The organism is Stenotrophomonas sp., assembly GCF_050737575.1.
Lineage (GTDB): Bacteria > Pseudomonadota > Gammaproteobacteria > Xanthomonadales > Xanthomonadaceae > Stenotrophomonas.
This window is the reverse complement of sequence record NZ_JBOHXW010000003.1, coordinates 403,414-517,398: the sequence shown is the minus strand read 5'-3', so window position 1 is coordinate 517,398 and position 113,985 is coordinate 403,414. Positions and strand designations below refer to the sequence as shown.

The 113,985-nt window shown below is 63.9% G+C and carries 104 protein-coding genes, 1 tRNA gene and 2 riboswitches (2 of these 107 cut by a window edge); of the genes, 33 read left to right on the top strand and 72 right to left on the bottom strand.

The features are described from left to right. The 4 genes from ACREP4_RS08445 to rhlB all read right to left on the bottom strand — a co-directional run. Positions 1–316: the 5' portion of a response regulator gene (locus ACREP4_RS08445; RefSeq protein ID WP_431595728.1), read on the bottom strand. It extends 527 nt beyond the left edge of the window; only the first 316 of its 843 coding nucleotides appear in the window; it begins with the start codon at positions 314–316; the stop codon falls past the left edge of the window. Positions 317–323: 7 nt separating this feature from the next. After that, complete coding sequence (gene ftsX / locus ACREP4_RS08440; RefSeq protein WP_431595727.1) at positions 324–1,271, bottom strand: permease-like cell division protein FtsX; 948 nt, start codon at positions 1,269–1,271, stop codon at positions 324–326. A 9-nt stretch (positions 1,272–1,280) separates the two neighbouring features. Next, complete coding sequence (ftsE, locus tag ACREP4_RS08435) at positions 1,281–1,967, bottom strand: cell division ATP-binding protein FtsE (RefSeq protein ID WP_431595726.1); 687 nt, start codon at positions 1,965–1,967, stop codon at positions 1,281–1,283. 333 nt (positions 1,968–2,300) lie between these two features. Beyond that, a complete protein-coding gene (gene rhlB / locus ACREP4_RS08430) occupies positions 2,301–3,971 on the bottom strand; it encodes an ATP-dependent RNA helicase RhlB (protein ID WP_431595725.1) in 1,671 nt (556 codons plus the stop codon). 196 nt (positions 3,972–4,167) lie between these two features. Between rhlB and trxA the strand changes: the two genes are divergently transcribed. Both trxA and rho read left to right on the top strand, forming a co-directional pair. Next, positions 4,168–4,497, top strand: coding sequence for a thioredoxin TrxA (trxA, locus tag ACREP4_RS08425; RefSeq protein ID WP_431595724.1), 330 nt, complete (start codon positions 4,168–4,170; stop codon positions 4,495–4,497). A gap of 232 nt (positions 4,498–4,729) precedes the next feature. After that, on the top strand, positions 4,730–6,505 hold the full coding sequence (rho, locus tag ACREP4_RS08420; RefSeq protein WP_431595723.1) for a transcription termination factor Rho: 1,776 nt from the start codon (positions 4,730–4,732) through the stop codon (positions 6,503–6,505). Positions 6,506–6,710: 205 nt separating this feature from the next. On the opposite strand, the gene ACREP4_RS08415 is transcribed toward rho, so the two are convergent. From ACREP4_RS08415 to ACREP4_RS08390, 6 genes are all read right to left on the bottom strand, one after another. Beyond that, positions 6,711–7,604 carry an energy transducer TonB gene (locus tag ACREP4_RS08415; RefSeq protein WP_431595722.1) on the bottom strand — a complete coding sequence of 298 codons (894 nt, stop codon included), beginning with the start codon at positions 7,602–7,604 and terminating at the stop codon, positions 6,711–6,713. Positions 7,605–7,662: 58 nt separating this feature from the next. Next, on the bottom strand, positions 7,663–9,393 hold the full coding sequence (gene aceK / locus ACREP4_RS08410) for a bifunctional isocitrate dehydrogenase kinase/phosphatase (protein WP_431595721.1): 1,731 nt from the start codon (positions 9,391–9,393) through the stop codon (positions 7,663–7,665). A gap of 183 nt (positions 9,394–9,576) precedes the next feature. After that, positions 9,577–9,990: a roadblock/LC7 domain-containing protein gene (locus ACREP4_RS08405; protein WP_431595720.1), complete on the bottom strand. Its 414-nt coding sequence runs from the start codon at positions 9,988–9,990 to the stop codon at positions 9,577–9,579. Next, entirely contained in the window at positions 9,983–10,531 is a 549-nt protein-coding gene (locus tag ACREP4_RS08400; protein WP_431595719.1) for a GTP-binding protein, read from the bottom strand. Before ACREP4_RS08400 ends, ACREP4_RS08405 begins: the two co-directional genes overlap by 8 nt. Further along, a complete protein-coding gene (locus tag ACREP4_RS08395) occupies positions 10,528–11,538 on the bottom strand; it encodes a hypothetical protein (RefSeq protein WP_431595718.1) in 1,011 nt (336 codons plus the stop codon). The genes ACREP4_RS08400 and ACREP4_RS08395 overlap by 4 nt, the downstream gene beginning before the upstream one ends. Before the next feature lie 402 nt (positions 11,539–11,940). Next, positions 11,941–14,172, bottom strand: coding sequence for an NADP-dependent isocitrate dehydrogenase (locus ACREP4_RS08390; RefSeq protein ID WP_431595717.1), 2,232 nt, complete (start codon positions 14,170–14,172; stop codon positions 11,941–11,943). Here ACREP4_RS08390 and ACREP4_RS08385 point away from each other — a divergent pair. After that, positions 14,150–14,860 carry a hypothetical protein gene (locus ACREP4_RS08385; RefSeq protein WP_431595716.1) on the top strand — a complete coding sequence of 237 codons (711 nt, stop codon included), beginning with the start codon at positions 14,150–14,152 and terminating at the stop codon, positions 14,858–14,860. The two genes, ACREP4_RS08390 and ACREP4_RS08385, sit on opposite strands and share 23 nt — an antisense overlap. Before the next feature lie 69 nt (positions 14,861–14,929). On the opposite strand, the gene ACREP4_RS08380 is transcribed toward ACREP4_RS08385, so the two are convergent. From ACREP4_RS08380 to ACREP4_RS08360, 5 genes are all read right to left on the bottom strand, one after another. Next, positions 14,930–15,406, bottom strand: a complete 477-nt coding sequence (locus tag ACREP4_RS08380; protein ID WP_431595715.1) for a hypothetical protein — start codon at positions 15,404–15,406, stop codon at positions 14,930–14,932. A 51-nt stretch (positions 15,407–15,457) separates the two neighbouring features. Next, complete coding sequence (locus tag ACREP4_RS08375; RefSeq protein WP_431595714.1) at positions 15,458–15,757, bottom strand: LysM peptidoglycan-binding domain-containing protein; 300 nt, start codon at positions 15,755–15,757, stop codon at positions 15,458–15,460. A 104-nt stretch (positions 15,758–15,861) separates the two neighbouring features. Then, positions 15,862–16,677 (bottom strand): NADPH-dependent 7-cyano-7-deazaguanine reductase QueF, encoded by an 816-nt coding sequence (gene queF / locus ACREP4_RS08370; protein WP_431595713.1) that lies wholly within the window; start codon positions 16,675–16,677, stop codon positions 15,862–15,864. Positions 16,678–16,826: 149 nt separating this feature from the next. Continuing rightward, positions 16,827–17,534, bottom strand: coding sequence for a YceI family protein (locus ACREP4_RS08365; RefSeq protein ID WP_431595712.1), 708 nt, complete (start codon positions 17,532–17,534; stop codon positions 16,827–16,829). Positions 17,535–17,624: 90 nt separating this feature from the next. Further along, positions 17,625–18,215: a malonic semialdehyde reductase gene (locus tag ACREP4_RS08360; protein WP_431595711.1), complete on the bottom strand. Its 591-nt coding sequence runs from the start codon at positions 18,213–18,215 to the stop codon at positions 17,625–17,627. Between the two features lie 134 nt (positions 18,216–18,349). On the opposite strand from ACREP4_RS08360, the gene ACREP4_RS08355 reads away from it, so the two are divergent. From ACREP4_RS08355 to ACREP4_RS08340, 4 genes are all read left to right on the top strand, one after another. Then, positions 18,350–19,321, top strand: a complete 972-nt coding sequence (locus ACREP4_RS08355) for a mitochondrial fission ELM1 family protein (protein ID WP_431595710.1) — start codon at positions 18,350–18,352, stop codon at positions 19,319–19,321. A gap of 152 nt (positions 19,322–19,473) precedes the next feature. Further along, the gene (locus ACREP4_RS08350) at positions 19,474–20,337 is read left to right on the top strand and encodes a DUF2145 domain-containing protein (RefSeq protein ID WP_431595709.1); all 864 of its coding nucleotides are present in this window, start codon (positions 19,474–19,476) and stop codon (positions 20,335–20,337) included. A gap of 13 nt (positions 20,338–20,350) precedes the next feature. Further along, entirely contained in the window at positions 20,351–20,887 is a 537-nt protein-coding gene (locus ACREP4_RS08345; RefSeq protein ID WP_431595708.1) for a hypothetical protein, read from the top strand. 462 nt (positions 20,888–21,349) lie between these two features. Continuing rightward, a complete protein-coding gene (locus ACREP4_RS08340) occupies positions 21,350–21,901 on the top strand; it encodes a queuosine precursor transporter (RefSeq protein ID WP_431595707.1) in 552 nt (183 codons plus the stop codon). Between the two features lie 39 nt (positions 21,902–21,940). On the opposite strand, the gene glnE is transcribed toward ACREP4_RS08340, so the two are convergent. Beyond that, positions 21,941–24,763, bottom strand: coding sequence for a bifunctional [glutamate--ammonia ligase]-adenylyl-L-tyrosine phosphorylase/[glutamate--ammonia-ligase] adenylyltransferase (gene glnE / locus ACREP4_RS08335; RefSeq protein WP_431595706.1), 2,823 nt, complete (start codon positions 24,761–24,763; stop codon positions 21,941–21,943). A gap of 284 nt (positions 24,764–25,047) precedes the next feature. On the opposite strand from glnE, the gene ACREP4_RS08330 reads away from it, so the two are divergent. After that, positions 25,048–26,562, top strand: a complete 1,515-nt coding sequence (locus ACREP4_RS08330) for an acetyl-CoA hydrolase/transferase family protein (RefSeq protein ID WP_431595705.1) — start codon at positions 25,048–25,050, stop codon at positions 26,560–26,562. Between the two features lie 176 nt (positions 26,563–26,738). On the opposite strand, the gene ACREP4_RS08325 is transcribed toward ACREP4_RS08330, so the two are convergent. Next, on the bottom strand, positions 26,739–28,055 hold the full coding sequence (locus ACREP4_RS08325) for a M20 family metallopeptidase (protein WP_431595704.1): 1,317 nt from the start codon (positions 28,053–28,055) through the stop codon (positions 26,739–26,741). 488 nt (positions 28,056–28,543) lie between these two features. Between ACREP4_RS08325 and ACREP4_RS08320 the strand changes: the two genes are divergently transcribed. From ACREP4_RS08320 to ACREP4_RS08310, 3 genes are read left to right on the top strand one after another with little or no spacing between them, the layout of a single operon-like run. Then, positions 28,544–29,779: an efflux RND transporter periplasmic adaptor subunit gene (locus tag ACREP4_RS08320; protein WP_431595703.1), complete on the top strand. Its 1,236-nt coding sequence runs from the start codon at positions 28,544–28,546 to the stop codon at positions 29,777–29,779. A 47-nt stretch (positions 29,780–29,826) separates the two neighbouring features. Beyond that, positions 29,827–33,051 (top strand): efflux RND transporter permease subunit, encoded by a 3,225-nt coding sequence (locus ACREP4_RS08315; protein ID WP_431595702.1) that lies wholly within the window; start codon positions 29,827–29,829, stop codon positions 33,049–33,051. A gap of 9 nt (positions 33,052–33,060) precedes the next feature. Beyond that, positions 33,061–36,180, top strand: a complete 3,120-nt coding sequence (locus tag ACREP4_RS08310; protein WP_431595701.1) for an efflux RND transporter permease subunit — start codon at positions 33,061–33,063, stop codon at positions 36,178–36,180. Positions 36,181–36,264: 84 nt separating this feature from the next. Here the strand turns inward: ACREP4_RS08310 and ACREP4_RS08305 are convergent, their stop codons facing one another. The 8 genes from ACREP4_RS08305 to ACREP4_RS08270 all read right to left on the bottom strand — a co-directional run bounded on the left by ACREP4_RS08305 (position 36,265) and on the right by ACREP4_RS08270 (position 43,644). After that, on the bottom strand, positions 36,265–36,948 hold the full coding sequence (locus tag ACREP4_RS08305) for an ABC transporter ATP-binding protein (protein ID WP_431595700.1): 684 nt from the start codon (positions 36,946–36,948) through the stop codon (positions 36,265–36,267). A gap of 41 nt (positions 36,949–36,989) precedes the next feature. After that, a complete protein-coding gene (locus ACREP4_RS08300) occupies positions 36,990–38,258 on the bottom strand; it encodes an efflux RND transporter periplasmic adaptor subunit (RefSeq protein ID WP_431595699.1) in 1,269 nt (422 codons plus the stop codon). Positions 38,259–38,306: 48 nt separating this feature from the next. Then, positions 38,307–39,467 carry an ABC transporter permease gene (locus ACREP4_RS08295; RefSeq protein ID WP_431595698.1) on the bottom strand — a complete coding sequence of 387 codons (1,161 nt, stop codon included), beginning with the start codon at positions 39,465–39,467 and terminating at the stop codon, positions 38,307–38,309. Between the two features lie 45 nt (positions 39,468–39,512). Next, positions 39,513–40,670 carry an ABC transporter permease gene (locus ACREP4_RS08290; RefSeq protein ID WP_431595697.1) on the bottom strand — a complete coding sequence of 386 codons (1,158 nt, stop codon included), beginning with the start codon at positions 40,668–40,670 and terminating at the stop codon, positions 39,513–39,515. Between the two features lie 4 nt (positions 40,671–40,674). After that, a complete protein-coding gene (locus tag ACREP4_RS08285) occupies positions 40,675–41,055 on the bottom strand; it encodes a hypothetical protein (RefSeq protein ID WP_431595696.1) in 381 nt (126 codons plus the stop codon). A 1,213-nt stretch (positions 41,056–42,268) separates the two neighbouring features. Further along, positions 42,269–42,568: an MliC family protein gene (locus tag ACREP4_RS08280; RefSeq protein ID WP_431595764.1), complete on the bottom strand. Its 300-nt coding sequence runs from the start codon at positions 42,566–42,568 to the stop codon at positions 42,269–42,271. Between the two features lie 65 nt (positions 42,569–42,633). After that, complete coding sequence (locus ACREP4_RS08275) at positions 42,634–42,849, bottom strand: hypothetical protein (protein ID WP_431595695.1); 216 nt, start codon at positions 42,847–42,849, stop codon at positions 42,634–42,636. A 129-nt stretch (positions 42,850–42,978) separates the two neighbouring features. Continuing rightward, a complete protein-coding gene (locus ACREP4_RS08270; RefSeq protein ID WP_431595694.1) occupies positions 42,979–43,644 on the bottom strand; it encodes a hypothetical protein in 666 nt (221 codons plus the stop codon). Between the two features lie 78 nt (positions 43,645–43,722). Between ACREP4_RS08270 and ACREP4_RS08265 the strand changes: the two genes are divergently transcribed. Then, the gene (locus ACREP4_RS08265; protein WP_431595693.1) at positions 43,723–43,890 is read left to right on the top strand and encodes a hypothetical protein; all 168 of its coding nucleotides are present in this window, start codon (positions 43,723–43,725) and stop codon (positions 43,888–43,890) included. Between the two features lie 238 nt (positions 43,891–44,128). Here the strand turns inward: ACREP4_RS08265 and ACREP4_RS08260 are convergent, their stop codons facing one another. From ACREP4_RS08260 to ACREP4_RS08240, 5 genes are all read right to left on the bottom strand, one after another. Further along, a complete protein-coding gene (locus ACREP4_RS08260) occupies positions 44,129–44,638 on the bottom strand; it encodes an REP-associated tyrosine transposase (RefSeq protein WP_431595692.1) in 510 nt (169 codons plus the stop codon). A gap of 303 nt (positions 44,639–44,941) precedes the next feature. Then, positions 44,942–45,613, bottom strand: a complete 672-nt coding sequence (locus ACREP4_RS08255; RefSeq protein ID WP_431595691.1) for a hypothetical protein — start codon at positions 45,611–45,613, stop codon at positions 44,942–44,944. A 190-nt stretch (positions 45,614–45,803) separates the two neighbouring features. After that, positions 45,804–46,589 (bottom strand): NrdJb, encoded by a 786-nt coding sequence (locus tag ACREP4_RS08250; RefSeq protein ID WP_431595690.1) that lies wholly within the window; start codon positions 46,587–46,589, stop codon positions 45,804–45,806. Positions 46,590–46,668: 79 nt separating this feature from the next. Then, on the bottom strand, positions 46,669–47,607 hold the full coding sequence (locus ACREP4_RS08245; RefSeq protein ID WP_431595689.1) for a histone: 939 nt from the start codon (positions 47,605–47,607) through the stop codon (positions 46,669–46,671). Between the two features lie 146 nt (positions 47,608–47,753). Continuing rightward, a complete protein-coding gene (locus ACREP4_RS08240; protein WP_431595688.1) occupies positions 47,754–49,904 on the bottom strand; it encodes an adenosylcobalamin-dependent ribonucleoside-diphosphate reductase in 2,151 nt (716 codons plus the stop codon). A gap of 461 nt (positions 49,905–50,365) precedes the next feature. Here ACREP4_RS08240 and ACREP4_RS08235 point away from each other — a divergent pair, with 461 nt between their 5' ends. The 7 genes from ACREP4_RS08235 to ACREP4_RS08205 all read left to right on the top strand — a co-directional run bounded on the left by ACREP4_RS08235 (position 50,366) and on the right by ACREP4_RS08205 (position 56,570). Further along, on the top strand, positions 50,366–51,793 hold the full coding sequence (locus ACREP4_RS08235) for a Do family serine endopeptidase (RefSeq protein ID WP_431595687.1): 1,428 nt from the start codon (positions 50,366–50,368) through the stop codon (positions 51,791–51,793). A gap of 176 nt (positions 51,794–51,969) precedes the next feature. Continuing rightward, positions 51,970–52,329: a hypothetical protein gene (locus tag ACREP4_RS08230; protein ID WP_431595686.1), complete on the top strand. Its 360-nt coding sequence runs from the start codon at positions 51,970–51,972 to the stop codon at positions 52,327–52,329. 5 nt (positions 52,330–52,334) lie between these two features. Next, complete coding sequence (locus ACREP4_RS08225) at positions 52,335–52,817, top strand: phage holin family protein (protein ID WP_431595685.1); 483 nt, start codon at positions 52,335–52,337, stop codon at positions 52,815–52,817. Continuing rightward, positions 52,814–53,245, top strand: a complete 432-nt coding sequence (locus ACREP4_RS08220; protein ID WP_431595684.1) for a protein sip-5 — start codon at positions 52,814–52,816, stop codon at positions 53,243–53,245. Before ACREP4_RS08225 ends, ACREP4_RS08220 begins: the two co-directional genes overlap by 4 nt. Positions 53,246–53,290: 45 nt before the next feature. Continuing rightward, entirely contained in the window at positions 53,291–54,388 is a 1,098-nt protein-coding gene (locus ACREP4_RS08215; protein WP_431595683.1) for an AI-2E family transporter, read from the top strand. Positions 54,389–54,457: 69 nt separating this feature from the next. Then, positions 54,458–55,165, top strand: a complete 708-nt coding sequence (locus ACREP4_RS08210; RefSeq protein ID WP_431595682.1) for an HAD family hydrolase — start codon at positions 54,458–54,460, stop codon at positions 55,163–55,165. A 34-nt stretch (positions 55,166–55,199) separates the two neighbouring features. Further along, positions 55,200–56,570, top strand: coding sequence for a leucyl aminopeptidase family protein (locus ACREP4_RS08205; RefSeq protein WP_431595681.1), 1,371 nt, complete (start codon positions 55,200–55,202; stop codon positions 56,568–56,570). Between the two features lie 120 nt (positions 56,571–56,690). Here ACREP4_RS08205 and ACREP4_RS08200 read toward each other — a convergent pair whose 3' ends face one another. The 4 genes from ACREP4_RS08200 to ACREP4_RS08185 are packed head-to-tail and all read right to left on the bottom strand — an operon-like array spanning position 56,691 to position 60,240. Beyond that, the gene (locus ACREP4_RS08200; protein WP_431595680.1) at positions 56,691–57,293 is read right to left on the bottom strand and encodes a response regulator transcription factor; all 603 of its coding nucleotides are present in this window, start codon (positions 57,291–57,293) and stop codon (positions 56,691–56,693) included. Then, positions 57,290–58,489 (bottom strand): sensor histidine kinase, encoded by a 1,200-nt coding sequence (locus ACREP4_RS08195; protein ID WP_431595679.1) that lies wholly within the window; start codon positions 58,487–58,489, stop codon positions 57,290–57,292. The genes ACREP4_RS08200 and ACREP4_RS08195 overlap by 4 nt, the downstream gene beginning before the upstream one ends. 39 nt (positions 58,490–58,528) lie before the next feature. Continuing rightward, on the bottom strand, positions 58,529–59,320 hold the full coding sequence (locus tag ACREP4_RS08190; RefSeq protein WP_431595678.1) for an ABC transporter permease: 792 nt from the start codon (positions 59,318–59,320) through the stop codon (positions 58,529–58,531). Further along, the gene (locus ACREP4_RS08185) at positions 59,320–60,240 is read right to left on the bottom strand and encodes an ABC transporter ATP-binding protein (protein ID WP_431595763.1); all 921 of its coding nucleotides are present in this window, start codon (positions 60,238–60,240) and stop codon (positions 59,320–59,322) included. The genes ACREP4_RS08190 and ACREP4_RS08185 overlap by 1 nt, the downstream gene beginning before the upstream one ends. 203 nt (positions 60,241–60,443) lie before the next feature. On the opposite strand from ACREP4_RS08185, the gene ACREP4_RS08180 reads away from it, so the two are divergent. The 6 genes from ACREP4_RS08180 to ACREP4_RS08155 all read left to right on the top strand — a co-directional run bounded on the left by ACREP4_RS08180 (position 60,444) and on the right by ACREP4_RS08155 (position 69,887). Beyond that, a complete protein-coding gene (locus ACREP4_RS08180; RefSeq protein WP_431595677.1) occupies positions 60,444–61,697 on the top strand; it encodes an efflux RND transporter periplasmic adaptor subunit in 1,254 nt (417 codons plus the stop codon). 549 nt (positions 61,698–62,246) lie between these two features. Beyond that, positions 62,247–62,933, top strand: coding sequence for an ABC transporter ATP-binding protein (locus ACREP4_RS08175; protein WP_431595676.1), 687 nt, complete (start codon positions 62,247–62,249; stop codon positions 62,931–62,933). Positions 62,934–62,943: 10 nt separating this feature from the next. After that, a complete protein-coding gene (locus ACREP4_RS08170) occupies positions 62,944–64,104 on the top strand; it encodes an ABC transporter permease (RefSeq protein ID WP_431595675.1) in 1,161 nt (386 codons plus the stop codon). 10 nt (positions 64,105–64,114) lie between these two features. Then, entirely contained in the window at positions 64,115–65,422 is a 1,308-nt protein-coding gene (locus ACREP4_RS08165; RefSeq protein ID WP_431595674.1) for an ABC transporter permease, read from the top strand. Positions 65,423–65,658: 236 nt separating this feature from the next. Beyond that, on the top strand, positions 65,659–68,514 hold the full coding sequence (locus ACREP4_RS08160) for a TonB-dependent receptor (RefSeq protein WP_431595673.1): 2,856 nt from the start codon (positions 65,659–65,661) through the stop codon (positions 68,512–68,514). A gap of 299 nt (positions 68,515–68,813) precedes the next feature. After that, positions 68,814–69,887, top strand: coding sequence for an alpha/beta fold hydrolase (locus tag ACREP4_RS08155; RefSeq protein WP_431595672.1), 1,074 nt, complete (start codon positions 68,814–68,816; stop codon positions 69,885–69,887). A 99-nt stretch (positions 69,888–69,986) separates the two neighbouring features. Here the strand turns inward: ACREP4_RS08155 and rarD are convergent, their stop codons facing one another. Together rarD and yedA are read right to left on the bottom strand one after the other, a co-directional pair. Next, on the bottom strand, positions 69,987–70,892 hold the full coding sequence (gene rarD, locus ACREP4_RS08150) for an EamA family transporter RarD (protein ID WP_431595671.1): 906 nt from the start codon (positions 70,890–70,892) through the stop codon (positions 69,987–69,989). Continuing rightward, entirely contained in the window at positions 70,889–71,788 is a 900-nt protein-coding gene (yedA, locus tag ACREP4_RS08145) for a drug/metabolite exporter YedA (protein ID WP_431595670.1), read from the bottom strand. Before yedA ends, rarD begins: the two co-directional genes overlap by 4 nt. A 476-nt stretch (positions 71,789–72,264) precedes the next feature. Here yedA and ACREP4_RS08140 point away from each other — a divergent pair, with 476 nt between their 5' ends. Continuing rightward, on the top strand, positions 72,265–73,596 hold the full coding sequence (locus tag ACREP4_RS08140) for an MFS transporter (protein ID WP_431595669.1): 1,332 nt from the start codon (positions 72,265–72,267) through the stop codon (positions 73,594–73,596). 197 nt (positions 73,597–73,793) lie between these two features. Here the strand turns inward: ACREP4_RS08140 and ACREP4_RS08135 are convergent, their stop codons facing one another. The 4 genes from ACREP4_RS08135 to ACREP4_RS08120 form a co-directional block, all read right to left on the bottom strand. After that, on the bottom strand, positions 73,794–75,446 hold the full coding sequence (locus tag ACREP4_RS08135) for a M28 family metallopeptidase (RefSeq protein WP_431595762.1): 1,653 nt from the start codon (positions 75,444–75,446) through the stop codon (positions 73,794–73,796). A 325-nt stretch (positions 75,447–75,771) separates the two neighbouring features. Further along, complete coding sequence (locus ACREP4_RS08130; RefSeq protein ID WP_431595668.1) at positions 75,772–76,710, bottom strand: MBL fold metallo-hydrolase; 939 nt, start codon at positions 76,708–76,710, stop codon at positions 75,772–75,774. Between the two features lie 85 nt (positions 76,711–76,795). Next, entirely contained in the window at positions 76,796–77,089 is a 294-nt protein-coding gene (locus ACREP4_RS08125) for a hypothetical protein (protein ID WP_431595667.1), read from the bottom strand. 25 nt (positions 77,090–77,114) lie between these two features. Beyond that, positions 77,115–78,416, bottom strand: a complete 1,302-nt coding sequence (locus ACREP4_RS08120; RefSeq protein WP_431595666.1) for a tryptophan--tRNA ligase — start codon at positions 78,414–78,416, stop codon at positions 77,115–77,117. 108 nt (positions 78,417–78,524) lie between these two features. On the opposite strand from ACREP4_RS08120, the gene ACREP4_RS08115 reads away from it, so the two are divergent. After that, positions 78,525–79,340 (top strand): hypothetical protein, encoded by an 816-nt coding sequence (locus tag ACREP4_RS08115; protein ID WP_431595665.1) that lies wholly within the window; start codon positions 78,525–78,527, stop codon positions 79,338–79,340. Positions 79,341–79,404: 64 nt separating this feature from the next. Here the strand turns inward: ACREP4_RS08115 and ACREP4_RS08110 are convergent, their stop codons facing one another. The 13 genes from ACREP4_RS08110 to birA form a co-directional block, all read right to left on the bottom strand. Continuing rightward, positions 79,405–79,626: a CsbD family protein gene (locus tag ACREP4_RS08110; RefSeq protein ID WP_057632092.1), complete on the bottom strand. Its 222-nt coding sequence runs from the start codon at positions 79,624–79,626 to the stop codon at positions 79,405–79,407. A gap of 199 nt (positions 79,627–79,825) precedes the next feature. Next, positions 79,826–79,960 carry an entericidin A/B family lipoprotein gene (locus ACREP4_RS08105; RefSeq protein WP_431595664.1) on the bottom strand — a complete coding sequence of 45 codons (135 nt, stop codon included), beginning with the start codon at positions 79,958–79,960 and terminating at the stop codon, positions 79,826–79,828. Between the two features lie 57 nt (positions 79,961–80,017). Beyond that, positions 80,018–80,170: an entericidin A/B family lipoprotein gene (locus ACREP4_RS08100; RefSeq protein ID WP_431595663.1), complete on the bottom strand. Its 153-nt coding sequence runs from the start codon at positions 80,168–80,170 to the stop codon at positions 80,018–80,020. Positions 80,171–80,314: 144 nt separating this feature from the next. Next, the gene (gene rocF, locus ACREP4_RS08095; protein WP_431595662.1) at positions 80,315–81,235 is read right to left on the bottom strand and encodes an arginase; all 921 of its coding nucleotides are present in this window, start codon (positions 81,233–81,235) and stop codon (positions 80,315–80,317) included. 158 nt (positions 81,236–81,393) lie between these two features. Continuing rightward, entirely contained in the window at positions 81,394–82,116 is a 723-nt protein-coding gene (locus ACREP4_RS08090; RefSeq protein ID WP_431595661.1) for a hypothetical protein, read from the bottom strand. Beyond that, entirely contained in the window at positions 82,113–82,823 is a 711-nt protein-coding gene (locus ACREP4_RS08085; protein WP_431595660.1) for a Tox-REase-5 domain-containing protein, read from the bottom strand. The genes ACREP4_RS08090 and ACREP4_RS08085 overlap by 4 nt, the downstream gene beginning before the upstream one ends. A 1-nt stretch (position 82,824) precedes the next feature. Next, positions 82,825–83,178 carry a hypothetical protein gene (locus ACREP4_RS08080; protein WP_431595659.1) on the bottom strand — a complete coding sequence of 118 codons (354 nt, stop codon included), beginning with the start codon at positions 83,176–83,178 and terminating at the stop codon, positions 82,825–82,827. Continuing rightward, the gene (locus tag ACREP4_RS08075; protein ID WP_431595658.1) at positions 83,168–83,614 is read right to left on the bottom strand and encodes a DUF4123 domain-containing protein; all 447 of its coding nucleotides are present in this window, start codon (positions 83,612–83,614) and stop codon (positions 83,168–83,170) included. Before ACREP4_RS08075 ends, ACREP4_RS08080 begins: the two co-directional genes overlap by 11 nt. Beyond that, the gene (locus ACREP4_RS08070; protein WP_431595657.1) at positions 83,614–84,024 is read right to left on the bottom strand and encodes a PAAR domain-containing protein; all 411 of its coding nucleotides are present in this window, start codon (positions 84,022–84,024) and stop codon (positions 83,614–83,616) included. The genes ACREP4_RS08075 and ACREP4_RS08070 overlap by 1 nt, the downstream gene beginning before the upstream one ends. A gap of 397 nt (positions 84,025–84,421) precedes the next feature. Then, positions 84,422–84,497: transfer RNA gene (locus ACREP4_RS08065), tRNA-Thr, on the bottom strand. A gap of 72 nt (positions 84,498–84,569) precedes the next feature. After that, positions 84,570–85,340, bottom strand: coding sequence for an SPOR domain-containing protein (locus tag ACREP4_RS08060; protein WP_431595656.1), 771 nt, complete (start codon positions 85,338–85,340; stop codon positions 84,570–84,572). Between the two features lie 9 nt (positions 85,341–85,349). After that, positions 85,350–86,087: a type III pantothenate kinase gene (locus ACREP4_RS08055; RefSeq protein ID WP_431595655.1), complete on the bottom strand. Its 738-nt coding sequence runs from the start codon at positions 86,085–86,087 to the stop codon at positions 85,350–85,352. Further along, positions 86,084–87,049, bottom strand: a complete 966-nt coding sequence (gene birA / locus ACREP4_RS08050) for a bifunctional biotin--[acetyl-CoA-carboxylase] ligase/biotin operon repressor BirA (RefSeq protein ID WP_431595654.1) — start codon at positions 87,047–87,049, stop codon at positions 86,084–86,086. The genes ACREP4_RS08055 and birA overlap by 4 nt, the downstream gene beginning before the upstream one ends. Before the next feature lie 116 nt (positions 87,050–87,165). On the opposite strand from birA, the gene ACREP4_RS08045 reads away from it, so the two are divergent. Together ACREP4_RS08045 and ACREP4_RS08040 are read left to right on the top strand one after the other, a co-directional pair. Next, positions 87,166–87,462, top strand: a complete 297-nt coding sequence (locus ACREP4_RS08045; protein ID WP_431595653.1) for a hypothetical protein — start codon at positions 87,166–87,168, stop codon at positions 87,460–87,462. Continuing rightward, positions 87,429–88,214: a zinc-dependent peptidase gene (locus ACREP4_RS08040; protein WP_431595761.1), complete on the top strand. Its 786-nt coding sequence runs from the start codon at positions 87,429–87,431 to the stop codon at positions 88,212–88,214. Before ACREP4_RS08045 ends, ACREP4_RS08040 begins: the two co-directional genes overlap by 34 nt. 159 nt (positions 88,215–88,373) lie before the next feature. Here ACREP4_RS08040 and ACREP4_RS08035 read toward each other — a convergent pair whose 3' ends face one another. The 6 genes from ACREP4_RS08035 to ACREP4_RS08010 form a co-directional block, all read right to left on the bottom strand. Next, positions 88,374–89,801 (bottom strand): ATP-binding protein, encoded by a 1,428-nt coding sequence (locus ACREP4_RS08035; RefSeq protein ID WP_431595652.1) that lies wholly within the window; start codon positions 89,799–89,801, stop codon positions 88,374–88,376. Positions 89,802–89,822: 21 nt separating this feature from the next. Further along, positions 89,823–90,506 carry a response regulator transcription factor gene (locus tag ACREP4_RS08030; RefSeq protein ID WP_004136763.1) on the bottom strand — a complete coding sequence of 228 codons (684 nt, stop codon included), beginning with the start codon at positions 90,504–90,506 and terminating at the stop codon, positions 89,823–89,825. 72 nt (positions 90,507–90,578) lie between these two features. Then, positions 90,579–90,965: a PepSY domain-containing protein gene (locus ACREP4_RS08025; protein ID WP_431595651.1), complete on the bottom strand. Its 387-nt coding sequence runs from the start codon at positions 90,963–90,965 to the stop codon at positions 90,579–90,581. A gap of 265 nt (positions 90,966–91,230) precedes the next feature. Further along, positions 91,231–92,238, bottom strand: coding sequence for a tRNA dihydrouridine(20/20a) synthase DusA (gene dusA, locus ACREP4_RS08020; protein WP_431595650.1), 1,008 nt, complete (start codon positions 92,236–92,238; stop codon positions 91,231–91,233). Between the two features lie 106 nt (positions 92,239–92,344). Further along, positions 92,345–92,692: a DUF3307 domain-containing protein gene (locus tag ACREP4_RS08015; RefSeq protein WP_431595649.1), complete on the bottom strand. Its 348-nt coding sequence runs from the start codon at positions 92,690–92,692 to the stop codon at positions 92,345–92,347. Between the two features lie 37 nt (positions 92,693–92,729). Then, positions 92,730–92,891 carry a hypothetical protein gene (locus ACREP4_RS08010; RefSeq protein ID WP_431595648.1) on the bottom strand — a complete coding sequence of 54 codons (162 nt, stop codon included), beginning with the start codon at positions 92,889–92,891 and terminating at the stop codon, positions 92,730–92,732. On the opposite strand from ACREP4_RS08010, the gene ACREP4_RS08005 reads away from it, so the two are divergent. Beyond that, complete coding sequence (locus tag ACREP4_RS08005) at positions 92,890–93,222, top strand: SMR family transporter (protein WP_431595647.1); 333 nt, start codon at positions 92,890–92,892, stop codon at positions 93,220–93,222. The genes ACREP4_RS08010 and ACREP4_RS08005 overlap by 2 nt on opposite strands. Before the next feature lie 147 nt (positions 93,223–93,369). Beyond that, positions 93,370–93,606: riboswitch (cobalamin riboswitch) on the top strand. 202 nt (positions 93,607–93,808) lie between these two features. Then, positions 93,809–96,097: a 5-methyltetrahydropteroyltriglutamate--homocysteine S-methyltransferase gene (metE, locus tag ACREP4_RS08000; protein ID WP_431595646.1), complete on the top strand. Its 2,289-nt coding sequence runs from the start codon at positions 93,809–93,811 to the stop codon at positions 96,095–96,097. A gap of 134 nt (positions 96,098–96,231) precedes the next feature. On the opposite strand, the gene ACREP4_RS07995 is transcribed toward metE, so the two are convergent. Further along, positions 96,232–96,933 (bottom strand): MgtC/SapB family protein, encoded by a 702-nt coding sequence (locus ACREP4_RS07995; RefSeq protein WP_431595645.1) that lies wholly within the window; start codon positions 96,931–96,933, stop codon positions 96,232–96,234. Between the two features lie 101 nt (positions 96,934–97,034). Between ACREP4_RS07995 and pncA the strand changes: the two genes are divergently transcribed. Continuing rightward, positions 97,035–97,658 (top strand): bifunctional nicotinamidase/pyrazinamidase, encoded by a 624-nt coding sequence (pncA, locus tag ACREP4_RS07990; protein WP_431595644.1) that lies wholly within the window; start codon positions 97,035–97,037, stop codon positions 97,656–97,658. A 234-nt stretch (positions 97,659–97,892) separates the two neighbouring features. Here the strand turns inward: pncA and purU are convergent, their stop codons facing one another. The 9 genes from purU to ACREP4_RS07945 form a co-directional block, all read right to left on the bottom strand. Next, entirely contained in the window at positions 97,893–98,744 is an 852-nt protein-coding gene (purU, locus tag ACREP4_RS07985; RefSeq protein ID WP_431595643.1) for a formyltetrahydrofolate deformylase, read from the bottom strand. 220 nt (positions 98,745–98,964) lie between these two features. Beyond that, positions 98,965–100,068, bottom strand: coding sequence for an NADH:flavin oxidoreductase/NADH oxidase (locus tag ACREP4_RS07980; RefSeq protein ID WP_431595642.1), 1,104 nt, complete (start codon positions 100,066–100,068; stop codon positions 98,965–98,967). Positions 100,069–100,141: 73 nt separating this feature from the next. Further along, complete coding sequence (locus ACREP4_RS07975; RefSeq protein ID WP_431595641.1) at positions 100,142–101,005, bottom strand: NAD-dependent protein deacetylase; 864 nt, start codon at positions 101,003–101,005, stop codon at positions 100,142–100,144. A gap of 11 nt (positions 101,006–101,016) precedes the next feature. After that, complete coding sequence (locus ACREP4_RS07970) at positions 101,017–101,421, bottom strand: acyl-CoA thioesterase (RefSeq protein WP_431595640.1); 405 nt, start codon at positions 101,419–101,421, stop codon at positions 101,017–101,019. Between the two features lie 414 nt (positions 101,422–101,835). Next, on the bottom strand, positions 101,836–102,855 hold the full coding sequence (locus ACREP4_RS07965) for a ribonucleotide-diphosphate reductase subunit beta (RefSeq protein WP_431595639.1): 1,020 nt from the start codon (positions 102,853–102,855) through the stop codon (positions 101,836–101,838). A 511-nt stretch (positions 102,856–103,366) separates the two neighbouring features. Next, the gene (locus ACREP4_RS07960; RefSeq protein ID WP_431595760.1) at positions 103,367–105,676 is read right to left on the bottom strand and encodes a ribonucleoside-diphosphate reductase subunit alpha; all 2,310 of its coding nucleotides are present in this window, start codon (positions 105,674–105,676) and stop codon (positions 103,367–103,369) included. 267 nt (positions 105,677–105,943) lie between these two features. Further along, positions 105,944–106,163: riboswitch (cobalamin riboswitch) on the bottom strand. A 350-nt stretch (positions 106,164–106,513) separates the two neighbouring features. Then, positions 106,514–108,073, bottom strand: coding sequence for a VWA domain-containing protein (locus tag ACREP4_RS07955; protein ID WP_431595638.1), 1,560 nt, complete (start codon positions 108,071–108,073; stop codon positions 106,514–106,516). A 263-nt stretch (positions 108,074–108,336) separates the two neighbouring features. Then, positions 108,337–109,434, bottom strand: a complete 1,098-nt coding sequence (gene zapE, locus ACREP4_RS07950) for a cell division protein ZapE (RefSeq protein ID WP_431595637.1) — start codon at positions 109,432–109,434, stop codon at positions 108,337–108,339. Positions 109,435–109,437: 3 nt separating this feature from the next. Further along, the gene (locus tag ACREP4_RS07945; protein ID WP_431595636.1) at positions 109,438–110,109 is read right to left on the bottom strand and encodes an alpha/beta hydrolase; all 672 of its coding nucleotides are present in this window, start codon (positions 110,107–110,109) and stop codon (positions 109,438–109,440) included. Between the two features lie 63 nt (positions 110,110–110,172). Here ACREP4_RS07945 and ACREP4_RS07940 point away from each other — a divergent pair, with 63 nt between their 5' ends. Further along, entirely contained in the window at positions 110,173–111,033 is an 861-nt protein-coding gene (locus ACREP4_RS07940) for an EamA family transporter (RefSeq protein ID WP_431595635.1), read from the top strand. 193 nt (positions 111,034–111,226) lie between these two features. On the opposite strand, the gene ACREP4_RS07935 is transcribed toward ACREP4_RS07940, so the two are convergent. The 3 genes from ACREP4_RS07935 to ACREP4_RS07925 all read right to left on the bottom strand — a co-directional run. Further along, positions 111,227–112,960 (bottom strand): ExeM/NucH family extracellular endonuclease, encoded by a 1,734-nt coding sequence (locus tag ACREP4_RS07935; protein WP_431595634.1) that lies wholly within the window; start codon positions 112,958–112,960, stop codon positions 111,227–111,229. Between the two features lie 120 nt (positions 112,961–113,080). Next, the gene (locus tag ACREP4_RS07930; protein WP_431595633.1) at positions 113,081–113,599 is read right to left on the bottom strand and encodes a c-type cytochrome; all 519 of its coding nucleotides are present in this window, start codon (positions 113,597–113,599) and stop codon (positions 113,081–113,083) included. A gap of 147 nt (positions 113,600–113,746) precedes the next feature. Beyond that, on the bottom strand, positions 113,747–113,985 hold the 3' end of the coding sequence (locus ACREP4_RS07925) for a TetR/AcrR family transcriptional regulator (RefSeq protein WP_431595632.1). Its footprint extends 379 nt past the window's final position; the window shows 239 of its 618 coding nt (coding positions 380–618); the start codon falls outside the window, past its right edge; it ends in the stop codon at positions 113,747–113,749.

Genomic DNA, 113,985 nt, shown 5'->3' with positions numbered 1-113,985 from the left:
GCTGCTCCAGATGTTGCTGGGCATCGCCGGAAACCACAATCACCGGCACATACGCTTGGCCGGCGGCTTCGCGCACGCTGCGCGCCAGGGCCAGGCCGTCGCCGTCTGGCAACGCCAGCGAGGTGGTGACCAGGTGCACCGGGCCAGCCGCCAACGCTTCACGGGCTTCTTCGATGCTCGCGCAGCCGACCACTTCCACGTCGGGCAGTTCGCGCTTGAGCACGTCGTTGATCAGGCGACGCACCAGTTTGGAACCATCGACCACCATTACCCGTGGTGCGTCGCTGATCAGATGCTTGAGCTCTTGCGTGGACATGCCGGCCTCAGGTTTCGGTCGGGCGAGTCTGCCGGAGGAAATGGCCAGTCACCAGCCACGCCCCCAACCAACCCAGGATCGTCGTGGCGACCAGCACCATCGAAGAATGAAACAGATCGAGCCCGTGCAATACGAACGGGCTGCCATAGCTTTGCGACAACGTGGCCAGCGGCGGCCGCAAGGCCAGCCCGCAGATGCCGATCAAGCCCAGCGCCAACGCGCCTGCGGCCAGGCCGTACCACGCCCCCAGATAGATGAAAGGACGACGGATGAAGCCGTCGCTGGCACCCAGCAACTGCAGCACACCAATCTCTTCGCGACGGGCCTGGATATCCAGGCGCACGGTGTTGCCGACCACCAATGCCGCGCCAAGTCCGAGCAGTACCGACAACACCTGCACCAGCCGTGCGCCAAACGCCAACCAGCCATCCAGCCGTTGCCGCCACAGCGCGTCGTGCTGCACCAGATCGGCCTGTGGCAGTGTTTCCAACGACGCGGCCAGCGCGGCGTCATTGCCGTCGGCTGGAGTGACGATCAGCAAGGTCGGCAGCGGGTTGTCGCCCAGTGCGTCGATGGCTTCGCCCAGGCCGGCGCTCTGCCGCAGCTCGGTCAGGCCTTCATCGGGCGTGCGCAGCACCACCTCGGCAACGTCGGCGCGCGCACGCAGGGTTTTGGCGATGTCCTGCGCGGCAGCCGCATCCAGCTCGGGCTTCAGGAACAGATTGATATCGCGCGACTGCTGCACGCTGCCGGCGAAATGCTTGAGGTTGTCCAGCGCAATCGACAAGCCCAGCGGCAAGGCCAGCGCCAGCGCCATCACCGCCACGGTCAGCACGGTCGCCCACGGCTTACGCAGCGCGCGGCCAAGGCTGAAAACCACGCTGTGCAGGTGATGGTTGATCCAAGTGCCCACGCGCGATGGCGCGGCCGCTTCGGTATTTGCAGGTTTACTCATCGTGCTCGCTCACTCCGCCAATTCGTCTGGCGAGATGTCATCGGCCAAGGTGCCGTGATCCAGGATCAACACGCGCTTGCGCATCTGCTTGATCAACGCCAGGTCGTGGCTGACCACGAGCACGCTGGTGCCACGCGACGGCAGCTCGGCGAACAACGACATGATTTCTGCCGCGAGCGTGGGATCGAGATTGCCGGTGGGCTCGTCGGCCACCAGCAACTTGGGCTCGGCGATGATCGCGCGGGCAATGCCGACGCGCTGCTGTTCACCAGCGGACAGTTCGGTGGGCAACGCTTTTTCGCGATGGCCCAGGCCGACACGTTCCAGCACCGAGCGCACCCGCTTGCCGGTATCGGCGCGGCGGTCACCACGCAGAATCAGCGGCAGCGCGACGTTCTCGCCGATGCTGCGGTCCACCAGCAGGCGGTGATCCTGATAGACGGCGCCAACCTCACGGCGATGCAGCGCGACCTTGCCGCCACGCACCTTGAGCAGATTGCGCTCACCGAACATGACCGCGCCGCGCGTGGGGCGCTCGCTCAGGTGGATCAGTTTCAGCAGCGTGCTTTTGCCGGCCCCCGAGTGCCCGGTGACGAACAACATCTCGCCGGCCGCCACCTCAAAGCTGACATCCACCAGCGCCTGATGGCCGCCGGAATACTGTTTGCTGACATTGTCAAAACGCAGGACGCTCATGCTGCCGATTATGCCGGAGCACGAGCTGGGTGCGGGGAAGTCCGATGACGTGGTCCCGTAGTTCCCTTCTTCCGCACTCAGGGGCAGCAGCCCACTTTTTAGTGAAAGACGACCAGCAACAAGGTGGGTGAGCGGGCTTTACCGGCTCAATGGGTTGCGGCGCATGCAGCGAGAACCTGCCTCACGCGGGTGAAGCGCAGGCTGATGCGTGGCACCTGAGAATTCTCTGGGGAAAGGCTGGAAACACCCTCATCCGCCCCTGCGGGGCACCTTCTCCCGTGATACGGGAGAAGGGAATCCAGCGGCTCCGCATCGTCTGCGGAGCCGTAACGATCAGCTGCCCGACAACATCCGGCGGATCTTGCGACCCAGACGCGTCAGGAACGAATCGTTGTCGCTGCCACCGCGCATCGGCTTGGCCTGTACCTGCACCGGACCGTTGTTCGGGGTTGCGGCTGCGGCGCCTTCGGCACCTTCCACAGGACGACCATGACGACGACGACGGCGCTTGCGCGGTGCGCGCTCGCCTTCGACCGCCGGGCTACCCGCAGCGGACGGCGCATCGGCGGCAACCGGACGCGGCGGCTTCGGCGCGTCGGTCTTCGCGGCATGTTCGCCTTCCACGCGCGGCTTGCGCTCACGGCGCGGCTTGCCATCGGCACCACGCTCGCCACTGCGGCTGCCGCTCGGCTTGCCGTCACGGCCACCGCGACGCGCTTCATCAGCGGCCTTCTGCTCGCGGGCTTCGCGGAAGATCGCGCCCACGCTTTCGCCGGCGTCTTCATCCACTTCTTCGCCTTCCACCGGCGCACGCGCAGCGCGCGGCAGCGAGGTCAACAGTTCGGCGGTCACCGCTTCGACCGGAATCTTCTGCTCGATGTACGCCTCGATGTCCGGCAGGCTCATCGCATAGCGCTCGCAGGCGAAGCTGATCGCATCACCTTCTTCGCCCAGGCGCGCGGTGCGGCCAATGCGGTGCACATAGTCTTCCGCGTCGAACGGCAGGTCGTAGTTGTAGACGTACTTGATACCGTCGATATGCAGGCCGCGGGCGGCAACATCGGTGGCCACCAGCACTTCCAGCTGGCCCTTCTGGAAGCGGTTGAGCAGGCTCTCGCGCTTCTTCTGCGGCACGTCACCGGACAGCACACCAACGCGGTAACCGGCGCGTTCCAGCGCACGCGCAACACGTTCGACGAACACCTTGGTGTTGACGAACACCATGGTGCGGGCGCCTTCACTGCGCGACAGCAGGCCGAGCAGCAACGGCAGCTTTTCTTCGTCAGCCGGGAAGTAGATGCGCTGGCGCACGCGGTCGGCGGTGATGTTTTCGGTTTCCACCACCAGCTTCTGCGGCTCGTTCATGTGCTCGTAGGCCAGCTCCAGCACGCGGTGGCTGAGCGTGGCGCTGAACAGCAGCGTCTGGCGCGTGGTGCGCTCGGGCATGCGGCGCAGCAGGAAGCGGATGTCCTTGATGAAGCCCAGGTCGAACATACGGTCGGCTTCGTCCAGCACGCAGATTTCGCAGGCGTGCAGCGAAACCACCTTGTGCTGTTTGACGTAGTCGATCAGGCGGCCCGGGGTGGCGATGATCACGTCCACACCCTGCTGCAGCAGTTCGCGCTGCTTGTCGTAATCCACGCCGCCGTACACCAGCGCAAAGCGCAGGCCAGTCTCCGACGTGAACTTCATCGCGTCCTTGTGGATCTGGATGGCCAGCTCGCGGGTCGGCGCCAGGATCAGCGCGCGCGGATCTTCCGGCTTGCGGTCGGCCAGCGCCGGGCGGGTCAGCAGTCGGTTGACCACCGCCACCAGGAACGCCAGCGTCTTGCCGGTGCCGGTCTGCGCCTGGCCGGCAACATCGCCGCCCGGCAGCGCCACCGGCAGGGTCAGCGCCTGGATCGGCGTACAGCGGGTGAAACCGGCTCCTTCAAGGCCTGCCACCAGACTCGGCTGCAGTTCGAAGGAGGAAAAGGTCACATCAGTCAGCGGTTTGTCGCTCATTTATTCTGTCTTTGTAGTGCCGGGCAGCCAGAGTGGCCGGGCGGCTTGCATCGATACGGGCACCGTCGCACACTGCGGCCCCTGCGCCGGGTCGCGCGACGTTGGGCTGTACCCTTTTGTCCGCGCAATGCCCCAGTTTACCGCAATGCGGCCGCCAACCCGGCATGGGCAGTCGCATTGCACCAGGAGACTCCAAGTGAGCGATAAGGTTTTACACGTCGGCGACGCCGACTTCGATAGCGCCGTGCTGCAGTCTGGCGAACCGGTCCTGGTGGATTTCTGGGCCGAATGGTGCGGCCCGTGCAAGATGATTTCCCCCGTTCTGGACGAATTGGCCGAGGCCTACCAAGGCAAGCTGAAGATCGCCAAGCTCAATGTGGACGACAACCGCGCCACCGCGGTGAAGTACCACGTGCGCTCGATTCCGATGCTGCTGCTGTTCAAGGATGGCCAGATTCAGGCGACCCAGATCGGCGCCGTCGGCAAGGGCCAGCTGAGCCAGATGATCGACAAGGCACTGGCCTGATCGACCGGCTTGGTCCGGCGGCCACCCTGCCGCCGGCCCTTCTGGGCCCGCCATACGGTGGCCCAACAAGGTTCCCCCGCCACCTTGCGGCCCCGCGCGTGGCGGTGTTAGTGTCGCTGCATCCGGCAGCTTTCGCCTGCCGCACCCTCCGGCCGGGTTCTCGACCGGATCATTCCCAACCAGTTCGCCGCCCACAGGGCGCTCGCACGTCTTAGCGAGAGGAATCAAGCACTTGTCCGAGAACACTCCTTCCGAAATCGGGAGCGCCGACGCGCCCGTCGAGAAGCGCGTGCGCAAGCCGCGCGTTGCCAAGACCGCAGAGGTCACCGACAGCAGCACCGCCAGCGCACCGGCCCAGCCGTCACTGCCATTGCAGGCTGCAGCTGTAGCTCCCGCTCCTTCCCCCGCTCCTGCCGCTGAAAGCGCGGCGCCCGCAGCTCAGGCCCCCGCTCCGTCGGGTGGCAATGACAGCGGCCCGGCCACCCCTTCTGGCAATACCCAGGAAGGCCAGCAGGAAGGCGGCGAAGGGCGCGCTGAGGGCAACAACCAGCAGCGTCACAACCAGAACAATCAAGGTCAGGGCCAAGGCCAAGGCCAGGGCCAGGGCAACCGCCGCGACCGCTTCCGTAATCGCCGCGACCGCGACCGTAACGGCCGTCCGCGCGACGACAACGGCATGCCCAGCGACGGCGGCAATGAAACCCATGTGCCGCGCATGATGCCGGGCGTGCCGGAAGGCTTCCCGGTCTATTCGCTGAGCGACCTCAAGCGCATGCCGGCGCACAAGCTGCTGGAAATCGCCGAGCAGCTGCAGATCTCCGAAGGCGTGGCCCGTGCCCGCAAGCAGGATGTGATCTTCGCGCTGCTGAAGGTGCTGACCCGCCACGGCGAAGGCGTCGCCGCCGACGGTGTGCTGGAAATCCTGCCGGACGGCTTCGGCTTCCTGCGCGCGTTTGAAGCCAGCTACCTGGCCGGCCCGGACGATACCTACATTTCGCCCAGCCAGATCCGCCGCTTCAACCTGCGTACCGGCGACCACCTGTCCGGCCGCATCCGTTTCCCCAAGGACGGCGAGCGTTACTTCGCCCTGTCGATCGTGGACACCATCAATGGTGAGCCGATTGAAGCGTCGAAGAACAAGGTGCTGTTCGAGAACCTGACCCCGCTGTTCCCGCGCAAGCGCTTCACGCTTGAGCGCGGCAACGGCTCCTCCGAAGACATCACCGGCCGTATCCTCGACCTGATGGCACCGCAGGGCAAAGGCCAGCGCGCATTGATCGTTTCGCCGCCCAAGGCCGGCAAGACGATGATGATGCAGCAGATCGCCACTGCCATCACCACCAACCATCCGGAAGTGCACATGATTGTGCTGCTGGTGGATGAGCGCCCGGAAGAAGTGACCGAAATGCAGCGCACGGTGCGCGGCGAAGTGGTTTCCTCGACCTTCGACGAGCCGGCCGCGCGCCACGTGCAGGTTGCCGAAATGGTGATCGAGCGTGCCAAGCGCCTGGTCGAGCACAAGAAGGACGTGGTGATTCTGCTGGACTCGATCACCCGCCTGGCCCGCGCCTACAACAACGTGGTGCCCAGCTCCGGCAAGGTGCTCACCGGTGGTGTCGACGCCAACGCGCTGCACCGCCCGAAGCGCTTCTTCGGTGCGGCACGCAACGTGGAAGAAGGCGGCTCGCTGACCATCATCGCCACCGCGCTGGTTGAAACCGGCTCGAAGATGGACGAAGTGATCTACGAGGAATTCAAGGGCACCGGCAACAGCGAAGTGCATTTGAACCGTCGTATCACCGAAAAGCGCGTGTACCCGGCCATCGACATCAACCGTTCCGGTACCCGCCGCGAAGACCTGTTGATCGAACCGGAGCTGCTGCAGAAGATCTGGATCCTGCGCAAGCTGCTGCACCCGATGGATGAAATCGCTGCGATGGAATTCCTGTTGGACAAGATGAAGAACACCAAGTCCAACGACGAGTTCTTCGGTTCGATGAAGCGCTGATTCCTGCACGGGTTTGGCTGCAGCAAAAAGCCCCGCGAAAGCGGGGCTTTTTGCTTCTGTAGTGTCGGAGCCTGCGATGCAGGCGTTGCAGGCTCCGCGGCTCACGCAGCACCCGCCCCACCTGTAGAGCCGAGCCATGCTCAGCTGAAGCATTACCGGTGAAGCCACTGCCGAGCACGGCTCGGCACTACCTTCGCATCGAGGATCAGCTGCCCTGCAGCGGGGTCAGCAGGCGCGGGCCGTTGTTGCTGTCGGCCATGTAGACGCCACCTTCGGCCAGGGTGTCCGGCGCCGACCCGGCTTCCTGCGATTCACTGCGCCACGGGGCGCGCTCACGCGGCCCGGCGACATAGCTGCGCCAGCGCCCGTATGTTTCGGGGCGCTGCGATCCGCCAGCCAGCTGGATGGCGTAGCTGACCGGCACCCGCACGTTCCAATAGGGCTGTGTGGCTTCTTCTCCTGCCGTGGGAACACGGAACGTCCAGCGCTTTGCGGCGGACACCGCACTCTTGGCCAACACTTCGCGGAAGCGCCGTTGATCGGATTCGCGACTGAGGAAGGTCAGGTTCACCTGTTCGGCAAAGGCGTCTTCAACCTTGCCGTCACTACCCACCTTCACCAACAGATAGACATAGCCGGTGGCACCGGATTGGTAGGCCAGCTCCGGATAGCGTGGCGGTGCCATCTTGATCGCGGTGACCGCATGCGGATCGGCAGTTTCGCTCTTCTGGAAACTCACGCCGCTCAGGCTGACCTCGTAACTGCCGCCCTCGACCTTGCGCGCGATCACCCGCAGACTCATCGGCGCGAGCGCCTTGACCGTCCTGCCGTCCACCACGATAGGCTCGAAGCGCCACTGCAGCGCGGCATCGCGCACCAGCTTCACCACGCCTTCGGGCAGCTTTTCTTCCTGATGGAAGACCAGCCCGGAGACCGAGCCATCCTGCTCGATGTGGACGTCGCCCCGCACCAGCATGCTGCTTTCCACCTGCTGCCGCACCGCCGCCACGCTGCCATTGGAGACTGTCGCTGACGCCCATACCGGCGCTGCCAACAGCAGCACGCCTGCAACACCGAGCGCACCGAGTCGAACGTTCATGCTCACATCCTTGCGATTGAAGTGTGCCGATTACACCGCAACCGTATGAAAGCATCAATCACGCCAATCGCAGGGTGCGCGGGTACGGCGGTGTATCGGGGAAGTCGCCTTGAGCGAAGCTTTGCTGCAGGCCCTGCCACCAGTGCGGGTCGAACAACTCACCGTATTTTTCGCGCACCAGATCCTGCAGCGGCTTCGGCAGGCCCATGAACAGACCGAAGCGTTCGGGGAACACGTCGTTGGCGGCGACGTGGAACCAAGGCTCGCCGGCCATCGCTTCTTCATCGTTGCGCGGGATTGGCCAGACGCGGAAGTTGCAGTCGGTGAGCAGGCACAGTTCGTCGTAGTCGTAGAACACCGCACGCCCGTGGCGTGACACGCCGAAGTTCTTCAACAGCATGTCGCCCGGGAAGATGTTGTTACAGGCCATGTCGCGGATGGCTTGTGCGTAATCCAGCGCGGCCGCGCGTGCGGCCTCTGTACCCTGCTCGCGCAGGTACAGATTCAGCGGGCGGAAACGGCGCTGCACATAGCACAGCGAAATCACCAGATCCTCGCCTTCGATACGCACGCTGTGACTGCAGTGGTTGACCAGTTCGTCCAGCAGCTCCGGCGCGAAGCGGCTGATCGGGAAGCGCAGGTAACGGTATGGCTGTGCGTCGAGCAGGCGGCCGATGCGGTCCAGGTTGAAGACCAATGCGTACTTCTCTTCCACGTCCTGCCGGCTCATGGTTTTGGGCCAGGCAAAGCGGTCGCGGATGAGCTTGAACACCAGCGGATAACTGGGCAGCGTGAACACCGCCATCACCATGCCGGGCGTGCCGTCGGCATGCACCAGCCGTTCGTTTGCGTGCTGTTGGAAGTGACTGAAGAAGGTGCGGTAACGCTCGGTTTTTCCCTGCTTGGCACGGCCCAGCACGGTATAGATTTCATCCACCGGCTTGCCCGGCAGAATGCTGCGCAGGAACACCACCGCATCGGCGACGGTTGGCAGATCCGCTTGGAAATAGCTGCGCGAGACGCCGAACAGATGTGCCACATCGCGACGCCGGCTCAACACGGCTTCCACGCGGATGCCTTCTCCGTCGTTGACCAGAACAATTACGCAGGGCGAGAAACGATGTTCGCCGAAGACGCGGCCAACCAGATACGCGCGGCGTTCGCGGTAGAACACAGTCTCCAACAACTCGATGGCGCGCACCGGATAGGCGCCCCAATGCGCAAGGTCATCCTGCAGACGTACCGCGATGGCAGCCGCACAGCGCAGCTGGTGTCGATACGGAATGTCGAATGCGTAGTCGGACAACAGGCGTGAGAACGCATCGGCTGGGCGCGAGTCGGATATCGCGTAGACATGCCGTGCCACCGGATGAGTGATGGCATCGGACGGTTCGATATCCAACGCCATGAACTCGATGCCATCGTCCACGCCATGTGTGCGGAACAAGCGTCGCGTCAGCGTGTTGTAGAAGGTCTTGTACAGCTCGCAGTCGATGCGACTGGCGACCCGCGAATCAAAGCTGGCTTTCACTTCACTCCACAGCGCCTGTGCAGGTGCCTGCTCACCGAGCAACACCTGCAATTGCTCACTGCAGCGAGCAATACAGAGGTCGTAAAGCTCGGTGCGCTCCACGGCATCGCTCTTGGCGCCGGCCCAGTCGCGCGTCTGGAACCGTTCGCGTGCGCGTCGGGTGATGTCGGCAAAACCTTGGTGGTAGCGCTCGAAGCCTTCGGCGATGCAGGCGGCGATGCGCTCGGCCAGTGCCGGCGCAACGGTGGATGCGCTCATCGGCGTGACGCCCGATGATGCACGGGGCTGACAGGAGCGGTGCGGAAGCAGTGCGTTTGCATGCGGGCAGCTGGCGGGGGTTTGCGTGACCATACGCCAGAGACCGGTGGTCGGCACAGCCCCCGGGATGCTCTGGTCAGTCTGGCTTTCGCTGCTGCGAACGGCGACGCAGGGAATGCGTTACTACCCGGCAAGCTCCGCCTGAATCTTGCGCCCGCATTCGCGCGCGCTCCACAGCACATGGCCGATGACACTGCGCTGCCCGCAGGCGGCCATCAACAGCAATGAACCGCGCGGCAGGTTGACCGATTGCATCAGCACCTTGCCTTCGCTGGCTTCAAGCATCAGCACCTCCATCGTACCCAGCGACAGCTCCCGTCCCACCGCGCTGGCCAAGGCCAACATCGCGCTGGTCATGGCCGCCAGGCGTTCGCCGCTGGAAGGTTGCGTGGCGGCCTGCGCCAACGCGAAACCATCCACGCTGGCGATGACCACCGCGCTCACGCCATCCACGGACTCGGTGAACTCCTGCAACTTGCGCTCGACCAACGTTACTTCCCAGTCCTCAAGCACCGCATTCCTCCCTGTCTCAGACATGCGCTTCCACTAATGCGGCCGCTTCCACTTCGCCCATCAGTACATCCATCAACATCATCACCGCATCCTCGGAGCGGGCGTCGAAAGGCACCACCGGCAATGGCCGGCCGGCCAACTCCTGTACTCGCAACTGGCAGGCATCCAGGTCCACGTCCGGGGTCAGATCGAACTTGGAAACGCCAACCACAGTGGGCACTTGGCCCGCATGCTCACGCAACACCCGCAGGTAGCAATCCAACTCGTTCACCACATCCGGGCTGGACGCATCGGCCAACACCACCACGCCACGCGCGCCCTGCAGCAGCACCGGCCAGATGAAGGAAAAGCGCTCCTGCCCTGGCGTGCCATACAGACGCAGGCGATCGCCGTTGGGCAGGCTTACATCGCCGTAATCCATCGCCACGGTGGTGGCCAGCTTGGAAGAAGTTGTATCGGTGTTGAGTACGTCGGTGTCGATGACGGTGCCGCCGGCGACCGCACGCACCAAGGTCGATTTGCCGGCACCCATCGCGCCGAGCACGACAATCTTGTGTTCGATCATGCAAAGCTTCCTGTGCGATTGCGGACGCTGCGCCACATCCGTGCGAGCAGCGCGCTGGCGCCCTGCTTGGGCGCTGGCGGTGGTGGCGGTGCCACCTCCGGGATTTTCACTTCGGCATAGCCGCACAGGTAGGCCGAGCGCATGAAAGCGCGGGTCGCGTCGATATCCAGCTCCAGCAGGCGCGTGCATTCGTGCAGGCTGCAGGGCTTTTTCAGCAGCAGCGAGCACAAACGGAAACCATCGTGCTGATGCGCAAGCACGCGGAAATCCGGCCAGCGCAGCAGGCTGACCTGTGCGTGTTGCTGCAGGCGCCGCTCGAAGTCGGTCCAGTTGTCGCTGTGTTGTGCCAGCTGCCACAGCAGCGGCCGCAGCGGTTGCCGTGACACGTTGCCGGCCAAGGTTTGAAAGCGTTGCGGCGACAGTTCCTGCAGCGCCAGCAGATCGAAGACCTCGCCCAGTTGCTGCGCCAGATTCTGCTCCGTGGAAATTTCCGCGTTCAACGGAACCGCCTGGTCGTGCTCAAAGTCGATCAGCAGCATCGGCTTACTCTGCACGGACAGCAGTGCGTAGCCTTTCCTTTCCTGCAGGCGCTGCCGCAACAGCCGGGTCATCTGCTTGGCACCGCTGGCCAGGAACAAGCCTTCCGTATTTTCCGGCTGCAACGATTCGGCATCTTCCGGCGTCAATGGGGATGTCGGTGGAGATGCCGGCGGCGCCAGCGCGTGCTGTATCTGCGCGTCGTCCAATTCATGGAGTGAATCGGATCGACCGTCGTGGACGACACCTGCGTCGTCGTGCATCCACAGCCGCATGGCCGGCCGTTTGCTGGCCATGTGCTTGGCGGCGCTGCGCAGCGCGGGCGTGTCCCGCACCAACAACAGGTCGCATTGATCCAGATCGGCACAGCGTTGCAGTGCTTCCGGTGGCAATCCCGCCACCTGCAGCAAGCGCCCGAGCAATGCTTTCTCCTCCCGGGTGTCCGAGCCCACTACCAGCACCCTGGTCATGCTCCCTTCCCCTTTCGACGATGATGCGCCAGCGCGATACCACGTCTGTTCTATCAGGCTATTCCAGATGCTGCATGTGAAAGAGTGATTGGTCACACACTTCAACCTGCCTGAAATTCCCGGCGTGATGTACCGCTCAACGCGACGAAAGATATCGCGCAGAGAGAGTGCGACGCCGGTGTGCAGGGCGGGTGAAAGTGCGCGGACAACATCCCCAACAACACGCGCACGGACGATTGTCAGCATCCGCTGAAACGACGGCGTGATGATGGCCGCTCTTATGTTTGGCAGGCACGGCGAACCGGCGATGGAAATCCGTTTCGTTCCGCCATAAAAAAACCTGCGCCGGTGAAGGCGCAGGTTTCGTCAGTGCTGCATTCCTGCCGTGGCAGGTAGGTGTGATCAGCCCTTCAGGCTGGCAACCGCGGCATTGAGCGTGGCGCTCGGACGCATGGCCTTGCTGGCCTTGGCCACGTCCGGACGGTAGTAACCGCCGATATCCACGGCCTTGCCCTGCACTGCGGCCAGCTCGTCAACGATCTTCTGCTCGTTGCTGGTCAGTGCTTCGGCCAACGGCGCGAACTTCGCCTTCAACGCGGCATCGTCGTTCTGCTCGGCCAATGCTTGCGCCCAGTACATGGCCAGGTAGAAGTGGCTGCCACGGTTGTCGATGCCACCAAGCTTGCGCGACGGCGACTTGTCGTTGTCCAGGAACTTGCCGTTGGCGACGTCCAGCGCATTGGCCAGCACGGCCGCGCCCTTGTTGTCGTAACGCTGGCCCAGGTGCTCCAGCGATGCGGCCAGCGCCAGGAATTCACCCAGCGAATCCCAACGCAGGTAATCCTCTTCGACAAACTGCTGCACATGCTTCGGGGCCGAACCACCGGCGCCGGTCTCGAACAGACCACCGCCGGCCATCAGCGGCACGATCGACAGCATCTTGGCGCTGGTGCCCAGCTCCAGGATCGGGAACAGGTCGGTAAGGTAATCACGCAGCACGTTGCCGGTCACCGAGATGGTGTCCTGGCCCTGGCGGATGCGCTCCAGCGACACAGCGGTGGCTTCCACCGGCGACAGGATGCGGATGTCCAGGCCGTTGGTGTCGTGGTCCTTGAGGTAGGTCTGGACCTTGGCGATCACCTGCGCGTCGTGCGCACGCGCGGCGTCCAGCCAGAACACCGCCGGGGTGCCGCTCAGGCGAGCGCGGCTGACGGCCAGCTTCACCCAATCCTGGATCGGCGCGTCCTTGACCTGGCACATGCGCCAGATGTCACCGGCTTCCACCTTGTGCTCGAACACCACCTTGCCGGCGTCGTCGCTGACCTTGACCACGCCATCGGCGGTGATCTGGAAGGTCTTGTCGTGCGAGCCGTATTCCTCGGCCTTCTGCGCCATCAGGCCAACGTTCGGCACCGAGCCCATCGTCGCCGGGTTGAACGCACCATGCAGCTTGCAGTCTTCGATCACCGCCTGGTACACGCCGGCGTAGCAGCGGTCCGGGATCACGGCCTTGGTGTCCTGCAGCTTGCCTTCGGCGTTCCACATCTTGCCGGAGTCGCGGATCATCGCCGGCATCGAGGCGTCGACGATCACGTCGCTCGGCACGTGTAGGTTGGTGATGCCCTTGTCCGAATTGACCATCGCCACGGCCGGACGCTTGGCGTACTCGGCGGCGATATCGGCCTTGATGGCTTCCTGGGTGGCTTCGGGCAGCTGCGGCAGGCGCGCGTACAGATCGCCGATGCCGTTGTTGGCATCAAAGCCCACTTCCTTCAGCGCAGCGGCGTGCTTGGCCAGCACGTCCTTGTAGAACTCCTCGACCACGACGCCGAACATGATCGGGTCGGAGACCTTCATCATCGTCGCCTTCAGGTGCAGCGAGAACAGCACGCCCTGCGCCTTGGCATCGGCCACCTGCGCATCGATGAAGCTGGCCAGCGCGCGGCGCGACATCACCGAGGCATCGACGATTTCGCCGGCCTTCACTGCGGTCTTTTCCTTGAGCACGACGGTGGTGCCGTCGTTTTGCACCAGCTCGATCTTCAGGCTGCCCGCGTTGGCCAGCGTGGCCGACTGCTCGCTGCCGTAGAAATCACCGCCGTCCATGTGCGCGACGTGCGACTTGGAATCGCTGCTCCACACGCCCATGCGGTGCGGATGCTTGCGGGCGTAGTTCTTCACCGACAGCGGCGCGCGGCGGTCGGAGTTGCCTTCGCGCAGCACCGGGTTCACCGCGCTGCCCTTGATCTTGTCGTAGCGCGCCTTGATGTCGCGCGAAACGTCGTCAGTCGGCGCGTCCGGATAGTTCGGCAGGATGAAGCCCTGGTCCTGCAGTTCCTTGATCGCGGCCTTGAGCTGCGGCACCGAGGCCGAGACGTTCGGCAACTTGATGATGTTGGCTTCCGGCGTGGTCGCCAGCGCGCCCAGTTCAGCCAGGTCATCGCTGATCTTCTGCCCGTCTTCCAGGTAATCCGGGAACTGCGACAGGATGCGGCCAGACAGGGAAATGTCGCGGGTTTCGACGGTGATACCGGCAGTGGCGGTATAGGCATCGATGATCGGCAGCAGCGACTGGGTAGCCAGGAACGGAGCTTCGTCGGTGAGCGTGTAGATGATCTTCGGCGTATTCGACATGGGGGCAGGAACTCTCTTGCTGACGGATGCGTTGCGCATGGGACGTGGTGGTCGGCCGTGGTGCGGGCGTCGCTGCAATGGCAGGCACCTGCCCCCGGCTTGGCCGCCGCCGTGGGGAAACCTTGGCATTGTCGCGTTTTCAACCGGGCCGGGCAAAAACACACCATACGCAAACGTAGGGACGAAGCTGGGTTTTCCAATGCAACTGTGCGCAGGCCTTGCTGCAGCAGGCATCGGCGGAAATGCAGCGGCAGTGGTCACAGCTGCAACAGATGGGATGCAGCATCGGGTTGCGCGGGGAAGCAAACAGGATTGGAGCAAGGCAGCCACGCAGGCTTTGGCTTTGGGCTTTGGGCTTTGGGCTTTGGGCTTTGGCTTTGGGCTTTGGGCTTTGGGCTTTGGCTTTGGCTTTGGCTTTGGCTTTGGCTTTGGGCTTTGGGCTTTGGGCTTTGGGCTTTGGCTTGATGCTTTCAGCTTCATCCCTTCTCCCGCCTGCGGGAGAAGGTGGTGCGAAGCACCGGATGAGGGCGCTTTGGCGCTGTTGTCGTTACGCATCTGGAAACGTCAAAGCTGCCCCCATCCGGCTTCGGCCACCTTCCCCCGCAAGCGGTGGAAGGGATATCAACAGCGCGGCCGCTGCCTTCCGCTCGCCCGCTCTCGCGTGATCCCGATCCAGATCCCTCAATAAAAAAGGCGCAGCCAGTGGCTGCGCCCATGCGTTTACCGACGGGAGAGAGGCGTCGGTGAACGCCCTACCTCACTTCACCTCGAACTGCTGCGGCATGCCTGCAGACTTGCCATCGACCGTGACGTCGGCGGTGTACTTGCCTGCCGGCCAGCCACTGGCCTTGTTGAATTCGATGTTGGTGGTGCCAGCGTCGGTGGTGTTGAGTGATGCGTTCTGCTCACCGGCCACCTGGCCGTCCTGATAGGTCAGTTTTGCCGCGACATTGACGTTGTTGGCGGTGCCATTGGTCTTGATCGACACAATGATCTTGTCCTTGGTGCCAAGCATTGCGACCGGGGCTACCGACTGGTCGGCGCCAACGGCATTGCCCACCGTGACCGAAGTGACGCTGACGGCGGCCGGTGCGGCCTCAGCCATCGGTGTCGGTGCAGGCGCGGTTGCGGCCGGCGGCGGCACCACTTCGGCTTCTTTCTTCTTACAGCCAACCAACGCAACGCTACCCACCACGGCGATCATCAGGACACTGCTGAGCGAAGTCTTCTTCATGGATTGCTCCGAAACTGGTTTGGGAATGAACAACACAACGGCGCGCAGGGATCAGCCCTGGCGCGGTGGAATCTTCAGGACTTGGCCGGGCTTGATCCGGTCCGGGTTGTCGAGGACGTCACGGTTGGCGTCGTAAATCTTTTTCCAGGCATTGCCATCGCCCAGAAGTCGCTTGGCGATGGTGGACAGGTTGTCGTCCTTCTGCACGGTGTACTGCTGTTCGCCGACGATCTCTTCGGTACTGGTCACCGTTGCGGTGACATCGGAGAAATCTGCCTTCTGCACGATCTGCTCGGTGCTGGAGACAGTGGAACTGACGTCGGAAAAATCGGCCTTCTTATCGGTACCCATCCAAGCCACTCCGCTTCTTGACTGGCGACCACGATTGCACGCCGCCTGTTAAGGATTCATCGCGCTGGCGTAAAGCCAGCGTGCGGAGTCATCTTCCGTTCGATTTATTGACGCAGGTCGCGAATTGGCGCTGCCTGGCCGCCCTGTCCCGGGGTAAAGCGGCGCGGGTTGATATCCAAACCACCGCGGCGGGTATAGCGGGCTTCTACGTCCAGCCATGTCGGGGTACAGCGGCGCATGACTTCCAGGAAGATGCGCTCCACGCACTGCTCATGGAACTCGGCATGGTCGCGGTAGCTGACCAGATAGCGCAGCAGACCTTCACGGTCGATACGGGGGCCGTGATAACGAATGCTGACGCTGGCCCAATCGGGTTGACCGGTGACGGGGCAGTTGGATTTGAGCAGGGCCGAGGTCAGGGTTTCACTGACCACATTGTCGGTATCGGCCGACAGGAATGCCTCGCACGGCGGGCCATAGCAGTCGATATCCACGTCCAGGTGGTCCACGGTCTCGCCCGGCGCTTCGGCGAACCGCGGCAGGCCGAATTCGACCCGCACGTCGGCACCCGCACAGGCCGACAGATCGGTGACGATGCGCTCGCGCACGGCTTCGGCACGGTTGAAACGGGCGCTGTTGAGCGAGTTCAGGTACAGCTTGAGCGACTTGGACTCGATCAGGTTCGGCGAGCTGCCCGGCACCCATAGCGTGGCGGTTTCCACGCAGGGCTTGCCGCGCGCGTCCAGCCAACCCACTTCGTAGGCATGCCAGCGGTCTTCACCATCGAACGGCAGCGCAGCGCCGGCCAAGCCGATCTCAGCGCGCGCGCCGGCACGCGGAATCGGGAACAGCAGGCCAGCGTCGTACTGCTGGGGGTAGTCGACCTCGCGGCCGAGACTGGAGTCTTGTGGGGTGTTCATCGGCGCCATTGTAAGTGGGCATTGTTGACCGCCGGATTTATGAAATGACGCAAATTCCCCTTCCCCGCGCCGCCAACGCAAAGGCCCGCCATTGCCGGCGGGCCTTTGTTTATTGCAACGGCTGCCGGCACTGGGCCGGCAAGGCGCGATTACTCGGCCTTGGCTTCCTCAGCCTTCGGAATGATGGCTTCGGTGGTGATGCGGACCTTGACGTCATCGCTGACGTTCGGGGCGTAGGCGCCCAGGCCGAACTCGCTGCGCTTGAAGCTGGTGGTGGCGTCAAAGCCGACCGACGGCACCTTCATCATCGGGTGCTCGCCGGCACCGTTGACGGTCACGTCCAGCACCACTGGCTTGGTGACGCCCTTGACGGTCAGGTCGCCGGTAACGGTCAGCTTGTTGGTGCCGGCGGCTTCCACCTTGGTGCTCTTGAAGGTAGCGGTCGGGAACTTGGCGGCGTCGAAGAAATCGGCAGCGCGCAGGTGCTCGTCGAACTTGGCGGTGAAGCTGTTCAGGCCCGACAGCGGCAGGGTTACTTCCACGGTCGACTTGGTTACGTCGGCGGCGTCGTACACCAAGGTGCCGTCAACATTGCCGAAGTGGGCGGTCGGGTTGGAGAAGCCCAGGTGGTTCCACTGCACCAGCACGTCGGTGTGGGTCGGGTCGAGGGTGTAGGTGCCGGCGGCAACGGCGATGGCAGCGGCTTCCGTTGCGGCCGGAGCAGCAGCGGCGTCGGCCGGGGCAGCGGTTTCCGCCGGGGCGGCGACCGGCGCGGCAGCCTGGTCAGCCGGCTTGGAGCAGGCGGTGATGGCGGCGGCCAGCGCCAGCGGGAGCAGCAGCTTGGACAGAGTGGACATGGATTTCTCCTGAAAGATTGGGAATGGAAACGGGATTAGTGTCGGCAAGGCAGGCTTCGGCCAATGTGACGAACGCCGCCGCTGGAACAGTTACGCGATGCGCGCGGCTTCGTCGAACGACAGACGCGGCAGACGCGGGAAAACACCGGCAGGGTCGCCATAGCCCAGATTGACGAGGAAATTGGCTTTGATGGCCGTGCCGGCAAAGAACGCTTCATCCACCTTGGCCGCGTCGAACCCTGACATCGGGCCGGCATCCAGGCCCAGCGTGCGCGCGGCCAGAATCAGGTAGGCACCTTGCAGCGTGCCGTTGCGGAATGCGGCTTCGTGGCGGCCTTCGCGCGGACCGTCGAACCACGACTTGGCGTCGGTGTGCGGGAACAGATACGGCAGCTTCTCGTGGAAATCCTGATCAAAACCAATGATCACCGTGACCGGCGCGGCCAAGGTCTTGGCCAGGTTGCCCTCGGACAAGGCAGGCGCCAGCTTCTGCTTGGCGTCGGCGGACTTGACGAACACAAAGCGCGCCGGGCTGGCGTTGGCCGAGGTCGGGCCCCACTTCAGCAGGTCGTACAAGGCGCGCAACTGGCTGTCTTCAACCGGACGGTCCTGGAACGAATTCTGGGTACGGGCGGTGCGGAACAGCTGGTCAAGCGCGGCATCGGTAAAGATGTCGGACATGGAAACTCCGTGGTGAGTGGGCTACGGTCGTGGCATTCCCTCGGGAAGCCCCGGACAATGGCCTCGGCCAATCTGCAGAGCGCAGTGTAGGCGCCAGCGACTGTTGCAACACCCAGCCTTTTTGAAACGAATTAATGCCATACGCGAAACGATCGACGCTTCCCTGGACGATCACTGACGGCCGCGCCGGTAATGTGCGGCAGGCCGTGGCGCTGGCCGCTGCACTGCGCCTGGGCGGCCAACAGCGTCTACAACTGCTGCCGCGCGCGCCGTGGCGCTGGCTTACGCCGCGTTTGCTCCCGGGTGCGCTGCAGGGCTTTGGCCCGGCCTTCGCGCAGTTGGCCACCGCCCCGCCGGGGTTGGCCATCGGCTGCGGTCGCCAAGCCGCCGGCGCCTTGCGGGTGCTGGGCCAGCGCGGCACCCGCACGGTGCAGATCCTTGACCCGCGCATCAGCGCGCGCCACTGGGATGTGCTGGTGGTGCCGGACCACGACCCTCTGCGCGGCGACAACGTCCTCACCTTGCTGGGCAGCCTCAATCCGGTCAGCGACGATTGGCTGGCCTGGGGCCGCGCCGCGTTTTCCAGTTTCGAGCAGCTGCCGGGGCCACGCACCGCCCTGCTGGTCGGCGGCCCCACCGAACATGCGCCGTGGCAGGAACCGGAGATGCAGGCGCTGCTGCAACAACTGGCCGCGCGCATCCGCGCCGATGGCGGCAGCGTGCTGGCCACGACCTCGCGCCGCACGCCGCGTCCTGTCACCAACGCACTGCTGCGCGCGTTCGACGATGTACCCGGGGTGATCTGGAGTGACGGCGGCGATGGCTCCAATCCCTATGCCGGGTTGCTGGGCTGGGCCGATCGCATCATCTGCACCCCCGACTCGGTGAACCTGCTGTCCGAAGCCTGCGCCACGCGGGTGCCGGTCGGCGTGCTGCTGGGCCAGCGCGCGAAGGCACGGATGGCGCGCTTCCAGACATCGCTGCGGGAGCACGGCCGGCTGCTGGATGGCTTGGACGCCTTGGATGCCGGGTCGCCGCAGACCATTGAGCCGCTGCGCGAGACCGAGCGCATCGCCGGCGAGGTGAAACGACGGCTGGGTCTGTAGGAGCGGCCTCGGCCGCGAAACCGGCGCTGCCTCCGGATCAGGCCGTCTGCACACGCAAGATGCGGGCACTCCAGGCTTCGCGGCCAAGGCCGCTCCCACGACAGTCGTGACCTAACGAATCTTTCCCAGTTCCCATGCAAGGATGCGCGCCGATGAAGCACCGCACGACCCTCTCTTTAATTGCCGGCCTCGGCTTGACCGCGCTGACCGCCTCCGCCTTTGCACAACCGGTGTGCGCGCCGCGCTATCCGCCGCCGACCACCGTCGCGGCAATGTTCGACATGGCTGCCGTCACCGCCGACACGCTCGATGCCCTGCCCGACGTGGACGTGGCTATCGCCGCGCGCGGTGGCCAGGACTTGAGCAAGTACGGCCTGCGCCACAGTCATCTGGCCTTTCTGGTCCGCAACGACGACGGCGGCTGGGACGTGGTGCACCTGCTCAACCGCTGCAAGACCGATGCCTCGGACCTGTATCGCGAGGGCTTGGTGAACCTGGTCGGCGAAAGCTCGATCACCACCGACCTGCGCGTCGGCATTCCCACCCCGGCAGTGCGGGCCGCACTCAAACCGTTGCTGACCGGCGCGGCCACCCAGGCGCGGGCGCTGCATCAGCCGCGTTACAGCATGCTGGCCTATCCCGGCAGCAGCCACTACCAGAACTCCAATCAATGGATTCTGGAAGTCACCGCCGCCGCGATGGCACAGGCCGAAGACGGCACCACGCTGGGCAACCGCGACGACGCCTTGGCCTGGCTCAGCCGCAAGGGCTACCTGCCCACGCGCATGCACATCGGTATCGGCAAGCGGCTGGGCGCGCGGTTCTTCGCCGACAACGTCGCCGTCACCGACCACCCGGCCAGCGAGCGCATTTCCGGCAATTACTCGGTGGTGACGGTGGAATCGACCTTTGATTTCCTGCACCGCAGTGGCGCGCTGGAGCGCGAGCTGTCCATTCCCCATCAAACGCCGGTGCCTGCGGTCATCGCTACTGGCGTGCAACCTCTTGTTCAATGAAAGGAGTCAGACCATGAAGCACTTCCTCCATCACGGCGCGTTGGCATTGGCAGTCACCGCGTGCATGGGTTTGTCACTGATGCCGCGCGACGCACACGCAGGCGAGCCCAACCTCAATGGCTCGGAAATCTCGGTACTGGTCACCAGCGCAAGCGTCGCGATGGTGGTGTCCGGCCCGGTGTTTCTGTCGGCGGCAGGCGTGAGCAAGGCGACCGATGCCTCCAAGGCATCGACCGAGCGCAAGGATGACAAGCCGCGCCGGATCAGCGCCGGCCCGCTGCCCGACATGAAAGTGAAGTCGGTCGGCAGTACTGCCGAGGGTGGCCGCACGGTGGCGCTGGAAGATCCCACCAACGCCGAAAACACCGCCCAGCTGCAGTGGCCGCAGCGCGAGGACAATCCGGCGCAGAATTTCGTCGTCGGTCAGACCGTGGCCTTCACGCCAAGCCCGCAGGGCGCCGGCTGGATGCTGCGCGCTGAAGATGGTGCGGTGCTGACGTTCGTGCCGACGATTGAAGCGATTGACGAGAGCCGTACCTCGACGTTGTGAGTTGCTGAAGCAGAAAATCGGCTCAACCTAGGCGGAGACGGATGCCAGCAGCCCCCTCTCCCCAACCCCTCTCCCGTGAAGGGAGAGGGGCTTTGAGATTGCGGAGATGCTGGATTGTTCCCTTCCCCCTGTGGGCGGGACGACAACTCGGCAGGATTGCCGAGTTGTACGGCGAAGCCGCCCGAAGGGTGAGGCACATGGATGTGCCGAATACAGGTGCCCGCAGGGCGGATGAGGGGGCTTTTGGAAGCGACAAGCTCTAGAGCTGCCCTCACCCCAACCCCTCTCCCGCAGGCGGGAGAGGGGCTTCATCAAGCACCTGACAGGACACGCTGTTCCCCCGCATTGACATGCCTGACTGGCCTCGGCGGTTACAATGCCGCCCTGCGTACCTGCCGCTTTCCGCCTGGTCGCCCTTCCCACTCTTCTCTACAGCGCCCTGCGGTGCTGCCTGTGCCGTTTATGTCCTCGCATCCGCCCACTCGTTTCGCACCGCTCACCCCCACTTCGCTGCTGATCGCCGTGTTGGCGATGGGTGTCGTCGTGCTGGGCTCGAACGTGCTGGTGCAGTACCCGATCAATGATTGGCTGACCTGGGGCGCCTTCAGTTATCCCATCGCGTTTCTGGTCAGCAACCTGATCAACCGCCGCTTTGGGCCGCAGGCCGCGCGGCGTGTGGCGTGGGCCGGTTTTGCCGTGGCGGTGGTGCTGTCGGTCTGGATTGCCACGCCGCGTATCGCGGTGGCGTCGTGCTCGGCGTTCATCGTCGCGCAGTTGCTGGACATCACCGTGTTCGACCGGCTGCGCGCCGGCAACTGGTGGCGTGCGCCGATGGTGGCCACCACCTGCAGCGCTTCGCTGGACACGGCGATCTTCTGGTCCATCGCCTTCGCCGGTTCCTCGCTGCCGTGGATCAGCTGGGCGCTGGGCGATCTGGCGGTGAAGCTGGCCATCGGCGTCTGCCTGCTGGCGCCGTTCCGCGCCTTGCTGTGGAAGATGGCGCCAGCGCGCTGACCCTCAGCGCCGGCTCCGGCGCTGATTCGCAACGATCAACTACGCCTGCTTGCCCGGCTCGAACGGCAGGCCTTTGGCGATGGCCGCAGCGGTGATTGCCGCACACGCCGCTTCGATCTCCGGCGTGGGTACGGCCATGCGCGCGCGCCGATCCAGCGTGCAGGACAACCCAACATCCAGCAGCGTGGCGTGCGCCTCGTGCAGGGCCACGGCGGTGTCGCCGGTCAGCCAGCCGGATGCGGCCAATGCGGCGATCAGGAACGGGGTTTCGCGCGGTTCGGTCAGGGCCGGATTGTCCGCAGCACCGGCCAGCACGCCGGTCTGCAGCACGAATTCCAGATCGACCAGACCACCGGCCCCCTGCTTGAGATCCAGCCGCGCCGCATCGCTGCGATCCAATTCGGCGCGCATGCGTGCCCGCATCTTCAGCACGTCGCCGAACAAGGTGTCGTGATCGCGCTCGCGGCCAAGCGTCGCCGCGCGTACCTGCTCGAAGTCGGCCAGCAGCGATGGCTCACCGGCCACGCCGCGCGCGCGCACCAAGGCCTGGTGTTCCCAGGTCCAGGCGCGCTCGCGCTGGTATTCGGTGTAGCTGGCCAGCGACGACACCAGCGCACCCTTGCCGCCATCCGGGCGCAGGCGCACATCAATGTCGTACAGACGACCCGCCGCGGTGACCGCCGCCAACAGCGCCATCACCTTCTGCGCCAGCCGCGCGAACCAGCGACCGCTTTCCAACGGACGCGGCCCGTCGCTGGCGTCGGCTTCGGGCGGATGCGCGTACAGGAACACCAGATCCAGATCCGAGCCGAAACCCAACTCCAAGCCGCCGAGGCTGCCGTAGCCAATGATCGCGAAACGTCCACCGGGGACTTCGCCGTGCGCGCGCGCCATGTCAGCGCGCGCCATTTCCAGCACCGTCACCACCACCGCGTCGGCGAGCTGGGCCAGTTGCTGGGTGCAATCCACCGCGCGTTGCCGGCCATCGTGGAACGCCAGCGCCATGCGGAAGCTCAAGGCCAGGCGCACTTCGTTGAGCGCGCGCAGGGCGACTTCCGGGTCGTCGATGCTCAGCGCGGTGGCGCAGGCGTCGTGCATCTCCTGCGCTTCGGGCATCGGCCCGGCCACGCGTGTGTCCAGCAATTCGTCCAGCAGCAACGGGAAGGCGACCAGACGCTCAGACAACAACGCGCTGCGGGCCAGCACGTTGACCAGTCGGGTGAGCGCGCTGGGTTGTTCGTCGAGCAGCGCCAGATAGCTGGTGCGGCGCAGGATGGACTGCAGCAGGCCGAGCACGCGGCGCAATGCGGCGTCGGGTTGCGGTGAGCGCGTCGCTGCCAGCAGCAGCGCCGGCAATACGCGATCCAGTCGCGCGCGGGCGTTGTCCGACAACGACTTCACGCCGAGTGATTGCGCAAACTCGCGCAGCGATTGGTCGGCGCTATTGGCATCGGCGAAACCGGCTTCGGCCAGCACCTCGGCATTGCCGCCACCGGGCAGCACGCGCCAGTAGCTGGACAGCGCATCAGGCGCGACCTGGCCTTGTCGCGGTGCCAGCAGCGCGCCGAACTCGGTGCTCACACGCTCGCGCTGTTGATCCAGCGCCTGCAGCAGCGCCTCCCAATCGGCGTAACCCAAGCCGAGGGCAATGCGCGCGCGGTCCAGCGGATCGGTCGGCAGGCAATGCGTCTGCGCGTCACGCAGCATCTGCAGGCGGTTTTCCACGCGCCGCAGGAAGCGGTATGCGGTGGTCAGGTCGTCACCATCGGCAGGCGCCATCTGCCCGGCTTCGACCAGCGCATGCAGCGCCGGCAGCAAGCGGCGTTCGCGCAACGCGGCTTCGCGCCCGCCACGGATAAGCTGCAATGCCTGTGCGAGAAATTCGATTTCACGAATACCGCCGGGGCCGCGCTTGATGTCATCCAGCCGGTCCTTGCGGGCGACCTCGGCGGTGATCGCGGCCTTCATTTCGCGCAGGCCATCGAGCGCGGTGAAATCCAGATAGCGGCGATAGACAAACGGCCGCAGCGTTTCCAACCACGCCTCTCCGGCGGCGATGTCGCCAGCCACCGCGCGCGCCTTGATCCACGCATAGCGTTCCCAGTCGCGACCTTCGCGCTGGAAATACTGGTCCATGCCAGCAAAGGACAGCGCCACCCGCCCGGCCGTGCCGAACGGGCGCAGGCGCAGATCGACGCGGTGACAGAAGCCTTCGGCGGTGGTTTCGTCCAGCAACCGTGCCAGCCGCTGGCCCAGGCGCGCGAAATACTCCTCGGCCGCCAGCGGGCGAGCGCCATCCGAATCGCCGTTGTGCGGGTAGGCGTAGACCAGATCGATGTCGGAGGAGAAGTTCAGCTCGCCGCCGCCCAGCTTGCCCAGGCCGAACACCACCAGCCGCTGCACATTGCCTTCATCGTCACGGATCACGCCGTGGCGACCGGCGAACTCCTGCTCCAGCGCGGCCAGCGCCAGTTGCAGGCAGTCCTCGGCCAGCACCGTGGCGCCGGCCAGGGTGGCGTCCACGTCATCGGCGCCGGTCAGGTCACGCCAGATCAGCCGGGTGGACGCGGCCGCGCGGTAACGGCGCAGCTGGGTCGGCCAGGCGCTGGGCTGCAGCGGGTCCAGTTCGGGCTTGGGCAGCGACGCGGGATCGGGCTGGGCCAGCAAGGCCAGCAGCTCGGGCTGCCGGCACAAGGTGTCGATGGCGAAATCACTGGTCACCGCCAGCTGCCGCAGGGTGGCCTCGAATTCCGGGGATTGCGGCCACTGCGCCGGGTCCGGCACGGCGAGCGTGAGGCGGGCGATGGCGCGGTCAACGACCGGCACGACGTATTCAGGCAATGCGGGGGCGGGCAGATTCATGCCGCCGATTCTGGCATCTGGCCGGGGCTGCGGTCGCCCTGTGCAGAATGTGGGCAATAAAAAAGCCCGCTGACAGCGAACTGTCAGCGGGCTTTGCTCCCTCCCCCACGTCGGGATGCAGGGCGATCCTGCGGGGAGTTCGGACAAGTTGCACGCTGCAGTGCAAAACAGTACTTGCCGGTACAAGAGCCCCGGATCGGCAAAGACCATCCCACCAAGGTAGAACACCTCTGTTCACGGCGAACGGCGATAATCGGCCATTCCCCCAAGAATCCGTAGTCGTCATGTCTGTCGAACGCATCCTGGACGCGCGCTTGCGCGACCGCATCGTTTCCGCTGAACAAGCGGCCGCTTTCATTCAACCGGGTGAAACCGTCGCCATGAGCGGTTTCACCGGTTCCGGTTACCCCAAGGCCGTGCCGCTGGCGCTGGCGCAGCGCATCGAAGCGGTGCACGCGCAGGGGTTGCCGTTCCAGATCAAGCTGATGACCGGCGCTTCCACCGCGCCGGAACTCGATGGCGCGTTGGCCAAGGCTGACGGTATCGCCATGCGCATGCCGTTCCAGAGTGACCCCGATGCCCGCAAGCGCATCAACGACGGCAAGCTGGACTACATCGACATCCATCTCTCGCACGTCGCCCAGCACGTGTGGTTCGGTTTCTACGGTGAGATCGATACCGCCGTGATCGAGGTGTCGGCCATTCGCGAAGATGGCGCGCTGGTCCCGTCCACCTCGATCGGCAACAACAAGACCTGGCTGGACCTGGCCAAGAAAGTGATCATCGAGGTCAACGAATGGCAGCCCGAGAGCATCGAGGGCATGCACGACATCTATTACGGCACCGCGCTGCCGCCGCACCGCAAGCCGATCCCGTTGATTCACGCCAACGACCGCATCGGCCAGACTACGCTGGACATCGATCCGGCCAAGATCGTGGCGGTGGTGCGCACCAATGGCCCGGACCGCAACAGCCCGTTCAAGCCGATTGACGCCGAAAGCAAGCTGATCGCCGGCCACCTGATCGAATTCCTCAAGCACGAAGTCGCCAAGGGCCGCCTGCCGGCCAACCTGCTGCCACTGCAGTCGGGCGTGGGCAACATCCCCAACGCAGTGCTTGCCGGCTTGGCTGAAAGCGGCCTGCGCGGGCTGACGGCGTTCACCGAGGTGATCCAGGACGGCATGCTCGACCTGCTCAAATCCGGTGTGCTCGAATACGCCTCGTGCACCGGCTTTGCGTTGAGCCCGGAGGCCAACGAAGAGTTCAAACGCAACATCCATTTCTACCGTGACCGCATCATCATGCGCACGCAGGAAATCTCCAACCATCCGGAGCTGGTACGCCGCCTCGGCTGCATCGGCATGAACGGCATGATCGAAGTAGACCTCTACGGAAACGTGAATTCCACGCACGTCATGGGCAGCCGCATCATGAACGGCATCGGCGGTTCGGGCGACTTCACCCGCAACGGTTTCCTGTCCACGTTCCTGAGCCCATCCACGGCCAAGAACGGCGCCATTTCCTCGATCGTGCCGATGGTCAGCCACGTTGATCACACCGAACACGACGTGTCGATCATCGTCACCGAGCAAGGCCTGGCCGACCTGCGTGGCCTGCCGCCGCGCGCCCGTGCACGCGTGGTGATCGACAACTGCGCGCACCCGGATTTCCGCGACCAGCTCAACGATTACTTCGACCGCGCCTGCCGCGACAGCTATGGCAAGCACACGCCGCACCTGTTGCCCGAAGCGCTTTCGTGGCACCAGCGTTACATCGACACCGGCAGCATGAAGGCCTGAAACGGCGGAATGCTGCAAACAGAAAACCCGGCATGATTGCCGGGTTTTTGTTGTTGCGTGTAGCGGAGTGATGCTTCGCTGGCGCGCCTTCTTTGTAGAGCGGAGCCATGCTCCGCTGCAGCCTTATCGGTAAAGCCGCTGCCGAGCATGGCTCGTCACTACAGGGTTGCCCGGCACTATTGCTGGGTGCTGCCGTGCAGGTAATCCAGCGACAGCTGCAACAGCGCACGCAGGCCCACGTCCAGTGCCTTTTCATCGAGCAGGAACTTGGGCGAGTGATTGCTGGGCGCGGTCGCCGGGTCGATGCCCTGCGCCGTTGAACCGACGAAGAAGAACATCGACGGCACCTGCTGCGCGTACAGCGAGAAATCTTCCGAGCCCATCTGCAACGGTGGCTCGTAGACATTGTCCTTGCCCACCACCGCCTGCAGGCTGGGCAGCATGCGCGCGGTCAGTGCCGGGTCGTTCACCGTGGCCGGGTTGCCATCCTTCTCGTAGATCTCCGTGGTCGCCGTTGCGCCATGCGCGGCGGTGGTGTGTTCGGCGACATTGCGCAGGTCGGCAAATATCTGCTGACGCATATCTGGATCGAAGGTGCGGATGGTTCCGACCATTTCCACCGAATCCGGAATGATGTTGTAGCGGATGCCACCCTTGATCGCGCCAAAGGTAACCACCGCCGGCTGCTTGGACAGGTTGGCACGGCGGCTGACGATGGTCTGCGCGGTGCCGATCAGATCAGACGCGGCAACAATCGGATCAACGCCATTCCACGGCGCCGACCCATGCGTCTGGCGGCCATGCACGGTGATGCCAAAGCGATCGGACGCGGCCATCAGCGGACCACCGCGCACGGCGATCTGCCCGGCCTGCACGCTGGAAAACACATGCAGGCCAAACACCGCCTCCGGTTTGAAGTCCTTGAACAGGCCTTCCTTGAGCATCAGGTCGGCACCGCCTTGTTCCGGCGGCGGTGCGCCTTCTTCGGCCGGCTGGAAGATCAGCATCACTTCGCCGGGCAGTTTGTCGCGCATGGCCACCAGCGCGTCGGCCACGCCGAGCAGCGTTGCTGTGTGCGCGTCGTGACCACAGGCGTGCATCACCCCGACCTGCTCACCGCGATACTCAGCGGTGGCTTTGGACGCAAACGGCAGCCCGGTCTGTTCGGTGACCGGCAACGCGTCCATGTCCGCACGCAGCGCGATCTTCGGGCCGGGCAAGCCACCCTTGATGATCGCGACCACGCCATGCACGGCAACGCCAGTCTGCGGCTGCAAGCCCATCGCCCGCAAACGCTCGGCGACCTTGGCGGCAGTGCGTTCCTCGCGATTGGAGAGTTCCGGGTGCTGGTGGAAGTCACGGCGCCAATCCACCACTTTCTGCTGCAGGCGCGCGGCGGCAGCAGCCACTTCAGGGCGCTGGACTTCCTGGGCCTGAGCCAGCGGCGACAGGGCGCACAGCAGCGCGGACAGCAACACGGTCTTGCGGGCCATCGGCAACTCTCCTTGGGACGGGGATGTTGCAGTGACTGTAGGGCAGTTGGGCGGGGAATCCGATGGGACGATTCTGGATTTGGGGGGTGGTGTGGGCTTTGGGCTTGGCTTTCTCACCCTCTCCCCAACCCCTCTCCCGTCAAGGGAGAGGGGCTTTACAGCTGCAGTTACTAGGATTGCCTCAACTCGCAGCGCACCTAGCCCCTCTCCCCTTGCGGGGTGAAAGGAGCAGCTTGCGAACCACTGGTTCGCTGCTCCTTGAACGACCTTGCGCCAGCGCAAGGGCCGGGGCGCGGAGCGGGGGTTGGGGAGAGGGGCGCCTTTTAAACACCCCAAATCCACGTCAACCCAATCCCCTTTGGAACGTTCATCACTTATCGCGGTCTCAACGCGTGGCCCATCGGTCATGACTCAGCCCGACATACCGCAGCGGTATCCTCTGCAGCTTCGCCGTTCCATCCCCCTACCGGTTCCTCAGGAGTTTTCGCATGTCGCGTTTCTGGAAGATTGTGCTGCTGGTCATCGCAGTGCTGCTCGTTGCCGGGATCGGTTATCGGGTGATGGGGGGCGGCAAGCAGAAAGCGGACGCACCGGCGGCAGGCATGACCGGGCCGGGTGCAGGCAGGGACGACGCGCCGGTGCCAGTCACCGTGGTTGCGGCCGAGCGCAAGAACGTGCCGGTCTACGTCACCGCGCAGGGCACCGTGACCGCCTACAACACGGTCACCGTCAGTCCGCAGGTGGGTGGTGAGCTGTTGAGCGTCAATTTCCGCGAAGGCCAGCCGGTGAAGAAGGGCGACCTGCTCGCGCAGATCGACCCACGCACCTTCCAGGCGCAGTACGACCAGGCCGTTGCCAGTAAGCGCCAGAATCAAGCACTGCTGGCCACCGCGCAGTCCAACTTCGAGCGTTCCAACTCGCCGGAATACCGCCAGTTTGTCGCCCAGACCGACCTGACCACGCTGCGCAACCAGGTGGCGCAGTATCAGGCCGCGGTCGCCGCCTCGCAGGCGTCGGCTGACCAGGCCAAGGTGCAGCTGGATTACACCCGCATCACTTCGCCGATCAACGGCATCACCGGCATCCGTGCGGTGGACCCGGGCAATGTGGTCAGCGCTGGCAGCCAGATCGTCACCGTGACCCAACTGCAGCCGGCCTATGTGCTGTTCAACCTGCCCGAGCAGCAGCTCGACGCGGTGCGCACCGCGCAGCAGGCCGGGCCGTTGCAGACCTCCACGCTCGACCGCGAGGGCGGTGCGGTGGTCAACGCCGACGGCAAGCTGCAGGTGGTGGACAACCAGATCAGCAGCAACAGCGGCACGTTCCGCCTGCGCGCCGAATTCCCGAATGCCGAATCCGCGCTGTGGCCGGGCCAGTTCGTCAACGTGCGCATGCAGCTCAACGAGTTGCCGAACGCGGTGGTGGTGCCGGCCGAAGCCGTGCAGCGCAGCAGCACCGGCGATTTCGTCTACCTGATCAAGCCCGACAGCACCGTCACCCTGCGCGATGTGGTGCAGGGCGGCCAGGTGGATGACAGCCATGTCGTCATCAGCAAAGGCCTGGAGGCTGGCGACAAAGTGGTGACCGAAGGCCAGTTCCGTTTGAAGGAAGGCAGCAAGGTCACCCAGCTCGCTCCGGGCCAGGCGCCGCCGGCGCCCACCGAAGACCAGCTCAAGGCGGCCAGCCAGAAGGGCCGTGGTGGACGGAGTGGCCCGCCGCGCTGACGCGCCGCTCGCCGCCCCGCCCTCTCCCCCCGCACCAGGAATCGCCCGTGGGCTTCTCGACTATTTTCATCCGCCGTCCGATCGCTACTTCGTTGTTGATGGTCGGCCTGATGCTGTTGGGCATCCTCGGTTACCAGCGCCTGCCGGTTGCCGCGTTGCCCGAGATCGAAGCCCCCAGCCTGGTGGTGACCACGCAATACCCCGGCGCCAGCGCGCAGACCATGGCCTCGTTGGTGACCACGCCGCTGGAGCGGCAGCTGGGCCAGATTTCCGGCCTGGACATGATGACCTCCGACTCCTCGGCCGGGCTGTCCAGCATCGTGCTGCAGTTCTCGATGGAGCGCGACATCAACACCGCCGCGCAGGACGTGCAGGCGGCGATCCGCCAGGCCACGCTGCCCAGCTCGCTGCCGTATCAGCCGGTCTACAACCGGGTGAACCCGGCCGACGCGCCGATCCTCACCCTCAAGCTGGCCTCGGACACGCGCCCGCTGCGTGAGGTCAACGATCTGGCCGACTCGGTGCTGGCACAGCGCATGTCGCAGGTGGACGGCGTGGGCCTGGTGTCCATCGCCGGCAACGTGCGCCCGGCCGTGCGCATCCAGGCCAACCCGGCGCAGTTGGCCAACATGGGCATGACCATGGAGGACCTGCGCAGCGCGCTGACCCAGGCCAACGTCAACGCACCCAAGGGCTCGCTCAACGGCAAGACGCAGAGCTACACGCTGTCCACCAACGACCAGCTCAGCGACGCGGCCGATTACAACGACATCATCATCCGCTACCAGAACGGGGCGCCGGTGCGCCTGCGCGACGTGGCCAAGGTGGTCGATGGGGTTGAGAACGACCAGATCGCCGCGTGGGCTGATGGCAAGCCGGCGGTGCTGCTGGAAGTGCGCCGCCAGCCGGGCGCCAACATCGTCAAGACGGTGGAAAACATCCGCCAGATCCTGCCCAGCCTGCAGGCCATGTTGCCGGCCGACGTGAAGCTGGATGTGTTCTCCGACCGCACCGTCACCATCCGCGCCTCGGTGCATGACGTGCAGTTCACGCTCATCCTCACCATCTGCCTGGTGGTGGCGGTGATCTTCGTATTCCTAAGGCGTTTGTGGGCCACGGTGATTCCGTCGGTGGCGGTGCCGTTGTCGTTGATGGGCACGTTCGGCGTGATGGCGTTTGCCGGCATGTCGCTGGACAACCTGTCGCTGATGGCGCTGACCGTGGCCACTGGTTTCGTCGTGGACGATGCGATCGTGATGATCGAGAACATCGTGCGATACATCGAACAAGGCAAGGACGGACAGGAAGCGGCGGAAACCGGCGCAAAGGAAATCGGCTTCACCGTGCTGTCATTGACGGTGTCGCTGGTCGCGGTGTTCCTGCCGTTGATCCTGATGCCGGGCGTCACCGGCCGTTTGTTCCATGAATTTGCGTGGGTGCTGACCATCGCGGTATCGATCTCGATGCTGATCTCGCTGACGCTCACGCCGATGATGTGCGCCTACCTGCTCAAGCCCGACGCCCTGCCCGAAGGCGACGATGCGCACGAGCGTGCGGCCGCCGCAGGCAAGGTCACCGCATGGTCGCGCCTGGTGCACGCTTACGAGCGCAGCCTGGATTGGGTGCTGCGCCACCAGCCGCTGACGCTGGGCATCGCGCTGGCCTCGGTCGCGTTGACCGTGCTGCTGTACATGGTGATCCCCAAGGGCCTGCTGCCCGACCAGGACACCGGCATGATCACCGGCGTGGTGCTGGCCGATCAGAACGTGGCCTTCGACCAGATGCAGCAGCGCACCCAAGCCGTTGCCGCCGCGCTGCAGAACGACGAATCCGTGAGTGGCGTGGCCGCGTATATCGGTGCCGGCAGCATGAATCCCACGCTCAACCAAGGCCAATTGAGCATCGTGCTCAAGGACCGTGGCGAACGTGGCGGACTGGATGTGATCCTGCCGCGCCTGCAGGCCGCCGCCGCGCATATCCCGGGCGTCGCGCTGTATCTCAAGCCGGTGCAGGACGTGACCCTGGATACGCGCGTGGCTGCCACCGCCTACCAGTTCTCGCTGTCGGACATGGACAGCACCGAGCTGGCCACACAGACCGACCGCGTCACCGATGCGCTGCGCCGTTTGCCGGAGCTGGCCGACGTCGACAACAACCTGGCCAATCACGGCCGTGCCTTGCATGTGGAAGTGGACCGCGACAAAGCCGCGCGTTACGGCGTGCCGATGCAGACCATCGACGACACGTTGTATGACGCTTACGGCCAGCGCCAGATCTCCACCATCTTCACCCAGCTCAACCAGTACCGCGTGGTGCTGGAAGTGGCGCCGGAGTTCCGCAACAGCGACGCGCTGATGAACCAGCTGGCGATCGGCAGCAACGGCAGCGGCACGCTGACCGGCAGCAACGCCACCTCGCTGGGCCAGGTGACGTCGAGCAACTCGTCCACCGCCACCGGCATCGGCAACAGCAATACCGGCATCGCCTTGGGCGCGGGCGGCAGCATTCCGTTGTCGGCCATTGCCACGGCCATTCCGGGCACCGCGCCGTTGATCATCAGCCACCAGCAGCAACTGCCGTCGGCCACCGTCTCGTTCAATCTGGCGCCGGGTTATTCCTTGTCCGAAGGCGTGGACGCGATCAACAAAGCGGTCGCCGCACTGGAACTGCCGCCGCAGACGCAGGCGCAGTTTGTCGGCACGGCGGCGGAGTTCTCCAGCAGCCAGACCGACGTGGTGCTGTTGCTGCTGGCCGCCATCGCGGTGATCTACATCGTGTTGGGCGTGCTGTACGAAAGCTACATCCATCCGCTGACCATCATCTCCACCTTGCCGCCGGCCGGTGTCGGCGCGTTGCTGGCGCTGTACCTGTGCGGCATGAGCCTGTCGGTGGACGGCATCGTCGGCATCATCCTGCTGATCGGTATCGTCAAGAAGAACGCGATCATGATGATCGACTTCGCGCTGGACGCGCAGCGCGCTGGCGCCAACGCCTATGACGCCATCCGTCGCGCCTGCCTGCTGCGTTTCCGCCCGATCATGATGACCACCGCCGCCGCCATGCTCGGCGCCTTGCCGCTGGCATTGGGCACCGGCATCGGTTCGGAACTGCGGCGTCCGCTCGGTGTGGCCATCGTCGGCGGCCTGCTGTTGTCGCAGCTGGTCACGCTGTACACCACGCCGGTGATCTACCTGTACTTCGAGCGCTTCTCCGAATGGGCTGCCAAGCGTCGCGAGCAACGCGCCGCCGCCCGCCTGCAGACGGCCAGGTAACGCGCTGGCATGAATATCTCCGCGCCTTTCATCAAACGCCCGATTGGTATCGGCCTGTTGGCCATCGGCCTGTTCTTCGCCGGGCTGGTTTGTTACCTGCGTCTGGGCGTCGCCGCCCTGCCCAACCTGACCATCCCGGTGATCTTCGTGCAGGCGTCGAACATCGGTGCCGATGCCAACACCATGGCCTCGACCGTGACCGCGCCGCTGGAGCGTCACCTCGGCCAGGTGCCGGGCATCGACACCATGCGATCAAGCAGCAGCGACGGTCGCAGCATGGTGTTCTTGATGTTCAACACCAGTCGCGACATCGACGCGGCCGCGCAGGATGTGCAGGCTGCGATCAACGCGGCCATGGCCGATCTGCCCGCTGGCATCAACACGCCCACCTACCAGAAGGCCAACCCCAACGACGATCCGGTGATCGCATTGGCGCTGACCTCGGACACGCAATCGGTGGCCGAGTTGTACAACCTGGCCGACTCACTGCTGGCCCAGCGGCTGCGGCAATTGCCCGGTGTATCGCAGGTGGATATTGCCGGTGCGTCCACGCCGGCCGTGCGCATCGACCTCAACCTGCGCGCGATGAATGCACTGGGCCTGAGCCCGGATGATCTGCGCAATGCCATGCGCGCGGCCAACGTCGCTTCACCGTTGGGCTTCCTCAGCGACGGCAGCACGCAGACCGCCATCGTTCTCAACGACCAGATCCGCAAGGCACCGGATTTCGCCAACGTCGCCATCTCCACGCACGACGGTGCGGTGGTGCGGTTGAAGGACATCGCCACCGTTTACGACGGCCAGCAGGATGCGTATCAAGCGGCCTGGTTCAACGGCAAGCGTGGCGTGCTGATGTATGTGTACCTGCGCAGCGGCGCCAACCTGGTGGCCACCGTGGACCGCGTGAAAGACGCCGTGCCCGGCTTGTCCACCTATCTGGACGCCGGCACCACGCTGACGCCGTACTTCGACCGCACCCCGACCATCCGCGCGTCACTGGCCGAAGTGCAGATCACGCTGATGATCAGCCTGGCGATGGTGATCCTGACCATGGCGCTGTTCCTGCGCCGGCTCGCGCCCACCTTGATCGCCGCGGTAACGGTGCCGCTGTCACTGGCCGGTGCTGCGGTGGTGATGAGCATGCTGGGCTTCACCCTCAACAACCTCACCTTGCTGGCCTTGGTGGTGGCAATCGGCTTTGTGGTGGACGACGCCATCGTGGTGATCGAAAACATCATGCGGCACCTGGACGAGGGCGTGCCGCGCAAGGAAGCGGCGATGGCCGGTGCGCGCGAAATCGGCTTCACCATCGTGTCGATCACCGCATCGCTGATCGCGGTGTTCCTGCCGATCGTGTTTGCGCAGGGCATGATCGGCGCGTTCTTCCGCGAGTTCACGCTCACCCTGGTGGCGGCAATCATGGTGTCGGCCATTGTCTCGCTGACCTTGACGCCGGCCTTGTGCGCGCGCTTCCTGCAGCCACATTCGGCGCCGGTGAAACCTTCGCGTATCGGTCCACTGTTGGATCGCGTGCACGGCGGCATGTTGCGCTTCTACACCGTGGCGTTGGATTTCTCGCTGCGGCATTGCCTGCTGTTGTCGCTGACGCCGCTGCTGTTGATCGGCGCCACCATCTATCTGTCCGGTTCGGTCAGCAAGGGCTCGTTCCCGGAGCAGGACACCGGCTTGGTCTGGGGCCGTGCCAGTTCCAGCGCCACTGTCTCTTTCCAGGAAATGAGCGAGCGGCAACGTCGTCTGTCGGACATGTTGCTGGCCGACCCCGCCGTGAAAATGGTCGGCTCGCGTCTGGGTTCCAGCCGCCAGGGCAGCAGCGCGCAATTCAACATCGAACTGCACACGCAACAGGAAGGCCGCAAGGAACCGACCAATGTCGTCGTCACCCGTTTGAGCGCCAAGGCCGCACAGTTCCCGGATCTGGATGTGCGCCTGCGGGCCATCCAGGATCTTCCCTCCGATGGCGGCGGCGGTGGTTCACAGGGCGCGCAGAACCGCGTGACACTGCAGGGCAACGATGCCGAGCAGTTGGCCGAATGGCTGCCCAAACTGGTGGAAGTGCTCAAGCAGAATCCCAAGCTGCGTGATGTGGGCTCGGACGTGGACAAGGGCGGTTTGATGCAGAAGATCGTCATCGACCGCGAGAAGGCATCGCGTCTTGGCGTCAGCATCGGCGCCATTGACGGCGCGCTGTATGGCGCGTTCGGCCAACGGCAGATTTCCACCATCTACGCCGACCTCAATCAGTACGGTGTGGTGGTCAATGCACTACCCGGGCAGACCGCCAGCCCGGCCGCCATCGAAGACCTGTACGTGCGTTCGAGCAGCGGCCAGATGATTCCGCTGACCACGCTCGCCCATCAGGAACCGGGGCTGGCACCGTCACAGGTGACGCACCAGAACCAATACACGGTGATGGACCTGAGCTACAACCTGGCGCCAGGTGTAAGCAGCGGCGAAGGCAATGCCATCGTGCAGGCAGCGATCAACGGCCTGCGCATGCCCGGCGACATCCGCCAGGCAGAGCGCGGTGGGTTTGGTCGCGCCATGGACCCGTCTGCGATGTTGATGCTGATCATCGCCGCCATCGCCACGGTCTACATCGTGCTGGGCATGCTCTACGAAAACCTCGTGCACCCGGTGACCATCCTGTCCACGCTGCCGGCGGCGGGCATGGGCGCATTGCTGGCGTTGTGGCTGACCAATACCGACCTGTCGGTGATCTCGATGATCGCGCTGGTGTTGTTGATCGGCATCGTCAAGAAGAACGCGATCATGATGATCGACTTTGCCGTGGTCGCGCAGCGCGAGCACGGCAAGTCACCGGCCGAGGCCGTGCGCGAAGCCAGCATCGTGCGCTTCCGCCCGATCATGATGACGACGATGGTGGCCATCCTCGCCGCACTGCCGCTGGCCATTGGTTTGGGTGAAGGTTCGGAACTGCGCCGCCCGCTCGGCATCGCGATGATCGGCGGCCTGCTGATTTCGCAGAGCCTGACCCTGCTCAGCACCCCGGCGCTGTACGTGATCTTCTCGTGCCTGCAGCAGCATTGGCGCAACTGGCGCGCCCGTCGCAAGGAGCGCAAGCGCCTGCGCAAACTCGCGCGGGCGTGACGCGTGTACAGGCGCCCCGTGCGATCCGGGGCGCCGGGAAAACCTTCGCGACAGCCCCCCTCTGTTCTTTATGCGGCGCTATAGCTATGCCGCCACAGTGGATGAACTGACCAGACTCCCCTTGTCCATGAGCAGGGTTCTGCTCGCGTAGCTGGCGGCCTTGGGGTCATGCGTGACCATGATGATGGTCTTCCCATGCACCTGGTTCAGTTGTTGCAGCAGGCGCATCACCTCGGCCGCCGATTCGCGATCTAGGTCGCCGGTCGGCTCATCACAGATCAGGATTGTCGGATCGGTCACGATGGCACGGGCAATGGCGACGCGCTGCTGCTGGCCACCGGACAATTCACCTGGCCGGTGCTGCATGCGCTCGGCAAGGCCAACCAACGACAACGAGACTTCCGCCCGCCGCTTGCGCTCGCTGCGCCCTAACGGCGTCAGCAGCAGCGGCAGGGCGACATTGCGCTGTGCGGTCAGTGTCGGCATCAGGTTGTAGAACTGGAAGATGAAGCCCACGTTCCTGCTTCGCCATGCAGACAGTTGGCTCACGCCCATCTGCTCCATGCGCTTGCCTTCAATGACGATTTCTCCCGCGCTGGGGCTGTCCAAGCCTCCCAGCAGATTCAGCAGCGTGGTCTTGCCCGAGCCGGAGGGACCCATCAGTGCCAGGAACTCGCCGCTGGCGATTTCCAGATCGAGATCCTGCAGCACCCTGACCTTCTCGGCACCGCGCTGATAGACCTTGCAGACCTTGTTCATCGTGATCATCGGTTTCGTTTCACTCCGCCAACTTCCAGTACCAGGCCGCATCACCGCGTCTCCGCAATGGCGACAACGTCTCCCTCGGTGATGTCCTTCGACGGATTCAGAACCACCCGCTCGCCTGCGACAAGACCCTCAACCGCGACGCGCTCGACGTCAGCCGCGCTGCCGACCACCACGTCGCGACGGCGCACGATCAGGTCGCTGTCGACCACGAACACATGGGTCTGTCCGTCTTGCTGTTGCAAGGCCTGCTTCGGAATCATCAACAGCGATGCAAGCTTGTCCGGCTGCACTGCGCCTGCCTCTGCTTCTGTTTCGATGAATCTGATCCTCACTCCCATGTCCGGCAAAATGCGGGCATCACGCTGCTTGAGCGCAATACGCGCCCTGACCGTTGCCTTTCCGCGGTCGGCCGTAGGAATGATGGCGATGACCTGACCTGGCATCTGCAATTCCGGGTACGCATTGGGTATCACGGTCGCCGCCATGGACGGCACGACCCTCGCGATAAAGGCTTCCCCCACTTCCACTTCAACTTCCAGGGATTCCATGTCCACGATGCTGGCCACGCCGGTCCTGGTGTAGCCACTGGAGGCGCCCGGCGAAATGATCTCGCCCACCTGCGCGGCCTTTGAAGTGATTACGCCGGAGAATGGCGCACGGATCTCCGTATATGCCAGATGCACGCGAGCAACCTCCGCCTGCGCCTTGGCGGCCTCCACCACACCGCGTTGCGAGGCGAGCTGCGCCTGCAACTCCTTGGCCCTGGCCACCGCCTGCTCGGCGGCCTGCGCCGAAACCAGTCCAAACCCGCCAAGTTCCTGAGCGCGCCGGCGATCCCGCTCGGCCTGCGCAAGCTGCACCTCATATTGCCGGGCCACCTGCTGCGCCGCCGCGACCTGGCGCAAGGCTGCCTCCAGCGCGGCCCGCGCTGAGTTTGCGTCCAACCGCGCCAGCAGCTGACCCTGCGCGACATGATCCGCTTCCTCGAACAGCGTTTCGACCAGCATTCCAGTGACCTGCGCCGACACGGTCGCGGAACGGCGTGCCACCACATAACCGCTGGCATCCAGGACACCAGCCTGCCTGCCGACCGAACCCGCGGCCCTCACCGTCTCAACCCGCACGCTTTGTGCACCAGCACCCACCGCAACCCAAACACTGCATGCGCAAGCGACAGCAACAACCACACTGGCCAGCAACACACAACCCTGGGGCCTGCGCCACCACGTCTTCGGCACGCCGTCATCTGGCCGTTCGATCCTCAACGCTTCCAGCAACGATGCGCTGGCACCCAACCTGTCTACCGTCATTCCTGTGAGCTCCTTCTCTTCACACCACGTCGCATCTCCGGCACCGGGCTAGTCGCGCAAGCTCGCGACAACCGAGCCAACTACAAGCTTCCACAGAGGGAACAACACGCTCAGCAGACACAGCACGATGCTGTACGCCACGATCATTGCCGCGACCCCGGCATCAATCACAAAGTGCGCATAAACCGCCTGATTCACACCGGATGTACCGAAGCTCACACCGTCCAGCAGAAACCAAGCCACGGCGATGACGGCTACGGTGAAGACCAGCCCGATCTGAATCAGATCCAGCGACACGGCCATGGCGGTCGCCACGCGATCAAACCCAATGGCGCCCAGCGTCGCCATTTCCCTGCGTCTTCTTTCGAGCACCATCCCGAGTGTCGTTGAGATCGCCAGGACCGCGCCTGCTCCCAGCAGAATGGACACCCCCAACGCCGCCATGTTCACGAAGCCGGATACCGTTCCCAGTTGCTGTTCGTAGTACTCCGACTGCCGCATCACCCTCACCCCTTCAAGGCGGGGATCGTCTGCAACCATCTTCCGCAGCGTCTGGAACCCCTCGGCTGATTCCAGCGCAAGCCAGAGAACGGATACGCGGCCCGGCCGGTTGTACGCAGCCTGCAGATCAGCCATATCGGCCCAGAGTTCGGACTCCCACGCGCCTCCATTGGCTTCCAGCACTCCCGATGGCAGCCAGTCTTGCCCGCGAAACTGGATTGACCCGCCAGCAAGCTCATCGATATGGGATCTGATGGCGCCGCCAATCAGCAGCTGCCGACTACCACTGACCGGAGCCGTGCGTGCTGGCAGCGCTGACGCATCCGCCACATCCCAGGTGCTGCTGGTGACACCTCGTACCAGCACAGCCATGCTGCTTCCATCCACACCGCGAAGCTTTGCATTGGCCAGAAACTGCGGCGCAACCAACGGGACTCCGGCGCTGTCCCGAGCAACGACGGGAAGCGCAGATATCACCGCTACCTGCTCGACCCCAAGGCTGCTGCCGGCCTCGTCAAACGCGCCACTGGAAAGAACCACGGCGATGTTGTCTTGACCCGTTTTTGCAGCAATGCGATTGATCCCTGCCGGGATTGCAAGCATGACCGACAGCGCAGCGGCAGATATCGCAAAGCCCGCACCGACAAGAAGGCTGTCCTTTGGCCGCGCCCAATGCAGGGACACGAAGAACAGCAGGAGATGAACCACCTGTTTTATCCAATGCATTTTTTTACCGCGACCTCGCCCAACCGATTAGTTCCGCAGATGCTCTACGGGAGACAGCGTGCGAATCTGCAGCGCCGGCCACGACAGACTGACAAGCCCAAGCATCACCAGCGCTGGCAGCAGCTGCAGCAACGTTCCCTCCTGCACTTTGATCTGGCCCAGCAACCAGGAAACATGTGGGTTCAACAACATCAGCACCATGTACGCCATGCCAATGCCAAGCAGCGCGCCGATGCTTCCGACAAGCAGGTACTCAAGCACCAGCGCGAAAAATTGCGTCCTGCGATTGAATCCGAGCGTTTGCAGGACCGCCATGCTGGACCGGCGCTGGGCAGCGAGATGGGCGAGCACACTGACGAAAACCAAGCCCGCACACGCAAGCATGGCCAGCACAATCAGCCCAAGCAGTGACTGCACCTGGCCGAAGCGGGCCAGCGCGGACTCCGCGCCACTGGACACATTCGCCTGCAAAGGCGGATCGGCACCGGTGAATGCCTGCTCAATCTCCTCGCCCAACGCTGTCAGACGCGATGCATCTACGCCCCGAACCACGGCACGCAGCACTTGGTCACGTTGTGGCTCCGGCAGAAGGCCGTTGAAGTAGGCGTAGTGCCCGTATGCGAGGCGGTCACCCATCCCGCTGCGCCCTGGCGGTAGTACACCTGCAATCCTGATCGGAATCCGCGTATTCGACAGGAACTCCACCGGGCTCAACTCCATGCCCGGATGCAGCCCGCAGCGCTCAGCCGCTTCAGCGCCTACCAGGATTCCATTGCTACTCTCCTCCCAGCTTTCCAGCTGATGCGCCAGCGCACCCCCTGACCGCAGAAAAGCGGAAGCTCCCGAACCTCCATAAGCATTCACCGTCAACGTTCCTGCCCCCGAACCGCACGGAAAGCTGGCCATGGAAAAGTACGACACCGCGGCAACGTCCGACATCTGCTCAAGCTGGCGCACATGCCGTAGCGGAAATCCGCTGTTCTGTACGCGAGCATTTGCGATGCCAAGGCTCGCATTGACTGCAGCGCCCATTTTCGAGGCGAGGAATGGAGCGGCAATGGCTGACAGCACCATCCATGCCATTACGGTGATCGCCAATGTCGCGATCAGCGACAACACCCGCAAAGGCTGTTCACCGGTGCGTATCCATGCAATGAAGAACGCCGAGCGGATCGTGGGCCACATCGGCTCAGCGCTCCAGTGTGAAATCAACCATGCGCAGCTGGCCCTTTGATCGTGCAACCACGTCACGCAATCCGTCGCGGTACGGTTTGCATGCCGCACTGCACTGCACGCCGGACAGCAGCAATGCCGTCCATTGGGCCTCGCCTGGAGGGGAGATCGGAGCGCCCATTGATTCGGCGATTTCGCTCACCTGTGTGAGCTTCACCGGGGAAAGTGCTGCGGCACTCGGTGTTTTCATCCTGCCTGGAATGCCGGCCAACGCCGCCTCGTCTTGCAGACGTGCCACCAACTTGCCTTCTGGGCTGTACAACCACACAGCAGGAAGCTGGATCTGTGCCGCGTCTCCGGAAGCGAGTGAAACATAGCTCCGAAAGAAGGTGCTCATATCGCCGGACACCCGAACTTCACCGCTGCCGTCACTTGTCCATGCCGATCCGGCCAGACAGAGCAGGAGTAGCGACAGACACGCCTTCCATCGCCTGCAGCACGCCGAAACATCCGTCGATTTTGCTCTCTTCATCCTGCGGATGAGGGAATGGAAGCGGCCAAGGCAGCCCCGGCGATGACCAGACAAGCGAATGACGCGCGGATCTTCTTCAACATCGCAATCTCCCTATTGGCTAGTGAAACGTGACGGAACTCATCTACTCACCTCGTTGGCGAGCCCGTTTTTTTAGGCTGTCTAGCAGGCGACATCAACCTCATACAAATGAGGCTATCGGCGTAGGAATTTCCTTGACGAAGTCACCACGTCCAGCGCGCATCCATGCACTGCATGCATGTGAAAACTGCACAACGTTCGGGTGCTTTGCGTGGACGATTGAAGATCGAAATGGTCATGCGGCAGCCCGCATTTTGAATATGGGGAGGGACCGCAGAACTGATCTGGATGCTCCATCGTGCTGCCATCTGTCTGCCCCGCAGGTCACCACTCCGGCGCTCACCTCAGCCAGTTCCAGCCCGCCATTGCAGGCATAACTCATCCGCCGTTCTGCGCAGGAGCGCATGAAACGGGAAGCTCGAACCGGTGCGCATCCTGACTGCGAGGCAGAGCAATGTAGTCCGGCTCTACCTACTGTTCTCGGCAATGGCGAAGCGGACACGCCCGTTGCAGGCGGCGCAATCGCAATCGCAATCGCCGTAGGCTGGGGTGCAATCCCAGCATCCAACCTCCGTCGTGATGGGATTTCATCCCAGCCTGCGCATGCTCAATGAATACGCATGCGCGATCACCACGGTGCGAAACTGACGATCAACGCCAGCACGATCACCAATGTGCCGATGATGATGATTCCGCGTTTGGACAGAATGCGATCGCGGCTCATGGTCGGCTCCTGACATCGTTCATACGTTGACAACACAGTGAACGCGACTCTGTTAAGAAGCGGCAAGTACGCGTGAAATCCGGCATTCCAAATGCTGTATCGCAGACACGGCATGGACGGCGAAACGAAGCCTTCTGTGGTCACCGCGTCACCGGGAATGCAGTTACTCAACCGGCGGTGCGGGTTTCATCCGCGCTATTTCCACTGCATGCGGAACACGCGTGATTCCAGAGAAAAAAGGCCAGAGCGCAAACTCCACTCTGGCCCCACCCCTTACTTCTCGCGACACTCGCGCGGCACCATCCGTCCGACCGTGTAAGTCAGCTCCGTGCCCTTGCCCCGCAGGTTATGCATGGGCGTTCCATACGAGAAACCAGAGCCGGTGACCTGCGCGGGCAAGTCCACCGTGCTGCCATCGGGCTGCACGACGCGTGCCACCTCGCCCGCATAAATCACCGTCAAATCCGGCCCGCCCTCGCAGGTGTAATTGACGCGACGCTCGGCCGCCGTACTGTCTGACGGATGCGTGGCACAGCCGGCCATCGAAGCCACCACCAATCCTATAAGCACCATTTTCACGCGTGCATTCCTCCAGTGAAGTTCGTTTGTCATCGACCACGTTGGCACGGCATGAACCGTCACCCCGCTACATTCCACGCCAGCCTGCCGGGCCTTCGGTGAAACTCCCGTGAGAATTTAGGCCAGCGATCCACGGAACCAGCATGGACCGCGATGCCCTTGTTGCCCGGATAAGCGCAGCGCACCCGGGGCCGAACAACCTCGGCGACAACGCATACAAACGTCGATCGACCATCAACAAAAAAGCCGAGCATCCGCTCGGCTTCTTCGATCACGACAAACGCCAGGTGCACTGCGCTTACCTGGCTACGGCACTGCGTTTAACCGCGTCATGCGCAAAAGCGAACGCGGAAACCCGCCTCTGCTCGTGCTTTGCGACAGCGGTTTCGCGCTATCCGCAGGAATCAGAAACGGTACATCACGCCCAGCCCCAGCACCGGGTACACGCTCAGGTCGATCTTGTCTTCCAGCTCGCGGCGCTCCTGCTCCAGATCTTTCTGGAACTGCGGGTCGCTCGCCAAACCCGTCGCATGCAGCTGAACGCTGGTCTTGGCCGAAATCACACCGAGGTCAGCAAAAAAGCCCAGGCCTTCGCCACGCGAACGATAGCCCACGCCCACATACGGTGCGACGCTGTCCTTGATTTCCACGCGACCGCGCAGCTGGCCCACGTCGGCGGCGCTGTATTCCACGCCATTGAACTCGTACACACCACCGGCGAGCGGCATACCCGTGACCGCCGCACTGATATCGCCCATCACCAAACCTGCCGACACGTGGAAGCCACCTCCCATCGGGTGCCAGTTGAGCTTGAGGCTGGTGTTATTGAACTTCAGGTCGCCCTTGTAGCTGACCTCATCGGTGCTCTCGTCGCCACTGATGCTGAAAGCGTTGTAACCCACGGTGGCGGAAAAATGATCATTGAACTGCGCGTTCAGATCGACGCCATAACCCAACGTCGAAACGCCAGCACCCGCGCTCAGGTCATCGAAAGCACCCGCTGCGGCGGCCGGTGCCACCACGCTGATTGGAAGGGCGATCGCCAGAGCAAGCAGATTGAATTTGAACATGAACAAATACACCAAAGCAGGGAGAAAAGGATCAGCCAAACGGCTCCCGCCAATAGCGGCCGCCCCACTGGAATCTGTATGGCCAGCCAGCAATCACCTGCAGCGCATCATCTGTTTCTGAAGACGGTCGTCCTGACGCCTGAGCAAGCACAGCCGCACAACGAAAAAATCGGCGGCGCGGCGTCTTCGATCACTGCAAACTGCACCAAACAACGTAAAAGGCCGGAGCGGGAATCCTGGCTCTGACCTCTGTTTTCCGGGCCCCTGTTTTCCCTGACCCCTGTTTTCCAAAAGCACTTAACGGATACCGCTTTTGTAGCTCGGGTAAGCGCAGCGCACCCGGGGCCGCATGAATCCATAAGCCACGCGAAGTCGCGATTCCTCAAATTTCCGAATGACCCAAGAAAGCAGGCGACAAGTCGGCTGAGCGCTGCCCCCGATCATCAAAAACCCCCGGGTGCGCTGCGCTTACCCGGGCTACGGGTTACCGCGCTGGCTCTCCAAAGCCAACATCTGGCGAGGACTCGTCGCACGCCCAGTCTTCCGGCAACAAGCCCTCGCGGACGTAGCGATGAAACGTCGAGTGCGGCCAGTCGCGCACCGCTGTCACCCAGCCATGTTTCAACGGGTTGATATGCACGTAATCCACGCAAGCTTGAAGCTGGGCTTCATCGCGGATTGTTCGCTCCCAGTAGCGCGCCTGCCAGGGGGATCGATGGCCCGGCGCGAACACTCTACGGGTGAAGCCCTTCTTGATGTCCTGCCACAGCCGTGGATAGTCATCAGTGCTCGCGCCCAGCTGGATCACCGCATGCAGATGCTCCGGCAGCACCACCGCAGCCAAAACCTGGTGAGGAACCCGACACGCCGCATTACGCCACGCCTGTTTCAGCGCATCGATCTCCCGCACCAGCAAATCACCACGCCTGTCACGCAACGTCACAGTGAAGAAGTACGCGCCGCCAGCAATGCGGTTACGTCGATAGTTGACCATCGCTCAAGCGTAGCCATGCGCCGAAGTACCGCACGTCGCACGATCCGTAAGCAAACCACCCACCGCCTTGTGATCCACCGTAGCCCGGGTCAGCGCAGCGCACCCGGGGCCTCGTGATGGTCACAATGGCAGCAGATCACAGCGGAGACGGGGAAGTGCCTGTTTGCATGAAAGCCAATGGTTACCAGCAAGAACAAAAAAGCCGAGCATCTGCCCGGCTTCGTTGACTACCGATTCCCCGGGTGCGCTGCGCTTACCCGGGCTACGTCACTGTTTCGCATATTCCTACCCACCCAAACCGCATCAGGCCGTCGCATTCCGTTTTTCTGCCTCAAGCAACAACGCCTGATAGAGCTGCAAGCGGATGCGCATCAGGTTGGCAACGCTCACGACGACGTACAGCAGAACCAGGAATACGCCAAGCACAACCTGCCATGTCGGCATGGCCAGCAGACCCTTCCATTGGCTGATGAAAAGAAACATGGACGCAAAGACCGGCAGCATACCGAGTCTTTCGACGCCACCTGCAAGAAAGCCAATCTTGGCGGTTAGTTGCCCAAGATGCAGACGGACAACACGTTCAGCCTTAGTCAGCTCTGTTGCCGAAAACCCAGCCAGCCAATCCAGCATGTGGTCAAAGTACGTGCGGTCGTGGTCAAGCTGCTGCACCTGATCCTTCCGCCAGCGCCAGAGCTGCAAACCCATTACACCGCAGTTCCTGATAATGCTGGGAAGTCCAGCGGCGTAAAGAATAATCAGCCCGCTCTTCGCGGCGTCGACCATCCACTGTGCCGGCCCCAACCACTTCGCCAGAAAATACGGCGCCAATCCCAACACTGCTCCGGCGAACGCGACAATGTGCAACACCTTCAACCATCGCGGTGTGTTCAATACACCCGCAGGCCCATCCGGCACATCGCGCAAGCGCTGGTCCAACGCCGCGAAGGACAATCCCTGTCTACGATCAGCCTTCATCTCCACCTCCCAATTCCTGATGCGGCCCATCTTATCGGCATCAGTTCATGCTTCGTGCTTTCGAGGCGCCGCCTCTGGCCTTCCGCAATAAGGAAGGGCCAGAGCGGAAACCTGATTCTGACCCCTGCTTTCCGCTCCCAAATAAAAACCCGGCTTTCGCCGGGTCTTTATACACTCTTGTGGACTCACATCAACCGCACTTGCTATACCCACAATTCAAGCAAGTCTGGCAGCCATCCATGATCACCAGCGCCTTGGTGCTGCACTTATGGCACATGGTGGCGGCGGGCGGGAAGCTGCCGTTGTCGGCGCTGTCGATAATCACCAGCGCTTCTTCACCCTCGCTCAGCGAAACGGTGGGCGCTGCAATTACGTCACTGTTTTTTTTTGAGCGCTCTTCAAACTGCTTGCGCTTCTCGGCGATGAGGGCGCGCTGGTGGGCGCTCATTTCCGGGTCGTGCAGCAGGCCGATGGACTTGAGGTGGTCTTCGACGATGGAGCCGAGTTCGGCGACCAGCGACGGCATGTACACGCCACCGGCCTTGAAGTAACCGCCCTTCGGGTCGAACACGGCCTTCATCTCATCGACGATGAAGGTGACGTCGCCGCCCTTGCGGAACACGGCGGACATGATGCGGGTCAGCGCGACGATCCACTGGAAATGCTCCATCGACTTGGAGTTGATGAAGATCTCGAACGGGCGGCGCAGCTCGTGCTCGGTGTCCTGGTTGAGCACGATGTCGTTGATGGTCACGTAGAACGCGTGTTCCACCAGCGGCGATTTGATCTTGTAGGTGCTGCCGATCAGCATTTCCGGGCGCTCGATGCGCTCGTGCATGTGAACGATGTTGTCTACGGGGGACTCGACCGGGGCCACCGCCAGCGCGGCGTTGGCCGCTGCAGCTGCTTCACGGGCTTTGTCGTCCGCGGTGATGACGGAGTAGCCCTTGATTTTCTTGTCGATCTTGACGGCCATGGTGCGAGTCCTGGTTATGCGTTGCGTACGGATTGCGGCAGCAACCCCGGCCCTGACGGGACGGGGTGCGCGGTGCGGCTTACTTGCGGGCGGTCTTTTTGACGGCCTTCTTTACTGCGGTTGCCTTCTTGGCAACGGTCTTCTTTGCCGAAGCTGCTTTCTTGGCGACCGTCTTCTTGGCGACGGTGGCCTTGCGGGCAACCTTCTTCTCGGCGGTCTTCACGGTCTTCTTGACGGCGGCGACCTTCTTGCCAGCTTTCTTCTCGACCTTCTTCACTGCCTTTTTGGCGGCGACGGTCTTCTTGCCGATGACCTTGGCAACCTTCTTCTGTGCAGCCTTCACCGTCTTCTTGGCGGTGGCGGTCTTCTTGCCGACGACCTTGGCAACCTTCTTCTGCGCTGCCTTCACCGTCTTCTTGGCGGCGGCGGTCTTCTTGCCGACAACCTTGGCGACCTTCTTCTCGGCAGCCTTCACCGACTTCTTGGCAGCGGCGGCTTTCTTGCCGACAACCTTGGCGACCTTCTTCTCGACGGCCTTCACCGACTTCTTGGCAGCAGCGGCTTTCTTGCTGACAGCCTTGACCAGCTTCTTCTCGGTCGCCTTGACCGACTTCTTGGCAGCAGCAGCCTTGGTGGAAGCCTTCTTCTCGACCTTGGCAATTGCCTTCTTGGTCGCGGCCTTCTTGCCAGCGCCCTTCTTGGTCAGCTCAGCGGCTTCAGCCTTGGCGTTGGCCTTGGCGGCTTCCAGCTTGCTGCGCACGGACGAAACGGTCTTCTTCACTTCCTTCTTGGCGGTGGCGGCTTTCTTGGCCACAACCTTCTCAGCCTTGACCACGGCCTTCTTTACTTTTGCCACCTGCTTCTTGGCACCGGCTTCCACTTTGCGCGCGCGGGTCTTGACCACGGCAACCGCTTCGGTCGCAGTGGCAGCGATGGTTTCGCCCAGGTGAGTTGCAGTTTCTTTCACGTTTTCAGCAACCTGCGAGACGGTCGCGGTTACACCATTGCCATTGCTCATGTTGCCCTCCTAAGGGCGTCCGGTCTGTAATGCTGGCGATGCTATATCGAAGCGGATGCAACGGGAAACAAACGCACAACAAAAACCCGGTGGCCGCAGCCACCGTCATGCCACTCCGCAGCGTTGCGGAGCGGCAATGAGGGCACTTAGAACTTGCCGTAATAGCCTTCTTTGAGGGCGTCGAACAAGTTGGCGGCGGTGTGCATTTCGCCGTCGTATTCGATCTGTTCGTTGCCCTTGACCTCCACCACCTGGCCGTCGTCCAGCTCGAAGCGGTAGGTGGTGTTTTCCAGATCAGCTTCCTTCACCAGCACGCCCTGGAAGGCGGCCGGGTTGAAGCGGAACGTGGTGCAGCCCTTCAAACCCTGCTCGTGGGCGTAGCGGTAGATGTCCTTGAACTGCTCGTACGGATAGTCGGTCGGTACGTTGGCGGTCTTGGAAATGGAGCTGTCCACCCACTTCTGCGCGGCGGCCTGCACGTCCACGTGTTCCTTGGGCGAGATGTCGTCGGCGCTGATGAAGTACTCCGGCAGCTGCGCGTCGGCGTCTTCGGCAAACGGCATCGCCTTCTGGTTGACCAGCGCGCGGTAGGCCAGCAGCTCGAAGGAGAACACGTCCACCTTCTCCTTGGACTTTTTGCCTTCGCGGATCACGTTGCGGCTGTAGTGGTGCGCGAACGAGGGCTCGATGCCGTTGGAGGCGTTGTTGGCCAGCGACAGGCTGATGGTGCCGGTCGGGGCGATGGAGCTGTGGTGGGTGAAGCGCGCGCCAACTTCGGCAAGCTCCGCAACCAGCTCCGGGGCCACCGTGGCCACGCGCTGCATGTAGCGGCTGTAGCGGGCGTGCAGCACCTTGCCGGTGATCTTCTGGCCGAGCTTCCAGCCGTCCTTCTTCATTTCCGGGCGCTGGCGCAGCATGGCGGCGGTGACCTTGAACTCTTCGTCCATGATCGGCGCGGCGCCCTTTTCGCGGGCCAGTTCCAGGCCGGTTTCCCAGCCAGCCACGGCCATGTCGCGGGCAATGGCGTCGGTGAATTCGCAGGACTGGGCCGAGCCGTACTTCATCTTGAGCATGGTCATGGTGCTGCCCAGGCCCAGGAAACCCATGCCGTGGCGGCGCTTGCGCATGATTTCCTGGCGCTGCTGTTCCAGCGGCAGGCCGTTCACTTCGACCACGTTGTCCAGCATGCGGGTGAACACGCGCACCACTTCCTTGTACTCGTCCCAATCGAACGAGGCCTTGTCGGTGAACGGGTCGCGCACGAACTTGGTCAGATTGACCGAGCCCAGCAGGCAGGCGCCGTACGGCGGCAGCGGCTGTTCGCCACACGGGTTGGTGGCGCGGATGTTTTCGCACCACCAGTTGTTGTTCATCTCGTTGACGCGGTCGATCAGGATGAAACCCGGCTCGGCATAGTCATAGGTGGACACCATGATCATGTCCCACAGGTGACGGGCACGGATGTGGCCGTACACCTTGCAGGCCACCAGGCCGTCGTCGCGGACGATGTAGTTTTCGTGGGTCGGCCATTCGCGCCAGACCAGGTCCTTGGCGTTCTGGTCGACCTCGGCCTGTTCCTTGGTGTTGATCGGGAACACCAGCTGCCAGTCGGCGTCGGTGTTGACCGCGTCCATGAAGCCGTCGGTGATCAGCAGCGACAGGTTGAACTGACGCAGGCGGCCGTCTTCGCGCTTGGCGCGGATGAAGTCCTTCACGTCCGGATGCGACACGTCGAAGGTGCCCATCTGCGCGCCACGACGGCCACCGGCCGAGGACACGGTGAAGCACATCTTGTCGTAGATATCCATGAAGGACATCGGCCCGGAGGTGTACGCACCGGCGCCGGCAACGAACGCACCGCGCGGACGCAGGGTGCTGAACTCGTAGCCGATACCGCAGCCGGCCTTCAGCGTGAGGCCCGCTTCGTGCACCTTTTCCAGGATGCCGTCCATCGAGTCGGTGATGGTGCCCGACACGGTGCAGTTGATGGTGCTGGTGGCCGGCTTGTGCTGCTGTGCGCCGGCATTGGAGGTGATGCGGCCGGCGGGAATGGCCCCGCGGCGCAGCGCCCACACAAAACGCTCATACCAGTAAGCGCGCTTCTCGTCGGTGGCTTCGGCATCGGCCAGGGCACGCGCGACACGCTGGTAGGTGCCGTCGATATCGGCATCCAGCGCTTCACCTGCCTTGGTCGTCAGGCGGTACTTCTTCTCCCAGATGTCCTGCGAGGCAGGTTGCAGGGGAATCAGGTCCGACTTGGTTTGATTGCTGACCACTTCCAGACGCACCGTACTCATTGATGGAAATTCTCCTGGGGCACCAAGCGGTGCGATTTACTTTTTCCCCGGCAGGCCGGGCTGCAACGACGACGACGCACAGACGCGTGATTACGCGCCTGCTGGCGGGATGGGAGGAATCCGGGGACTGCCGGTGTTCTGCATCACTGTCGCGGTCATTGCACGCCTTCCGTTGGGGTGCTTGCACCCCGAGCGATAACCCTACTGCTTGGGGACATGTTTCACATCAACCCAACATCTAGTGGGTGATGGCGAGGCCCAGCTTACCCACCACCGGGATGAAGTCAAACAAAAAATCTGCATTTCGCCTATTGCATTTCGTGCAGGCCGCGCCGGCCTTGAGGATGCGGTCCAGCAGAGAATTTCATTGTCGATTTAGGTGCCACCGGCCACACTCGCGTTCAGCAATCCGCCCCGCCCCACGGCCGCCATCGGCGCCCCTGCATGGAATCTCTCGGCTTATGCGACCGCTCCCCACCCTGCTCACGCTGGCCCTGGCCGCTGCCTTTGGCGGCTTCACTGCCAGTGCCATCAATGCCCATCTGGACAACCGCGCCGAGGCCGCCAATGCCTCCGCCCTGCTGCCCACCAGTGCCGCCCTGCCCGCCGCCGTCGCCGGCCAGGCGGTGCCGTCGCTGGCACCAATGCTGGAACAAGCCATGCCGGCGGTGGTCAGCGTCAACACCAAACAAGTGGTGCGGGTGCGCAACCCGTTCTTCGACGACCCGTTCTTCCGCCGCCTGTTCCCGCAGGTGCCGCAGGAGCGCATCAACGAGTCGCTGGGCTCCGGCGTCATCATCGACGCCGCCAAGGGCCTGGTGCTGACCAACCACCACGTCATCGACAACGCCGACGACGTGCGCGTGACCCTGGCCGACGGCCGCACGGAACGGGCCGAGTTCATCGGCTCGGACCCGGACACCGACATCGCGTTGATCCGCATCCCGGCTGAAAAGCTCACCGCGCTGCCGCTGGGCAACAGCGACCAGTTGCGCGTGGGCGACTTCGTGGTGGCCATCGGCAATCCGTTCGGCTTCAGCCAGACGGTGACCTCGGGCATCGTCTCGGCGGTGGGCCGCAGCGGCATCCGTGGGCTGGGCTACCAGAACTTCATCCAGACCGATGCCTCGATCAACCCGGGCAACTCCGGCGGCGCGCTGGTCAATCTGTCCGGCCAGCTGGTCGGCATCAACACCGCCAGCTTCAACCCGCAGGGCAGCATGGCCGGCAACATCGGCCTGGGCCTGGCCATTCCCTCCAACCTTGCGCGCGACGTGGTCGAGCAATTGGTGACCAAGGGCGTGGTGGTGCGCGGCACGCTGGGCGTGGAAACCCAGAACCTGACCCCGCAGATGGCCAGCGGTCTGGGCCTGAGCGAAACCCGTGGCGCCTTGATTACCCGCGTGCTGGCCGACTCCGGCGCGGCCACGGCCGGGCTGAAAGCCGGCGACGTGGTGTTGGCGATCAACGGCCAGCGCGTGGACAACGCGCAGGCGCTGCACAACTACGAAGGCCTCTCCACCGTGGGCCGCAGCGTTGATCTGGACGTGCGCCGCGATGGCAAGCCGCTGCAGCTCAAGGCGACGTTGAAGGAACAGCCGCGCGCAGTCAGCGGCGACGCGCTGGATCCACGCCTGGGCGGCGCGACGTTTGCCGACCTGCCCGAATCGCTGCGTCAGGCTGGTCTCAATGGCGTGCTGGTCAACGATGTGGCACGCGGCAGCCGCGCGGCGCAATCGGGTTTGGCCAGTGGCGATGTGATTCTGGCCGCCAGCAGCGGGCAGTTCACCGACCTGGCCAGCTGGCGCGCAAGTTTCAGCCCGCGCCCGCAGCAACTGGTGTTGAACATCCTGCGCGGCAACGCCCGTGGCCAGTTGGTGATGCGATGATGCAGCGCGCGCCGCAACGCGTTCATGCGCTTTTTTCAGGCAGACGTTGCTGCAGTTGTGTCGTCGCGGTGAACACGCTCTAACGTTCCTTACACCCGACAACTGCTATTTGTGTCGTTCCTGCTGTAACCCGCGCGTCGCACAGCGGCGCCTTTAGTTGAAACCTGGAGATCACGATGAGCCCCACCAACACCGACAACATGAAGGAACATCTGGGCGAGGCTGGCGCGCATTTGAAGTCTGCCGCCTCCGCTGCCAGCAGTGCCGTCAAGGGCGCCAGCGGTGCCGCTGCCGATGAACTGCGCCTGGGCAAGGCCAACCTGAAGGCTGAGTTGTCCGACAGCGCGCTGTCCGGCCTGGCCGCCGCCGAACTCTCCGGCGCTGCCGCCAAGGAGCAGGTGGACGCACTGATGGACAAGAGCAAGGACCTGATCGACAGCGCCGCCGAGCTTATCCGTGAGCGTCCGCTGGCATCGTTCGGTGTGGCCTTCGCGGCCGGCTGGATCATCGCCAAGCTCGCCCGCAGCAACGACTGATCGGCGTGAGCGAAAACGCGACACCGCCCGCAGACGACTCCACCCCGGGCACCGCGCCGGGGCTGGAGGAAAGCATCCGCCAGGTTGGCGCCGCTGGCCGGCAGACGCTGGATTCGGCCAGCCACACGCTGCGCTCGCTGCGGCGCTTGGCCTCGGCCGATATTGCACTGGCCCGCAGCGCGTTCGGCCGGGCGTTGGCCTGGAGCGGCGTGGCCATCGTGTTTGGTGCGTCGGCGTGGCTGCTGTTGGCAGCCACGCTGATCGCCTTTCTGCAGTACATCGGCCTGTCATTGTTCGTCGCGCTGCTGATCACCACGGTGACCAGCCTGGCCATCACCGGTTACGCGGTCTGGCGGGTGTCCTACTTCTTCCACCACACCGGCATGCACGCCACCCGCCGGCAGTTGTCGCGGCTGGGCCTGTTTGACGAGCCCGGTGCGGAAGATCCGGACGCCGACGTAAAGGTTCCCGAAAGGAAAACGCCATGAACTTCGACACCCTGCAACGTCGTGTGCGCCGTGCCGAAGCCGTGGTGCAGGTCCGCAGCGAGGAAACCACCCAGCAATGGGACGCGCTCAACAGCGTGTGGCGCAGTGCGTGGACGCCGGGGCGCATCGTCATCGCCGGGCTGGCCGGCGGCTTCCTGGCCGGCAAGCTGGAACCGGGCGGCGCGTTCAGTGGCGGCCGCTGGCTGCAGATGATCGGCTCGGTGTCCGGGCTGGTCGCCTCGGCGCAGGCGTCGGTGGCTTCATTTGCCGCCGCCGCTGCGAGCATGGCCGCGGATGCGGCCGGCGACGCTGCCAATGAGGCCGAGCAAGCGGCCGACGCCGCGCCGGCACCGCAACGCAACGCGGAGCCCGCCAACTCCCAGCCGCCCCGCGCTGCGGAAGCGGCGACGGAACTGTCAGAATCCTGAGCACGGCGCGGCAACGCGCCTTCCGTCATCCGGGGCACCTTCCGCATGTCCTCGCCGCTGCCTGAAATACCCCCCTCAACCAGCGAAGCCACACCGCTGCCGCCGCGTCCGCGCGCGCCAATGGCGCTGGTGGTATTGGCCACGCTGGCCGTGGGTTACACGCTGTGGGCCGCGCAGAGCGTGATCCTGCCGGTGCTGCTGGCGATGTTCTTCGCGCTGGTCGGCAACCCCATCATCCGCGTGCTGCAGAAGCTGCACCTGCCGCGCCTGCTGGCCGCGCTGCTGGTGGTGCTGGGCGGCTTGAGCGCCTCCGGCGTGCTGGCCGTGCAACTGGCCGGCCCGGCCACCGAATGGGTGCAGCAGGCGCCGCAGCAGATGCGGCAGATATCGCGTCAGGTGCAGGCGCTGGTCAAACCGATGCAGCAAGCCAACCTGGCTGCCGAGAGTTTTGCCCGCGCCGCCGGTGGCGAAGGCAACCGCAAGGTGCAGGTCGTCCGCACCCAGCTCGACGATCCCTATAAAGCGCTGGTACGCACGCCCAAGCTGGCGGCGTCGGTATTGGCGGTGGTGCTGCTGACGCTGTTCTTCATGATTTATGGCGACAGCCTGCAGCGGAATGTGATTGCGCTGATCCCCAATCGCCAGCAGAAACGCTTCACCACCGAGATCCTGCGTTCGATGGAACGTGAGATCTCGCGCTATGTATTGACCATCACCGTGATCAACACCGCGCTCGGGCTGGTGCTGGTCGGCGTGCTGTTGCTGCTGGGTATCGACCTGCCCGACGCCCTGTTGTGGGGCACCGTCGCGGCACTGCTGAATTTCGCGCCGTATGTGGGGCCGTTGATCGGCATCCTGCTGATGCTGCTGGTGGGTTTTGTGGAGTTCCGTGATCCACTCACCGCCACCTTGCCGGCGCTGTGCTACCTGGCCCTGCACACACTGGAGGGCCAATTGATCACGCCTATCGTCCTTGGCCGCAGCATGGCGATATCGCCGTTGATGCTGATCCTGGCGTTGATGTTGTTCGGCTGGCTGTGGGGCATGGTCGGCCTGCTGCTGGCAGTGCCGCTGCTGGTCTGCATCAAGCTGGTGCTGAGCCGCCTGGACGGCATGCACGGCTGGGCCAAACTGCTGGAATAAGCCGGCGCCGTTCACCTTGGTCACCGGCACGCGCCGACGGCCAACGGCGGCTTGGCGTAAAATGCCCCGGTGAATTTTCCTGTCCTAGCCATCACCCTCGACCTGGACGACACACTCTGGCCATTCGCGCCCATCGGCGCCCGCATTGACCAGGTGTTGCACGACTGGATGCTCGAGCACAGCCCCGCCACCGCGACGATGTACCCGGTGGCGGCCATGCGTGAACTGCGCGAACGCTCGTTCCGCGACAACCCGCACCTGCATTACGACCTCAGCGCGCTGCGCCGCTTGACGCTGGCCGAAGCGCTGGAAAACAGCGGGGCCAGCAGCGACCTGCTGGAGCCGGCGTATGAGGCGTTCTATGCCGCGCGCAACCAGGTGGAGTTCTACCCGGATGCACTGCACGCATTGCGCCGCATCGCCGCGCGCGTGCCGGTGGCGGCGGTAAGCAACGGCAATGCCGACCTGCAGCGCATTGGCATCGGCGAGCTGTTCGCCTTCCAATTGGGCTCGCGCGAATTTGGTGCGGCCAAGCCGGACCCGGGCATTTTCCACGCGGCCTGCGAACGCCTTGGCGTTGAACACGCGCAAGTGCTGCATGTGGGCGACCATGCCGAAATGGATGTGGCCGGCGCAATGCGCGCGGGCCTGCGCGGTTGCTGGATCAACCGCGAATCACACACATGGACCAACGACGCACTGCAGCCTGACCTGCAGTTCGACACCCTGACCGGATTGGCCGACTGGCTCGATGCCAACGCATCGGCGCAGCGCTGAGCCAACGGCCACTTTCAGATACGAGATGCAGATCATGACGCCCCTCAACGGTTTCACCTCCCACGCCACCCACGCCCTGCCGCTGTACGTCCTGGACCGCGACGGCTTTGCCGCGTGGAACGCACAGCAGCCGGCCAACGTGCAGGCCTGGCTGGCCGCGCAGCAGTTCACCGCCGCGCACACCACGGTTGCACTGCTGCCGGGTGCCGACGGCATTGCCGGCGCGGTGGTCGGCGTGGGTGACGCGGCCGATGCCTACGCCTATGCGCATGCACCGTTCGCGCTGCCGGCTGGCACCACATGGAAGGTCGCCAACCCGCTGGACCCGATCAGCGCCAGCAACCTGCAACTGGGTTGGGGCCTGGGCAGCTACCGTTTCGCCCGCTATCGCAAACCCGCGCGCGCACCGGCACAGCTGCTGGCCAGCCCGTCGCAGGAAGTGCTGGACGTGGTCACCGCCTGCCTGCGCGTGCGCGACTGGGTCAACACGCCCACCGAAGACATGGGCCCGCAGCAGCTGGAAGACGCCGCACGCGAACTGGCCGACGCCCACGGCGGCGCACTGGAAGTGATTGCCGGTGACGAACTGCTGGAACTGAATTTCCCGACCATCCACGCCGTCGGCCGTGCATCGCACCGCGCGCCGCGTTTGATCGTGCTGCGCTGGGGCAAGGAAGACGCGCCGCATCTGGCGCTGGTCGGCAAGGGCGTGTGCTTCGACACCGGCGGCCTGGACCTGAAGCCGGCCGACGGCATGCGCAACATGAAGAAGGACATGGGCGGCGCGGCGCACGCGATCGCACTGGCCGGCCTGGTGATGGCGCAGCAGTTACCGGTGCGTTTGACGCTGATCGTGCCGGCGGTGGAAAACGCGGTCGGCCCGGATGCGTTCCGCCCGGGTGAAGTGATCACCACGCGCAAGGGCATCACGGTGGAGATCGACAACACCGACGCCGAAGGCCGTTTGATCCTGTGCGACGCACTGACCTACGCCAGCGAGCAGAAGCCGGAAGCGATCATTGATTTCGCCACGCTCACCGGCGCTGCGCGCATCGCGCTGGGCCCGGATCTGCCGGCGCTGTTCTCCAACAACGACGTGCTGGCCAACCAGTGGCTGCAGGCCGGCGACGCCACCCGCGACCCGCTGTGGCGCATGCCGTTGTGGCGCCCGTACCTGCGTTACCTCAACAGCGGCATTGCCGACCTGGCCAATTCCGGCTCGCGCATGGCCGGTGCAGTCAGCGCGGCGCTGTACCTGGAGCGCTTCATCGACGACGGCCAGGTGTGGGCACATCTGGATGTCTACGCGTGGAACGACGGCGAACGCCCGGGCCGCCCGGCCGGTGGCGAAGCCTTGGCGCTGCGTTCGGCCTGGGCGATGTTGAAGGCGCGCTACGCCGCGTAAGTCCGCAGCGCGCTGAAGCCCCTCATCCGCCCCTACGGGGCACCTTCTCCCGCTCGCGGGAGAAGGGAAGCAATCATGCATCACGCTCGTTGTAGGAGCGGCTGAAGCCGCGCCTACGGACTACAGCCAGCCCTTCTGCCGCGCCAGCCGATACGCTTCGATGCGATTGACCACGCCGAGCTTGCCGATGCATTCGGACAGGTAATTGCGCACGGTGCCGTGCGAGAGACCGAGCTGTTCGGCGATCTCATTGGCCGAACGTCCTTCGCCCGCAAGCCGCAGCACTTGTCGCTCGCGGTCGTTGAGCGGGTCGGCTTCGGACCAGGCTTCCATCGCCAGTTGTGGATCAATCGCGCGACCGCCGCGTTGCACCTGGCGCAAGGCCTCGGCCAGCTTCTCCGCCGGCGAATCCTTCAATAGATAGCCCTGCACGCCGGCATCCAGCGCGCGCCGCAGGAAGCCGCTGCGCGCAAACGTGGTGACGATCACCACCTTTATCGGCAGCTGATGACGCTGCACGCGCTGCGCCAATTCCAGCCCGGTCAGGCCGGGCATTTCAATATCGGTGACCAGCACGTCGGGCGTGAGCCGTTGCAGCTCACGCCATGCGGCTTCGCCATCGGCTGCGGTGCCGACCACATCCAGATCGGTTTCCAGATTGAGCAACGCCGACAGCGCGCCGCGCACCATCGCCTGGTCTTCGGCCAACAGAATGCGGATCATGCGCGCGCCTCGTTGGCCATACCGCAGGCCGATGTTGCTGCTGCCACTGCAGCACCATTTGCGGCGGTCGGCTGCAGCACCGGGATGCGTACCTTCAAGCGCGTGCCTTGCCCGCGCGGTGATTCAATCTGCAACGTACCTCCCAGTGCCGCCACGCGCTCGCGCATGCCGGCCAATCCATTGCCATTGGCAGAAACCCCGCCACGCCCATCGTCCACCACTTCCAACTGCACGGCCGCGGCATCGCTTTCGATGGCGATCATCGCCTCGTTGGCCTGCGCGTGGCGCGCGATGTTGGTTGCTGCCTCGCGCAGCACCATCGCAAGCCCGGCTTCGATCCACGCCGGCATCGGCGGCGGTGGGCTGTAACGCAGGTGCACGCGGGAGGATTCCAACAACAGATGCGCCGACGCCAACTCGGCCGCGAGATCGGCCGCGCGGAAGCCGGTCACGGCACTGCGTACCTGCGCCAGCGCGTCACGCGCAATCTGTTCGGCTTCGGACAACTCCCGCTTGGAACGTTCCGGGTCGCGCTCGAACAACTTGCGCGACAACTCCATCTTCAAGGTGATCAGCGACAACGTGTGGCCGAGCAGATCGTGCAGATCACGACCAATCCGCTCGCGCTCGGCGGTGGCGGCCAGCCGCCGCACTTCTTCATGCGACAACCGCAACGCGGCGTCCTTTTCACTGCTGGCGCGCTCCACGTTGACGATCAAGCCAATGATCGCCGACAGCACTGGCACCCAGACAATGGTCTGCCACGGGTAGCCGATCCACGTTGCCAGCATCACGAAGGCCACGTTCAACAAGGACACTTCGATCAGGTACTGGAGGGTACTGATGCCGCGGTTCGTCCGCAGCATCACGCAGCCAAAGATGAAGTAGTTGATGCCCGACGGATACACATGCAGCAACGCCAGCGACAACACGATCATCGCCAACGCGAAGATCGGTGCAGTGCGACGCGGTGTCAGCAACGTCGCTGCGTACAACAGAATGAACAAGGGGTACGACCACAACGTGATCAGCGTCCAGCGCAGGGTGTAGCCGCCACCAAACATCGGCGTGATGAACACCCAGATCGTCCACAACAGGTGCACCGCATCCAGCCACGCCCACTTACCGAGCTTGATGTTGTCGGCGACCACCGAGTCCGGTGCCGGCTTCAGCCAGGCGGGGAAGTGCAGGCTCATCGACGGAGAATCCCAGTTCCAATGCCGCCCATGATGCCATCACCCATGACGGCGCAACCGGCGCGCGGCCACGGCGCAGACCACCACGGTGAACACACCCAGCCACAGCACATGCGGCCACGCGCTGCCGGTGTCGAAGCCAACCGCGGCCTGGGCCAGCATGTTCAGGTGATAGCTGGGCCAGACCGGCGCCAGCTGCTGCAGAAACCCCGGCATCATCGACAGCGGAAACCACAGGCCAGACAGGAAGGCCATCGGCAGGTACAACAGATTCACCACCGCCGGCGCGCCGTTGCCCTTGACCAGCGTGCCCAGCAGCAGGCCCAGCGCACAGAAAGGCAATGCACCGAACGTGCAGATCACGGCGAGGTGCAGCATCTGCAGCAGCGTCAGCGACACGCCTGCTACCTGGATGGCCAGCGTCTGCAACAACAGCACGATGACCAGCGCCGTCAACACGGCCATGACCATCTTGCCGATCAGGTAGGCGGCCGGCGGCATCGGCAAGGCGCGCTTGAGCGTGAGCAGACCGTTTTCGCGCTCCATCGCCAGCGACACACCAAAGCCGAACAACCCCGGCCCCATCACGCCGAACGTCGCATACGCGGCCAATAAGTAGCGCGGCGCATCGGCGGACTGACGCGCTCCCAGCACCACCGCGAACATCAGATAGAACACTGCCGGGAACAGCATCGACGGCAGCATGAACGAGGGGCTGCGCAGGTAGCGCAGGCATTCGGCGCGGATCTCCTGCAGGTAGGCGCCGAGCACGCGCCGGCCGGTCATCGTCGTGGTCACGCGCGCCGCTTGCAGAGGGGTAAGCGTGTTCATCAGGCGGCCTCGCGCTGGTCGGTGGGGGAGCGATCATCGGTCAGCGCGGTGAAGGCTTCACCGAGGCCGGCCGGCTGTACTTCCAATGCGGACAGCAGCGGATCGGCATCCAGCAGACGCCGCACCACGGCTTCCACTTGATTGCTGCTCAGCTGCAGCCGCGCGCCGTCGCGATCCACCTGATGCACGCCAGGCCAGCCCGCGATCTCGGCAACGTCCAGCACGCTGTGGCAGCGGATCACCCGGTTGGCCACCTGCGCGCGCAAGGCGTCAACACTGCCGTCACTGATGACGCGGCCGCGCAGCATCACGCAGACGCGGTCGGCCAGATGATCGGCCTCTTCCAGATAATGCGTGGTCAGCACCACGCCGGTGCCCTCGCCCACCAGGCGGCGCACGGTCGCCCACAAGCGCTGACGTGCAGGCAGATCCAGACCGACGGTGGGTTCGTCGAGGAACAACAGACGCGGCCGTCCACACAGCGCGAGCGCAAACTGCACGCGCCGCTGCTGGCCGCCGGAGAGCTTGCCGTAGGGACGCTGCAGCAGGTCGTCGATGCCGGCCATGCCTGCACTTTCTTCCAGCGGACGTGGCGCCGGGTAGTAACTGGCGGTCAGCAGCAACAGCTCGCCCACCTTCAACGTGGGCGGCAGTTCGGCGTGCTGCAGCATCACGCCGATGTTGCGGCGCGCATCCAACCGTTGTGGATCGTGACCGAACAGCTGCACCTGTCCGGCATCGGCTTGCAGCAGGCCCAGCAGCAGGCTGATGGTGGTGGTCTTGCCGGCACCGTTGGGGCCGAGCAGCGCCATCACCTGACCCGCATGCAGATCCAGATCCACACCATCGAGCGCGGCAAGCGTGCCGTAGCGCTTATGCACGCCACGCAGACTGGCCAGTACTTCGTTGCCCTGCACCATCGCCGCCACCTCCTCGGGGAATGGCGCCAAGGTAGTGCGCCGCCGGTGCGGCCGGCAGTCATGGCGGTCAGGCGAAGTGGGTGACACCCGTCACCTGCGCGCCGGCAGGGCGGTGCCTATGATCGGTGCCGTCGCTGACCATTTGCAGAACAGGTTTGCGGTACCTTCGGTCACATTTCCCACCACGCGCCGTCCTTGTCCACATGAATGCATCTGCTGAATTGCTGAAAGAACTCCGCATCGATCGCTCGGCCGCCCCGCCGCCGCGTGGCCCGTCTTCATCGCGCCGCTGGTTGTGGGTGGTGCTGGGCCTGATCCTGGCATTGCTGTTGGTGCTGGGCATTGGTGCCATGTCCGGCGGCAAACCGGCCATCACCGTGGAAACCGCGCCCGTCGTCGCCATGAGCCAGGCTGGCGCGAGCAGCAGCGCGGTGCTGGACGCCAGCGGCTACGTGGTCGCCCGGCGCATGGCCACGGTGTCGGCCAAGATCACCGGCAAGGTGCGCGAGGTGATGATCGAGGAAGGCATGCGCGTGGAAGAAGGCCAGGTGATGGCCACGCTCGACCCCATCGACGCCAACGCCCAGCGCAGCCTCAACGCCGCGCAACTGGATGCCGCGCGCAGTCAGATTGGCGGCTTGCAGGCGCAACTGCGGCAGACCGAGGCCGAGGCATCGCGGCTGCAGGCATTGGTCGGCCAGCAACTGGTGTCACGTTCGCAATACGATCAAGCGGTGGCCGCACGCGACAGCCTGCGTGCACAGCTGCTGACCGCCCAACACAACGCCAAGGTGGCGCAGGACGCGCTGTCCATCGCCGACCTGGGCGTGGACAACAACATCGTGCGTGCGCCGTTCTCCGGCGTGGTCACTGCCAAGGCGGCGCAGCCGGGTGAGATCGTGTCGCCACTGTCGGCCGGCGGTGGCTTCACTCGCACCGGTATCGGCACCATCGTCGACATGGATTCGCTGGAAGTGGAAGTGGAAGTCGGCGAAGCCTTCATCGGCCGCGTGCAACCGAAGATGGCCGTGGAAACCGTGCTCAACGCCTACCCGGATTGGAAGATCCCCGGCGAGGTGATCGCCATCATCCCCACTGCTGATCGCGGCAAGGCCACGGTGAAAGTGCGCGTCGCACTGGGCGTGAAAGATCCGCGCATCGTGCCGGAGATGGGCGTGCGTGTGAGCTTCCTGGAGAAGGCAGCACCGGCTGGCAGCGAAGCACCCAAGGGCGTGCGCGTACCGGCAACGGCCATCGTGCAGCGCGACGGCAAGCCAGTGGCCTTCGTACTGCAGGCCGACGACAAGGTGAAACTGCAGCCGCTCGAAGTGGGCCAGACGATGGCCAAGGACAAGCAAGTGGTGTCGGGCCTGAGCGCCGGGCAGACGGTGGTCATCAACCCATCGGAGGAATTGAAGGACGGCGACAAGGTGGCAGTGGAAGGCGCAAAGAAGTAAACGCGCTTGGTGTGACCTTTGCGTCGTTTCTCCTTCCTGTGTGTTGAGCGCAGGGAAGGTTGGAAAAGATGTAGCTGCTTTGGCTTTGGCTGTGGCTTTGGCTGTGGCTGTGGCTTTTGCTGTGGCTTTTTGCTGTGGCTTTTTGCTGTGGATTTTTGCTGTGGATTTTTGCTGTGGCTTTTTCTTTTGCTTTGGCTTTTGGCTTTTGGCTTTTGCTCCAGCTTTGCCCCCTCTCCCGTTCACGGGAGAGGGCTGGGGTGAGGGCAGCAGTTGCCGTTGACGTACCGTGCCCCTCCACCTACGCGCCTTCCGCGCTGCGCGCTCCAGGTCCACTGCGGAAGGAAACCCGTACGTCAAAAGCAAGAAAGAAGCAGAAGCAACAACTGCCCTCACCCCAGCCCTCTCCCGTGAACGGGAGAGGGGGCGAAGCAAAAGCCAGCGCAAAGCCCACAGCCAATGCAAAAGCCACAGCAACTGCAACAGCAACCGCAACTGCAACTACCGTCAACGCAGCACCGGACACATCCACTTCACCGCTGAGGACCACCCATGAGTACCCTCGTCTCACTGCGTAACATCACCAAGACCTACCAGCGCGGCCCGGAAAAAGTGCAGGTGCTGCATGGCATCGACCTGGATATCACCCGCGGTGACTTTGTTGCCTTGATGGGCCCCTCCGGCTCCGGCAAAACCACCCTGCTCAATCTTATCGGCGGGCTGGATACGCCCACCGCCGGTGAGATCAATATTGAAGACCAACGCATCGATCAGCTCGGTGCCGGCCAGCTGTCCACCTGGCGTAGTCATCACGTTGGCTTCGTGTTCCAGTTCTACAACCTGATGCCGATGCTCACCGCGCAGAAGAACGTGGAACTTCCACTGCTGCTCACCAACCTCAATGCCAGCGAACGCAAACGCCGTGCGCAGATCGCATTGACCCTGGTTGGCCTGGCCGACCGCCGCGATCACCGCCCCAATGAATTGTCCGGCGGCCAGCAGCAGCGCGTGGCTATTGCCCGTGCCATCGTTTCCGACCCCACCTTCCTGATCTGCGACGAGCCCACCGGCGACCTTGACCGCCAGAGTGCCGAAGAAGTGCTGGGCCTGCTGCAGCTGCTCAATCGCGAACACGGCAAGACCATCATCATGGTCACCCACGATCCCAAGGCCGCCGAGTACGCCACCCACACCGTGCATCTGGACAAGGGCGAGCTGGTCGACGCCCCGGTGCACTGAGGAGTACGCCATGAAGTACTTTTCATTGATATGGGCGCAGCTGTTCCGCAGCCGCACGCGCACCTTGTTCACCTTGTTGTCGGTGGTCACCGCGTTCCTGCTGTTCGGCATGCTCGACTCGGTGCGCGTGGCGTTTGCCAGCGGCGGCAATACCGTGGCCGGCGCCAACCGGCTGGTGGTGGGTTCGCGCCTGTCCATTACCCAGACCATTCCGATCCGGTTGGAATCACAGATCCGCCAGGTCGAAGGCGTCAGCGATGTCACCTACGCGATGTGGTTTGGCGGCATCTACAAGGATCCGAAGAATTTCTTCCCCAACTTCTCGGTGGCACCGAACTACTTCGACCTGATGACCGAGTTCGACATCCCCAAAGAGCAGGTGGAAGCGTTCCGCAACACGCGCACCGGCGCCGTGGTGGGTGAAGCGTTGGCCACGCAGTTTGGCTGGAAGATCGGCGATACCATTCCGCTGCAGGCCACCATCTTTCCGCGTGGTGGCAGCAACGATTGGCCGCTGCAGCTGGTCGGCATCTTCAAATCGAAGAACACCGCCACCGCTGCCAACGAAGAACGACAGTTGATGATGAACTGGAAGTACTTCGACGAATCCAACGACTACATCAAGAACCAGGTCAGCTGGTATACCGTGCGGCTGGACAACCCCGATCATGCTTCGCGCGTGGCGCAGGCCATCGACGCCATCTCGGCCAACTCCGATCACGAGACCAAGAGCCAGACTGAATCGGCGTTCCAGCAGGCTTTCATCAAGCAGTTCGCCGACATCGGCATGATCGTCACTTCGATCATGGGCGCGGTGTTCTTCACCCTGCTGCTGCTTACCGGCAACACGATGGCGCAAGCGGTGCGCGAGCGCGTGCCTGAACTCGCCACGCTGAAAACGCTGGGCTTCAAGGACGGCACGGTGTTGATGCTGGTGATGGTGGAAGCGGTATTGCTGGTCGGCCTCGGTGGCGCAATCGGCCTGGGTCTGGCGGCGGTGGCCTTGCCGGTGATGGCGCCAAACACCATGGGCCTGCTGCCGCCGAATGTGCCGACGCAGACGTGGATCATGGGCTTGCTGCTGATCGTGGTGATCGGGCTGGTGGTGGGCGTGTTGCCGGCACTGCGTGCCAAACGCCTGAAGATCGTCGACGCACTGGCCGGGCGCTGAGGAGAACGACATGAAGAATTTTCTTTCAAACGCGCTGGTGATCGTGTTGTTGGCGGTTGGCCTGGGCATCTGGATCGCGTTGCCGTGGATCGGCGTGGCGGCGGTGGTGTTGGTCATCGCGCTGTGGCTGCTGCTCACCCGCAGCGGCCGCCTGGCGTTGGCGGCCACGCGCATTGGTCTTGCCAGCCTGCCGCAACGCTGGGGCGCCTCGTCGGTGATCGTGATCGGCATTGCCGGCGTGGTCGGCGTGCTGGTGGCGATGCTGGCGATGGGCCAGGGCTTCCAGGCCACGCTGGAAAGCACTGGCGATGACAGCACCGCCATCGTGTTGCGTGGCGGTTCGCAGGCCGAGACCAACTCGGTCATTACCCGCGAGCAGGTGCCGCTGCTGGAAACGCTGCCCGGCGTGGCACGCGGCGAGAACGGCCGGCCGTTGGTTTCGGCCGAAGTCTCGCAGGTGGTCAACCTGACCTCACGCGGCGATGGCACCGACGTCAACGCGCAGTTCCGTGGTGTCGGCGAGCAGGCGTGGGCGGTGCACGACAAAGTGCGCATCGTCGAAGGCCGCAAGTTCGGTACCGGCCTGCGCGAGATCGTGGCCGGGCGTGGCGCGCAGAAACAGTTCCAGGGATTGGACGTGGGCAACACGCTCACCCTCGGCAATCAGGCGTGGACCGTGGTCGGCATTTTTGAATCCGGCGACGCGCACGAATCGGAGTTGTGGACCGACGCGCAGACCTTGGCCACCACCTACAACCGCAGTGCCTGGCAGTCGATCAATGTGCGCACCGACGGCAAGGCCGGTTTCGACGCGTTCAAGGCGGCAGTCGCGGCGGACCCGCGCTTGAAGCTGGACGTGGAAACCACCGCTGAGTACTACCGCAAGCAAGGCGGCGGTTTGAACAAACTGCTGAAGGTGCTGGGCACGGTGATCGGCGCGATCATGGCGGTCGGCGCGGTGTTTGGCGCACTCAACACCATGTATGCCGCCGTGGCCACGCGTGCGCGGGAAATCGCCACGCTGCGCGCCATTGGTTTTCGCGGTGTGCCGGTGGTGACCGCGGTGATGCTGGAAACCATGTTGCTGGCCTTGCTTGGCGGCCTGCTTGGCGGCGTGATCGCGTGGTTGGCGTTCAACAATTTCACCGTGTCCACGCTGGGTAACAACTTCAGCCAGGTGGTGTTCCAGTTCAAGGTTTCGCCACCGTTGCTGTGGAGTGGCTTGAAGTGGGCATTGGGAATCGGCCTGGTCGGCGGCTTGTTCCCGGCATTGCGTGCCGCACGCTTGCCGATCACCACCGCGCTGCGAGAAACCTGAGTCGGCAAAGTCTGTCGCCGCATGGATGGCCCACCTGCATCGTTGCAGGTGGGCTAACCGAAAGTACCGCTTCACGCCCCCATCCAATTGGGCCATCATGCCCGCCCGCCCAAGTCCCGGCGGCCAGCGAAGCTGTGATGGCGGATGCTGCGTCCCTCCCCCAACGGTGATGCATCTGTCACAGCGCCCCACAAGGGCGCTTTTTTCGTAGTAGCTACAAAGGAAAGTCGAAAGAGATGTCTTTGAAGTCCTCCCCGCTGTGCTCCGCGATCACCCTCGCGTTGGCCAGCAGCTGCAGCATCACCGCGTTCGCACAAGACGCCAACGATTCCACCACCACGCTGGACCGTGTCGAGATCACCGGTTCGCGTATCCGCCAGGCCAATGTCGAAACCGCACAGCCGGTGATCGCGCTGAGCCGTGCGGAAATCGAGAAGAAGGGCTACGTCAACGTTGCCGACATCCTGCAGGATGTCACCGCTGCCGGCGCACCGTCGCTGAGCCGCGCCTCGGCACTGTCCTCGGGCCGCGATTACGGCGGCATGTTCGTCAGCCTGCGCAACCTCGGCCCGGAACGCACCCTGGTGCTGATCGACGGCCGCCGCATGGGCGTGAGCGCGGGCGGTTACTCCGACGTCGGCTCGATTCCCTCGGCCATCGTCGAGCGCGTTGAAGTGCTGACCGACGGTGCCTCGGCGCTGTACGGCTCCGATGCCATTGCCGGCGTGATCAACGTGATCACCCGCAAGAATTTCGATGGTGGCAACGCCAGCGCCTATGTCGGCCAGTACAGCGAAGGTGACGGCCAGAAGCGTTCCTACAGCGCCAACTACGGCAAGACCTTTGACCGCGGCTGGTTCAGCGTCGGCGCCGAGAAGTCGAAGGAAGATCCGGTACTGGGCGGCGCGCGTGAATTCACCGCGTATCCGAACGGCCCGTACCACCCCAGTGAGGGCCTGAATGGCACCACCGAATGGGGCTCGGTCACCGTCGGCGGCAAGACGCTCAGCGTCGGCCCGGGCGGCGATCCGTCCAAGGTGGAAAACTTCAAGCCGCTCGACCCGGCCAACTACGCCAACACCAAGACCAACATGACGTTGCTCTCTTCGCTGGAGCGCAAGTCGGCCTTCGCCAATGGTGGCTTCCAGATCACCGACAACCTGCGCGTGGTTGCTGACGTGCTGTACAGCGAGCGTGAGTCGGGCAAGCAGCTGGCCGGTTATCCGTATTCGGTGTCCGCCGCACAGGTCACCAGCGGCGCACGTGCGCCGTTGTCGGCAGACAGCATGTTCAACCACTGGAACCAGGACGTCCGCTTCTCGCATCGCACCGAGGAGTATCCGCGTGCGACCAACAACAGCCTGACCACCAAGCGCGCCAGCCTGGGACTGGAAGGCAGCTTCGAAACCGGTTCGCACTTCTGGGACTGGAACGTCAGCTACATGTTCAACCGCAATGAAGGCGAACGCCGTACGTTGCAGAGCATGTACCAGCCGAATGTCGATCTCGCGGTCGGCCCGTCCTTCATGGATGCCAATGGCGTGGCCCGTTGCGGCAGCGTCGGCAACGTGATCGAAGGCTGCGTGCCGTGGAATCCGCTGGCGCCGTCGGGCAGCAACAGCACCGGCTCGCTCAGCGGCGACCGTGCCGTGCGCGACTACCTGTTCAAGAGCTTCGTCGACGATATCCGCAGCACCACCAAGGTGGTCAGCGCCAACATCTCCGGTTCGCTGGCAAGCCTGCCGGCCGGCGACATCATGGCCGCGATGGGCGTTGAGCACCGCAGCGAAGAAGCCAGCTACACGCCGGACATGATGGTGCAGAACGGCCAGATCGCCGGCACCAGCGGCAAGCCGACCCGCGGCGACTACAAGCTGGACGAGGTCTACCTGGAGCTGCAGGTGCCGTTGCTGGCCGACCTGCCGATGGTCCGCGAACTGTCGCTGGACCTGGCGGGCCGCTATTCGGATTACAACAACTTCGGCGGCACCACCAACGGCAAGTTCGGCCTGAAGTGGAAGCCGGTGGACGAACTGTTGGTCCGCGCCACCTACGGCACCGGTTTCCGTGCGCCGACCGTCGACGATCTGTACGGCGGCACCGTCACCACGCGTGACCGCATCACCGATCCGTGTGACCGCTCCTTCGGCGCAGCCGCACGCAACAGCGAAGTGGCTGCACGCTGTGCCGCTGCCGGCCTGGGTGCCGACTTCCGCCAGAAGACCGGCGACGGCGAACTGGCCACCACCTCCGGCGTTCAGGCCGTCACCGACTTCACCTCCGGCTCCAACGCCGCGCTGAAGCCGGAAACCGCCAAGACGTGGACCGTGGGCCTGGTCTACAGCCCGGACTTCGTCTCCGGCCTGGACCTGAGCCTGGACTGGTGGAAGATCCGCATCGACAACGTGATCGTTGGCGAGTCGGCCACCGACATCCTCAACCAGTGCTACGTGCAGAACATCGCCTCGGCCTGCGACCGCTTCACCCGCTACAGCTCCGGCAGCGATAAGGGCCAGGTCAGCGGCATGAACCGTTCGTTGAACAACGCCGGCTACCAGGAAACGGCTGGCTACGATCTCGGCGTGCGTTACCGTCTCCCGGAAATGGCGTTCGGCCAGCTGTCGCTGCGCTGGAACACCACGTACGTGGACTACCTGTCGCGCAAGAGCGACAACGTGGACACCACGCCGGTCGAGCAGCTCACCGGCTGGGAAGGCAACTTCCGCGTGCGCTCCAACCTCACGCTGGATTGGCAGAACGGCAACTTCGGCGCGAGCTGGACCACCCGTTACACCTCCAGCATGAAGGAGAAGTGCTCGTACGATCTGGATGGCGGCCCGGAGTGCAACCTGCCGAACTTCCAGTCGGCATACACGGACATGCAGCCGAGCCGCAAGCTGGGCTCCAACACCTTCCACGACCTGCAGGTGCGTTATGCCCTGCCGTGGGACGGCACCGTGTCGCTGGGCGTCAACAACGTGTTCAAGCACGAAGGCCCGATCATGTACAGCCAGCCGAACAGCAGCTTCACCTACTACGGTGGCTTCGACATCGGTCGTTTCATGTACATGAAGTACCAGCAGCGCTTCTGATCCAGAAGCAGCAACGGCACTGATTCAGCGTGTCGTGATTGCATGACTCAAAGCCCCTCTCCCGCCTGCGGGAGAGGGGTTGGGGTGAGGGCAGCGCTTTCACAGCAACCGCCCTCATCACCCACCGCACGCCCTTCCATGAGAAGGCATAAACGCGCGCAACGCTCGCGCAGCACCCCGCAGCGACAAGCTCCCGCAACCCAAACACCACACAACGGTCATCTTCCTGTCATCGCCACGCGGTAGATGCGTCGCCCCGTTGTGACTACGGTAGCGATCTCCCACTACCGGATTCCGCCATGCTTCGTTCGCTGGCGCTGGCAGGCGTCTGCGTGATGCTGGCCGGCTTTGCCCTCTCCTCGCCCGTTCCGCCGCTGTCGCTCAGTGAGCGCCTGGCCGCACCCGGCGGCACCTCGCCGCTGGTGCCCACCGAACGCATCAACGCCCTGCTCGCACGCGTACCGCACCGGCAAGGCAGCGTCAGCGGCGCCGGGGGCGTTGCCTTGCATTGGGTGTCGTTCGAGCCCGGCGATTACCGACTGGATTACCGCTATCTGGGCAAGGGTCAGCGCTTCCCCGAATTTTCGATGGACGCCTCCGCGCCTGCGCGCTCCACCAGTGCACCACGCGGCACGGTAATCCTGCTGCATGGCTGGATGATGGATGGCGGCTCGTTGTTGCCGTGGGCGCTGGAGCTGGCGCAGAACGGTTACCGCACCATCGCGCTGGACCTGCGCAACCACGGCCGCTCCGGCCATGCGCCTTCCGGCTACGGCACGCGTGAGGGCGAAGATGTGGTGGCCGCACTGCAGGCCTTGAAAGCCGAAGGCCAGATCAGCGGCCCGGTGCATCTGCTCGGCGTGTCCTACGGCGCGGCAACGGCGATCTTCGCAGCGCGCGAACTGGGCCCGCAGTTGCGCAGCGTGGTGGCAATGGAGTCGTTCGACAACGCCGGCCAGGCGATCCGCACGATGGTGCCGCACCTGCTGTCCAAGCCACCGGAGCGCCTGAGCGACTACGTCGCGTTACCGCTGGCCCGTTGGCAGTACGGCGGCAGCGGTCTGGACGACGCCATCGCCGCCACCGACCGCAAGCTCGGCATCGACTTGGACAGCGTGGACGTGGGCCAGGCGTTGGCACAGGTGCCGGCCTGCGTGTTGCTGGTGCATGGCCGCGATGACGAGCACATCCCGGTGGCCCAAGGCCGCGCACTGGCGGCAGCCGCGCCACAGGCGCGCTATCTGGAAGTGGCCGGCGAAGACCATCTGAGCCTGCCGATGCGGCTGGATCGCCTCTCCGGCGTGATCAACGCATGGTTCGCCGAAGCCGGCGACAACCCGCACTGCCCGGCGCTGCCTGGCGGCGTGGTGTGAACGGTTGGGCCTGAGCTGAAGGACTTAACCCCTCCCTTGCGCGCAGCGAAGGGGAGGGCTGGGGAGGGGTAACGCTTCGCACGCACATCGCGCGGGCCGCTAAATCCTCTCAACCACCCGCGCCTTGCGCGCCGACCGCACGCCGGCCACTGCAAACACCAGCAAGCCTGCCCAGATAAAGCAGAAGCCCACCAGCCGGTCCATGCCAAACGGCTCGCGGAACACCAGCACGCCACACAGAAACTGCAGCGTCGGGCCAATGTATTGCAACACCCCGACCACACTCAGCGGAATGCGCCGCACGCCATAGGTGAACGCAATCAACGGCACCGCACTGACCGCTCCGGAAGCCACCAGCAGCGCCAAGGTGCCCCAGCCCCAGCTGCCGGTGAAACCGCCGCCATGGCCGGCCTCGGCCCATAGCACCCAGCCCAGCGCCGGCAGAAACAGAAACAGACTCTCCATTCCGATGCCGGCCACCGGTTCGACCGGCGTCAGCTTGCGCAGCAGGCCATACAACGCGAACGTCGTGGACAGGCCGATCGCAATCCACGGCATGCGCCCGCCCTGCCATGTCAGCCAGGCCACACCCGCTGCGGCCAGGCCCACGGCCAACCACTGCAACCGGCCCAGACGTTCGCCCAGCACCATCACGCCCAGCAGCACGCTCAGCAGCGGATTGATGAAATAGCCCAGACTGGTTTCCACCACATGGCCGGCATTCACCGCCCAGATGTACAGGCTCCAGTTGAAGCCGATCACCAGGCTCGCCAGCCCCAGCATCCAGAACGTACGCGGCACCGAGCGAATCTGTCGCAGCCATGCCAGGCGCTCGCGCAGGAACAGCAGTGCGAACAGCAGCACCGCGCTCCAGACGATGCGGTGAGCAATGATCTGGTCCGACGGCACCTGCTTGAGCAGGTGCCAGTACAACGGAAACAGCCCCCAGATGACGAAGGCGAATGTGGTGGCCCACAGGCCATTGCGGTAATCGTTGCTGCTCATGCGCGACGGATCCTTGCAAGCGTGATCACCACGACGCCGGCCAGAATGACCACCATCGCTCCGATATCCGAGGTGCTGAAACGCTCGTGCGCTATCCACGTGCCCAGCGCCACCGCGATCACCGGGTTCACATAGGCGTAGCTGCCGGCCAGCACCGGCCGCACGTTCTGCAGCAGCCACACGTAAGCGGTGAAGGCGATGATCGAACCGAACACGGTCAGGTAGCCCACCGACAACACGCCCTGCAGGCCCGGCCAGCCGTCCACACGCTCACCGCGCAGCAGCCCGACCGTCACCAGGATCACGCCGCCACACAGCATCTGCCCGGCGGCGGTCATGAATGGCGAGGGCAGATCGCGGCCGCGTGACCAGATCGAACCGGCCGCCCAGCCCAACGGTGCAATCAACAGAAACACCAAGCCCTTCGGCGTGGCAGTCAGGCTGCTGCCGGCGTTGAGCCACAGCACGCCGATGAAACCGATGCCGATGCCCAGCCACTCACCGCGCGTCACCTTGTCGCCACGGAACGCCGAAAACAGCGCCATCCACAACGGCACCGAGGCCACCGCCACGGCGGCCAGGCCCGAGGACACATCGCGCTCGGCCATCACCACCATGCCGTTGCCGAAGAACAGCAGACACAAGCCCATTACCGCCAGCGTCGGCCATTGCGCACGGGTAGGCGCGGCCATGCCGCGCCAGCGCAGGAAGGCATACAGCGCGCCACCGGCGAGCACGAAGCGCGTGCCGGAGATCACCGACAACGGCGGCAGGCCGCTTTCCAGCGCCAGATGAATACCCAGATACGTGGACCCCCAGACCACATAGACCAGGAACAAAGCCAGCACGACAAGACCGCTCTTGGGAGCAGCCGGCGAAAGTTCGGGGGAAGACATGGGGCAGACACCGCCATCAGGGGAGTGCGAATTCTAGGCCAGTGCGCCACGCGTTATCAGTACGGAAAACGGCATGCTGTTTTCGCTTGGCGTCGATGACTGAGCGATGCGGTGTCCAAGCGAACAGCCAAGCGACTGAAAGCTGCATCAGCCCCCCGCTCCGCCTGCAACCAAGAGCCCCTCTCCCCTTGCGGGAGAGGGGTTGGGGAGAGGGGAAGACGAAATCAAGTCAATGACCAAGCCACAGTTGCGTCCGAAGTAAACGCCAAACCCCATGACTCACCCCGCACCTTCACTGAGCTTCAGCCCAAATCACCCCAAAAAAGCATTACACCACTCCGAACCTCCGCCCCCCCCCTACCAAGTCATTACACAGCCCAACTCCCACCTGGAGTACGGTAAATCGCAGGCCCGGCGTCTCGATTGCTCCAGCCAGGCGTGCACGTTCCCGCTTCCCGCCAGGAGACTTCGTCCATATGAGCACCGCCACCACCACCTCGGCACAGCCGGAACGCGCCGCACTGCGCCGTTCCATCTCCAACACGCTGAAGGGCTCGGCCGGCAATCTGGTCGAGTGGTACGACGTCTACGTCTACTCGGTGTTCGCGCTCTACTTTGAATCTCAGTTCTTCTCGGCCGCTGACAAAAACTCCACGATGTACGTGTGGGCGATCTTCGCCGCCACCTTCCTGATGCGTCCGATCGGTGCGTGGTACTTCGGCCGCTTCGCCGACCGTTTCGGCCGGCGGCGTGCATTGACGGTATCGGTGTCGGTGATGGCCGGTTGCTCGTTCCTGATCGCCATCACACCCACCGCCTCGCAGATCGGCATCTGGGCGGCGATCATCCTGTTGATCGCGCGCCTGCTGCAGGGTTTCGCCACCGGCGGCGAATACGGCACCAGCGCCACCTACATGTCCGAAGCGGCCATTCCCGGGCGACGCGGCTTCCTGTCGTCCTTCCACTACGTCACCTTGGTGGGCGGCCACGTGCTGGCGCAGCTGACGCTGCTGGCCATGCTCAGCGTCTGGGACAAGCCCGAGATCTCCGCCTGGGGCTGGCGCATTGCCTTCGGCATCGGCGGCATTGCCGCGCTGGTGGTGTTCTGGCTGCGTCGGAGCATGGACGAATCGCTGCAGGCAGCCTCGATCGAGGCCGCAAAGGAAGGCCGCGCCCAAGCCTCCGGTTCGATGTACGAACTGTTCGTCCACCAATGGCGTCCGCTGCTGTTGTGCTTCCTGATCACCGCAGGCGGCACGGTCGCGTTCTACACGTATTCGGTCAACGGGCCGAAGATGATCCAGAGCGCGTTCGCCGGTGATGACGTGATGACTGGCACGCTGATCAACCTCGGCGTGTTGACCTTCCTGATGGTGCTGCAACCCATTGGCGGCTGGCTGTCGGACATCGTCGGCCGCAAAAGCCTGCTGGTGTTCTTCGGCATCGGCGGCGTGCTCTACAGCTGGTACATGATCACCGCACTGCCCAAACAACACGATGCACTGATGGCCTTCGTGATCCTGGCCGTCGGCTTCATCATCCTCACCGGCTACACCTCGATCAACGCCGTGGTGAAAGCCGAACTGTTCCCCACGCACGTGCGCGCATTGGGCGTCGGCTTTGGGTATGCAATGGCCAACTCATTGTTTGGCGGCACCGCGCCGTTGCTGTATCAAGCCGCATTGAAGACCGACCACGTCAACAGCTTCGCGCTGTACGTCACCGCAGTGATTGCCGTGTCGCTGGTGGTCTACGTGTTCTTCCTGAAGAACAAGGGACCGAACTGGCTGGATGGCACGCGCACATAAGCGCGTAGGCGATGCTCATCACTCCAAACGTCATGCGCGCACTGCGTAGGCTGGGATGCAGCACAGCGTGATCCCAGCATCTTCATCATCGCCGCGCAGCCCGCTGACCAAGCAAACGCAATCTTCGTAGCCCGGGCAAGCCACGCGCACCCGGGCTACGGTGCTGGGATTTTCATCCCAGCCTACGGCGCTTCCGTTCAGCGCCGTGCGGTATCACTCGCTTCACGCGCCGCTTCAAACTCCGCGCCCTTGTCCCACGTCGGCCAGGCGCGGCTGTTGGCCAATTCCAGGCCCAGGTCGTAGACCAGCAAGGTGTCGGCAGCCAGACCGCGGCCATCCCACTGCGGCGACCATGCATCGCAGGCCTGGTGGTAGCACTTGGCGAAGTAGGCATCGCGCAGCGCGCGACCGGCGGCCACGCCACCATCCAGCTTGTCCAAACCGGCACCGACGGTGATCGCCGGCACGCCCTTGCGGGCGAAGGCGAAGTGATCGGCGCGGTAGAAGAAACCGGCTTCAAGATTCGGGTCCGGCGACCAATGACGGCCGCGCGCCTTGGCCACGCGGTCCACGTCGTTTTCCAGCGACACGCGGCCCTTGCCCCAGGTCGCGATGTCAGCGGTTTCGCCGTCCGGGCTGAACATCTCGATGTTCAACACGGCAGCGGTGGTTTCCAGCGGCGCCAGCGGATGCGCGGCGTAGTAACTGGCGCCGAGCAAGCCCTTTTCCTCGGCGGTCAGCGCCAGGAAGTACAGGCTGCGCTGCGGGCGCGGACCTGCGGCGAACACGCGTCCCAGTTCCAGCACCGATGCCACGCCGGTGGCGTTGTCGATGGCGCCGTGACGCACGGTCTGGCCACTGGCATCAGCCTGGCCGATACCGAAGGCATCCCAGTGCGCGGAGAAAATCACCGATTCCTGCGGATGCGTCGCACCTTCCAGCTTGGCGACCACATTGCGGCTCACCACGCGCTCACGCGCGACCTTGAAGCTGGCCGACAAACGCGCGTCGCCCAAGTCCAGCGGACGGAAATCGGCCTGCATGGCCTTGCGTTTTTCGGTCTCGAAATCCAGCCCGGCGGCGCTGAAAATGCGCTCGGCCAAGGTCCGCTGCATCCAGCCGCGCACCGGCGTGTGTGCCGCCAATGCTTCTTCGCGGGTGCGTTCGATATCAAACAACGGCGACGTGCCGGACGCCTTTACCGTCGCCCACGGATACGCCGCTGGCGCGGTCTCGTGCACGATCAACACACCCGCGGCACCGCGTCGTGCGGCTTCCTCGAACTTGTAGGTCCAGCGGCCGTAGTAGGTCACGGCCTTGCCGTCGAACGCACCCGCTGCATCGGCTTCAAAGTCTGCATCGTTGATCAGCACCACGGCGATCTTGCCGGCCAGATCCACGCCCTTGTAATCGTCCCAATGGCGCTCTGGTGCGGAGATGCCGTAACCGATGAACACCAGCGGCACGTTCTTCTGATCGACCACACCCAGCGGGCTCAGGCTCTGCAGGGTGATGTCCTCGCCATTGCGCAGCGGCTGCGACTTTCCGCCCAGCGACAGACTGGCAGTTACCGGCCCATTCACCGTGGCGCGCACCAACGGCACTTCCTGCACCCAACTGCCGTCCTTGCCACCGGGCTGCAGGCCAGCCTTGCGGAACTCTTCGATCAGGTAATCGACGGTGCGCTGCTCGCCGTTGCTTGCCGGCGCACGGCCTTCAAATTCATCCGAGGCCAGGATGCGCACATGCCGCGACAACGCTTCCGGGTCGATGCCGCCGCCGGGCAGATCATTGGCCGCATTGGCAATGCCGCCGACAAACAGGCAGGACGAAAGCAACAGGATGCGCATCGGGTTCACGGCAGATACCAACAAGCAGGCAGAGCTGTGGATTCTACGGAGGAACAACCGAAAAGAGGGAGGGACATGCGCAACGGATGTCGACTGCGGCCTTTTGTGCGCGAGCAATCAGAACCGCCACGGCCCCCCTCCCCCGCCCTGCCCTTCGCTATGCGAAAGGGAGGGGGTGTTCTGCGGCCGATCAGACAACCGCGCCACGGCTGCTACCCCCTCCCTTTCGCGCAGTGAAGGGGAGGGGTAACGCTCCTGCTCCTGCAACAACAAGCCCCACCAAAATCCCAACCCCATCGCCACAGAAAAGCAAAAACCAAAAAACTCAACGCGCATCCCGATCCAGCCAACACGCCAATCCCTGCGCATTGAGCTCGATATCCATCGCCAGCACGCGCAGCACGTCGTCATCGGCCAGCGTGCGGTCATGCGTGCGCGTGCGCGCACGCGCCACATACAACGCGCTCAGTGCATCGACCAAGGCGCGATGCCGCTCCGGCAGCGCCGCGCATTGACGGGCGATGTCCACCATCGCGTCGATCTGTTCGTGCAGGTCGCCGGCCAAACGTGCGGTGTCTTCGACGCGGCCGTAATGGGTGAGGTACATCGCCTGCGGGTTGCGCGCCATCAACCGGTGGATGGATGCGTGCAAGGCGTCGGGCTCGAACTGCACCGGCGAGGAGGTGGGAATGATGAAGGCGCCCGCGTCGCCATCCAGCTCGCGATACGACAGCCCGAACGTGTCGCCGGTGAACCAGCTGCCGCTGACTTCATCCCACACACAGAAGTGATGACGGGCATGCCCGGGTGTGTCGATGCACAGCAGCTCGCGCCCAGCCAGTGATACGCGATGCCCGTCTTCGGCCACCACCACGCGTTCAGCCGGCACCGGCACGATCTGGCCGTAGCTGCGGGCGATTTCTGCTTCGCCGTATACGGCGGTTGCGCCGGCAATCAAGCGCGTCGGGTCGATCATGTGCGGCGCGCCGCGCGGGTGTACCACCAGCTTGGCGTTGGGCAGGTGCTGCATCAACGCACCGGCGCCGCCCGCGTGGTCGAGATGCACGTGGGTGACGATCAACCAATCAATATCCGCCGGTTGCAGGCCCGCTTGCTGCACGCAGGCCAGCAGGTTGGGCAGCGAATGACTGGTGCCGCAATCGACGAAGGCACCGCGCCCATCCTGCACGATGAGATAGGCCGCATCGAAGTGGTCACGCTGGAATGCGGTGTCGATGGTGTGGATGCCATGTGCAACGGTCATCGGCGCAGCTCCCTGATGGACAGCCTTCGATCCTGACAGCCGCCCCGCGCCGCTCACATTGAACCTTGGTCGCAGGCGTGTCGTGTCAGCGTTGCAGCACGCGCGGACGCAGCAGCAGGGCCAGCACCATCACCGCCAGGAAGCCGCCGTAGGCGTACAGCACCGCCATGATCTGCTTCCACAGACCGTCGGCCACTTCGGCCGCGCCGACGCGGTAACCCCAGTGCATCAGGCCGGCGCTGACCAACAAGGCCAGCACCAGCATGCTCACGTCAAACAGCGTGCGGGCGCGGTGCCGTGGCTGGCGTGGAAACCACCAGTACAACGCGCCCATCACGCCAAACCACGGCAGAAACAACAACAACGACAACCAGGCCATCGACGTGCTCCTTCCAGGTGACGGGTCAATCCTTGGCAGCGGCCTCGCGCAGTGCCTGCAATGCCGCCAGCACCGGCTCCACTTCGCCTTCGATCTTGAACAGCTCGCTCTGCAGCTGATCGCCCTGCTCGGCCTGCTTGATCACGGCGATCAGCTGGCCGGCATCGCGCGGCGAATCAAAGCCTTCGCTCTGGATCAGCAGTTCGCCTTCGCCATCGAGCAGCTTGAAGTAGAAGCGGCCGTCCTTTTCGCGGTACTGCTTGAACAGCGGCAATGCCGCCTTGGCAACCACTTCGGCCTTCGGCGCATCGCCAGCGGCAGACAGGTCACGCAGGCCCACGGCATGACGCAGCTCCTTGAGCAGCGGAATGGCGAACTGCTCACGCAGCTGCTGGCCACGCTTGCGCAGGATCGCTTCAATCTTCTCCGGCTCGGCCATCAGCGCGTTGTAGCGCTCGCGCAGCGGCGACAGTTCGCCATCAATGCGCTCGAACAACTGCTGCTTGGCATCGCCCCAGCTGATGCCGTCGGCAAATGCCTTGGCGAAAGCGGCCGTCTGTTCCGGCGTGGCAAACGCCTGGTACATCTGGAACAGCGCCGAGCCCTCGGTGTCCTTCGGCTCGCCGGGCATGCGCGAGTCGGTGAGGATGGAGAACACCAGCTTCTTCAGCTCCTCGCGCGGGACGAACAGCGGAATGGTGTTGTGGTAACTCTTGCTCATCTTGCGGCCGTCCAGGCCGGCCAGCGTGGCCACCTGTTCGTCGATGATCACTTCCGGCAACGCAAAGTAGTCCTTGCCGTACACGTGATTGAAGCGCTGCGCGAAATCGCGCGCCATCTCGATGTGCTGGATCTGGTCACGACCGACCGGCACCTTGTTGGCGTTGAAGATCAGGATATCCGCCGCCATCAGCACCGGGTACATGAACAGGCCCGCGCTGACACCGGCATCGTCGTCCAGCTGCTCTTCGCGGTTCTTGTCCACCGCCGCCTTGTAGGCATGGGCGCGATTGAGGATGCCCTTGCTGGCCACCGCCGTCAGGAACCACATCAGCTCGGTGGTTTCCGGAATATCGCTCTGCCGGTAGAACCACACCTTGTCCGGGTCCAGGCCGCAGGCCAGCCAGCTGGCCGCGATCTCCAGGGTCGAACGCTGGGTGCGCTCAGGCTCCTGTGACTTAATCAGGCTGTGCAGGTCGGCCAGGAAGAAGAAGCTCTCGATCTCCGAGGCACGGCTGGCAGCAATGGCCGGGCGGATGGCGCCGACGTAATTGCCCAGATGGGGGGTGCCGGAGGGGGTGATGCCAGTAAGGACGCGGGTAGTCATGGACGTTGTGTGACGGACGGATTAACGGGGCCAGTGTAACCGCCATGCGCCAACCCCGCTTTGCCCGCCCGGCCGTTCAATCCCTCGTCCCCCACGCAGGAGCCTGCCATGTACCGCATTTCCGCCAGTGTCTTATTGGTGCTCGCCCTGTGCGGGTTCCGCCCCGTGCCGCTACCCATGCAGGGCCCGGTGGCGCTGTCGATCATCGACCGCGATGCCGGTGAAGACCTCGACCAGTACCCGCATCGCGGCCAGCGTTGGGTGGTCGGCACGCCCGGCCATCGCTACAGCGTGCGTATGGAAAACCGCACCGGCGAGCGTGTGCTGGTGGTGCTGTCGGTGGACGGCGTCAACGCCATCACCGGCCAGACCGCCTCGCCCGAGCAGTCCGGCTACGTGCTGGAGCCGTGGCAGAGCAGCGAGATCACCGGTTGGCGCAAATCCAATGCCGAAGTCGCGCAGTTCGTGTTCACCGACCACGGCGACAGTTACGCCAGCCGCACCGGGCGCCCGGCCAATGTCGGGGTGATCGGCGCAGCGGTGTTCAACGAGCTGCGTCGTCCGCTGTATGACGTGCGGCCACGACCGATGCCGGCGCCCTACCCGATGCCGCGTGCAGCGGCACCGCAGGCCGAATCCAGCGCCAGCAACCGCAGCGCCGATGCGGAGGTCGCGTCGGCCTACGGCAAGGCAGAAAGCCGCCAGCGCCTGGGCACCGGCCACGGCGAGCGTGAGTGGTCGCAGTCCTCGACCACCCGCTTTGAGCGCGCCAGCCGCACCCCGGCACAGATCACCGAGCTGCGGTACGACACACGTTCGCGATTGATGGCGTTGGGCGTGATCCCGCGCATCCGTCCGGAAAACAACCGGCCGCCGCAAGCATTCCCCGGTGGTTTCGTTCCCGACCCGCCGCGCGGCCGCTGACACGTACAAAGACAATGGGCCGCATCGCTGCGGCCCATTGCTCATATGACTGCATCACGCAGGATCAGTGGAAATCCGGATAGTCCTTGTGCAGCGTTTTCTGGAAATCGCGCACCTCGGTTTCAGCACGATCCTTGGCCCAGCCATAGCGCTCCTGCAAGCGCCCGGACAGATACTCGGCATTGCCTTCGGCAACCTTGAAATCGTCATCGGTCAGGTCGCCCCACTTGGCCTGCGCCTTGCCCTTCAACTGGGACCACTTGCCGGAAATGATGTCTTTGTTCATCCGTGTTCTCCTTTCGGGAAGTGCGGTGGATCCGCGTGGGGCCAGCATGCGTTCGACGGTGTTGCAGCAAGGTCCAGATTCCGTTGGATGGCACTGACGATCTTGAACACACTTTCAGTTTCACCACTTGAACGCCCGGTCAGCAGCAACGAAAAAGGCCGGCAATGCCGGCCTTTTTCTTGATCCCGCCGTGAGTGCGTCACTTCTTGGCGGCGCCCTCCACTTTCTCACCCGCCTTCTGCACATCCTTGCCGGCACCGGCAATGGTGTTGCAGCCTACCAACACGGCAATCGAGAACAGCGACAGCAGCATCAAGGAAACCAAACGCTTCATGTTTTTCTCCTGTGGTGTTTCACGAGTAACGCGGTCCCGGCGGAGCCGCGGTGATCATCAGCACTTGCCGTCACTACAATCTTTAGCCTTGTCTTCAACCTTTTCACCGACCTTCTGCACGTCTTTGCCTGCGCCGGCCATCGTGTTGCAGCCACTGAGCATTCCCACCGAGAACATGCCCAGCAGGGCCAACATCAGTATTCGCTTCATCAGGCGTCTCCCTTGCATCGCTTGGCAACCGCAGGCCCCGGAGAAACCGAAACCTGCGTGCCGCGTGTGAAGACGAATCTGGCGACTGGGGCGTGCAGCGCGCGTGAATGTCGGCCGCTGCCGTTCAGCGAAGTGGCCGCCGCGTCAATCGCGCATCAAGGTGGATTTGCCGAACAGGCTCTCCACCAGGTCCACCGCCAGCTCAGCGGTGCGGTTCTGGTGATCCAGCAGCGGGTTCAGCTCAACGATGTCCAGCGAGCCCATCAAGCCGGTGTCGGCAATCATCTCCATCACCAACTGCGCCTCGCGGTAATTCACCCCGCCCGGCACCGTGGTGCCGACGCCAGGCGCGATGCTCGGGTCAAGGAAATCCACGTCAAAGCTCACGTGCAGATGCGTGTTGGCATCAATGCCTTCCAGCGCCGCTTCCATCGTGCGCTTCATGCCGGCTTCGTCGATGTGGCGCATGTCGTAGACATCCACCTCGTGGTGCTTGATCAGCCGCTTCTCTTCCGGATCCACCGATCGGATGCCGATCTGGTGCACCTGCGTGGGCGAAATTGCCGGGGCATCGCCGCCAAGCCGCGTCAGCACATCCGGGCCCAGCCCGCACAGACAGGCCACCGGCATGCCGTGGATATTGCCCGACGGGGTGACATCGGAAGTATTGAAGTCCGAGTGCGCATCCAGCCACAACACGCGCAGCTGCTTGCCCTGCTCGCGGCACCAACGCGCCACGGCGGTGATCGAGCCAATGCCCAGGCAATGGTCGCCACCGAGCATGATCGGCATGCGGCCATCGCTCAGCTCGGCGTAGGTGGCCTCCATCAGCGCATGGTTCCACGCCACCACCTCATCCAGATGACGATAGCCGTGCACCGGCCCGGTCCACGGATTGCGCGGCCCCACCAGATTGCCGATGTCGCGCACATCCACGCCACGCGCGACCAATGCCTCCGGCAAACCGGCCACGCGCAACGCCTCCGGGCCCAGGCTGGCACCCCGATGCCCCGCGCCCACGTCAGTGGGCACCCCAATCAATGAAACAGGACGAAAGCCAGCCATATCCCCTCCGTTGCAAATGAAAGCAGTTTAGCCAGCGATGCTGTATCCGCCTTGCGGCGGTGCAGCAGTGGTGGGTGGCTGAACAGGCAGGGGAAAAGTAGATAACCCGCATCGGTGGGTGGCAGTGAAGCGCTTCACCGCCATCGCCACGGACTACCTCAGAACGATGGATCAATAACCGGCAGCAAGCCCAGGTCGCTCATGTCCATCTCGATCTGATTGGCGCGTTTGATGTGTTCCTTGTTGGCTAGATCAAACGGCTCATCCACCGCCACGATGATCGTCCCGTCTTTGGCGGGAATGATCCGAGCGGCCAAGGGCAATTGCTCCATCGTGACCACTTGGGGAACGTAGGCCATCCAGCCAAGACACTGGCGGTGCGGGAAGGTGGCGAAGCTGGAACGGTATGACGTTTTGTCACCGGGTTCTTCGGGATCTGGATCGTTGTCCCAGACATTGATGAAGGCGTACTCGACCGCCATCACGGTGGGCAGGGCTGACAACAACGCAACGAGTAGTGACGAATCCGTCGGCCGGTAGACCGATATCTGCAACACGCCATGCACCGGAATGTAGTGCAGTTCAAGTTGATCTGGCTTGCGCTTCCCCGTCCGAGCCGTGTCGAGAAATACGGAAAACATCTGGGGCTCCGAAGAAGCCATTCCCAGAGACAGCATCTCGATCATCCGCGCGCGCTCACTGAATGGAAAGGGCTTATCAGTGGCCACAATCACTCCACCGAACCACCCCTCCATCGAGGGAACCATCTCGGGTGCCGTCTTATGCAGTGCGGCCAACAATCTTTGGACGCAATCGTATCCATCTGCAGCTGATGCGATGGGCTTCTTTTCAAGTGTCGCTATGAGCTTTGCGCTGATCATGCTTGTATCGGCAGAAGTGGAGTGAAGTGCGTACTGATTGGCGGTTGAATCATGTCCCTAACTGCGAGATAGGTTTCCCGCTCCATGAAATGCCACTCGACCCTAGCTTGAGGTAGCGCTGGAGCAACAACCGCTGCCTGACTCAGGGCCTCCCTCACCATTTCAGGAAACACCACCCGAGACTGAAAGCCCCGCTTGGGTTCGCCATCCTCATCCAGAAACTGCGCATACCGTCCCTTCGCATCCACCACCGTGCATTCACTGCGCCAAAAACCATCAAACCAGACGCCGTTGTACAACCACTCGGTGATGTTGAGCTGCTCGGGATTGGGCTGCGCTTCGCCCTTGAGCGCGCTCCAAGCGCGGCCGGCAATGGACAGATCGAAGTTGGTCACGGGCAAACCAGTGTCTTTGTCGCAGTACGAAAAGTGCTCCGGGCCGGCCTTCAGATTGGCAATGTATAGCTGATAGTCGTAATTGATCTTGGTCTGTGCACGAATTGCGCGCCTCGGCTTTGAGGGCAACAGAACCCCGGTCTGCAACTTGCATTGATTGCATTGGGTGTCGTCCTTGGTGGTGGAGCAATCCCCCTCTGTCGCGACATCCTGTGGAATGACGGCCACACCGGGACGAACACGCACCTTTGGAAACACGCGCTTCAGCACGTGGCCGATACCGCGTATTCCGATTGGAATTGCTGCTCCCATCTCAATCACTCCAGCGTGTTTGGGCCAGCAGAACCGTCAGCAGATCTTCTGCAGCCAGACTTGGATTCGCCGCTGCCTTGATTCTCAGTTGTACGGCCGGCTCGTTACGCAAGGCGCCGTTGGAGATGACATCCAGCTCCACCCAGCGCACCAAGGTGGGAATGCGGGTGATGTGCAGCTCGTAGGTAGCGAAGTCGTACGAGCTACGCACCGCCTCAAGCAACTGCGCATCATTCATTCCCGCCACGTCCTGCGGGATATCGCGGCGAAATTCGTTCGCAAGGCGAAGCGTGAATCCATCTGGCTCGGGGAGGCGCAACAAGGCCTCCTGCTGCGCGGTCAGTTCAATCGGCATGTCGGCTATACCTTCCTACTTTCGTTGACCACTCCTGGAAGGGCGCGAGTAGGTCAGCGAACTGCTGCACGGTGAGTATCCATTCCAGCCGCTTCATGACGCGTGGATCATAGAAGCGGAGCACGGCAGGTTTTCCGTCGGAAAGCCGCATATCCAGGAGACCCTGCAGGTGTGCAAACACTGCATCGAATGATTGCTCCGTGATCAGCTGCGTGACACACGGAATGCGGGCACCGGTCCCCTCAAGCGCGTTCAACCAGCCGTGAAGTGAGTTACCACTGTCCAACTGCACCAGCCACGGCCCCACATCGGCATGCGCCTGCTCCGGCTGCCCGTCGAACAACGAGCGATGCGGCATGTCATGCGCGTGGAAGCGAAGCGTCTGAGCGGCACCAACACGCACGCCGCAATCAACGATGAGATATCGGTTCATCATCAGCGCCCCAGAAACGCAGTGCCCTTCTGCGCAGCAGCCAGAAGGCAGGCTTCGCAGATTTCACTGACGGGCTCGTTAACGGTCACAGATAGTTCGGCGACGGAACTAGCTGACGGGCTTGCCGCACCCGCACCTGCAACCGCACCGCTGTCGATAAAGACCAACCGCTGCTTCCCGGAGAGCAACGTACATCCGCAAGCCAGGCTGTCGCCATGTCGTGCGACTGGCTGCCCATCAATCACCAGTGTGTGATCGCCGCTGACGATCGGGAATATTCCCTTGTGCTTTGGACAGGTGGCCTTGTCACCCATGCGGGCAACGGGCTTGCCATCAATGTCGGTTTCCATCGTTCCGGTGATGACGCTGCCACCACCCGTCGTACGGTCGCCCACCACAATCAACATGCGCATCGTCAAATCCCTGACACAGCGCAAAGCACCCTACCGACGCGCTTATGCGTCAGCAAGGCAGAACAAGCATCCTGCATGGATTGGCTTGCATTGAGATGCAGCGCTCAGCCAGACGTTGCTCGATGGAGCCAAAGCCCTGAGCCGACGGCCATGCCGGAAACTGCATTTGCAACGCAGCAGCGAGAGCGTGCTGGATGCAACAACGGGCCTATCAAACCTCGATCAGCTACCGAAGAATCAGCAGCCGCAGTTGCCGATGAACAACGACGCCACATGCATCCCGCACATTCGCAAAACACCCACATGAATTTGGAAATCGCACGCACAAAAAAACCCGCCAATCCGGCGGGTTGATTGCGGCGCCATGCACGTGATGGAACGTCATGGAGCCGAAGAATGGTGCCGCTTATCCGAATCGAACGGATGACCTACTGTTTACAAGACAGTTGCTCTACCAACTGAGCTAAAGCGGCGTGGGTGGTGCGGGCGAAACTCTGGGTTCGCCGGCATCGGGCCGGGACGCGGCGCGCGATGCGGGCGCCATTCTAGCGCAGACGCGCGCAGTTCAGGGAGTGTTGCTGCGCGGCGCTGGCACGCTGCTTCAGCGTGGCTGGGACGGCGGTGCTGGCGACGTCCAGCCACCAGCTGGCCGGGGTCTCGGCGCCGTTGGGCACCAGCTTGGCCGGGAAGCCGGCGGCCACCAGCGTCGACAGCCGCCGCTCGGCGCCTTCGCGGTTGCGGTACTGGCCCAGCGCCACGGCATGGGCATCCTCGCCCTGCGCGACGACGAAATAATCGCTGAAGCCGGCATCGACGATGCGCTTGGCCGTGGCCTGTGCTTCTTCGCGCGAAGCCGCCGGCGGAATCATTACCCGATAGCCGCTGGCGGCTTTGCCCGGCACTTCACGCAGGTGCTGGCGGCGCACGTCACTGCCTAATGCGGCGAGCGCGGTGCGGGCAGCGGCTTGGTCGGCGAACGGCCCCAGGCTGCTGCAGTGTTCGGGGGCGGGCGGCGCGGGTTCCGCGACGGCAGCCAGCGGCGGCTCCGGTTTGGTTTCCGGCGGCGCAACCTCGGCAACGTTCTCTTTACCGGTTTCCACCGCGACCAGTGGCGGCTCGGATGGCGCGATCGGGGTGGCTGCGGCAACGGCGGGAGCAGGCGTACCCGGCGGCGGCGACTTCAGCAGTTCCAACGTGGCCACGCCCGGCTCGGCACGGGAGGCCGCAGCCGGTTCGGGCGGGCGGGACGTCATCCACCACAGCGCGACGCCAACATTGAGGACGGCAAGAATGACAATCAGGAAACGGGTCAGCATGGCGTGATCCTACCGTTCCGCGATGGGGTGATGCACCGCCCAGCGTGCCAGACCATCCAGCACCAGCGTCGGCCGGTGTTCGGCCTCCGGCAGCAATGGCAACAGTGGCGCCGCGCCGCCGCCATGCACCAGCAAGGCAGGCACGGTACCGAGCAGCTCGCCCGCCTGGCGCAGGCTGCGTTCGACCAACGCGACCGCGGCCCCATCGCAGCCGGACGCCAATGCGTCAGCGGTATCGCTGGCGAACTCAGCATAGTCGCCACCGGTTGCTGGCAACTGCACCGCACGCGCGTGCAGCGCTTCGCGCATCACCGTCGGCGATGCACCGATGCGGCCGCCGCGATGCAAGCCGTCCGCATCCAGCAAGTCGATGGTCAGTGCCGTTCCAACACCGACGACCAGTACCGGCTTGCCCAATTGCACCGCCGCCAGCAGGCCCAGAAAACGGTCCACGCCGAAGCGCTCCGGGTGCGCATACGCCACGGTCACGCCTGCGCATTGCGGCAACGTGCGCGCCATCCTTACCTGCGCGAAACGCTGTCCCAGCACGCGCAGCACCTCTTCGGTCAACGCCGCCGAAGCAACGCTGGCGACCCATGCGGTATCGCCTTGCGGCAAGGCGTCCAACGCGCTGGCGGTCATGCTCTCGGCGCCGTGCGCCCAGGCCTGCACGCTGCCAGCAGCCGTGCCGTGCAACGGCGCGAATTTGAAGCGCGAATTTCCGAGGTCAAACAACCAATCGCTCATGTCGCCCTCACGCTGACTTCGCCGGCATGGAAACAGGTTTCGCGTTCACCGATGCGCACTTTCAGCGCACCGTCTTCGGCCAGCCCGCAGGCAACCCCTTCATGCATCACGCCCCCTTCTTCCACACGCACCGTGCGGCCGTGCAGTACATCCATCGCCGCGTAGCGCGGCAGGAACGGCGCAAGGCCGTGCTGTTCAAACTGTTCCAGTGCCGGCAGCAGCGCTGACAGCAAGGCCGTGACCACCGCATTGCGTGACACCTGGCGGCCCGCCAGTGAATCCAGATCGGTCCACGGCTGGGTGATGTCCGCTGCCGCCACCGACGGCATACGCACGTTCAAGCCCAGGCCGATCACCACCCGCGCCGGCCCGGCGAACTCACCGCCGCCTTCCACCAACAACCCGCCGAGTTTGCGCCCTTCAATGACCACGTCATTGGGCCACTTCAGACCAACGCCCTGAAAGCCCTGCGCGTGCAACGCCTCGACCACCGCCACGCCCATGGCCAGGCTCAGCCCGCCCATCCGCGACAGGCCGCCGGCGAACGCGCGCGACAGTGACATATAAATATGCGCGGCCAGCGGCGAAGCCCAATGCCGGCCGCGACGACCACGGCCACCGGTCTGGCGTTCGGCCAACAAAACCTCAACGCCGCGCAAAGGCGCGCTGCGCTGCAACAATTCGGTGTTGGTGGAGGCCATTGACCAGCCGATCTCCAGATCCGCCAGCAGCGGCTGCACGTCGGCAGTCAGGGCCGCACGGATGAGCGCGGGGGCCAGCAATTCCAGCGGCTGCGCCAACCGGTAACCGTCGCCGGCGCGGCCTTCAATTTCCACGCCAGCGGCACGCAGGCCCTGAATACGCTTCCATACTGCGGCTCGGGTCAAGCCCAGCTCACGCGCCAAGGCATCGCCGGACAACGCACCGGCGCCCAGCTTGGCCAGCAATTGGCGGTCATCCACAGGCAGCTTCCTCACAACAGATCACGAAATTATGCGGCATGCCTTTCGGGGCGCCCAGCCGGCGATCCAATTCGGGCGAAAAAGCAGGCTAGAATCGGGAGCTCACCTGCCCCCGGATGTTGACGATGCGCCACCTCGCTCATTGCCTGATCCTGTTGCTGGTGCCAGTTGCAGCGCAGGCTACAGAAGCGCTCGACGGCACCGGCCGGAGCGGCTGCAGCTATGCGCCGGCCGAAGTGGAGCGCGTGGCGGTTCCGGCCGCCTCGGTGAACATCGCCAACTCGACCCCGGCAGCGGCCACGGTCAACAAGCCCAAGCCCACCCAGACCACCGGCGGCGGCAGCGACGACGACATCATTCCCCGCCTGCGCGCACCGCGCTGGCACCGCATGTTGCCCGGGATGTTCCGCTGATCCAGTCGTTCCTGCGCTGGTTGCAGCGCACCCCGCCGGTTCTCGATGAAACCCTCTGGCGCGATACCTGCCGTCATTGCCCGTGGCTGCACGCCCTGCCGCCAACGCAGGCAGCCAAGCTGCGTGAATTGACCGCGCTGTTTCTGCAGCAGAAAACCATCACACCCGTCGCCGGTCTCGAACTGGATGCCGGTCAGCGCATGTTGCTGGCCGCGTTGTGCTGCCTGCCGCTGATGGAATTCGGCCGCGAGGGGCTGCATGGCTGGTCGGAGCTGGTCGTCTACCCGGAAGCCTTCCGCGTGCAGCGCAGTCATATCGATGCGGCGGGCGTGCTGCACGAATGGGACGACGAGTTGATCGGCGAGTCCTGGGACAGCGGCCCGCTGATTCTGTCCTGGGCCGACGTGCAGGCCGACATCGCCGATCCGCATGCGGGCTTCTGCGTGGCGGTGCATGAAATGGCGCACAAGCTCGACGCACTCGACGGCGCAATGGACGGCACGCCGCCGTTGCCGCGCGAATGGCAGCGGCAGTGGGCGCACGATTTCCAGCAGCACTACGACAAATTTTGCGCGCAGGTGGATGCCGAGCAGGAAACCGCCATCGATCCCTACGCCGCCGAAGCGCCGGAAGAATTCTTTGCCGTGGTCAGTGAGTACTACTTCTCCGCCCCGCAGGTATTGGAGCAGGAGATGCCGGTGATCGCCGCGCATCTGCGGCGGCTGTATGGGGTTTTGACGGTCGGAAAGTGAGTTGCATTCGTTGGGCTACAACAGCAGCAACTCCCCGTCCGCAACGTGCCGCCCACCGACTGAAACACAGCAAACAAATGTAGAGCCGAGCCATGCGCGGCTGAAGCATTACCGAGGAAGCTTCAGCCGAGCATCGCTCGGCGCTATCCACCGCCGGCCTTAAATTCCCGGCGGCAAGGTCACTTCAAAACGCGCGCCGCCCAGTTCAGGCGAACGCTTGACCTGCAGTTCACCGCGATAGGCTTTGATCAAGTCCTGCACGATCGACAGACCGATACCGTGGCCCTGCACCCGCTCATCGCCGCGCACACCACGCTGCAGCACCTTGGCGATGTTGTCCTCGGCAATGCCGGGGCCATCATCGTCCACCGCCAACACCAGGCCCGCGCGGCGACCGGAGGTGCCGGCAATCGGCTTGGCGGTCAGCAGCACGCGACGATTGGCCCACTTGAAGGCATTTTCCAGCAGATTGCCGAGCAACTCCTGCAGGTCGCCCGGCTCACCATAGAAATTGACGCCGGGCTCCAGATCGAACTCGCACAGCACGCCCTTGGTGGCGTACACCTTTTCCAGACCGCGCACGATTTCCTCCGCGCTGGCCTCGATCGGCACCGGTGCGGAGAACAACTTGTGGCCCGAGGAGGCCGCACGCGCCAGTTGGTACGACACCAGATTGTTCATGCGCTGCAACTGCACGCCAACTTCCTCACGGAGTTCCTGGTCGCTGCTGTTGCCGCTGTCCAGCTGCGTGCGCAGCACGGCCAACGGCGTCTTCAGACTGTGCGCCAGATCGGCCAGCGTATTGCGCTGACGCTCCAGATTTTCGCGCTCGCTTTCAATGAAGGCGTTGATGCTTTCGGTCAACGGTTCCAGTTCGCGCGGATGCATTTCACTCATGCGCTCGCGCTCACCGCGCTGCACCTTGGTCAGCTCGTTGATCACGCGTTTGAGCGGACGCAGGCTCCACTGCAGCACCAGCGTCTGCAGCAACAGCAGAATCAAGCCGGTCACACCCAGCCAGAACCACACCGCGCCTTGGAACACCCGCAGCTGTTTGCCCAGCGCGCGGGAATCCTCAAGCACATAAATGGTGTACGGGAACTCGGCTTCGGGCGCGCCATCGCCGCCCCAGATCAGGCCCATGCCGTAGCGATAGACCTCGCCGGGCGTGCCGTCGATCTGGATGATCGGCAACGGGCCCTCGAAGACTTCCTCGTTCGGCTTGAGCATGTGGCCGCTGACGTCGGGCAACATCGGCCCTTCGGCGGACATGGAATTGCCGTAGCCGCCCGGCATCACCACCTGCAGGTAAAGACCACTGCCGGGGATGTCGAAACGGGGATCCGGCGGCTGCTCGCGGATATACAGCGAGCGGTCGCGGGTGAAATCGATGCCACCGGCATAGGCGGTGGCATAGTTTTTCAGGCGCTCACTGAGGTTGGCGCGCGCGGTGTCGACAAACATCGCGTTGAGCGCGTAACCGGCCAACGCCAGAAACGCGACCAGGCCCACGGAGGCAGCCAGCAGCTGGCGAGCCTGCAGGGAGCGAGGCCGCCAACGCTTCAATAGCCACTGACGGCTCGACATACCGCGCTGCCCCTACGGGGCTCAGCCCTCGTTGCGCGGAATCGCGAAACGATAACCGCGACCACGCACGGTTTCGATCGGCTTCAGCTCGCCATCCGGATCGAGCTTCTTGCGCAGACGGCCGATGAAGACCTCCAGCACGTTCGAGTCGCGGTCGAAATCCTGCTGATAGATGTGCTCGGTAAGGTCGGCCTTGGAGACCAGTTCACCGGCATGCATCATCAGGTACTCGAGCACTTTGTACTCGTAGCTGGTCAGGTCGACATTGCTGCCGGCCACGCTCACGGTCTGCGCGGCAAGGTCCAGTGCAACCGGGCCGCATTCCAGCGTCGGCTTGGACCAGCCAGCGGCGCGGCGCAGCAGCGCGTTGACGCGGGCCAGCAGCTCTTCGACGTGGAACGGCTTGACCAGGTAATCGTCGGCGCCCTGCTTCAGGCCCTCGACCTTGTCCTGCCAGCTCGAACGCGCGGTCAGGATCAGCACCGGGAATTTCTTGCCCTCGTCGCGCAGCGCCTTGATCAGCTCCATGCCCGACATCTTCGGCAGGCCCAGATCAATGATGCCCACGTCGAACGGCACTTCGCGGCCCATGTACAGGCCTTCCTCGCCATCCTGCGCCGCATCCACTGCGAAACCTTCGCGCTTCAGGCGGGCTGCAAGGGTTTCCCGCAGCGGGGCTTCGTCTTCAACCAGAAGGATACGCATGAACTCTCCCTAGTAACTTGGGCCGGCTGAGTGCCGGCGTTTGTATGCGGAACGCGGAACAACTATCGCTGTTCAGGAGTTATCGCCGCGTGGTGGCAACTCTGCCCGGGGGCCGCGCGGACCTGAGCGGCTGGGCTGAGGATCATCCATATAACGCACACGTCCCCGGTCATCCATGTACTTGACCCGATTGATGTCGCGGCCGTCGTACGGCACACGCTCGGCGCCAAGGATGCGCCCACCGGTCTCGCGCTGCACGCGGCGGACCGCATCGGACAACGAACGACCGTGCTCCTGTCGCGCCACGCGGTCGGCCCCCATTTCGGGGCCGCGCACGATCTCCTGCGGGCGGACCGGCGGCGCTGGCTGCTGAGCCGAGGCGACGACCACGCCCGGACCAACCACGATCAACGTGGCGGCAAGTGCGATGAGCAAACGGCGATGCTGGAGCGGGTGCATGGGAGTGATCCTAGCGGACTGCGAGGCAACGTTCAAAATTCGTAAAAGCCGCCGTTCAACTTCGACGCCGACCCCAGCGAAATCAAGGCAAATTCTTGATTTTTAGGGGTGAATCCGATCTGAACTCCGCAGCTCGACCTGCAGCTCGTTCAGCAATTTGGCCGGACAAATACGCCCAGCCAACCTCCCTCTCGCCTGCCTGTTCAGCTTTCCCGAAGCGAACTTAGGACTGCACTGATCCGGGGCAATCGGCCCCCGATCTGGCTCAGGCGACCCGCGCCGCCTGCGTGCGCGTGACCTGCAGTGCCTGCTCCAGCAAGGCCCAGCCCGCGCCCGGACGGTGCGCGCCCTCGCTCAGCACCTGACGGAACGCCCGCCCACCCGGCTGCCCGTGGAACAAGCCCAGCAGGTGTCGGGTGATGTGCTTCAGCGCCAGCCCACTCTCCAGCCGCGCTTCGAGATAGGGCCGCATTTCGGCCAACAAGGCCTCGCGCGAGCGCAGCGCCATGCCGGTCTGGGCCGCTTCCAGCGCGTGCAGCACGTAGGGATCGTGGTAAGCGGCGCGGCCCAGCATCACGCCATCGAGCTGCTGCAGGTGGTCCTGCGCAGCCTGCACCGTGGCGATGCCGCCATTGAGTACCACCGGCAGCGACGGCCGCTCCTGCTTCAGCCGGTAGGCCCAGTCGTAGCGCAGCGGCGGGATTTCGCGGTTTTCCTTGGGCGACAAGCCCTTGAGCCAGGCGTTGCGGGCATGCACCACCACCATCGCCGCGCCGGCCTGCGCCTGGCGGTCCACAAAGGCGGCGAACTGGTCGTAATCGTTGTCTTCGTCCACGCCCAGCCGGCATTTGACCGTAATCGGGATATCGACCGCCGCCACCATCGCGGCCACGCATTCGGCGACCAGCGCCGGCTCGCGCATCAGGCAGGCGCCGAAACGGCCGGCCTGCACGCGGTCGGAGGGACAGCCGCAGTTGAGATTGACCTCGTCATAGCCCCAATCGGCGGCAATGCGCGCGGCCTGCGCCAGCGCCGCCGGATCGCTGCCACCCAATTGCAGGGCAAGCGGCTGTTCGGCCGCATCAAAACCCAGCAGGCGCTCACGGTCGCCGTGAATCACCGCATTGGCATGCACCATCTCGGTATACAACCGCGCGCCGGGCGCCAGAATGCGGTGAAACACCCGGCAATGCCGGTCCGTCCAATCCATCATCGGGGCAACGGAAAGGCGCAGCGAGGCGGCGTAGCGGTCGGAGGTGGACGGCGGAATCATGGGCACTGGATCAGCTCGGCGGCCTGAAGGGCAGCACCGGAGCAGGTTGAGGGGCTGCCAAGAGTAAACGAAGCGCCTGAACCATGGCCGGATATGCCCGCCCGGCTCAGGGCAACGCCGGGAAAAACAGGATCAGCGCAACCCACAGCACTTTGCACATCACATGCAGCAGCTGGTCGACGTTGTAGCTGATGCGATGGCCGCATTTGAGATCGTCAATCAGCATGTGGCAGATCACTTCCAACGCACCAAGCACCAAGCTGCCGGTGATCCATGCCACCGCGCCGCCATGAATCAACGCATGCGCGCCCAACGCCTGGTACCACGGCACCCCGGGGACCGGTATGAAGCGGCTCTTGGCCTTGGCCAGAAATTCGCCCTGCAACGGGTAGTCGGCCAGGGCATGGGCGACCAGCAACAACACGAACATCTGTAGCAGCTCGTAAGAAGTCATCAGCAGATGGTTGGCCGGTGAAGGGCCGAGTCTGGCACTAATGGAAGCCCGTCGTGAAGGTGCCGTTGGTTGGGCAACGCTGCGTATCCAACACCTGCTCGCAATGCCAATAGCGAGGCTGCCCGACCGCGCCGCCACGTTGCGCAGCGTAGAATTTCCATGGCGCATTTCGCGCCGTTTCTGCCTTGTCGATACCCATGAACGCTTACGCCTTGCTGGCCTGCGCCATCGCTCTGGAAGTGCTTGCTACTTCGTTGTTGAAAGCCTCCGACGGCATGACCCGCTTGTGGCCGACGCTGGGTTCAATGTTGGGTTATGGCGTGTGCTTCTGGTTGTTGTCGATGGTGATGAAGACCGTGCCCACCGGCATTGCCTACGCCATCTGGTCTGGCGTCGGCATCGTGCTGATCTCACTGATTGGTCTGTTCGTGTTCAAACAGAAGCTCGACCTGCCGGCGTTGATCGGCATCGGTTTGATCTGCGCCGGCGTGGTGGTGATCAATGTGTTCTCGCGCTCTACGGCACATTGAATGAGGCGGGAAGCGGGGATTGGGGAACAGGGAATGGAGGCGCAATGGCGTCCGGTGTTTCTGCCGCCTCACTCACGATCCTTCGTTCCCTGCTCCCCATTCCCCGCTCCCTGCTCCACCGCCCTTGACCTGCCCCGCTTCCCGGCCTATTTTGTGCGCGCCAAAGGTATTTATCCCTCTATCCGCATGAAGGGATGAATTTAAACGGGAATCCGGTGAAGCCGGCCGCAAGGCCTGTCATTCCGGAGCTGCCCCGCAGCGGTGAATGGAAACGACCGCCGTCATCAGCACTGGGCCAACGCCCGGGAAGCGACGGCCAATAGGTAGGCGCCAACCACGCCCGCGTCCATCAGCCCGAATACCGGCCTCGGCCGGGGGACTGCCGTCCCCTGTTTCGACCTGGAGTCTCCGCGGGGAGGCGGCCGGCGCTGTCCTGCCTGTGCGCGGGGCGGCGCTCCGTGTCCACGCCATGAGTTCCGGTTCGCCCGCGGGGGCGAAGGTCGCTGGCGTGGCGGGCATGGCTGCAAAGCTGCGCACGGCGCGCGGTTCCTTCGTTCCTCAATGCCCATGCAATGAGGAAAGAGTCATGACTACCGTTACCAACCTGGGGTTCCCCCGGATCGGCGCACGCCGCGAGCTCAAGCACGCGCTGGAAGGCTATTGGCGTGGTGAAATCGATGCCGCACAACTGCAGGCCAGCGCGGCCGCACTGCGTGCACGCCATTGGCAGTTGCAACACGATGCCGGCGTGGATGTGCCGCCCAGCAACGACTTCAGCCTGTACGACCACGTACTCGACACCGCTGTGTTGTTCGATGCGATTCCGCAGCGTTATCGGCAACTGGCCGCACAGGCGCCGCTGGAGGCGTACTTCGCAATGGCGCGTGGCCTGCAACGCGATGGTGTGGACCTGCACGCACTGGAAATGACCAAGTGGTTCGATACCAATTACCACTATCTGGTGCCCGAGCTGCAGCGCGATCAGGTGTTCAAACTGCGCGGCGACAAGCCGCAGACCGAGTACCGCGAAGCCCGCGCGTTGGGCATCGATACACGCCCGGTGCTGCTGGGGCCGATCAGCTTCCTGCTGCTGTCCAAGACCACCGATGGCAGCAATCCGCTGGACCTGCTCGACAACCTGCTGCCCGCGTATGTGCAGTTGCTCGGCGAACTGAAGCAGCTGGGCGCCAGCTGGGTGCAGCTGGACGAACCGGTGCTGGTACAGGACCTGGACGATGACGCGCGCGTCGCGTTCGAGCATGCCTATGCCGTATTGGCCGACGTGCCACGCCCGGACATCCTGCTGGCCACCTACTTCGGCGCGCTGGATGACAACCTCACACTTGCCGCCACCTTGCCGGTGGAAGGCCTGCATGTGGATCTGGTGCGCGCGCCCGAGCAGCTTGATGCAGTAGTGCGCGCCTTGCCCGCCTCGCGCGTGCTGTCGCTGGGCGTGGTCAACGGCCGCAACATCTGGCGCAGCCCGCTGGACAATGCACTGATCCTTGCACGCTACGCACTGGGCCATCGCGGGCCGGAAAAACTGTGGCTGGCACCGTCCTGCTCGCTGCTGCATTGCCCGGTGGATCTCACGCTGGAGAAAAAGCTCGATACGGAACTGCGCAGCTGGCTCGCGTTCTCGCGACAGAAGCTGCAGGAACTGCGCACGCTGGCCGACGCACTCGATGGCAACGCCAGTGCCGACCCTGCACTGGCGCAGGCACGCGAGGCCATCGAGTCACGCCGTCGCTCGCCGCGCGTGCACAACACCAAAGTCAAAAATCGTTTGAGCGCGCTGGTCGCCGCCGACGCCGTGCGCACGACGCCGCATGCGCAACGTCAGTTGCAGCAGGCACAGGCGCTGCGTCTTCCCGCCTTCCCCACCACCACCATCGGCTCGTTCCCGCAAACGCAGGAGGTGCGCGAAGCGCGGGCGCGGCACAAGTCCGGCAAGCTCACCGCCGCGGACTACGACGCCTTCCTTGCGGCGCAGACCGAGCACTGCGTGCGCGTGCAGGAACAGATCGGCCTGGACGTGCTGGTTCATGGCGAGTTCGAGCGCAACGACATGGTCGAGTACTTCGGCGAACAGCTCGACGGCTTCGCGTTCACCGGCAACGGTTGGGTGCAGAGTTACGGCTCACGCTGCGTGAAACCGCCGGTGATCTATGGCGATGTCAGCCGCCCCGTGCCGATGACGGTGCGCTGGTCGCAGTACGCGCAGTCGCTCACCGACAAGCCGATGAAGGGCATGCTCACCGGCCCGGTGACCGTGCTGCAGTGGTCGTTCGTGCGCGATGATCAATCGCGTGCCGACACCTGCCGGCAGATCGCGTTGGCGCTGCGCGATGAAGTCTGTGACCTGGAAGCGGCCGGCATCCGCGCCATCCAGATCGACGAACCCGCCTTGCGCGAAGGCCTGCCGCTGCGTCGTGCCGAGTGGCAGCACTATCTGGATTGGGCGGTGGAAGCATTCCGCATCAGCGCCAGCGGCGTGGTCGATGCAACACAGATCCACACCCACATGTGCTACGCGCAGTTCAACGACATCATCGAAGCGGTAGCGGCATTGGATGCCGACGTGATCTCGATTGAGACCTCGCGCTCGCGCATGGAACTGCTGGATGCGTTCGCGCGTTTCGACTATCCCAACCAGGTCGGCCCGGGTGTCTACGACATCCATTCGCCACGCGTGCCAGATACCGCCGAAATGGTGGCGCTGCTGCGCAAAGCCAGCGCCGTGCTGCCACCGCAGAAACTGTGGGTGAATCCGGATTGCGGCCTGAAAACCCGTGGCTGGGACGAAACCCGCGCCGCGCTCGAAGCGATGGTGGATGCGGCGCGCACGCTGCGCAATGAGCGTGCCGTGGCGTGAGTCCCCAGGCCCGGCGAAAGCCGGGCCTTTCTTCGCGCTGCATAAAAATTCCATGTCGCCGGGTGAGCGAGAACCTCGGCCCAAGTGATTGCGCACTTCATGTGGAAGCACGACGCAGCACGCGATGTGCGACATCAGCGTTGCGGCATGCGCTCCTGCCCAGCCAATTCCACCGAAACCACGCCCTCCACTGCCCCCAGCAATTGCGCCTTGTCCAGCAACTGCTCACGCGTGGGCGGTGGATCGCAGTCGATATCGACAATGTCATTGCCTTCATCACGACGCCGCAGGGTGATGCGCTTTACCGGCAATCCCGCGTCCTCGGCAGCGGCCTGCACCTTGGCCAGCGAGGTGCCTTCGGCCAGGCGCAGGCGCAACCGACCCGTGCGTGCGCGACGGCGCAGATAGCGCTGCTCCAGCGGCTTGAGCAGCGCCAGGATGGCCCACAGCAGCGCGGTGGTCATCAGCGCTGCCAGATACAGCCCGGCGCCTGCGGCGAGGCCGACCGACGCCACGGCCCACAGGCCGGCGGCGGTGGTCAGGCCGCGGATCACCTGTTCGCGCTGCAGGAACAGAATCGTCCCTGCCCCGAGGAAGCCGACGCCGCTGATCACCTGTGCGGCGATGCGCGAGGGATCGAGCATCACGTTTGGGCGGCCCAATACGTCGTTGAAACCGAACGCCGAAACGATGATGGCCAGCGCCGATCCCACGCAGACCAGCATGTGCGTGCGCAGCCCCGCCGCCCATTCAAGCCGCCCCCGGTTGATGCCGATCACCGCGCCTAACACCGCTGCCAGCAACAGCCGCAGCCCCATTTCCGACCAGGAAATCATCGCTCGCCTCTCCTTTCCGCAGGCCGGGTCGCAGCGTGTCATCCAGACCCGGCCAAGCCGTAGTCGTAGACTGTGCACACCCCCGCGTCAGGAAACCGTGGATGTTCGCAAAACACATAGCGTTGCTGGTGGTGGATCTACAGCCGGATTTCATGCCTGGCGGCGCGCTGCCGTGCCATCAGGGCGACGCCATCGTCCCGGGCATTGCCGCGCTGCTGGCCTCGCGCCAGTACGCCACCGTGGTGGCCACGCAGGACTGGCATCCGCACGACCATGCATCGTTCGCCAGCCAGCACCACGGTCACAAGCCGTTGGAAGTGATCACCCTGCACGGCCAGTCGCAGACGCTGTGGCCGGACCACTGCGTGCAGGGCAGCGCCGGTGCTGAATTGGATCCACGCGTGGATTGGAACAGCGCCAACCTGATCCTGCGCAAAGGCAGCGATCAACAGGTGGATTCGTACAGCGCGTTCCGTGAGAACTTCGGTCCGCGTGGTGATCGCCCGGTCACCGGCCTGGCCGGCTGGTTGCACGAACGCGGCATCACCGAGGTGCACGTCTGCGGCCTGGCGCGCGACTACTGCGTGCTGTGGAGTGCGCAGGATGCGGCGATCAGCGGCTTCCGCGTGCGCTTTCTGTGGGAACTGACGCGACCGGTGTCAGCGAGCAACGATGCGGCGGTGCGGATTGCGTTGAGTGAGGGTGGGGTTGAGATCGAGGAGTGAGCGGGGAGGAGTGAGTAAAGGCAACGGCTAAAGCCAAAGCTCCCCCCATCCGCCCTCCGGGCACCTTCCCCGCAGGCGGGGGAAGGGATGGAAATTCAGCTTCAACTTCAACCTCGACTTCAGCATCGGCATCGGCTTCGGCTTCGGCTTCACCTTAAGCTTCGACTTCGGCGTGAGCTGCGGTTAGTGTCATTCCCCGCTCCCTACTCCCTACTCCCTACTCCCCGCCCCAACTCAGCGGAACACCACCGTGCGATGCCCATTCAGCACGATGCGGTGTTCCACATGGCGGCGTACCGCGCGGGCCAGTACCTGCGATTCGGTGTCGCTGCCCAGCTGCACCAGGTCGCGCGGGGTCATGGCGTGGTCAACGCGCGCGACGTCCTGCTCGATGATCGGGCCTTCGTCCAGGTCGGAGGTCACGTAGTGCGCAGTGGCACCGATGATCTTGACCCCGCGTGCGTGCGCCTGATGGTACGGCTGCGCGCCCTTGAAGCTGGGCAGGAAGCTGTGATGGATGTTGATCGCGCGGCCGGCCAGCGCCTGGCACAGGCGCGGTGACAGGATCTGCATGTAGCGCGCCAGCACCACCAGGTCGATGCGTTCGCGTTCGACCAGGTCGATGATCTGCTGCTCCTGCTGCGCGCGGTTGTCCGCGTCCACCGGCAGATGATGGAACGGCACACCGTAGGAGCTGGCCAGTGCACTGAAATCGGCGTGATTGGACACCACCCCGGCGATATCCACCTTCAGCTGACGGCTGTGGGTGCGGAACAACAGATCATTGAGGCAGTGGCCCTGCTTGCTGACCAGCACCAGCAAGCGTGCGCGACGTCGTGCGTCGTGCAGCTCCCAGTGCATGCTGAATTCCTCACCCAGTGCCTGCAGCCGCGTGCGCACGCCCGGCACGTCGCCCTTGTCGGCGGTGTCGAAATGCACGCGCAGGAAGAAGCGGCCGCTTTCCTCGTCGCCGAATTGCTGGGCATCCAGAATGTTGCAGCCCGCATCGAACAGCAGGCCGGAAACGCGGTAAACGATGCCGGTACGATCCGGGCAGGACAGGGTGAGGATGAAGTCAGGGCGCATCCGCGCAATTCTAGTAGAGCCGGCCGCTGGCCTGCCCGGTCAATAACAGCTGCAACCAACGCGGCATGCCCAACGCCAACGCTACCCGTCCCCAACCCTCCCCTTCGCTACGCGAAAGGAAGGGGGCAGTTCTCCGGGATCGGCGTGATTGCCGAGTTGGCGCGCGTTTACTCCCTCCCTCCCTCTCGCACCGCGAAGGGAGGGTTGCCTCTTCCTTCGCTTACTTCCCGATATCAAACACGCCACGCGCTTCATGTGGCTCGCAGCGCAGGTACTGCGGCGAGACGCTGATATGCGCGCCCAGTGCCGCGGCCGCATGCCACGGCCAGCGCGGGTCGTAGAGAATGCCGCGGGCGATACCGATGGCGTCGGCACGCCCTTCGGCGACGATGGCCTCGGCCTGTGCCGGTTCGGTGATCAACCCCACCGCAATCACCGGCGTGCTGATCTGCGCCTTGATCGCTTCGGCCGCCGGCACCTGATACCCCGGCCCCACCGGAATCTGCTGGCGCGGGTCCAGACCGCCGCTGGACACATGCAGGAAGTGGTTGCCGCGTGCTTCCAGCGCCTTGCCCAGTTCGATGCTCTGCGCCACGTCCCAACCACCCTCGACCCAATCGGTGGCGGAAATGCGCACGCCCACCGCGACATTCGCCGGCACCGCCGCCTGCACTGCTTCGAGCACGCGCAACAACAAACGCATGCGGTTCTGCAGTGAACCGCCGTATTCGTCGCTGCGTTGGTTGCTCAGCGGCGACAGGAACTGGTGCAGCAGATAGCCGTGCGCGGCATGGATTTCAATCAGATCAACGCCCAGCCGCACCGAACGGCGCGCGGCTTCGGCAAAGGCCTCGACCACGGCATCGATACCGGCGATATCCAACGCCTGCGGGGTCGGTTCGCCGGCCAGATACGGCAGTGCGGACGGCGCCATCACCTGCCAGCCGTGCGTCTGGTCCGGGGCAATGGCGCTGCCGCCATCCCACGGACGTGCGGTGGACGCCTTGCGCCCGGCGTGTGCCAGCTGCACGCCGATCGGCATCTTCGACCAGCGCCGCACCGAACCCAGCACGGTGCGCAGCGCCGCTTCGGTGGCGTCGTCCCACAGGCCAAGATCGGCCCAGCTGATGCGCCCTTCCGGCAGCACAGCGGTGGCTTCCAGGATCAACAGGCCGGCGCCGGATTGCGCCATCTGCCCGAGGTGAATGGTGTGCCAATCCGTGGCTTGGCCATCCTCTGCCGAGTACTGGCACATCGGTGCGATGACGATGCGGTTGGAAAGCGAAAGTGGGCCCAGGGACAAGGGCGAAAAGAGCTGACTCACGTGGGGTGGTCCGGGGAAAAAGAAGGCGGCCATTGCACGCCGACGCCGCGCCCGTTTCAACCGGCGTGGTGGATCACTGCGTATTGGTGCCGTCGAGCAGGAACGCCAGCGCCTGCGCGCAGGGCATTTCGACCTTCAGCGACAGCAATGCGTCGGCGCGGGTTCGGCCCAGATTCACCATTGCGATGGGCAAACCGGCTTTGGCCGCTGCATCGACGAAGCGAAAACCCGAATACACCATCAACGACGAGCCCACGACCAACACCGCATCGGCCCGCTGCAGGTGCGCATGCACCGCCGCCACCCGTTCGCGCGGCACGTTTTCACCGAAGAACACCACGTCCGGTTTGAGAACGCCGCCGCACTGGAGGCACGCCGGCACGCGAAACCTGGAAAAGTCCGTTTCAAGATCGGCATCACCGTCCGGGGCGATACCCGCATCCAGCGCATCCCAGCCCGGGTTGGCGTCAAGCAGCCGCTGCTGCAGCGCTTCGCGTGAGGAACGCGCCTCGCAGCCCATGCAGCGCACCTGATCCAGCCGCCCGTGCAGATCAATCACCGTCTGGCTGCCGGCACGTTGGTGCAGGCAATCCACGTTCTGGGTCAACAGCAACTCGATGCGGCCATCGGCTTCCAGCGCCGCCAACGCGTGATGCGTGGTGTTGGGCTGCGCGCGACCGAACGTGGACCAGCCCAGCAGGCTGCGTGCCCAATAGCGCTGCCGCGTGGCGGCCTCGCCCATGAACGCCTGGTAGGTGACCGGCGGCGTGCGCTTCCACTGGCCGTCAGCGTCGCGGTAATCGGGGATGCCCGAATCGGTGCTGCAACCAGCGCCGGTCACCACGAACAAGCGCCGGTGCCGGGCGATGAACGCCGGCAGCTCAGTGATCACCGCCGGCGACAGACGCTGGCTGCTGGGAAACGGCGAGAGGCTCATCGCGGCAGGCTTCAGTCCTGCCGAGGCAGCGGCGGAACGGTGGTCGGCTGACCGTCGGCATCGAGCGCGATCATCACAAAGGTACCCTTGGTGCACAGCTTGCGCTCACCGGTGAGCAGATCTTCCGTCACCAATTCCACTTCCACGCTCATCGAACTGCGCCCCACCCGCACCACACGACCAATGGTTTCCACCATCTGCCCAACGCGGATCGGCAGTTTGAAATCCACTTGGTCCGAACGCGCGGTCACCACCGTGTGACGCGAATAACGCGCCGCTGCCAGAAATGCCGCTTTATCCATCCATGCCAACGCCTGACCACCGAACAGCGTGCCCATGTGGTTGGTGTGGTTGGGGAACACAATCTCGGCCATGCGGATTTCAATGGGCGGATGGGTGTCGAGCATCTGGGTCATGGCGGCAGCCTTCAAAGGATGCCGGAATGATACGCCCGCCCCACTGTGCAGCCGGTGTATGCGGGGTGACGATGCACAGCAGTACATCGGCGCGGCCTTGGCCGCGAAGCACATCGTCGGACAGATAGCGTTCCACAAAGCCACCAAGAACAACGCAATCCGTAGGAGCGCCTTTGGGCGCGAAATCAGGAATGCGGGGGACTACCGGGCACTCCTGCGATCCGGTGATGCAACGTTCCCGCGCTGACATGACGGCGCATGTGATTGCAGGACAGGTAACTCCTGCCAGGGCACTGACTTCGCGGCCGAGGCCGCTCCTACGTGCGTCCCTTCGGATCAATGCCGTCCCGAAACAGAACCCCCCGGGCTTTCGCACCGGGGCGTCCGTGTCATGCAACCGTGCAAACGCTGTGATCAGAACGCCATGTCGAACGACACTTCGCCCTGCACGCCCACCTGATACGCCGAGACGCGGCGCTCGAAGAAGTTGGTCAGCTCCTGCACATCCTGCAATTCCATGAACGGCAGCGGGTTGCGCACGTTGTACTTCCGGGCCATGCCCAACTTTGCAAAATGATTGTCGGCACAGTGCTCCAGGTACTGGCGCATGTCGCGGGTGGAGATGCCCGCCACGCCGCCGGACAGCACGTCCTCGGCGAACTGCACTTCGCACTCGATGGCTTCGGCCAGCATCTGGTAGACCTCCTGCTCCATCTTCGCGTCGAACAGGTCCGGCTCTTCGGCACGGATGGTGCGCACGCATTCAAATGCGAAGTCCATGTGGCAGCTTTCGTCGCGGAACACCCAGTTGGTGCCCGACGCCAAACCCGGCAGCAGTCCGCGCGAGCGGAAGTAGTACACGTAGGCAAACGCGGCGAAGAAGAACAGGCCTTCGATACAGGCAGCAAAGCAGATCTGGTTGAGCAGGAACTGGCGGCGCTGATCGCGGGTTTCGATGCGGGTGATGCCCTGCAGCGAGTCGATCCACTTGAAGCAGAAGTCGGCCTTCTTCTTGATCGAGTCGATGTTCTCCACCGCATCAAACGCCTTGAAGCGCTCTTCCGGATCCGGCAGGTAGTTGTCCAGCAGGGTCAGGTAGAACTGCACATGCAGCGCTTCTTCATACAGCTGGCGCGACAGGTACATGCGCGCTTCCGGCGCATTGAGGTGCTGGTACAGATTCAGCACCAGGTTGTTGGAGACGATGGAATCGCCGGTGGCGAAGAACGCCACCAGGCGATGGATGAGATGGCGATCAGCCGGCGTCATCTTCTGGTGCAGGTCGGTGATGTCGATCTGGAAGTTGATCTCATCCACGGTCCAGCTGTTCTTGATCGCGTTGCGGTACATCTCGTAGAAGTCCGGGTAACGCATCGGACGCAGGGTCAGCTCGAAGCCGGGATCAAGCAGCATCTGGTTGGGTTTTGCCGACATGGGGGTTCCTTGAGTTCCTGGTTAAAGCGCTCGGGCTAACCCGGCGCTTCCTTAATCTAGTCGGCCTCAGCTCGACCAGTAGACCAAAGAGCGGCTGAACATGACTCGGTTCCGCCCTCTGCTGCGCCGATCTGGAGCCGGCGCAGCACGATGGAAAGCTCTAACGCACTCCAGAAGTACTAGACGTCAATGCTATGAGTCCAGCGAGGAAGTCCGGCGCTCGACAAATAGCCAACCAAATTCTTATCACCAAAGAACCTGATACGACCGCCACTACTAAACGCCAACGCAGATTGGTCAATTCGAAGCCCAGAATTCCTTGCTCGTGCGGTCAGGTCTGCCAGCAAAGAATCATGATCTCCATTAGTCGATTTAGCGTCGAATACCGCGAAATCGATCCAACCACCGGATGTTGACCTCTCGCGAATGTGAGCAAAGTTGATCTTCATTTTTCATCCTCAATAATTAGAAGTGTGTTTCTGATTAGAGTTGCTTAAATGAGTGGTGCGACTTACTGGCAGGCTTCGCAGGCTTCCGGGTTTTCCAGCGAGCAGGCCACGGCTTCCACCGGGGTGTAACTGCTGACCGTGGTCTTGGCGATCTTGGTGGCCGGACGCGAGCGCAGGTAATAGGTGGTTTTGATGCCCTGCTTCCACGCGTACATGTACATGGAGGACATCGCGCCGATGTTCGGGCTTTCCATGAACAGGTTGAGCGAGGCGGACTGGTCGATGAAGGCACCGCGGTCGGCGGCCATGTCGATCAGCGAGCGCATCGGCAGTTCCCACGCGGTGCGGTAGATCAGGCGCAGCGCTTCGGGAATCTGCGGCACGCTCTGGATCGAGCCATCGGCCAGCTTGATCGCGTCACGGATTTCCGGCGTCCACAGGCCCAGCTGCTTCAACTCGAGCACCAGGTGGCGGTTGATCTGCAGGAAGTCACCCGACAGCGTTTCGCGCTTGAACAGGTTGGACACCTGCGGCTCCACGCATTCGTAGCAACCGGCAATCGAGGCGATGGTCGCGGTCGGCGCGATGGCGATCATCAGCGAGTTGCGCAGGCCGTGCTGTTTGATGCGCTCGCGCAGTGCGTCCCAGCGTGCGGTGTCGTCCGGCACCACGTTCCAGGCGTCGAACTGCAGCTCGCCGTGGGCGGCGCGGGTGTCGTTGAACGACGGGTGCTTGCCGCGTTCAGTGGCCAACTCGCACGAGGTTTCCAGCGCGTGGTAGTAAATCGTCTCGGCGATCTGCTTCGACAGCGCGCGCGCTTCGGCCGAATCAAACGGCAGGCGCTTGCGGAAGAACACATCCTGCAGGCCCATGCAGCCCAGGCCCACCGGGCGCCAGCGCAGGTTGCCGCGGCGTGCGGTTTCAATCGGATAGAAGTTCAGGTCGATGACGCGGTCGAGCTGACGCACGGCCAGGCGCACGGTCTCGGCCAGCTTGTCGAAATCGAAATCGCCGTGCTCATCGAAGTGGTTGCCCAGGTTGATCGAACCCAGGTTGCACACCGCGGTTTCGTCGTTGGAGCAGACTTCCAGAATCTCGGTGCACAGGTTGGACAGGTGGATCACGTTGCCCGGGCGCAGCGTCTGATTGCTGGCCAGGTTGCACTTGTCCTTGAAGGTCATCCAGCCGTTACCGGTTTCGGCCAGCGTGCGCATCATGCGGCCGTACAACTTGCGCGCACTGATGGTGCGCGATGCCTTGCCCTGCGCTTCGGCCTGCAGATACGCCTGCTCGAAGGCCGGGCCGTACAGGTCGGTGAACTCAGGCACCACGCGCGGATCGAACAGCGACCATTCCTGGTCGGTCTCCACGCGCTGCATGAACAGGTCCGGCACCCAGTTGGCCAGGTTGAGGTTGTGGGTGCGCCGCGATTCGTCACCGGCGTTGTCACGCAGCTCGAGGAAGTCCTCGATGTCGGCATGCCAGGTTTCCAGGTACACACAGGCCGCGCCCTTGCGCTTGCCGCCCTGGTTGACTGCCGCCACCGACGAATCCAGCGTCTTCAACCACGGCACGATGCCGTTGGAATGGCCGTTGGTGGACTTGATCAGCGAGCCGCGCGAACGCACACGGGTGAAGCTCACGCCGATGCCGCCACTGAACTTGGACAGCTGCGCGATATCGCCGTACTTGCTGTAGATGGATTCCAGCGAATCCATCGGCGAGTCGAGCAGGAAGCACGAGGACAACTGCTCGTGACTGGTGCCGGCGTTGAACAGCGTGGGGCTGGACGGCAGGTAATCCAGGCTGCCCAGACGCTGGTACAGCGCCAATGCTTCAGGCACATCCTCGCTCAGCGCACTGGCAATGCGCAGGAAGAACTGCTGCGGGTTCTCGATGACCTTGCGCGAATGCGGATGACGCAGCAGGTAACGGTCATACAGCGTGCGCAGGCCGAAGTAATCGAAATTCAGGTCGAACGACGGATCAATCGCGTCGTTGAGTTTGCGTGCGTTGATCTGCACGAAGTTGAGCAGGCGGTCGTTGATCAGGCCTACTTCGTGGCCACGGCCCACCGACTGCGAGAACGCGTGGATTTCCTGGCCGGACACTTCCTTGGCGATGAAGTTGGCCAGCAGGCGTGCGGCCAGACGGCCGTATTCGGGTTCTTCGCCGATCAGCAGCGCCGCGGTGCGGATCGACAGCTCGTCCAGCTCCTGCGTGGTGGCGCCGTTGTACAGGCCGGAAATGGTGCGGGTGGCCACGCGCATCGGGTCCACCGAATGCAGGCCTTCGCAGCAGCGCTGGATGGCGCGGACAATCTTGTTCAGGTCCACCGGTTCGGTGTTGCCATTGCGCTTGGTCACGCTCATGGCGGTAGCGGTGGGCGGCGGGGTCAGTTCAAAGCCGGCCTCGGCCGGGGCGACTTCAGTAGCGGAAGTGGTCACGACGGTGTTTCCTTCATGGCGTGGTGCACGCAGCCCCTGCCCTCGCAGGTAACCAGGGCCGGTAACGGGATCAGGAGCATGGAAGGACGGCGTCGCAGCAACCGCGACGCACCCGACCATCGGTCGGCGTCAACGGCACCACGTCGCCAGCCATCTTCCCCTCGAAGACACCGCAGCCGGCACCGCGCCGTGTGCTTGGCGCGGTTGTCGGCAGGTCTTCGGACTTATGGGCATGAAGGCCGAGGCCTTCTCCTACTCCGTCGCTTCCCAAGGACTGAGCCTCAGTGCAAAAGACGGGGTCGTTCCCAATTACCGCTGCGGGGCAGCGCTGGAATGGCCTTGATGGCGTCACCAGCTTCCCTTTCAATCCGGTGGACGCAAACCCACCAGAACCGACGGACCACAAGATAGTGGGGGTAGATGACACGGTCAACACGAAATGTGGCGAATTTTGCGCAAGCCTTGCGGCGCAAGGCTTATGCCTTTCAGGGCCTGGTCGGAGCATGCGAACCTGCCCGAACGGACTGCGCAGTCAAGTGGCTTGCAACCACTTTTGTAGGAAAACACCTCGTCTTGATGACGTAAATTTCTGATGAAATTTTCAGCCAAGACGCTGAGATTTCATCCCAGCCTACGGCTCCGCGAAGCGTGGCTTCACGGCGACCACCGGCACCACAGCTGGTGCCAAGCCTGCAAAAGTCCGCAAGCCGCAGCCCGGGCTACGTTGCTCACCTTCCCCGATCCCGGATCCCCGTTCCCCGCTCAAGGCAGCTGCGCCAATTCCTCGCGCACCAACCGCACCACCAGTTTGTCCAGGGTATCGACCGAGTAGTTGTTCACCTCGTGAACCGTCTCGCTGCCGGGGCCGCTGCTTGGGTCGGCTGCGTCCTTATAGGTGAGGAAGATGAAGCGCCCGCCGGTGTACTGCGCGATCTGCCGCTGCACGATCTCGCCGGTCGTGTCCTGGCCCGATGCGGCCACGCTGAACACTTTGATGCCCTTGCCCAGTGCGGCCAGCATGGTCTGCTCGTAACGCGGCTGCGGGTAGCCCATCTGCGGCGGTGCGTCGGCCAATGACACCAGCACGCGCGTGGTCGAAGGGCCACGCCAGTTCAGCGCCTGCACCGAATGATCGAAGGCTTCATTCATGGCTTCGGGGAAGTCGCCGCCGCCATTGGCCTGCACGCCGTCGAGCACCTGCTGGAACGCCGCCACGTTGTGGGTCATGTCCCAACCGCGCACGAAATATTCATCACCGCGATCACGGTAGGTCACCAGGCCCAGGCAGATATCCGGCTGCGACGGCAGCTTACCGATCTCACGCACGATGCCCTGCAACGACGCGCGCAGCTTGTCGATTTCATCGCCCATCGAGCCGGTCGCATCGACCATGAACACCAGGTCCAGTTTCGCGCGCGACGGCACTGCGGCATCGGCCATCACCACCTGCAAGGTGTTCTTCTGCCCGCGCTGCAACGACGCTCTCGCCGTCTTGCCGGCGCGACGCACCTGCACCTGGTAGCTGGCCGAATCACGGTCATCAAAGGCATTGGGATGCAGCCACACCTGGCCACCGGCATCGGTGCGCGCCCACATCCGCGCGCCATTGCCGGCACTGACCGCCACTTCGGCATCGGGCACCGGGCGGCCCTGCGCATCCACCACGTTCAGCCGCTGACGCACATTGATGTCGCGGCCCAGCTGCTTTGCTTCTTCGTGCCCTTGCAGAAACTGCAGGAAGCCACCGAAGTCGGCGTTGTCATCGACCACGCCGGCGGTGACCGGGGTGTGTTGTTCTTGACGGATAGCGGCGCTGGCGGCCGGCGACGCAGTGCGCAACAGAACGTCCTCGGTCGAATAGCGTTTGCCCTCGACCACCGCCGACAAATCTGCGGGCATGGGTGCCGGTGGTGCAGGCCTTACCAGCACTTCGGGCATTGCAGGCGAAGCCATCCTCTCCAGCACCGCCGCACGCTTGTGTTCCTCCGCGCGCTCTTTCGCGCGCTCTTTCGCACTGTCGTGACGGCTGCCGCTGGCGATCACGCTTGGCTGTTCCCGCGATCGGGGGCTGGGATCCGCCACTTCACGCAGCACCGGCGTGTCACTGCAGGTCGTTGCCGTCGGCGCCTGGAAGTTGGGCCGGGTCTGGCGCACGCGCAACGAGGTTGGCGCCTGCAGGTCACCTTCCACCACCGAGACTGAAGCCGGTGCCAGACGCGCAGCGGTCACGATCGGCACGCCGACCAGCAAGGTGGCAACTGCCGCGAACGCCGCGGTGCGTACCGGGCGTCGCTTCGACGGGGATCCATTCAAGTGACGCATGGTCGCTGCTCCTGTGCCTGAGATTGGCCGCGTGTTGCGGCGTGCAGGAACAGGAACGGGCGACGATGAGGAACGGGGTTAAGTGGGCCTGGGCGCCAGGTAGTGCCGAGCCATGCTCGGCAAGGGCTGTCCCGGTGACGCTTGGCGCCATGCTGCGTGGCAACGGGCTTCGCCCGCTCCCCTCACCCCAACCCCTCTCCCGCATGCGGGAGAAGGGCTACAGCACACCAACGGGCTACCGACGGATTGCCGCCCTCGCTCCGCTAGCCATTCCGGTGCGCAGTCCCCAGATACTCCGCGCTCTGCATCTCAATCAAGCGGCTGGCGGTGCGCTCGAAGGCGCCGGCCAGGCGGGTACCGGAATACAGCAGCGGCGGCGCGTCCTGCGCGGTGCAGACCAGGTTGACCTGGCGGTCGTACAGCTCGTCGATCAGATTGACGAAACGACGCGCGGCGTCTTCGTTCATGCGGTCGAAGTGCGGAATGCCACCGAGCAGCACGGTGTTGAACTCGCGTGCGATCTCGATGTAATCCGATGGCCCACGCGGGCCTTCGCACAACGCAGCGAAATCAAACCAGGCAATGCTCTTGCCGCGCCCGCGCACCGGAATCTTGCGACCCTCGATGGCGATGTTGCCGCTGCGCGCTTCCTCACCGCCGCTCAGTTCTTTCCAGCGCCCGGCCAGCCACGTTTCGCTGTCCGCATCCAACGGCGCGCGATACACCGGCGAGCGGGTCAGCGCGCGCATGCGGTAGTCCTCGGTGCCTTCGGCGTACAGCTCCACGCAGTGCTTCTGCAGCAGCGCGATGGCCGGCAGGAAGCTGTCGCGCTGCAGGCCGTTGAGGTACAGGTTTTCCACGGCGGTGTTGGACGTGGTCACCAGGGTGATGCCCTCGGCGAACAGGCGCTCCAGCAAGCGCGCCAGCAACATCGCATCACCGATGTCGGTGACGAAAAATTCGTCCAGCACCAGCACGCGCAGGTTGTTGCGCCACTCCTGCGCGATCTTGGCCAGCGGGTCGCTCTGCCCCTGATGTTCGCGCAGCCGCTCGTGCACACCACGCATGAAGCGATGGAAGTGGGTGCGGTATTTCTGCTCGATTGGCAGGCCGTCGTAGAACAGATCCACCAGGAAGGTCTTGCCACGGCCCACGCCGCCCCAGAAGTACAAACCCTTGACCGGCTCGGGCTTCTTCCAGAAGGCGGACAGGCGGTCCAGCCAGCCGTCCTGCGCCGAATCCACCAGCGCTTCGTGGATGCGGTCCAGCTCGGCCAGGGCCGGATGCTGGTCCGGATCGTCGCGCCAATCGCCGCGAGCCACGCCAGCGGCGTAGCGTTGTGAGGGGGTCATCGTCTCCATGCCTCAGCTGCTGCTGTCAGGCAGCCAACGCCGCACTTCATGCTGGAGCGCGCCACGCAGGTCGATCAGTTTGCGATGGAAGAAATGCGAGGTATCGGGCATGCGCACCAGCTGCGGCGGGGTTTCCAACGACTCCAGCCATTGGTACACGCCCTGCGCATCGACGATCTCGTCCGCGTCGCCCTGCACTACCAGCCAGTTCGACGGCGGCTGCACCTGGCTGAAATCCCAGGTGCGGCGGCCCACCGGCGGGGCCACGGAAATCAAGGCCTGCGGCTGCAATGCAGCGGATGCGCGCAGCGAGACATAGGCACCAAAGCTGAAACCGGCCAACCACAGCGCGCTGTCCGGGCGCTGGCTGCGCACCCAGTTGGCCACCGCGCGCAGGTCATCACCTTCGCCTTCACCGTTGTCGTAAACACCGGCCGATGCGCCGACGCCACGGAAGTTGAAGCGCACCGTGGTGATGCCCAGGTCGCGCAGCGCGCGCGAGACCATGGTCACCACCTTGTTGTGCATGCTGCCGCCTTCGGTGGACAGCGGGTGGCAGATGACCGCGATGATGGGACGCGGCGCGGCATCACCATCGGGAAAATCGACGCCGATCTCCAGCGGCCCGGCCGGGCCCTCCAGAGTCAACGTCGCCGATTCGTGGGGGAATGTGGGCGTTTGCATGCGGCCATAATACCGGCCCTGTCCGGCGGCTTCACCGCCATCGTCTTCACGGTAGCCGAAACGATGCTTTTCCTGATCCTGAGCGTGGTCTGCAGTGTGCTGGTGTCGGTGCTGCTGAAACTGGCACCGCGCCGCGGCATCGACATCGCCCAGGCGGTGACCTGGAACTACCTGGCCGCCAGCCTGCTGTCGCTGCTGGTGTTGCGCCCCTCGCTGGAAACACTGCAGAGCGGGCACACGCCGTGGCTGGCACTGCTGGGCCTGGCGGTGGCGCTGCCCGGCATCTTTCTCGTGTTGGCACGCGCGGTGCGCGAGGCCGGCATCGTACGCAGTGATGTGGCGCAACGTTTGTCACTGCTGCTGTCATTGGCAGCGGCGTTCCTGTTGTTTGGCGAGCACGCCAACGGCTGGAAACTGGCGGGTCTGGGCCTAGGCCTGCTGGCCATCGTCGGCGTAAGCGCGCGCAATGGTGAAACCCGCAGTCGCGCGGGCGGCAGTTGGGGCTGGTTGCTGGGCGTGTGGGTCGGCTTTGCGCTGATCGACATCCTGCTCAAGCGCGTGGCGCTGGCGGGCACACCGTCGACAGCTGCCTTGCTGATCAGCTTCGGCATCGCCTTTGTGTTGATGCTGGCGTGGCAGCTGCAGCGGCATTTCAGCGGCAGCTCGCACCTCACCCTACGCAATGTCGGTTACGGCCTGCTGCTGGGCCTGATCAACTTCGGCAACATCCTGTTCTATGTGCGTGCGCACCAGGCAATGCCGCACAGCCCGGCGACGATCTTCGCCGGCATGAACATCGGCGTGGTGTGCCTGGGCGCCTTGGTCGGCGTACTGATGTTTGGCGAGAAAACCAGCCGTTGGAACCGTGCGGGCTTGTTGCTGGCGGTGCTGGCGATTGCCTTGATTGCGCGCGGGACGTTGTGACGGACATCCGCTGTTGCACTGCTCCTCTCCCCTTTCGGGAGAGGATGCCGAAGGCAGCAGAGGGGTAGCGAAGCCGCCTGCCTCGCAACCTACAAAGCGCCCCCACTTCGCAGCGGGGGCGCTCAACGAGTCGCGAATTCCTGGTTCACAAACGACCCGCATTCCTTTGATCTTCCCGACCCGGCAATTGGCCTTACGGCTCAAACCCCAACAACAACGGATCATGATCCGAACTGCGCCACGGGCCCGGCACATTGCGGTCTTGGTAACCGGCGTCGTCCGCTTCATCGGCGTTGATGTGCCACTCCGCAGCTCCCTTCAAACGCGCCGCCATACCCGGGCTCAACAGTGCGTGATCCAAGCGCCCGGTCAGGCCGTTGTAGACGTAGCTGTACGGCTGCGCCACGCCCGCCACCTTGAACGCATCCTGCCAACCGTCGGCATTCAAGGTGCGGATCGGGTCTTCCATCGCGTAGGCGTTGAAGTCACCCAACAGCACCGCGTCCTTGCTGCCGCTGCCGGTGGGGTCGCCCTGCAGCCACTGGTGCAGCAGACGCGCCGATTCGACACGGGTGGCGTTCCAGCAACCCTGGCCATCGTTCTGGTCGGCATTGGCGCCGCTGGCTTCCGAGCAGCCTTTTGACTTGAAGTGGTTGGCCACCACCACGAACGGCGTGCCATTGCGGCCCATGCGGAACGCCTGCGCCAGCGGCACGCGGCTGCGTTCGCCGAACGGCTCGCGCTCCAGCACCGCCGGCTTGCCGACTGGGCTCAGCTTGGCGCTGCGGTAGATGATGCCGACCCGGATCGGGTTGTCGCCCGGGCCCTGTATGGCGTCAACAAATTTCCAATCGCCGCCCTTGCCTTGGCCCTCGTTGAGCGCACGCACCAACTGGTCGATGGCCGAACCCGGGCCGTAGCCGTCGTTCTCCAATTCCATCAGCGCGGCAACGTCGGCATTGAGGCTACGAATGGTGGTGATCAACTTGGCCTGCTGTGCCGCCTGCTGTTCCGCCGTCTTGGCGCCGCGCAGGGTCGGGTAGCCGCCACCCTTGCCGTCGCCGTTGAAATAATTCTCAAGATTGAATGCAGCGATGCGCAGACCACCGGCCACGGTCGGCGGCTGCAGCGGACGCAGGTCGGTGCTGACCTTCAGCGGCGCCGTCAGCTGCAGGCGGTAATCGCCGTCAAAACGCTGGTCCACGATGCCCTGTACCTCGCTCAACTGCGCACCGGTACGCAGCACGACATCCGCGCCGAGGTATGACACGGCACCCGGCTCACGCTTGCTGCTGCCATCGTCCAGACGCAGGCGGCGGCGCGCGTTGTCGGCCACCGCCGCGGCCTGTTCCGGACTGCCGGCGGCGGCCACTTCGCTGGGCTGCCACAAACGTCCCCCGAACGCGGCGGTGAGTTCGCCAAAGCGCTGCAGACCCTCCTGCCCGGCCAGGGTCAGCGGCGCGGCGATGCGCACCTGCATGCCTTCCAGTGCTTCCCAATTGGCCGGTACATCGTCGATCACCGTCACGGCCGGTGCGGCGCGCGATGCCGCCGCGCTCACCTTGTCGGCCTGCAGCGTGGTCAGCGTTTGACCGCCCTTCCCTGCTGCCTGCTCCTGCACCGTGCCGCTGAGGCGCAGCCACTGCCCGACCTGCACGGCCTGGCCCTCGGGCAGACGCACGAACAAGCCGTCCGACGTCGCCGCATCGTCGTCACCGGCGTCCTGCACGTACACGCCACCCAAGCCATCGCGCAGGTCAGCGGTGACCATCGCCTCGACCGTCACCGGCTTGCCTTCGTAAGGACTGCGCTGCGCACTGCCCTGCACCTTGCCGATGGGCAACACGGTTGCCGGGGAAGCCGCCAATGCCGGGCCGGTGCAGGCCACAGCCAGGGCCAGGGCGAGTAATGAAGGGGAACAACGCATGGACGACTCCGATGGAAAGCGGAACAGGGGAAGCGGAAACAGAAGCGCCGCCTGAGCAAGGCGGCGCGGGATATTCTGCAGCAATCAGGCCGGTTGCCCGCTGCCGAGTCTGGCGGCTTTCTATTTCAGGTTGGCGAGCATCCAATCCACTGCGGAGTGGATCTGCTCCTCGCTGAGCCCGGCGTTGCCCCCCTTGGGCGGCATGATCCCGCCATCCGGGCCGGTGTAGCCCTCGATGGCGTGCTTGTAGAGCGTGTCCTTGCCTTGCGCCAGGCGCGCGTCCCAATGCGAATGATCCAGCGTCGGCGCCATGCCCACGCCATTGGTGTGACAGGCGGTGCAGAGGTTATCGAAGATCACCTTGCCGTCCAGCGTGCCGCCATAGGCACCGCTGGCCATCGCCGCCGCGGTGGCCGCCGCTGCAGCCGCCGCCTGGGCCGATGCACCGGTAGCACCGGCATATACCGCACCGACCGGTGCAATGCGTTCTTCAATACGTTTGCTCACCGTAGGCGAAACCTCGGCGGGGATGCTGTGCTGCAGGAACCAAGCAAAGATGATCAGGCCGATCGTGATGACGGCCAGAACGGCGATCACGATGGAAAAGCGCTTGAGAAACTCGAGGTCGTAATTCCGCACGTCTCAACACCCCTGGCGAGTAGTCGGTGGACCATGGCTGCCGGCGAGTATAGACCAGCGCATGGCACCGCCCGCAATGGGCAAGGACACGCCAGAACGTGCCGCAACGCAGCATCCGCGCGGCTTGCGAACGCCCAGCCGCACGGCTCAGCCGGTGATCGGCGCGCCTGCTGCACGCAGGCACAGTGCGCTGATCGCATCGACCAGATGCTCGCCATCACGCAGCCCATCGCGGCTGGGCGCGGTAGGGCCGACCAAAGCTTCGGTGAAGGCCCCAACGATGCAGGCCGCACTGATGTCCAGGTCCTGCGCCGGCAGCTCGCCGCTGCGCACGCCGTCATCGAGGATGCGTTTGAACACATCGCCAAACAGTCGCTTGCAGCGGA

Excerpts from the sequence above, each read along its gene's own strand:
- ACREP4_RS08360 (WP_431595711.1), bottom strand. The coding sequence starts at position 18,215 with ATGTCCGACATCTTTACCGATGCCGCGCTTGACCAGCTGTTCCGCACC.
- ACREP4_RS08375 (WP_431595714.1), bottom strand. The coding sequence starts at position 15,757 with ATGGGTACCGATAAGAAGGCCGATTTTTCCGACGTCAGTTCCACTGTC.
- ACREP4_RS08195 (WP_431595679.1), bottom strand. The coding sequence starts at position 58,489 with ATGAGCCTGCACTTCCCCGCCTGGCTGAAGCCGGCACCGGACTCGGTG.
- ACREP4_RS08255 (WP_431595691.1), bottom strand. The coding sequence starts at position 45,613 with ATGAAGGCTGATCGTAGACAGGGATTGTCCTTCGCGGCGTTGGACCAG.
- ACREP4_RS08325 (WP_431595704.1), bottom strand. The coding sequence starts at position 28,055 with ATGGCCCGCAAGACCGTGTTGCTGTCCGCGCTGCTGTGCGCCCTGTCG.
- ACREP4_RS08070 (WP_431595657.1), bottom strand. The coding sequence starts at position 84,024 with ATGCGCATGTTGATTGTGGTGGGCGACCGTACGACGGGTGGTGGCAGC.
- ACREP4_RS07975 (WP_431595641.1), bottom strand. The coding sequence starts at position 101,005 with ATGAGCCTCTCGCCGTTTCCCAGCAGCCAGCGTCTGTCGCCGGCGGTG.
- ACREP4_RS08245 (WP_431595689.1), bottom strand. The coding sequence starts at position 47,607 with ATGAGCAATGGCAATGGTGTAACCGCGACCGTCTCGCAGGTTGCTGAA.
- ACREP4_RS08265 (WP_431595693.1), top strand. The coding sequence starts at position 43,723 with ATGGCCAGCCAGCAATCACCTGCAGCGCATCATCTGTTTCTGAAGACG.
- glnE (WP_431595706.1), bottom strand. The coding sequence starts at position 24,763 with ATGAATCTGCCCGCCCCCGCATTGCCTGAATACGTCGTGCCGGTCGTT.
- ACREP4_RS08180 (WP_431595677.1), top strand. The coding sequence starts at position 60,444 with ATGAATGCATCTGCTGAATTGCTGAAAGAACTCCGCATCGATCGCTCG.
- rarD (WP_431595671.1), bottom strand. The coding sequence starts at position 70,892 with ATGAGCAGCAACGATTACCGCAATGGCCTGTGGGCCACCACATTCGCC.
- ACREP4_RS07940 (WP_431595635.1), top strand. The coding sequence starts at position 110,173 with ATGCTTTTCCTGATCCTGAGCGTGGTCTGCAGTGTGCTGGTGTCGGTG.
- ACREP4_RS08170 (WP_431595675.1), top strand. The coding sequence starts at position 62,944 with ATGAAGTACTTTTCATTGATATGGGCGCAGCTGTTCCGCAGCCGCACG.
- aceK (WP_431595721.1), bottom strand. The coding sequence starts at position 9,393 with ATGAGCGCATCCACCGTTGCGCCGGCACTGGCCGAGCGCATCGCCGCC.
- ACREP4_RS08055 (WP_431595655.1), bottom strand. The coding sequence starts at position 86,087 with ATGAGCGATTGGTTGTTTGACCTCGGAAATTCGCGCTTCAAATTCGCG.
- ACREP4_RS08250 (WP_431595690.1), bottom strand. The coding sequence starts at position 46,589 with ATGGCCGTCAAGATCGACAAGAAAATCAAGGGCTACTCCGTCATCACC.
- ACREP4_RS08155 (WP_431595672.1), top strand. The coding sequence starts at position 68,814 with ATGCTTCGTTCGCTGGCGCTGGCAGGCGTCTGCGTGATGCTGGCCGGC.
- ftsX (WP_431595727.1), bottom strand. The coding sequence starts at position 1,271 with ATGAGTAAACCTGCAAATACCGAAGCGGCCGCGCCATCGCGCGTGGGC.
- rhlB (WP_431595725.1), bottom strand. The coding sequence starts at position 3,971 with ATGAGCGACAAACCGCTGACTGATGTGACCTTTTCCTCCTTCGAACTG.
- ACREP4_RS08305 (WP_431595700.1), bottom strand. The coding sequence starts at position 36,948 with ATGATCACGATGAACAAGGTCTGCAAGGTCTATCAGCGCGGTGCCGAG.
- ACREP4_RS08025 (WP_431595651.1), bottom strand. The coding sequence starts at position 90,965 with ATGCACCCGCTCCAGCATCGCCGTTTGCTCATCGCACTTGCCGCCACG.
- ACREP4_RS08160 (WP_431595673.1), top strand. The coding sequence starts at position 65,659 with ATGTCTTTGAAGTCCTCCCCGCTGTGCTCCGCGATCACCCTCGCGTTG.
- ACREP4_RS08130 (WP_431595668.1), bottom strand. The coding sequence starts at position 76,710 with ATGACCGTTGCACATGGCATCCACACCATCGACACCGCATTCCAGCGT.
- ACREP4_RS07960 (WP_431595760.1), bottom strand. The coding sequence starts at position 105,676 with ATGAGCGTGACCAAGCGCAATGGCAACACCGAACCGGTGGACCTGAAC.
- ACREP4_RS07955 (WP_431595638.1), bottom strand. The coding sequence starts at position 108,073 with ATGCGTCACTTGAATGGATCCCCGTCGAAGCGACGCCCGGTACGCACC.
- ACREP4_RS08200 (WP_431595680.1), bottom strand. The coding sequence starts at position 57,293 with ATGATCCGCATTCTGTTGGCCGAAGACCAGGCGATGGTGCGCGGCGCG.
- ACREP4_RS07965 (WP_431595639.1), bottom strand. The coding sequence starts at position 102,855 with ATGTCGGCAAAACCCAACCAGATGCTGCTTGATCCCGGCTTCGAGCTG.
- ACREP4_RS08165 (WP_431595674.1), top strand. The coding sequence starts at position 64,115 with ATGAAGAATTTTCTTTCAAACGCGCTGGTGATCGTGTTGTTGGCGGTT.
- ACREP4_RS08190 (WP_431595678.1), bottom strand. The coding sequence starts at position 59,320 with ATGAACACGCTTACCCCTCTGCAAGCGGCGCGCGTGACCACGACGATG.
- ACREP4_RS08015 (WP_431595649.1), bottom strand. The coding sequence starts at position 92,692 with ATGACTTCTTACGAGCTGCTACAGATGTTCGTGTTGTTGCTGGTCGCC.
- ACREP4_RS08205 (WP_431595681.1), top strand. The coding sequence starts at position 55,200 with ATGACGCCCCTCAACGGTTTCACCTCCCACGCCACCCACGCCCTGCCG.
- ftsE (WP_431595726.1), bottom strand. The coding sequence starts at position 1,967 with ATGAGCGTCCTGCGTTTTGACAATGTCAGCAAACAGTATTCCGGCGGC.
- ACREP4_RS08100 (WP_431595663.1), bottom strand. The coding sequence starts at position 80,170 with ATGAAGCGAATACTGATGTTGGCCCTGCTGGGCATGTTCTCGGTGGGA.
- rocF (WP_431595662.1), bottom strand. The coding sequence starts at position 81,235 with ATGGCTGGCTTTCGTCCTGTTTCATTGATTGGGGTGCCCACTGACGTG.
- zapE (WP_431595637.1), bottom strand. The coding sequence starts at position 109,434 with ATGGAGACGATGACCCCCTCACAACGCTACGCCGCTGGCGTGGCTCGC.
- ACREP4_RS08010 (WP_431595648.1), bottom strand. The coding sequence starts at position 92,891 with ATGGGTATCGACAAGGCAGAAACGGCGCGAAATGCGCCATGGAAATTC.
- ACREP4_RS08215 (WP_431595683.1), top strand. The coding sequence starts at position 53,291 with ATGTCCTCGCCGCTGCCTGAAATACCCCCCTCAACCAGCGAAGCCACA.
- ACREP4_RS08230 (WP_431595686.1), top strand. The coding sequence starts at position 51,970 with ATGAGCCCCACCAACACCGACAACATGAAGGAACATCTGGGCGAGGCT.
- ACREP4_RS08090 (WP_431595661.1), bottom strand. The coding sequence starts at position 82,116 with ATGATCAGCGCAAAGCTCATAGCGACACTTGAAAAGAAGCCCATCGCA.
- ACREP4_RS08345 (WP_431595708.1), top strand. The coding sequence starts at position 20,351 with ATGAAGCACTTCCTCCATCACGGCGCGTTGGCATTGGCAGTCACCGCG.
- ACREP4_RS08285 (WP_431595696.1), bottom strand. The coding sequence starts at position 41,055 with ATGAGCACCTTCTTTCGGAGCTATGTTTCACTCGCTTCCGGAGACGCG.
- ACREP4_RS08030 (WP_004136763.1), bottom strand. The coding sequence starts at position 90,506 with ATGCGTATCCTTCTGGTTGAAGACGAAGCCCCGCTGCGGGAAACCCTT.
- ACREP4_RS08115 (WP_431595665.1), top strand. The coding sequence starts at position 78,525 with ATGTACCGCATTTCCGCCAGTGTCTTATTGGTGCTCGCCCTGTGCGGG.
- yedA (WP_431595670.1), bottom strand. The coding sequence starts at position 71,788 with ATGTCTTCCCCCGAACTTTCGCCGGCTGCTCCCAAGAGCGGTCTTGTC.
- ACREP4_RS08380 (WP_431595715.1), bottom strand. The coding sequence starts at position 15,406 with ATGAAGAAGACTTCGCTCAGCAGTGTCCTGATGATCGCCGTGGTGGGT.
- ACREP4_RS08280 (WP_431595764.1), bottom strand. The coding sequence starts at position 42,568 with ATGGTGCTTATAGGATTGGTGGTGGCTTCGATGGCCGGCTGTGCCACG.
- ACREP4_RS08290 (WP_431595697.1), bottom strand. The coding sequence starts at position 40,670 with ATGTGGCCCACGATCCGCTCGGCGTTCTTCATTGCATGGATACGCACC.
- ACREP4_RS08140 (WP_431595669.1), top strand. The coding sequence starts at position 72,265 with ATGAGCACCGCCACCACCACCTCGGCACAGCCGGAACGCGCCGCACTG.
- ACREP4_RS08045 (WP_431595653.1), top strand. The coding sequence starts at position 87,166 with ATGTTGACGATGCGCCACCTCGCTCATTGCCTGATCCTGTTGCTGGTG.
- ACREP4_RS08270 (WP_431595694.1), bottom strand. The coding sequence starts at position 43,644 with ATGTTCAAATTCAATCTGCTTGCTCTGGCGATCGCCCTTCCAATCAGC.
- dusA (WP_431595650.1), bottom strand. The coding sequence starts at position 92,238 with ATGATTCCGCCGTCCACCTCCGACCGCTACGCCGCCTCGCTGCGCCTT.
- ACREP4_RS08260 (WP_431595692.1), bottom strand. The coding sequence starts at position 44,638 with ATGGTCAACTATCGACGTAACCGCATTGCTGGCGGCGCGTACTTCTTC.
- ACREP4_RS08125 (WP_431595667.1), bottom strand. The coding sequence starts at position 77,089 with ATGGCCTGGTTGTCGTTGTTGTTGTTTCTGCCGTGGTTTGGCGTGATG.
- ACREP4_RS08350 (WP_431595709.1), top strand. The coding sequence starts at position 19,474 with ATGAAGCACCGCACGACCCTCTCTTTAATTGCCGGCCTCGGCTTGACC.
- ACREP4_RS08235 (WP_431595687.1), top strand. The coding sequence starts at position 50,366 with ATGCGACCGCTCCCCACCCTGCTCACGCTGGCCCTGGCCGCTGCCTTT.
- ACREP4_RS08185 (WP_431595763.1), bottom strand. The coding sequence starts at position 60,240 with ATGGTGCAGGGCAACGAAGTACTGGCCAGTCTGCGTGGCGTGCATAAG.
- ACREP4_RS08320 (WP_431595703.1), top strand. The coding sequence starts at position 28,544 with ATGTCGCGTTTCTGGAAGATTGTGCTGCTGGTCATCGCAGTGCTGCTC.
- ACREP4_RS08080 (WP_431595659.1), bottom strand. The coding sequence starts at position 83,178 with ATGCCGATTGAACTGACCGCGCAGCAGGAGGCCTTGTTGCGCCTCCCC.
- ACREP4_RS08175 (WP_431595676.1), top strand. The coding sequence starts at position 62,247 with ATGAGTACCCTCGTCTCACTGCGTAACATCACCAAGACCTACCAGCGC.
- ACREP4_RS08075 (WP_431595658.1), bottom strand. The coding sequence starts at position 83,614 with ATGATGAACCGATATCTCATCGTTGATTGCGGCGTGCGTGTTGGTGCC.
- ACREP4_RS08105 (WP_431595664.1), bottom strand. The coding sequence starts at position 79,960 with ATGAAGCGTTTGGTTTCCTTGATGCTGCTGTCGCTGTTCTCGATTGCC.
- ACREP4_RS08085 (WP_431595660.1), bottom strand. The coding sequence starts at position 82,823 with ATGGGAGCAGCAATTCCAATCGGAATACGCGGTATCGGCCACGTGCTG.
- ACREP4_RS08220 (WP_431595684.1), top strand. The coding sequence starts at position 52,814 with ATGAACTTCGACACCCTGCAACGTCGTGTGCGCCGTGCCGAAGCCGTG.
- ACREP4_RS08400 (WP_431595719.1), bottom strand. The coding sequence starts at position 10,531 with ATGATCGAACACAAGATTGTCGTGCTCGGCGCGATGGGTGCCGGCAAA.
- ACREP4_RS08395 (WP_431595718.1), bottom strand. The coding sequence starts at position 11,538 with ATGACCAGGGTGCTGGTAGTGGGCTCGGACACCCGGGAGGAGAAAGCA.
- ACREP4_RS08405 (WP_431595720.1), bottom strand. The coding sequence starts at position 9,990 with ATGTCTGAGACAGGGAGGAATGCGGTGCTTGAGGACTGGGAAGTAACG.
- ACREP4_RS08060 (WP_431595656.1), bottom strand. The coding sequence starts at position 85,340 with ATGCTGACCCGTTTCCTGATTGTCATTCTTGCCGTCCTCAATGTTGGC.
- ACREP4_RS07970 (WP_431595640.1), bottom strand. The coding sequence starts at position 101,421 with ATGACCCAGATGCTCGACACCCATCCGCCCATTGAAATCCGCATGGCC.
- ACREP4_RS08390 (WP_431595717.1), bottom strand. The coding sequence starts at position 14,172 with ATGTCGAATACGCCGAAGATCATCTACACGCTCACCGACGAAGCTCCG.
- ACREP4_RS08240 (WP_431595688.1), bottom strand. The coding sequence starts at position 49,904 with ATGAGTACGGTGCGTCTGGAAGTGGTCAGCAATCAAACCAAGTCGGAC.
- ACREP4_RS08135 (WP_431595762.1), bottom strand. The coding sequence starts at position 75,446 with ATGCGCATCCTGTTGCTTTCGTCCTGCCTGTTTGTCGGCGGCATTGCC.
- metE (WP_431595646.1), top strand. The coding sequence starts at position 93,809 with ATGACTACCGTTACCAACCTGGGGTTCCCCCGGATCGGCGCACGCCGC.
- queF (WP_431595713.1), bottom strand. The coding sequence starts at position 16,677 with ATGAACACCCCACAAGACTCCAGTCTCGGCCGCGAGGTCGACTACCCC.
- ACREP4_RS08340 (WP_431595707.1), top strand. The coding sequence starts at position 21,350 with ATGTCCTCGCATCCGCCCACTCGTTTCGCACCGCTCACCCCCACTTCG.
- ACREP4_RS07995 (WP_431595645.1), bottom strand. The coding sequence starts at position 96,933 with ATGATTTCCTGGTCGGAAATGGGGCTGCGGCTGTTGCTGGCAGCGGTG.
- ACREP4_RS08310 (WP_431595701.1), top strand. The coding sequence starts at position 33,061 with ATGAATATCTCCGCGCCTTTCATCAAACGCCCGATTGGTATCGGCCTG.
- ACREP4_RS08005 (WP_431595647.1), top strand. The coding sequence starts at position 92,890 with ATGAACGCTTACGCCTTGCTGGCCTGCGCCATCGCTCTGGAAGTGCTT.
- ACREP4_RS08355 (WP_431595710.1), top strand. The coding sequence starts at position 18,350 with ATGCCATACGCGAAACGATCGACGCTTCCCTGGACGATCACTGACGGC.
- ACREP4_RS08035 (WP_431595652.1), bottom strand. The coding sequence starts at position 89,801 with ATGTCGAGCCGTCAGTGGCTATTGAAGCGTTGGCGGCCTCGCTCCCTG.
- ACREP4_RS07945 (WP_431595636.1), bottom strand. The coding sequence starts at position 110,109 with ATGCAAACGCCCACATTCCCCCACGAATCGGCGACGTTGACTCTGGAG.
- ACREP4_RS08300 (WP_431595699.1), bottom strand. The coding sequence starts at position 38,258 with ATGACGGTAGACAGGTTGGGTGCCAGCGCATCGTTGCTGGAAGCGTTG.
- ACREP4_RS08415 (WP_431595722.1), bottom strand. The coding sequence starts at position 7,604 with ATGAACGTTCGACTCGGTGCGCTCGGTGTTGCAGGCGTGCTGCTGTTG.
- purU (WP_431595643.1), bottom strand. The coding sequence starts at position 98,744 with ATGCGCCCTGACTTCATCCTCACCCTGTCCTGCCCGGATCGTACCGGC.
- ACREP4_RS07935 (WP_431595634.1), bottom strand. The coding sequence starts at position 112,960 with ATGCGTTGTTCCCCTTCATTACTCGCCCTGGCCCTGGCTGTGGCCTGC.
- ACREP4_RS08120 (WP_431595666.1), bottom strand. The coding sequence starts at position 78,416 with ATGACTACCCGCGTCCTTACTGGCATCACCCCCTCCGGCACCCCCCAT.
- ACREP4_RS08365 (WP_431595712.1), bottom strand. The coding sequence starts at position 17,534 with ATGTCCACTCTGTCCAAGCTGCTGCTCCCGCTGGCGCTGGCCGCCGCC.
- ACREP4_RS08110 (WP_057632092.1), bottom strand. The coding sequence starts at position 79,626 with ATGAACAAAGACATCATTTCCGGCAAGTGGTCCCAGTTGAAGGGCAAG.
- pncA (WP_431595644.1), top strand. The coding sequence starts at position 97,035 with ATGTTCGCAAAACACATAGCGTTGCTGGTGGTGGATCTACAGCCGGAT.
- ACREP4_RS08385 (WP_431595716.1), top strand. The coding sequence starts at position 14,150 with ATGATCTTCGGCGTATTCGACATGGGGGCAGGAACTCTCTTGCTGACG.
- ACREP4_RS08330 (WP_431595705.1), top strand. The coding sequence starts at position 25,048 with ATGTCTGTCGAACGCATCCTGGACGCGCGCTTGCGCGACCGCATCGTT.